A 115343-nucleotide genomic window follows, 5' to 3' on the forward strand; every position below is an offset into this window, starting at 1 on the left:
TGGCCGCCAGCGGGTTGGACCTGCCCGATTTCATCAACACCCCACTGACCGGTTTCCAAAACGCAGCGGCCCCAGCGGCGCTTTTTTCTTTGGGTTTGACCCTGTCCCGCCACAAGGCCAACCACTTAGAAGTGCCGCTTCAAATTTGCCTCGCAGGTAAGTTGACTTTACATCCCTTGCTCGTAGCCATCATCTTCGTTGTCTTACCCGGTTTCGATCCCATTTGGATTGCAACCGCGATCATCATGGCCGCACTCCCCCCTGCGGCGAATGTCTATGTCATGGCGCGCGCGGAGAATATCAATGTGCAGCTTGCCGCACGTGCGGTGCTGTTTGGCACTGCTTTTTCAGCTATAACCCTACCTGCCTTGATCGCTTTGATCATATAAATCTGCATAGTTGAAAGGCTTTGCTTTACCTTGGGTGGGTTAGATGTGCAGTCGAAAAAGTTGCGGCATCGTTTGCGCCTATTATCTTACCCGGCCATTCCGCTGACAGTGTTCTTTGACCCTCGTGGGCAGTGTCTCATTCACAAGACTTTCGCACATTTCCACCAGAAACTGTTTGGTGGTTTGAACATGTGGGTAGTCGGCAACATCCTGATGCGTGAGTATCCATAGCTCGACAGTGGACTTCAAAAAACCTGGCATGATCTCAACCAAGTCCGAGTGTGATCGCGTCATGTATTTCGGAAGTACCGCGAAACCAAAGCCACTTTTGACAGCCGACAATTGCGCGTTGATGTTGTCCGTTCGCGCAGCGATATTGCATCTACCGATGATCTTGCGGAATTCTTCCTCCTGTACCGTTCGGCTAAGCGCCCCGGTGGCGACGATGACATTGTGACCCGCCAGTTCGGCCGCAGAGTTGATCTCGTCCAACCCGAAAAGGTAATCGCGAGAGGCGTAAATTCCGAACGCAACTTCGCCCAGCTTTTCAGAAGATATTCTGTGGGACTCAGATCGACCGAGGCGCACGGCGATGTCGGCCTCACGATTGTGTAGATTTATCCTTTTGTTAGACAGCAACAGATCGATTTGGATCTCAGGGTTCAGCGAATGAAATTCGATGAGCCTGGGCGCGACAATCGCTTCTCCCAAACCTTCGGGGGTGGACACACAGACGCGCCCACCGCTCAGACCTCGATGCGCTCGGCATATTTCACCGATATGGGTCAACTCTGCTTCGATCCGTTCGGCGGATTTCAGTATTTCCTGACCGATGCTGGTCAGCGTTACACCCGCGGTGCCACGGTCAAATACCGGCACTGCCAGATCTTTTTCAATCTCTCGCAATTTCCGACCAACCGTGGCCGGGCTTTCCGACAGATGCTCCGACGCGCGCGAGATACTGCCCGCGCGTGCCACGCACAAAAGAAACCGTACTAAATCCCAATCACGAATTGGAAGTTTCTCATAGCATTCTGGCGTTTCGTTCTCATGTGTCATGACAGGTCTGTTTCATAATTTTTTATGAAAATACACGAATTACCGGTAAAAAAACGACCTTCAACTTTAGTTGTAGGATCGTGAGGGGTAATATTTGTTTCCTTTAAAATTAACATGTTAGGGGTGATTTAGCAGTTAATTTAAGGGTGATGACCCACCCATCATTTTTGAACAGTTGCGATGATTTCTTCCAAGCGCAGTTAACGGTCGGTGAGCACAACAGTGCTTGCCTAACAGCTTGGAGTTTACGATGAATCCCGAAGAAATAGTGGGCCAAATAATTGATGGCGACGACAACGCCAACAATCTAGTCGGAACCGCGGGTGACGATGAAATCAACGGCAACGCCGGTGATGACATCCTAACCGGCGGTTTGGGCAATGACATTCTGGATGGCGGTGACGACATCGACACCGCCGTCTTCAACGACATCGACGTACCCGTCGAAGTCGATCTTCTTGAAGGAACCGCGACACGCGAGACCGGCTTCTCGGTTACGGTCGAAAACGAGCCGTTCGTGAATTTCGGTGATTCCGGGGATAGCTTGATTGACGAAGCTCTGGCCGGCAATCTGTACTACAACATCCACACGGCCGATTTCCCAAGCGGCGAGATCCGCGGTCAGCTAGTAGTCGAAGAAAACACCCTGAGCGGAATGCCGGAAAACGGTATGTTGGTTCTGTCGGCGACACTGGACGCGGCTCAAGAACCCGGACCGCTGTCTGATTCACTGGCGACCGGAACTGCCACGGTGACCGTAACCGTCGTTGACGGCGTAGCAACCTATTCGTCCGAATTGTCAGTGACCGGCCTAGCCGTGTCCGACCTGTTGACGCCAGCGCCGGGTGACCTTTCAGCTATCCACCTGCACAACGCTCCTGAAGGTATCAATGGTCCGGTCGTGCGGGACACTCTGGTCGATGCCGGGGCCGAGTTGGCAACCGCAGACCAGGTTTCGGAGAACCCGTCAGGTGTTCTGGCCGTCGAAGATGTCACCCTTGCGGTGTTGGAAACCGACACTTTGATCAACATCGAAAACATCGTTGGTTCGGATGATGATGACATTCTGACCGGAGACGCGAACGACAACGTTCTGACCGGTGGTCTGGGCGATGACGTACTGGACGGCGGCGAAGGTAGCGACACCGCAGCCTTCAATGACATCGACGTTCCTGTCCAGGTTGATCTGGGTGCAGGCGAAGCAACGCGCGAAACCGGTTTCTCGATTTCGATCGAGGAAGCATCCTTCGCGAACTTTGGTGATCCGACGGATAGCCTGGTTGACGAAGCTCTGGCCGGCAACCTGTACTACAACATCCACACTGTCGATTTCCCGGCGGGCGAAATCCGGGGGCAGCTTGAGGTTACCCAAAACAATCTGGACGAAGACCTGCTCAACGGCACCCTGACTCTGACCGCCCGGTTGGATGCAGCGCAGGAACCTGACCCGATTTCCGACTCGGAAGCAACCGGGCTGGCAACTGTGACCGTCACTGTTGTTGACGGTGTGGCGACCTATTCGTCCGAACTGTCGGTGACCGGTCTGGCCGTATCCGACCTGCTGACGCCAATCCCAGGCGCAGTTTCGGCCATCCACCTGCATAACGCACCCGCCGGGATCAACGGTCCGGTTGTGCGCGACTCGTTGGTTGACGCCGGTGGCGAGCTGGCAAGTGCCGAAGCGGTCGCAGAAAACCCGTCGGGTGTTCTGAACGTCGAAGAAGTGACGGTTCCGGTTACAGAAACCGACACTCTGATCAGCATCGAAAACGTCATCGGCTCGAACGATGGTGACATTCTGATTGGCGACGGGATTAGCAACGTGCTGGACGGTCTGGACGGCGACGATGTTCTAAGCGGCCTGGGCGGTGATGATGTCCTGAACGGCGGTGCAGGGGATGACACCCTGATCGGCGGCGGCGGCACCGACATCATCGACGGTGGTGAAGGCATCGACACCAATGACTTTTCCAACATTAACCTTGGTGCAGAAGATCCTACCATTGCAGGCGTGGCTATCACCTTGGCGGCGAATGGCACAGGCACGGCCGAATATAACGGCGGTGGCGGCAACGGCCCGCTGATCCAGGAAGAGTTCACCGGTATCGAGAACATCACAGGCTCGTCAAACGACGACTCGATCATCGCGTCCGGAGAAGCACCGAATGTAATCGACGGTGGCGCAGGCGATGATATCATCGACGGCGGTGCTGGAGATGACATCCTAATCGGTGGATTGGGCAGCGATACTCTGACCGGCGGCGAAGGTGACGACGTCCTGCAAGGCGGCGCTGGCACCGACATCATCGACGGTGGTGAAGGCATCGACACCAACGACTTTTCCAACATCAACCTTGGTGCAGAAGATCCCACCATTGCAGGTGTCGCTGTCACGCTGGCGGCGAATAGCACAGGCACAGCCGTATATAACGGCGGTGGCGGTAACGGCCCGCTGATCGAGGAAGAGTTCACCGGTATCGAGAACATCATCGGCACGTCCAATGACGACTCGATCATCGCAACCGGCGCAGCTCCGAACGCGATCGACGGTGGTGCAGGTGACGACTTTATCGCTGGTGGCGGTGGTCTGGATGATCTGAGCGGTGGCGAAGGTATCGACACCAACAGCTTCCAGGGTATCGGTGCTGAGGTGATTGCGGACCTCGCAACAGGCAGCGCGTCTTATGCTCCCAACGAGAACGTCACGATCTTCGAGAATTTCGACGGGTTCGAAAACCTCGACGGTTCGGCCAATGACGATCAGTTGTTCGGCGACAACAACGCCAACACACTGACCGGCAACGACGGTAACGACCTGCTGGTCGGCCGTGGTGGCAACGACATTCTGGAAGGTGGCGAAGGCAACGACGTCCTGCGTGGCGGTGGCGGTAACGACATCACCGACGGTGGTGAAGGTATCGACACGGCTGACTTCAGCGACATCGGTTCGGGTGTGACCGCGGATCTGTCGGCAGGTACTGCAGACTACGCAGCGCCAAACGGAAACGCCGTTCAGGATCAGCTGATCAGCATCGAAAACCTGACCGGGTCCGTCAATGACGACGTCCTGATCGGCGACGAAGGCGACAACCTTCTGGCCGGGGCGGCAGGCGACGACATCATCAACGGTGGCGCAGGTAACGACGTTATCCGCGGTGACGCAGTTGGCGACGGCGAAGCCATCACCGTATCGGTGACCAACACGCTGGGTGAAGGCGGAACCTTCCTGACACCTGTCTGGTTCGGTTTCCATGATGGTGCCAACTTTGACCTGTTCACCGCAGGCGAAGAAGCCAGCCTGGGTCTGGAACGTCTGGCCGAAGACGGCAGCGTCGAAGGTATCGCAGCCGAGTTCAACCAGCAGGTTGGTGACAACGGTGTGGATGCGACCATTCTGGGCGGCATCGGTGCGCCGGGTGTCATCGATCCCGGTGAAACGGCCAGCTTTACGCTGAACGTCAACACCGATCAGGTCGGTCAGGGCTTCTTTACCTGGGCAACCATGATCATCCCATCGAACGACGCGTTCCTGGCCGTTCCAGATGATGCGTTGGCAGATCCGATCTTTGACGAAGAGGGCAACTTTATTGGCCCGCTTATCATCGAACGCTTTGGCAACGATGTTCTGGACGCTGGCACCGAGGTCAACAATGAAGAAGGCGCTGCCTTCCTCAACCAGACCGCACGTGACCAGGGTACCGTGGAAAACGGTGTTGTGGGTCTGCACCCGGGCTTCAACGGCTCGGAAGGCAACCCGGACGGCGAACCTGTCAACATTCTGGGTGGCGAAACCGCTGCCGGTACGATTGTTGACCCGATCGAAGGTGACTTTACCCGCAACGGTGGCAATGAGCAGCTTCTGCGCATTGTGATCGACATTGCCGAAGGTGGTAATGACGAACTGTTCGGCGGTGCAGGTGAAGACATCGTTGACGGTGGCCGTGGTGACGACTTCCTGGATGGTGGTGCCGACAACGACACCCTGATCGGTGGGTCGGGCCGCGACACGTTCGCCTTCCGTCGCGGTACCGGTTTCGACGTTGTGGCTGACTTCTCAGTAAGCGTCGAAGACGGCGACTTCCTGGATGTGTCCGATTTCGGAATCACTCAGCTTTCGGATCTGTTGATTGTGGCCGACGGCGAGAACACCGTAATCGACCTGGGTGATGGTGATCAGATCACTCTCGAAGGGGTTGCCCCGGATGAGCTTGTGGCTGAGAACTTTATCTTTGCCGAGGAAGAGGTTGTCGTAAACGTCGATCCGACCAATGGCGACGATGATCTGCAAGGTGGCGTCGGTGACGACAACATCGAAGCAGGTAACGGCGACGATATCGTTCTGGCCGGTGCCGGAAATGACATCGTGGACGGTGGCAACGGCGATGATGATCTGGACGGCGAAGCCGGAAACGATCAGCTTGCCGGAAGCAACGGCGACGATGACCTGACGGGCGGCCTCGGAGACGATGTGCTGGACGGCGGTAACGGCGAAGACGTTCTGGTTGGTGGTGAAGGTGAAGACATCTTGACCGGTGGCCGTGGCGACGACGTCCTCGAAGGTGGTGACGGCAACGATACGCTGGAAGGCGGTCGCGGCAACGACATCCTCTTCGGCGGTGCTGGCGATGACATTGTCTGCGGCGGTATTGGTGATGACATCATCAATGGTGGTACAGGCAACGACCGTCTTGAAGGCAATCGCGGTGCTGACACCTTCGTCTTTGAGGCAGGTCTTGGTGACGACGTCATCGCTGACTTCGAGGCGTTCGCCAATGGCGACACTCTGGACCTGAGCTCGACCGATTTCGACTTTGATACCTTCGAAGATCTGGCTGGTGCCATTTCGCAGGATGGTGACGACGTTGTTATCGATCTGGGCGCAGAAGGCAGCATCACGCTGCTGGGCATCCAGGTGGACGACCTGAACGAAGACAACGTTCTTGTCTAAGTGAAATGCGGCGGCGGCCCTTGGGTCGCCGCCGTTTCTTCTGAAATTTCAGTCACGAAAGAGGGTCACCATGTCCCATAGTCCCAACACACGAACCGAGCTTCAAAACGCTTACCGTACAGCGCGCCCGGGTCTTTTCGCAATTGGTGCCGTGAGTATGGTTATCAACCTGACGATGCTGACCGGCCCTCTGTTCATGATTTTGGTCTATGACCGCGCGCTGCCCAGTCAAAGCTATCAGACCCTTTTTGGTCTCAGCGTTCTGATGCTGGGCCTGTATCTGGTATTTGGCCTGTTGTCTCTGGTCCGGTCCCGCATCCTTGTGCGTATCGGAAACCGGATTAGCAACCTGCTGGAAAAACGCGTGTTCGACGCTCAGATCGAACGTTCGGTCAAGGAAGGCGGCACCAAAGGGCGTGACGCGATTGGTGATCTGGGCACCTTACGGGAATTTATCGGCGGCTCGACCCTTGCCGTTATTTTTGATGCTCCCTGGACGCCAATCTATCTTGGTTTTGCTTACCTTCTGCACCCGTGGTTGGGCTATGCGGGCTTAGCGGGCGTCGTATTCCTTGTCGCAATCGCGATATTGAACAACGCCCTGACGCAACGCGGTGTTGCGCGGGCCAACCAATATCAAACCCGAAGCGCCCGTGTCCTGAACGACGTTGCGCGCAATCACGAAGTCACCCACGCCATGCGGATGCGGGATGATCTGTACCAGTACTGGCACAAGCTGAATGGCAAAGCGCAGGTCAAACAGAGCGATATCAGCGATATGGCTGCGACGCTTTCATCCATCTCGCGCACTGTTCGGTTGATGCTGCAATCCGCAGTTCTTGGCTTGGGCGCGTATCTGGCCATCTCAGGCGACCTGAGCGCAGGCTCAATCATCGCCGCCTCTGTTCTGGTTGGACGCGCGCTTGCGCCGGCAGAGCAGGCCATCGGCAGTTGGCGACAGTATGTGGTCGCAAGCGCCGCACGCGAACGGTTGAATACATTGCTGTCGGAATACCCACCCAAGAAAAGCTCTGTTCAGTTGCCGCATCCACGTGGCGATCTGGAGCTGAAAAACGTGTTTGCCACCACACCGGATGGCGCGAAAATGGCACTGCGAAACGTCTCACTCTCTCTCACAGCTGGTGAGGTGCTTGCGGTGATCGGGCCCAGCGGATCGGGGAAATCTACTCTGGCCCGCGTTATCATCGGTGCGTTGGATCCTGCCCGTGGTAGCGTTCGCCTGGACAAAGCCGATATGGCCTACTGGAACGCCGCTCAACTTCGGGACTCGGTTGGCTACATGCCGCAAAGTGTCGAGCTGTTTGACGGCACCGTTCGCGAAAATATCGCACGGTTTCAGGCGGATGCAACTGACGAAGACGTTCTGTCCGCCGCGCAGGCTGCAAATGCTCATGACCTGATACTGCAGTTGCCAAACGCCTATGACACACCACTAGGCGAAGCCGGAAGCGCATTGTCCGGTGGTGAACGTCAACGGATCGGTCTGGCCCGTGTGTTGTACCGCAATCCTTCCCTGATCGTTCTGGACGAGCCCAACTCAAATCTGGATGCCGCTGGGACCGCTGCCTTGAGCATCACGATCGACCGCCTCAAAGAAGAAGGCAAAACGGTCGTCATCATCGCTCATCGCCTTGGAGCGCTCAATCAGGCGGATAAGGTTCTTGTGATGGACAAGGGAATGGTCTCGGCCTTTGGCCCACGGGATGAGATCCTGCGGACCTATTCCGAAAACCGCGCGAAGAAATCTGGTGAAAACACCGCTAATGCGGCAGAAAAACAAGAGGATGGCTCAAATGCGTGATGCTGTAACACAACCAACGGATCGCTTTGGAAGATGGGTTCTTTTCGCCGTCGCCGTTATGGGTCTGACAGTTGGGGGGTTGGCCTACTGGTCGATGACCACCCGAATTGACGGCGCGATCGTAGCGCCCGGCATGGTGGCATTGGAAACGGATCGCCAGACCATTCAACATTTGGAAGGCGGCATCATTCATGAAATCCATGTGTCAGAAGATGACGCCGTCCAACAAGGTCAGGTTCTGGTCAGCCTTGATACAACCCGTGATCAGGCAGAACTGAACGCATTGACCACGCAGATCGAGACGCTTTCCGTACGTGAGGCCCGGTTGCGTGCAGAGTTGGCCGATGATGATTTCACCCTCATGGACGTGAAATTTTCGAACACAGAGAGTGCCCGAACTATCTTTGCGGCCGAAGCTCAACTGTTCGAAAGCCGGGCACTGGCAAAAAGCGCCAATGCCGTGCAGTTGGAAACGCAGAAAGACGCATTTCTGGCGCAAGTGGCCGGACTGCGCAGCCAAATCAAATCCCAGGAGGCCAACAAAGAGCTTACCCAGGAAGAATTGGAAACCGTCGCAGGGCTGCACGAAAAGGGGTTGGCCAACGTAACGCGTCTGTTGCAGGTCCGGCGCACAGCCCTTGACCTTGAAGCTGGACTATCCAGCAACAAAGCGCAGATCGACAGCGTGATGGCGCAAATTGCCGAAGTCGAAAGCGCGCTTGTCAGTGGTGCCGCAACCTGGCGCGAGGATGTATCGACCGAACTTTCCGTCGTTTCGCAACAATTGCGCGAAGCGCTGGAACGTCAGACCACGATCAGCGACCGGGTTGCCCGCAGTCAGATCATCGCGCCGTTGGATGGCCGGGTCTTGAACCTCGCGTTCCATACCAAGGGTGGTGTCATCGCACCGGGTCAAGCTGTGATGGATATCGTACCGGTCGCAGAACAGCCCGTTCTGATGGCAAACATTCCGGTGACAGAGATTGATCGCGTTGCCCCGGGCCAGAACGCGCGGGTCAGGTTGACCGCATTCAACTATAACCAAACGCCTGAGTTGGATGGTTTGGTCAAATGGGTCTCGGCCGACACAATCTCGGATCCTGTTACCGGCGCTATTTACTACAGCGCCGAGGTAGAGGTCTCGTCGGCGGAATTCACGCGAATTGAAGACAAAGAACTGGTACCAGGAATGCCGGTCGAAATTCTTGTCTCAACGGGCGAACGCCTGGTGGCATCCTATCTGACCCGCCCAATTCGCGACGCGATGACAAAAACATTCCGAGATGAGTAAAGGCAAACGATCCTACCAAGTTGGCCAAGCCTGAGACCCTAAAGGCCAGCTTTCACTGTGTGCCGCGTCGGCAAGTTAAACTTGTGTTCCAAGGTTTTTCTAACCGGCGCGGCAATTTTTTAACTATTACCCGGGAAGAACTGAAATGCGTATTTCACTGGAGCTTTTGGAGTCTTTCCAAACACTGTGCGATACAAAGTCGTATTCGCAAACGGCCACGCTTTTGGGGCGGTCCCAACCCGCGATCAGCAACAGAATGCGAACACTCGAAAAGCTGTTGGGCTTCCAGCTTTTTGTTGGCGGCAATCCCAAACTGGGCAACACACCCGAAGCAGAAGAATTGCTGGAGCATTGCATCTGCATCTCGAAAAAACTCGATCAGATTCAAGCGATTTCTACACTTGACCACGAAAGACCGGTGCGTATTGCGCTGACTTCATTCATCGAAGCTTTTCTGCATGTCTATGAAATCTTTAACACCAGCACTGAAATCACATTCCCGGATTTCTCGATAACGACGCAAAGCTCGGATGTATTAGAAGACGCGCTGCTAAAGCATGCTTACGATACCGCTTATGTTGTCAGTAAGAACATGTCGTCGCAGTCTGCCAAACGCAGTTGGCCCTTCACGGTGCGCTGGCTTGCCAGCAAAGACTTCGTTCTGGATGAGCACCTGAAAAACGATGCCGTTCCAATTGTCGAATTCACCGGAGAGGAGTGCGCCCCCGGCCTGGACAGGCCCTACTTGGAAAGCTTGGAATTTGAAACCAAACCTGTGTTTCAAACCGAGTGCATCAGAACGTATGTCAGCGCAGTTTCCGCAGGCGTTGGAATTGGTTGCATCGGAGACATATTCGTTGCGCATGCACTAAAGGACCGCAACCTTGTCTTCTTGGACAAGCAGTTCGGTGACCTCGGCAGATTTTTCCTCAACAGAATCTGCGCCGACGATCAACCCAGCGATACGCACAGCATCGTGCGGGTTTTTGACATCGCCATCGACAACCAACACAAGATTATTCGCGGCACAGTTTAATCGTGCGGTTTTGGTTTGGTGCCGCGAATTGCAATGGGTTACCTAGCGCGCCTGCAAGACAGACCGTGCAGTCGTTTCGTCGACTACGAGGGTATTGATGTGATCGCCGTTTAGTGCCGCTAAAATCGGATCGACTTTTTCTTCTCCGGTCGCCACTCCTATCCGCGTTGGGATCTGTTTGGCTTCGGTAAGCGGCAGACTGACCAGTTTGGAATTCAGCGTGTTGTCACACAGTTCACCCGCGCAATCCACAAGATGCCCCAATACTTCTGCCCGGACGCCTTCGTCGCGCAATTGCGCCCTGGTTTCTTCAGACAACGGATGGGCCTTGTAATAGGTTGCGTCTTCTCCCGACACGGCCCCAAGACCCAGGATAGAGACATCAGCATTGCGCGCCTGTTCCAAGACATCGCGTACGGCGCGGATCGATAACAACATATCGCGCTCTTCTTTGCTGTCGGCGTGCAAGGGTGTGTGAATAAGCGTGGCAGAGCCACCAAGCCCGTCCGCGATGCGCGTCGCGATATGGTTAACGTCCGTATAATGCTGACCCTGAACCCCACCAGTCAGTGGAATGACGATGTTTTTAGCCGTGCCACTGGGGCGAAGGTGATTTGCCACCGCGCTCAGCGCCTTTCCACCGGATATTGCGAGAACATCGTTATCGTCCAGAATGTTCTGCAAGTGTCTGGCAGCAGCTTTGCCGACAAGATCAAGCACAGTTCCGGCGTTTTCGGTAACCGTATCCACAACCAGAAATTCTGCATTCGGCCATCGATCTTTCAGCTTGTTTTCTTGATCGAACAGTCGCTGAAATGGGCTGTGAATACGAAATTCGACCATACCCATTTCGCGGCCCTGTTTGATCAGGCGGTTCACTTTCGCGGTCGAAAGTTTCAGGCTTTTCGCAATCTCGGCCTGCAGCAAACCCTCCTGAAAATGCAAGGTCAGGACACGGGCAATCAGGCGCAGGGTATCAGGATCTGGTCCGCTTGCGTTCAACTCTCGCTGTCCTTTCTGCTTACCAAGTGGTTCGATGCTGCCGCCAGCAACAGTGCGGCGCCAACGACCAGAGTTTGGAAATAGGCGGGCACGAGTGTCAACATTCCAACGGTCAGAGACATGATGATCAGTGCCCCGATAAAGGATTTCAGAACACGCCCCTCGCCGCCGCTGAAGGCTGTACCACCCAACAGAACCACAAGTATAGCGGTTAATTCCATGCCGTCGCCTGAAAGAGGGTCCCCCAAGGACATAAAGCTCGACCGGGCAATCCCAGCCAGGGCCGCACATACACCCACCAGAACGTAAAGGATAATTACCGTGCGCGCCGTATTGATGCCCGATAGTTTCGCCGCTGTTGGGTTACCACCTGTCGCGGCCGCGTATTTGCCCAACTTCATTCGGTCCTGTGCGATAATCATGGCGATGGTGACCAGAATGGCGACCCAAAAAGCCCAAGGAAGACCGAACAGAACCCCATCACGCCCGTAGTCATTGAACCAACCGGGCATCTTTAACCCACCGCCGGATTTGATGGCGGATACGCCATCCTCAACCAGTAGCAGCGCGATGCCTTTGTACAAGCTCAGTGTAATCAAGGTGGCAATAACAGGTGTGATCTTTAACCGTATCACCAGAAAACCGTTGATCGCACCCAGCAATACACCCACCAGAACGGTCGCCAGAAAGGCGGGCAGGAAAGGCACGCCGTTGATCGCAAGCAAGGCGTAGACCACCGCGCTTAGGCTCATTGCACTGCCAACGGAAAGGTCAATGTACCCTGAGATCATCAATAGCGTGAAGGCACCCGCCAAGGTCAGGATCGGTGCAGAAATACGCAAGATATTGATGATGTTGCGTTCACTTAGAAAGTTGCCCCGTTCGAACAACGGGAACTTGTCCAAGTTCGCTGTACTGAGAACCACCACCACCAGGATCAGAACCAGATAGATATAATAGTCCTTCAAAAACCCCTTCAGGCGATCACCAAAGTCGCGTTGCTGAGTCAGATCGGCCATTATGCGTGCCTCCGGGAAAGGGCCCAGGTCTGGGCCATGATCGCGACAAAGACCGCGATCGCTTTTAGGGTGAATTGCCAGTCAGGCGACAACACCAGACCTGTTGCAGCCGAGGTCACAGTTGCCAGTACGATGGCACCAAAGAACATACCGATGACCGAGCCAAACCCGCCTGCGATAGCGACGCCCCCCAGCAGCGAAATGACAAGCGCATCGAACTCCATCAACGTGCCGCGGTTGGAGAAGCCCGATTTGAACTCTGACGCCAAGAGAACACCAACCGCACCTGCAACCAAAGCGCTGAACAGGTAGAGTTTCACCAGATGACGTGCATTATCGACCCCCGACAATCGCGAGGCCACGGGATTTGCGCCAATCAGATAGGTAAGTCGCCCGAATACAGTTTTTCGTTCCACAATGACGGCCACAAGGATCAAGAGCCCCATCAACACTACCGGCAACTTGATCGAGGTTCCGAACATGGACATGTTGCCCAAAACGCCGAAATCCGCAGGCAAATTCGTATTGCGTTGAGAGCCTTGAGTGATCACCTGCGCAATCCCACGCGCCAACATCATCGTACCCAAGGTCACGATGATTGAGGGCACGCGCAGAACCACAACAAAGACCGCGTTAATCGCACCGATCACCAGCGCGCCCAGCAGCGCGCACACCATCGCCAGCCACGTCGGCATACCCCAACCGGACGACAACGCATTGGCCCCGTCAGTAGATTGGGCAAACCACACTGCCAAAACACCCGAAAGCGCGACAATGCCACCGACCGACAGATCGAAATTCCCCGAAACAAGCAGGAAGGTCACGCCAACCCCCAGCGAGATCACGGCCCAGTTGTTGGTCACAAGGTTCACGACATTCTGGAACTGGAAAAAATTAGGGACGAAGATTGACGCCAGCATGAATAGGGCGACCGCTGCCCCTGCCACCAAAGAGGTGATGAACATCTCATCGCTTAGCCTGTTGTCGCGCTCGGCCAATCTGCGACCTGCGATAGCCTGGTCTGTCATGGTGTTTCACCGCCCCCGCCTGTTACGACATTCAGGATATGTGGAATGTCTACGTCGCCGCCGTTTTGAATCTCGGCCTCAATACGCCCGTCATACATCAGGAATACCCGGTCGCAGATGCCCAGCACTTCCTCCAATTCAGATGAGAAGACACAGATCGCTTTGCCGCTGTTGGCAAGATCACGGATCAGATCGTAAATCTCGGACTTTGCACCCACATCAACGCCTCGTGTGGGTTCGTCCAGCAGAAGCATATCGGCGTCTGCGAAAAGGCATTTCGACAGAACGACTTTCTGCTGGTTACCGCCAGATAGTTTTTCAGTGTATTTTTCGATCGAGTTTGTCGCAATACCCAGTTTCCCAACGTATTCCCGCGCAACAGCCTTTTCGCGCTCATCCTGAAAAATGCCAAAACGGGCAAGTTTTCCGATATTCATGATTGGAATGTTACGTCGGATCGTCAGCTCGGTGAAAAGCCCTTGGGTACGGCGCTCTTCGGGGACTAAGGCGATCCCTGCGGCGATGGCATCTTTGGGCGACACAGGGCGTTCTCGGTTCTTGAACTCAACTTGCCCTTCGGCCTTGTCGGCTCCGTAGATCGCGCGTGCGATTTCGGTTTTGCCTGCGCCAACCAGCCCGTAGAAGCCAACAATCTCACCTTCATGCACGTCAAAGGAGACATCTTTCAGCAGGTGATTGTTCAGCCCTTTGACTTTAAGAACTGTTTTGTCGGACCTTTCACCGCGCGGTTCATAATCATGCGTGATTGCACGCCCGACCATCATCTCGATCAGTTCAGGGCGTCCCTGAACCTCGGTCAGAGGTTTCGTTGCGATGTGTTTGCCATCCCGAAGAACGGTGACGTTGTCACCCAATTCGAAGATCTCATCCAGCTTGTGCGAGATATAGATGACCGTCACGTCCGCGTTTCTGAGCCGACGGATCACGCCGAACAAACGCTCGACCTCACGTTCTGAAAGGGCTGCGGTGGGTTCGTCCATTATGATGATACTGGCACCGGACGATGCGGCGCGGGCGATCTCGACGATTTGCTTCTGCGCGACACTCAGCGAAGAGACGCGCGCCTTTGGGTCGATAGTTGGCTCAATCGCCGCCAGGGTTTTGACGACACGATCTTCGAGATCGGATTTAACAAGAAAGCCAAACCGGCTGGCTTCCATTCCCAAAGTCAGGTTTTCCAGGACCGTCAGTTGGTCTACGACATGCAATTCTTGGAACAATGTGCCGACACCGCTTTTGCGCGCGTCCTGCGTCGTTGAGGGGTCGTATTTCTGGCCAAGAATAGCCATTGAACCGCTGGTAGGTTTTAGCGCTCCAGTCAACATCTTGACGATGGTCGACTTCCCTGCCCCGTTTTCACCCACGAGACAATGAACTGTATTCCGATCTATGTCGAAAGATACGGTATCCACAGCGCGCACACCGGGATAGTCCTTTGTCAATTCTCTGACGGACAGTGCTTTTTCGGAAAAAGCGGTCTGCACGATCATCCCCTTGTTTTAAACAAACCCCATCTAGCCGCGCGAATGCAGCAGCCTCAGACAGAGCTTACTCGAGTTTGATTGTAGTTCCACCAACACCGAAGCGCCCAGCGAACCAGAAGCTTCGGCATTGTAGTTTGTTGCGAATGTGGTCTGCGGGTCAGGGCAGGCACAGCCACCTAACCCGCATCTAGGACCTATTCAGCGCGGGCATCAGCCGCCGAACTGATCTTTCAGCCACTGCTCGGCTTCATCCTTGGGCATCGTCCAGTAGGACACGGTATAAGCCTTGTAAAAGAACTCCTCCGCTGTGTCCGACGTCCGTTCAACTTTGCCATCCAGCACGTCCATGATCAGATCAATCCGGCCTTGCGCAGTTTCCACCGGTGGCAATCCCATCGAAACCTTGAGGCTGGAATTCGGATCGTAAACCTGCTCGAACTCGACCGAGTCAAAGTCGACGCTGGCCACGATTTCAGTAAGCGGTTTACCGTTGTCGAATTTACCACGTCCCAGCTGCGCCAAGCCTGCCATAGTTCCGACAGTCAGGTTGGACGCTTCGGAATAGATCAGGTTCACCTCAGGCCGCTGCGTCAGCAAATCAACGATGATCTGCTTTGCCGCTTCCTGACCTTTGCTGGAATCCAGCGCGCCCAGGTTTTCTGCGTCTGGATCAACTGATAGAACACCTTCGGCAAACGGCGCAGTCCGGCCAGAGTTTACTTCGGTGTGGTTCGGCCATCCCAGCTGTACCATCACGATCGGCTTGTCAGGATGCGCGTCTTTCCACGCCTTCGCCATTTGCGCGCCCATCTCGAACGAAACGGCAGCCTCGTCGCTGCGTGCCGTTGGAATACCGGTGTCGGTAATTGGGCTGAAGAACGATGTCATTACGATGTCGTCTGCTAACGCATCTTCGACACCCGGCGTCGCAGCCTCGGCATCCCAGATGTGCAGCGTAGCGGCGTCGAAGCCACCTGCCGAGATTTGGTCGACATTCTGCGTCATGACAGCAGAATCCGCCTGACCATCAAACACCACCACTTCAGCACCGTATTTTTCCTTGGCGTAACGTTCAGCCTCAGCCGCCTGAGATTGGTGAAACACGTTCGACAAGTCGGACACAAAGAACGCGATCCGCTTGCCGTCTTCGGCAAAAGCCGCTGCACCGCCCACAACTGTCAGAGTGGTCGCCAACAGGCTTGCCTTTAGTAAATTCCTCCGCTGCATTTTTCTCTCTTTCCCTTTTCGTTTCCTCCAGAGTGCGGCTGATCCGGTCAGATTCTGTCCGGGCCGCAATCCCAGCATCTGACCCCCTCTAGGATCAAAACTGAAATTTATTGCAGTAGTTGTTATTATTATCAATCAGACCTTCGCCGTCAACTTTTTTGACCACTTTTTGCTTAAAAAAATTCGAGTGCGGCTGAGAAGCTAAAATCACATAATTATTTGTTTTTATTGATTTATATATGCCCTCAAAACTAACCAACATATATCCTGCGTTATCACGTTAATCCAAGGCAGCAAGACGGCTCTCTGGTAGTCCCTTGCGCACCGTATCCAGCGGAAATCGCGAATCTCAAATTGTTAGAGTTTTGCTAATTTCTCTACGGTGATTCTGGTGCTCTGCGTGACCTGTTCCTTAAAACGCGACATGTGCGGCATGTGTTTATGGGCCTCAATAGCAGCACTGTCCGACCAAACTTCATGGCACAGGAATTCGGGTTTTTCTGCAGCGGAAATAAACACATCATAGATGATGTTTCCGGCTTCTTGGCGGCTGGCTGCCGCCAGTTCTTCGATCGCCAACCGGACAGGTTCGGCATCTTCAGCATCTGCAACAATACGAGCTATTATGACGACTTCACTCATTGATTATTGCCCGTGGCGGATCATATCCGCCGCTTTTTCTGCGATCATCACGACCGGAGACGCCGTGTTCCCGGATACGATTTTCGGCATAACCGATGCGTCCACGATCCGAAGGCCCGACAAACCATGAACTTTTAAATCTGTGCCAACGACCGCAGCAGCATCGGAACCCATCTTGCACGTCCCGACGGGATGAAAAATCGTTGTCGCGATATCGCCGACGCCCTTCACCAGGTCTTCGTCTGAACTCATCACCGGGCCCGGCAGGATTTCTTCGGGTTCATAAGGTTTCAATGCATTCGCGGTCATGATCTGACGCGCCTGCCGAACTGACGAGACCGCAACCCGTTTGTCATTTTCGGTAGACAAATAATTCAACCGGATATCCGGTTGTTGCGCCTTGTCGGCAGTTTGTATGTGGCACGTCCCAATGCTTTCGGGACGCAAGTTACACACGGAAACCGTGATCGCCGGGAACGGGTGCAGCGGATCACCCAACTTATCCGTAGAAAGTGGCTGAACATGATATTCGAGATCAGGTGTTTCAAGATCAGGGTTGGACTTGGTAAACATGCCAAACTGACTGGGAGCCATGGACATCGGACCCGATTGCGTGAGCCCGTATTGCAACGCAATCTTGGCCTTGCCTACCATTGAGTTCGCCATCGTGTTCAGCGTTTTGGCATTCTTGACTTTGAACACAGTACGGATTTGTAGATGGTCTTGCAGATTCTCACCCACGCCTTTCATTTCGTGCCGAACGTCGATCCCATTTTCTGTCAAAACATCCCCACGGCCTACACCTGACAGTTCCAGAATCTTGGGCGAGTTTATTGCGCCAGCCGCCAGAATAACTTCGGCGCTCGCGTGCGCGTCGTATTGGGTGCCCTTTTGCGAAAAGCGCACGCCTGTGACCTGCTTGCCGTCGAACAAAAGAGTTTCAGTCTCAGCATGCGTCAGAACCCGAAGGTTTTTGCGCTTCATTGCAGGACGCAAAAAGCCTTTGGCCGTATTCCACCGGACACCGTTGCGCTGGTTCACTTCGAAAAAACCGGTGCCTTCATTGCTTCCGTCATTGAAATCGGATCGGGGCATTATCCCGAATTCTTTCGCGCCTTCTTGGACGGCTTTCAAAATGTCCCATTCTAGTCTTTGCTTGGAAACCTTCCATTCGCCGCCATGCCCGTGAAGATCGGACTTTCCTGCATGGTGGTCTTCGGATTTCAGGAAGTACGGCAATACATCATCCCAACCCCACCCGGTATTGCCCAGTTGCCGCCAATGGTCATAGTCGGCCGCCTGACCACGCATGTAGATCATGCCATTGACCGAAGTGCAGCCACCCAAGACCTTTCCCCGAGGATACACAAGAGAACGACCATTCAGCCCTGGCTCTGATGCAGTCTTCATCATCCAGTCGGTGCGAGGGTTACCGATACAGTAGAGATACCCAACCGGGATATGCACCCAGTGGTAATTGTCAGACCCTCCGGCCTCGAGCAACAGAACCCGGTTTTTCGGGTTCTCGCTCAGCCGATTGGCCAATACACACCCCGCAGTGCCCGCACCGACGATGATGTAATCGTAGTCTCCGTCAAATTTTTGCGCGTCTGTCATGGGGTCTTGTTCTTTCAATCTAGTATTCAACGACCAGCTTACCGATCATTTTACCCGTTTCGATGATTGCATGGGCTTGCTTTAAAGTGTCAGCGGAAAGTCCACGCAGTATTTTTTGCTCGGTCGTCCGAACAATTCCATCATCCACCAGTCGTGCCACACGGTCCAGTATCTGACCCTGTCGCGCCATGTCTCGGGTTTGAAACAAGGGGCGCGTAAACATCAGCTCCCACATAAGGGCCGCCGATTTCCCCTGAAGCGCGGAAATGTCCAGCCGCTCGGACGTTTCGACAATGGTACCGATGCGCCCTTGTGGTGCAATCAACTCAACCATTGCGTCCCAATGCAGCGCTGTGTCGGCGTATTGAGCGATGAACTCGACGTATTCGAAACCCTGCGCCCGCGTCTCTGCAACCAGTTCACGGTGATTGACCACCCGATGTGCGCCCATTTGTTGACACCACGCCACCGTTTCCGGGCGTGATGCAGTAGCGATCAGGTTCAATCCGGTGAGTTTACGCGCCAATTGCAGCGTTATCGATCCAACGCCTCCAGCGCCTCCGATAACCAAAAGGCTGGCTGGTGCATCCGCGTCAGCCACTTGCAGACGGTCAAACAGCATCTCCCACGCGGTCAAAGAAACCAGAGGCAACGAAGCTGCCGCCGCGGGGGGTACTGTTTTTGGCGCGCACGATACGATCCGGTGATCTACGGCCTGCAACTCGGCATAGGATCCGGGGCGGCTCGCATCACCTGCGTACCACACCCTGTCACCCGGTTTGAAACCCGCAACTTCAGCCCCCATGTCACGCACGAGTCCGACAGCATCATAGCCCAGTATGTATGGATCGGAGTGATCCTGATCAACGGCGGTTCGCATGCGTTGCTTGGCGTCGGCTGGGTTGACCGAGATGGCTTCAATCTCGACCAACAAGTCAGCCGCCCTCGGCGTCGGATCCGGTAGCTCGACATCAAGCAGGCTTTCCGCAGCAGTAATCGGAAGCGATTTCAGGAAACCGACAGCCTTCATACAGGTTACCCTTCGGACATCTTTGGCGCGCTGTCCCAGAACCCACGCATCGCCTCAATCAAAGCCAAATAGCGTTCGTAGCGCGCGTCATAGTGTGCTTTGAGTGCGGTGTCTGGCACAAACTCGGATTTATGCCGGGTCATTTGGTCAATCGCCTCTTCGTAGGACGCGTAGGCGCCCACTGCGACGGTCACGCCGATAGCCGCGCCCAACGCCCCGGTCTCCTGCGCTTCGGCGACGGACATCGGGACGCCAAGGCAATCCGCAAACATCTGAGGCCAAACCGGGCTTCGTGATCCGCCACCTGACAGCACGGCCCGATCAAATTCGACGCCGGCAGATTTGAGGACTTCGATGTGGCGACGGTGCTCGAACATAGCACCTTCGAACAAAGCGCGAAGCATATGCGGCTCACCATGCCAACCTGCCAACCCATAAAAACCGCCGCGGAACGACGCCCCCTGCCCCGATCCATAGAGGAATGGGTGGAAAAACGGGTCATCCAGCGCAGGTACCACTTGCGCCACCTTCGCGTTACAAAACCCGAACGGGTCATCATGGTGCGCGCCGCGCTCTACAAACTCGCGGACATACCACTCGAGATTGGCCGCAGATGTCGCGCTGGACTCAATATTGACGAAACGGTCTTTGCCGAAACCGGACACCATGAAAAGGTTGTCATTAACGGCGGGCGTTTGAGAAAAGACCTGATTGATGCTCCACGTTCCAACGATAATCGATGCTTCACCTGCGCGTACAACACCAGATCCCATCGCGCTTGAGATGACATCAAAATATCCGCCGATGACGGGTGTCCCTTCTTTTAGCCCCGTGGCAGCCGCAGCAGTTGCGTCGACGGTTCCTGCAATTTCCGCAGGGTCGATCAAACGCGGCAACAGATCGCCAGCATCGGCCAGACCATAGTGTTCCAGCAGCACATCGCTGTAGGTACAGTCCGGCATTTGCGTCAGACCACAGCCGGACATGTCCGAGACTTCGCTGACTTTTTCGCCCGTCAGTTGGTACGTGATGAAATCCTTGCACAGCAGGACTGTTCCGGTTCGGGCATAGACTTCCGGCCGGTTACGCTTGATCCACGCCAGCAGAACCGGAGTTTGCGAAGGCCACGGTTTTTGCAGACACAGCGCATGAAGCTCTGCGCCAGCAGCATTCGAAAGCTCCTCGGCAAGATCCGCTGCACGGGTATCGAGGGATTGTATCCCCACAATTGGTTCGCCCGCTTTGTCCAACAGGTACAAACCGTTGCCGTGGCCTGCACAACCCACCCCGATAATCTCGGCAGGGTCGATGCCAGCTTGTTTGATACATCCACCGATGACGTGTTTTGCGTTTGACCACAGCTCATTCAGGTCACGTTCGACATGACCGGGCTGCGGGGTCGAAGATTGGCCATCCAGCGCCTGCATTGCGACAGGCCGCCCTTGCAGATCGAAAAGCACGGCCTTTATGACCGTGTTCCCCGCATCCAGACCGAGGATATAACCTGTCTTAGCCACGGTTGTAGATATCCCACGCTTCTTCACCGCTGGCGCCATTGTGGATCATCGCCATCAATGCTGCCACAACGGCTTTGGGATTATCATGTTGGTAAATGTTGCGGCCATAAACCATCCCTTGTGCGCCCTGTGCCATCAAAGCAGCGGATTTCATCAGCACGTTTTTCAGGTTTTCTTTGCCACCACCACGTACCAGAACCGGCACGCGCGCGGCCTCAATCACGCGGTGAAAGTCCTCGGGGTTTTCGGTAGGGTCGGCTTTGATGATATCAGCTCCCATTTCCGAGGCCAGGCGCACCAACGTCACGATCTTTTCGGCGTTGCCATCCACCTGATAGCCACCGCGCACATCATTGGGCAACATAACCAAAGGTTCGATCATCAGCGGCATCCCGTATTTATGGCAGGCAGCGCGCACTTTGCTGATGTTTTCGACACATTGGCGGAACAGCTCGGGCTCATCAGGCAGCATGAACAGGTTCACCACAACGGCGGCTGCATCCATTTCAAGCGCACCGATGATCGGCTCATCCGCGTTTTGCAGCATCGACCACATGACGCGGTGCCGCTGATCATTATAGGGGTTGCCCATGTCGATCCGCATCACCAGCGCAGGCTTGTCCTTTTCAGGCCGCGATTGCAGAAGGTCGGCCTGACCATAAGCGCACTGAATCGCGTCTGGTTTGGCCCCGATCAGCGTGTCCATGACGCCAGCCATATCCTCAAGCCCGACCATGAAGCTGGGCTCATTGCAGACACCGTGGTCAATCGCCACGTCCAGACAGCCCCCATTGGTAAACATCCGGTTCATCCGGGCCTTGGTGCTTACACGCATTCTGTTCTCCGTTCCTTGTTTCGCGCGGTCAGAGCTTCGGCGGTGACGCCATAGAACTCGGACAATTCGTAAATAAGTGCTTGTTTCTGTTCATTGATCTCTTGCGGACCAAGATCACGTTCGCGGGCAAAAACATCGGCAAGGTTTGCCAGCAGCGCGTCCGAGATTTGCCCTGTGATGGCCAGCGCGGTCCGGCGCAGCACGATATCGGACAGGGTCTCGACATATTCGGTGCGCATCAGCCAGATGATTTCAGCCTGTGTATAAGCGGACTCCACTGACAAGGGCATGTCATCCCGAACCGACTGGCAAAACTGAGCCACATCATCCGCTTGAGTTCCATAGTGATCCATCAGGTGATGCGCGCGCTCGGGTGCGATGCGAAAATCCGCAATCAGACGGCTTTTCAAAGACTCAGGATCGTCAGGGAACTGAACCCCACCGCCGATGGGTAACCCAAGGGTCGAAGTCCGCCGCGTCTTGTCCAACTCGGCCAGTACCTGATCTGCGGTTTGCTCACCAAAGGCGCGAAACGTCGTCCATTTGCCGCCCACCATACAGAATTGCGGCACGTCCCCATCCAGCCGCCGCGTATCGTGACCGCGCGAGATGCGTCCGGTGAAATCCTGATCGCTGCGCGGCAGCGGGCGGATGCCGCTATAGCTGAACACCACCTGATCCGAGGCAATCTCGACCCCCGGAAACACCAGGCGCAGCGAGCCGAGGATATAGTCAAACTCTTCAGGCTCACACCGCACCCGCGCGGCTTTGTCGACGCGGATATCGGTTGATCCGGCCAGCACCTTGCCCTGATAGGGAAAGACAATGCAGACCCGCCCGTCAGTGTTTTCGAAATAGACCATGTGATCGCCAAGCGCTTGGAGCAGCGCCGGGTTGTCAATAATCAGGTGTGATCCCTTGGTGCCCGAAACCATCCGTTCATTAGCCCGGCCACCCAGCCCGTTGACCGTGTCGTCGAGCCATGCTCCGGTCGCGTTAACGATCACTTTGGGTGTCACTGCCACAGAGGCACCGCTGCGCCGGTCGGTGACGGCATAACTGTCCCCATCCCGCGTCATTTCCGCATAGTTCAGCGCGATGCAGTCTGGGGCTTCGGCCGCGACATCGCGGATCATCTCGATGCACAGCCGCTCCGGGTGGGTGATCTGAGCATCATAGTACACCGCAGACCGTGTGGCCTTTGGGGTCAAGGCGGGCCAGTCTTTGCGGGTGCGACCGGCGCTGTTGAAATGATGCTTGGGCAGGATGCGCCTCTTGCGCGTTACCCAATCGTAAAGCGAAAGGCCTAGTTTGATCGGCACCGCCCCCCGGCTGGAGGGCTTTCCCTGCCAACCCACAAAGCTTGCCGCCGCGTTCAACATGCCCGAAAACACCGAGGTAATGGGAATGACCGTTGGCAAGGGCCGCACCATATGGGGCGCGTTCAGCAGCAAGGCATCGCGTTCCTGAAGAGATTCCCGAACCAGATCGAACTCACCATTTTCTAGGTAGCGAAGACCACCATGGATCATCCGCGACGGCGCAGCACTACAGCCCGAGGCAAAGTCGTTCCGTTCGACCAGCAGCACCCGAAGCCCCTGCAAGGCAAGCTCGCGGTAGACACCAATGCCGTTGACACCCCCGCCGACAACCACCACGTCAAACGCGGCGTTCTTGCGCAGATTTGTCAGGTTTTGTTGTCGTTGTTCTGACATGGTGGTCCTGTTTCTAGCGGGGGTTCAGGGCTTAGCTGTCCAGATCGCTCAGATGCGCGCGGGCCTGGGTGTCGATTTCGGCAATCTCGGCCTCGGTCAGACGCAACTGACCGGCCTTTGCATTTTCGACCGCCTGCGCCGCATCGCGCGCGCCACAGAGCGAGAAGGTGATGCCCGGCTGTTGCACCGTCCACGCGATGACCGTCTGCGCCAACGTCGCGCCATGCGCCTCGGCAATGGGGGCGATGGTCTGCATCAGGTCAGCCACTTTCTGCCGGTTCGACATGGAGAAACGCGGATTGTCCTTGCGCTGATCGTCGCCCGTGAACTCTCGGTCCGGCCCGATCTTGCCGCTGAGCAAGCCCAAAGCCAGCGAAGAATAGCTGAGGACCGAAACGCCATTCTCACGACAAACCGGCAGCAGCGTATCTTCGATGTCACGCTTGACCATCGAATATTCTTCCTGAATCGCATCCAGCTGACCGGCGGCCACGTAGGCTTTGACCTCATCGACCGAGGTATTGCTGGCCCCGATGGACCGGATCTTACCCTGCTGTTTCAGGCTCTCCAGCGCCTCCATCGTCTCGGCGATGGGGGTGGTCGGGTCCTGCCAGTGGGTGATGTAGTGGTCGATATAGTCGGTGCCCAGACGGGTCAGACTTTGTTCGACCTCATAGATGATCGCGTCCTTGCCCAGATAGCGATGCACCGGCTTACCATCATAGTCGAAGAAATGGTTGCCCTTTTGCGTATGCCAGACCAGCCCGCATTTGGTGGCCAGCACGACCTGATCGCGCCGCCCTTTCAGCGCCTTGCCCACAATATCCTCGGCCACGCCCTGCCCATAGGCAGGCGCCGTGTCGATCAGCGTCACGCCCGCATCGACTGAGGCTTGGATCGCGGCGATGGATTTGGCCTCATCCGTGCCGCCCCACATCCAGCCACCGATGGCCCATGTGCCCAGCCCGATGACCGAGGCTTCGATCCCGGATGCTCCGATTTCGCGAGTCAGCATCTCATGCGACATCTCGTGTTCCTTCCATTTCCTGTATGACTGCGGTCGCTGTATCTTCGTCCAGGATCAGCGAATTGAGAAACTTTCCGTTCAGCACCGCCTTGATCGGCAATACCTTTTGCGCCCCCGCACTGACACCGATCACCCGCGTGCATTGGGTCAGATCGGTCGGCGCAACCGAGACCAGCCGCGAGTTCAGCGCATAGTTCGACACGGATCCGTCGATATGGATCAGATGGGCAAGGAACTCTCCGATCACGCCCATGCCCATCAGCATCTTGCGGTCTGCCTCGGGCACCGGATGCAGATCGTAATAGCTGGAGCCTTCGGGCTCGATCGAGCCGACCCCAACCAGCGCCACGTTGGCGCGACGGGCCAGATCCAGCACCTCTTTTATTGAGGATACCTGCTCCAACATATCGCGCTGATCGCGGCTTTCGGCGAACAGGGGCGCGTGCAGCAGCATGGTCTTACCACCCAAGCGATCCGCCATCTGCGTCGCCAGATGGTTCACATCCGTATAATATTTGCCCTGTATGCCCCCGGTCAGCGGCACCACGGTCACGTCGAACGGGCGTTCGACCTCCAAAGCTTCGACCGTTGCGCTGACGGCCTTACCACCGGTAATCGCGATCACGTCGCCGTCACGCAGGGTTTCGATCAGATGGCTGGCTGCGGCGCGCCCGACCTGTTGCAGGGTCGTCTCGGCACTGCCCGCGACCGAGGGGGTCACGATTGCCTCGCTCAGGGTAGTCGACCGGGTCAGGCCGCGTTCGATATCCATCAGGGGTTCGAACGGGCTTTCGATGTCGATCTTGACCATCCCCATCTTGCGGCCCTGCGTGATCAGGCGATTGACCTTCGAATTCGACAGGTTCAGATCCCGCGCAATGTCGGCCTGTTTCTTGCCTTCAAGGTAGTGCAGGACCAGAACGGTGTGGATCTGCCGGATCAGCTCAAAGTCTTTCTTCTTGTCGACCATCACCCGCGCCTTTTGTTCAGGTAATGGTCGATGGTCACCGCCGCCAACAGGATCGAGCCGCGGATGATGTCCTGCCAGTAGACCGACACGTCAAGCAGAGCCAATGAGCTGGAGACCAGTGACAACAGAATCACGCCCAAAATTGCCCCAAGGATCGAGCCCGAGCCGCCATTCAGGCTGGCCCCGCCGATCACGGCAGCGGCGATGATGGTCAGCTCCAAACCCAGTCCAAAGGTCGGTTGCGCCGAACCAAACCGGGCCATGTAGATGATGCCTGCGATGCCGCATAGCGTCGAACACAGAGTAGTGGTCAGGAAGATCACCTTCTTTGTGCGAATACCGGAATAGGCGGCGGCCTTTTCGTTGCTGCCGGTATAGAACACTTTGCGGAACATGGTCGTGCGCCGCAGCATGAAGTCAAAGGCGATCACAAAGACAAGAAAGATGACGATCACGATCGGGATCGGCCCGATGGTGCCCTGCCCGATGAATTTGAACTCGGGCGGCAGGGTGTAGAGGCCCAAAGGACGTCCCCCGGTGAACAGCAGGCACGCGCCACGCGCAATCACCATGATCGCGAGTGATACGATGAAATGGTGCAACCCCACCTTGGTCACGAAGAACCCCATGAAGGCCCCGATCCCCGTACACAGGGCAATCGCCATGGCCGAGGCCACCCATGGGTCAATCCCGCTGAGGAACAGCCACCCAGCGATCACCATCGCCAGCGCCGTGACCGACCCGACCGACAGGTCGATCCCACCCGAGATCAGCAGGATCGTCATCCCGATCACCAGCAGGCCATCCACCGCAAAGGCCATCGACATGGCGCGCATATTGGCCCAGGTCAGGAAATAGGGCGAAGCGAAGGACATGATCAGGAACAGCGCCAGAATGATAACAATCAGCCCGGTTTCCCGCATCCGCAAAAGGCGTCTCAGAAACGGTGTACTGTCGGTCGTACCTGCTTGGGCCAGGTTCACGGTATTGTCCATTTTCGTCTCTCCGCTCATGCGACCGAGGCCTGCGCGTCCATGACCGAGGCCAAGTGCATGATGTTTTCTTCTGTCATCTCATCGCCCGTGACCTGCCCGCTGATGCGCCCTTCGCGCACCACCAGCACCCGGTCGCAGACACCAATCAGTTCGGGCAGCTCGGACGAGATCACCACGATCCCCACGCCATCATTGGCCAGATCGCGCAGAATGCGGTGAATCTCGGATTTCGCGCCCACATCGACCCCTCGGGTCGGTTCATCCAGAAAGATCAGGCGCGGATTGACCGAGAGCATCTTGGCCAGTGCCACCTTTTGCTGATTGCCGCCCGACAGGGACGACACCGGATCACTCAGCGACCCGCATTTCAGGTTCAGCTTGCGCCCCAACGCCTCGGCCTGCGCTTCTTCCGTGCCCGACTGGATCAAACCGATCCCGTTGGCCACCTGTTCCAGTTTCAGAGCCGAGACGTTGGCGGCGATGGGCAGGTCCAGGAACACGCCATCCCCTTTGCGATCCTCGGACAGGTACACCATCCCCTTGGCGATACTGTGCTGATAATTGCGCAGCTTCAGTTCTTCTCCGTTCAGCCAGACCTGCCCGGTCACGTCGCCCTGAAGCTTGCAGATGCCTTTGACGATCTCGCTACGGCCCGCGCCGATCAGGCCCGCGATACCAAGAATTTCACCCTTCTTCAGAGTGAAAGACACGTCGCGGAACCGCGTCGCCTCTGTCAGGTTGCGCACGTCAAGGATAACCTGATCCGACGGCGCGTCCTGCTTTTCGGGGTACAGGTTGTCGATCACCCGCCCGACCATCGCATTGACAACATCGCTGGGCTGAATATCGGCCACATCGTTTGTCACAATGTGCTGACCATCGCGGAACACGGATACCCGGTCGCAATTGTCAAAAATCTCAACCATCCGGTGCGAGATATAGATGATCGAAATCCCCTGATCCGCCAGTTTGCGCATGATCCCAAAGAGGGTCTGCGCCTCGGTTTCCGTGAGTGCGGCTGTGGGTTCATCCAGGATCAGAATGCGGCAATCCAGCGTCAGGGCCTTGGCGATCTCAACCAGCTGCTGGTTCGAAATCGAAAGGTTTTTCACCAGCACCGAGGGATCAATGTCGCTGAGCTGGCGGAACACCTCGACCGCGTCGCGTTCCAGCTTGCGGTAATCCATCAACCACGACCGGCTGACATTGGTCTTGGCCATGAAAATGTTCTCGGCCACCGACACATCCGGGCACAGCGCGATTTCCTGATGCACAAAGCCGATGCCTAGCTGCTGCGCCATCGTGGGCGACGAGATTTTGACCGGTTTACCATCCAGAACGATCTGACCGCTGTCCGGTTGCAAAATCCCGTCGATCACGTTCATCAAGGTCGACTTGCCTGCGCCGTTTTCCCCTGCAATCGCGTGGATTTCTCCCTTGCGGAGTTCAAAATCGATCCCGCGCAGCGCTTTGACCGGGCCAAAGGATTTGCTGAGGTTCGATATCTGAAGGATCACGTCGTCTTGCATGGTTCCGCTTTCGCGCAGGTATCTTGGGTTTTGCTTCCAGAACCGCCCGCGCTCTGGATTGGCATTACGCGGGCGGTTCATCGGGGAGTGTACCGATCAGGCCGGATCGCGGCCTTCCATGTAGACGTTCAGATCAAAGCTGTCGGCGTTGTCCTTGGTGATGACCGCAAAGCCATTATCCATGAACGGGATCTGAACCGGGTTGAAACCGCTGGTTTTCCAGTCGTTGAACGGATCAAAGATGTCCGCCCGGTTGGCCAGATGAACCGCCATGAAACCCATGAAACCCTGCACGCCCTGATTGGGATTCAGCGACATGTGAATGTTGCCCGCGCGGATATGCTCCAGCGTGGTGGGCGTCACGTCCGCGTGCATGATCAGGATGTCTGATCCGGCCTCAAGCTTTGCAGCAACCGCACCCTCGGCCGAGCCCGCCTCGGGAATCCAGATCGCGGCCACATTCGGGTTGGCCTGAATGATCGAGGCCGTTGCACGGTAAGCGGCGTTGCTGTCCTGGTTCGTGGCCTGACGCCCGACCAGTTTCATGTTCGGATAGTTTGCTTCCATATATGCGATCAGCGAGGTTACGCGCAGGTCATGGTTCGACTGACCCGGATTCTCAAGAACCGCATACTCGGCGCTGTCACCGACTTGTTTGACGATTTCTTCCGCCGCGAATTTCGCCTCGGCATGGTTGTCCGAAGTGATATAGCCGGTGCGCTTGGAATTCGGGCTGTCAGCGGCGAAGGTCACGATCTCGGTGCCGTTGTCGATGGCACGGTTGATCGGCTCGATGAACGGGTCAGACTGCATCGGGTGCAGCAGAACACCGGCGGGCGATTTCACGAGATCTTGCTCGAACGAGGCGATCTGCTTGGTGATGTCATAGTCCGGCGTGCCCGAGAATACGGTCTCACAGCCAAACGCCTCAGCCGCCTGTTTAAAGCCCTGATAGACCGGCACCCAATAGGGGTGACCCGAGACCATGACGTTCATGATATAGGTCTCGCCCGGCTCGCACATGATGCCATCGGCCTGGGCTGGTGCTGTTATGGCAGCTACGGACAAAGCAGCAGACGCAACCAGCGTACTGGTTTTCTTGAATTTCATGGATTTCCTCCCAGCAGAATGCTCCTGCTCTTGCCGCATAATGTCCCTCCAACACAGCAAGTGCAAGAAATTTCACTTTATGCTTCTTATTGCACAAAGCCAGTTTTAAGGACGCGTTCAGTGGATCGTCAACACCTATTTGCAATTTTTTATTTTGCTTGAAATTTATTTCATTTCTGCGCGAAGCCAGCAAAAGGTTTTGCGTTGCAAGCAGGTTTCCAGAACTCCAAACTCGCTGAAGTGGAGAAGCAAAAACACATGTTCAAAAGACTCGAAGATATAAACACCAAACCTGAGGTCTTTAGCGTGTACACCGCTGACGCGCTCTGGGTCGACGAACACCGGTCAAAACAGATGCTGTCCTTTCATCTGAATGAAACCATCGACGTTTCTTCAAGAAATATGCAGTTCATCGAACAGTGTTCTGCGTGGATCACCAAAAAGTTTCAACTAGCACCAGGGAAATCCGTTTGCGATTTCGGTTGCGGGCCTGGCTTGTACACGTCCCGGTTTGCGAATTCAGGGGCACATGTCACGGGTCTCGATTTCTCGGGAAACTCCATCCAGTTCGCCCGGCATCAAGCCGATTAAGCGCAGAAAAATATCGCATACGTTCAGGTAGATTACCTTAACTACGAAACGACCGATCGCTTCGATCTCATCTCCATGATCATGTGCGATTTCTGCGCCCTTAGTCCTGGACAACGCGCACTCTTGTTGACCAAATTCCGTGACCTTCTGAAGGAAGGAGGCGCGGTTCTTTTAGACGTCTACTCGATGGCTGCATACGCTGAAAGAAATGAGGTCAGCTTATATGAAAAGAACCAACTGAACCATTTCTGGTGCGAGGAAGACTACTATTGCTTCGTCAACACCTTCAAATACGATGCCGACGCCGTCGTCTTGGACAAGTACACAGTCTTTCCGGAGAACTGTGAAGATGAGACAGTTTACAACTGGTTACAGTACTTTTCTCCGCAGAGCCTTGGCAAAGAGCTTTTAGACGCCGGATTCAAGATCGAGGATACTTACATGAACGTATCGGGGCGACCATTTTCGGAACAGCATTCCGAGTTTGCCGTCGTGGCGGTGAAACAAGCTGGGTAGTATCTTTCCTTGGCCTGTTAAACCTCAGAATCTTGGCAAAACTGCAGATTGGTTATCCGGCACTTGGGGACATTCATCGTTCCAAAAAACCGCGCGGACGTTTCAAACCGAACGTCACTGTTGCCGCGCGGAGAACAGGTCTTTCAGAGAAAACGGGGGTTGAGGCCCCTCAAAATTGGGCGTTGTGTAGGTGACTTGTTCGTCCAATGCCATGGCTTCAATTTCACCTGACTGGAATAACTCGCTAAGCCCCGCGTTAAGTGCCGCGAGCAGGTCTTCTTGGCGTTCCAATACCGAAATACCGATATCCATCCCTAATGGATGACGCCATTCGGCGAGCTTTAACTTACTGATCTTGTTGTGCTTCAAATGGTGATCATAAGCCGCAACATCGACAATCGCTACATCGACAGTCCCAGATTCCAAGTTCCATAGGAATTTCGGGCCGGGATTGAAGGTCTGCGCCCCAGATGCAATTTCGGGTACGTTGGTTAGCAAAATCGAACCGGATAATGTGCCCTGCTGATACGCCACTTTTCGGCCTGCCAAATCCTCAAGGTCTTTAGGCTCTGGCGAATGCTCTGCGTAGACCAATCCGATTTCGGCACGCATATACGGCTTTGTCACTGAGATCGGCTCAAGCGCGACATGTGGCAGATGCGCCGCGATTGGGCGTTGCGTTTCTGCATCAATGACTTCAGGCATACCCAACCAACGTGGCAGTGGTCCGGTTTCCGCCGGAGGTGCACCAATGGCTGGTTGGTAGAGCGGATGCGATGGCACCATGTCACATAGGCCATGCGCCAACATCGCGAAAACCTCTAGGACAGGGTCGTTTTCTTCACTGGGTTCGTTTTCAAACCACAATACCGAAAGAGGTAACCCCAGCTTTGCCGCAAGTGCTTCGCTCAACCGAAAGTCGATCCCCGTACCACCATCGGCGCGCAACCCCGAGATCGCCCCAGCATTACGCGCCAAACAAGCAGTCAGGTACCCCGGATTCACTAGATCATCGGGATCAACCGTCTGACTTAGTTTTTTTTTGTGTCCGCAGGAAACGGCTCGGTACCACCGCGCGTGGCGACATAAACCCAAAGCGCATCAAGCTCTTCGGGATAGATTACGTCGCCCCACGCAGGCATGTCGCCTTTGCCATCGTTGACCGAGCTATAGAACCGCTCTTTGTCGTCCTGAGGAAAGCGGCGCAGGTCAAAAGAGGCAACGCCCGGATTGACCATGTCCTTTCCATGACATTTGGAACAGAAAAACTCGTAGGCTTCCAACCCGGCCTCAAAGTCCGGATGCTGTTCTTCGGCGAAAGCTGGCCCCGCACACAGGGCCAGCGCCAAAAGAGGCTTCGAAAAGCGCATGATTTTCCTCATTTTGGAATTGCAAAGGTCCAGACCGACCCGCCTGCGGGCGTGTTGGCCAACCGCTCATCGCCCGAGAACAGCGGATAAACACCACCCGATCCATTCAGAACCGATACGTATTGCTGACCATCCATTTCCCATGTCACCGGTTGACCAATAACGCCAGAACCCGTGTTGAAGGACCAAAGAAGCTCGCCGGTTTCTGCGTCAAACGCTTCGAACTCACCGGTTTGCGCGCCGGTAAACACCACGCCGCCACCAGTTGAAAGCACGCCGGCATTTCTTGGAATATCGCTGGGTACTTTCCACTTGGCCTTGCCAGTCATCGGATCAATCGCACGCAGGTCTCCGCGCGGTCCTTCAGGCCACGCCCACGAAAACTCCGCCCCGAAATAGAACACGCCCGCACGGTATTTCGGCTCAACTGCCTTGTAGTTCATACCTACGTTGAACGTGTTGACGAACACAGTGTTCATGTCGGGGTGATAAGAAACAGGCGCCCAGTTTTTACCACCAAATGCCGATGGCCAATACTGGGTCTCTTCGCCTGTGACGGCCTTTTTGTAGACATCGGTGTATACGGGGCGACCTGTTTCCAAGTCGATCTTTTCGGCCCATGTCACCTTGTCAACAAACGGGTTGGCCGCGATCAAATCACCGTTGGTTCTGTCAATCACATAGTAGAAACCGTTGCGGCTGGCTTGCATCAGAACCTTGCGGCCGTCCTGTTCAGCCAATACCAGCTCGTTTGTTCCATCGTGGTCGAAAGGGTCGTTGGGCGATGTCTGGTAATGCCACTGGATTTCACCTGACTTCGGATCCATCGCAATGATAGATGACGTGTAAAGGTTATCACCCGGCCGTAACTGTGCGTTCCACGATGCAGCATTGCCGATGCCCCAATAGACGAGGTTGAGTTCGGGGTCGTATGAACCTGTGAGCCAGCCCGGGCCACCGCCTCGCTGCCAGGCGTCACCCTCTGGCCAGGTTTCACTGCCGGGCTGACCCGGTTCCGGGATGGTGTAGGTCCGCCAAAGCTGTTCGCCCGTCTTGGGGTCATATCCTTCTATGTAACCGCGGATCCCGTATTCCCCGCCGGAAATCCCGACGATCAGAACGCCATCCGCTAACAAAGGTGCCAGAGTGAACGAATAGCCTTGCTTGTAATCAATCGACTTGGTGCGCCAAATCTCTTCGCCTGTTGCCGCATCCATTGCGACTACATGCGCGTCAAGCGTTGTACGGAACAATACGCCATCCAACATGGCCACGCCCCGGTTCACGATACCACAGCAAGCAACCCGAGGGGCTTCGGCAGGGTATTCAACAGACGTTTTCCAGATTTGCTTACCTGTCGCGGCATCCAATGCAAATGTGGAAGAATGAGTTGTGGCGTACATTACGCCGTCCTTGATCAAAGGAAAGCTTTCCTGCCCCCGCGTGTCGCCAAGGCTATAGGCCCAAACAGGTGTTAACTTTGACACGTTGTCGGTGTTGATCTTATCGAGTGCGCTGAAACGCTTTTGGTCGTATCCCATCCCATAAACCAGGACGTCACCCGGTGTGGATGTGTCGGCAACCAGATCGGCGGCAGATTGCGCAAACGCGGGTGATGAAAACGCCAATGCGCCAACCGCTGACACGGCGACCTTCGTTAGAAATGAATTCATTGCTTCCTCCCATTTCGGCAATGCTAATTGATCGGCGGCATGCGCCAGAATTTTATGTCTCCCTCAGCTCTACACGTCTGATTTTGCCCGAGATCGTCTTGGGCAAGGTTTCTACGAACGAAATGTCACGCGGGTATTTGTAGGGCGCTGTTTGGTTTTTACAGAACTCCTGAATTTCTTTCTTAAGATCGTCCGACGCTTCAAATTCACTTGCAAGCACAATGAATGCCTTTACCCGTTGTCCACGGGTTTCATCTGGCACACCGACAACCGCGCTTTCCGCAACTGCGCTGTGTTCCAATAGCGCGCTTTCAACCTCGAAAGGGCTGATCCGATACCCGGCAGAGGATATCAGATCGTCAGAACGACCTACAAACCATAGATATCCGTCACGGTCGCGCGAGGCGGTATCGCCAGTATAGTACCACCCGTTGCGGAATGGTTCGGTAGCCAATTCCCCATCCCGCAAGTATCCATGAAACAGACCAGCGGGCCATCTATCGGTCGTTCGGATGGCAATGTGGCCAACTTCATCATCTGGCAAAACGTTACCGTCGTCATCGACAACATCCACATCATAGCCGGGCACCGGTTTACCCATGGACCCACTACGCGTTTCAATGTCGGGGAAATTTCCCACGATATTGACAGTCTCTGTCTGACCATACCCGTCAGCGATGACCGTCCCGGTGTGATCCCGCCAATACCGAATTACTTCTGGGTTCAAGGGCTCGCCCGCGCCCAAACAACGCCTTAAAGAGCTCAGGTCGTATTGTGTCAGGTCCTGTTGAGCAAACAGCCGATAGACAGTTGGCGGCGCGCAAAAGGTTGTGACACCCAGTTCGCCGATTACCTTCAGATGCGCCTCGACGTCCATTCCTGGTGCATCATAAAGGACCGTCGTACAGCCCAATAGCACCTGAGGAAACAGCATCCCCCAAGCCGCTTTGGCCCAGCCCGTATCCGTCAGCGTCCAATGCAGATCATCTTGCCTCAGGTCCATCCAAAACAGCCCAGTTGCTGCGTGCGCCAATGCATATCCGAAATCCCGAGGCACCATCTTTGGCAAGGCTGTCGTGCCCGACGTGAAGTAGATCATCATCGTTTCTGTCGCCGCAAAAGTCGGAAGGTCAGCGGCGTTCAGACCTCCGGGCTGTTCCGTGCATAGTTCCTCGAATGACAACCAACCTGCCGGGGCAGGACCTACAACAATCAGGTGCTGCAGCGTCGGGCATTGATGCCGGATCGCTACAACCTTTTCGACATGCATAGGCGAGACTATTACGGCTTTCGCCCCGGCCTGGTTTATGCGGTAGGCAATGTCCTTGGCGGTCAGCAAATTGGTGCCGGGCATCGAGATAACCCCTGCCTTCATGCAACCGAACAGAACTTTGTGCCACTCTGGTTGGCGACCAATGACCACGCAGGCGGCATCGCCGCGTTTCAACCCCAAGGCCATGAGCGCTTGTGCAAATCTGGCAGAACTGTCCGCCAGATCAGAATAGCGGATCGTTTGACGCGTTCCCGCCGCCACATCAATGAAAAGCAGAGCATCCTTGTCAGCTTCGCGCGCGCGCGCATCCAAAACGTCAAATGCGAAATTGAAGGTCTCGGGTATGTCGATCCTGAAGTCGCGCCGCGCCGCTTCGTAACTGCGGTCGATATGATCGAAACCCAACATGCTGCCGTTTCCCTCCGCAACTCAAAAGCATGCAATGACCAGAAAACGGGCTCGGTGCTTCTGCGTTTAGGCACTTATTGCCGGGGACTTTCGATCAGGAACCCAAGGTCCATTTTAGCCCAGCTTTCAGCGAGCGTAGTTCTTGCAATTTTGGCACTCAATGCCATTAAATGTCAAAATCATGAGACAAAAAGCCATATCACCAATCGCCCGAGTTTTTGTGGATGAAGTGATGGAAAGCGGCGCGCGCGCCGGTATCGACATGCGCGCGCTTCTGTCCGACTTGAACTTGTCCGAGGCCAATTTGAACATGCTGCAACCCAATGAATTTGCACATATTTGGCTGGGTTTATCTGAGCGAATGGGCGACGAGTTTTTTGGCCTCGCCGAGCGTCCGATGGCGCCGGGTTCGTTCACATTAATGGGTCATGCGGTCAGAGGGGCGCGTACCTTTGACGTGGCCCTGCGTCGCGCGTTGCGCTTTTTGAAAGTGGTACTGGGCGAGCCCTTTGGGACACTACGCATACAGGACGGACTTTGCCACGTCATCCTTCAAGAAGAAAACGGACCGCGTTCGGCATTCGCATACCGGGCTTTCTTCCTGATTTTGCATGGCTTGAACTGTTGGCTGGTGCGTGAACGCATTCCTCTTCGGTCCGTCGCGTTCCCCTGCCCCGCACCGCGCGCCCTCAACGACTATGGTGACTTTTTCGGCAGACCCGTTCGGTTTGGAGCGCCAAAAGCGTCGATTTCGTTTGATGCCGATTATCTTACCCGCCCGGTTCAACGCAGTGAGGCATCCCTAAAGGCGTTCTTGCGCACAACGCCCGAGGCTATTTTGTCGGGATACCGCCCTATCCTTGGCCTGAAGGCCCAAATTCAAGAAAACTGTCTGACCGGCCCCTACCACGAATGGCCGCCAACTGCCAAAATTGCACAGCAACTGCGTCTGTCGCGCTCGACCTTACACCGCCGTTTGCGCGAGGAAGGGCTTACCATCCGACGGATCAAAGAAGAGCGACGCCGCGACTACGCGACCCATCTTCTGAAATCCACAACGCTACCAATCCGAGAAGTCGCCCGCCTTGTCGGCTATTCCGAACCCAGCGCGTTCCATCGATCATTTCGCAAATGGTACGCAGTCACACCCGGCGAGGCCCGTCGGCAAAGTAACGTTAGTAATCTGAAAAAAATGGGCCACAATTTTTAAGCAGCGCAATACGCGCGATAGCATCCATAAGCCGCATAAATAAGAAATAATGATCAGTACATTAACAGCTAACCAGCCATCAAATAGTTTTAGTTGCAGAACCTTTCGGGAAACCGCAGTTCTCATTGCTAGACGAAGGCATTAGGTTCAAGTTCCTCCCAGAATTCAAATATTTTTTTTGCGTTCAAACCTGACCGCCAACCATGGGATCTAAAATGTTCTCGGTCTAAGTCGTTGTCCAACCCCGCCATGAACAGCCTTTTATCGGCGTCTCTCTGTGTTGGGTTTCGCCGCGAAACCAGTTCTTGTACGATCGTTAGTTTTCGCGACCGTTCCGCTCGCTCTGCCGAGCGTTCGGCATACGCCTGATCCTCGGCCAACTTTGCCAATTCACGCTGACGAGCAGCCTCGATTGCTTCGGGACTGGGGGTGGTTGGCTCCTGATCATCATTTGCTTGATAATCATCGCGCAATGCCGCTGACAAATAACCAACCGTGGACTTTATCCCACTCTTCCCGGCCACATAGTCCAATTTTTGCTGCACATAGTTTTCTCCGTGTTCAGAGATCCACTGCCGGGCCAAACGATCAGACACGCCCTGCTTGAGCAGCGTTTTATAAATTGAGAGGTTTCGGATCCCATCGCCGTCGTCTATTTCGAACATCGCTTTTTGCGGATTGCCTTTTATCCGAAATCGAATGTCTGTGACTGTGCGACCTTTTTTCTGGAACTCAGGTTCAATCAAGATATCCGAGCTTTTGTTAACTTCGGCCACTGCGGGCTTGATAATCTTTGCGTTGAGGTGCTTGAAACTCGCGTAGTAATCGCTTCCATCCACACCCATCAGTTTCCGAAACACATCAAGATCCCACCAACCAGTAGAACCTGTTCTTACAAATCTGTAGCAGTTTTCATAAAGGGCCAAGCCATGGCCGGAACTGAAGTTTCTTTGAATCTGAACGTTAATAAGAGCATAGATTTTGGGATCATAAAGCTTTTGCGCCAAAGCTGGAGAATAAGCGTATTCACAAACACCACCCTTCAGTTTGGCAAAACTAAGTAGAGACGACACCCCCCACTCTTGGCGACCTTGTTCATCGAGCATATCCCACTCAGCAACAGTTTCAGCCAAAGCCCTAAGGCTGGCACGCAATGTATCAAAATCGTTGGAGTTGTAACCAACCATCATTGCTAAGGTTCGGGCATCAATCGTGTGCGTCGCCGCCGACGTCAACGCATCATAGGCATTGAGCAATAATACATTAGAGAGCTTACGCTGCAGCAACGTAAGCTTTCCGCTTATATGAATAGCGGCTACATTTTTCTTAACAGTCTCGCGGCGCAATGCACCTGAGACAGCATCCATGTTCAATTTTGATTCCGGCATGATTCTGCCTGGCTGCTCTTTTTTCAATTAATTGCACGAAAGGTACCTACGGATCAAATAGTTTTGGGTACCCAAACACGGTCTGACGAGCATCCTGAATATGGGTACCAAAGATAACTTGCACAGAAGTTGTCCACAGGCAAAGGACGAGATGGTCGGAAAATCCCTTAACCCGGACATTTCAGAGCGGTCAGAAAGTGCGCCCAAACACCTTAACAGAGCCTTTTCTTGCGCTATTCCACTCCATCCTGCGAATCGGGGCCTTTTCTCCCGCAAACTGGCACCAACTCTCCCGTATGCAGGTACCTTTGAAACTGTAAACGGGTACCCTTGCTACCGTTTTCAGATGCCCTTCCTTATTTAAGCAGTTGTTTTTATTATTTTATTTACGGCCAAAGAGTCTAAAGATACTAAATAAAATAAATGACTTTAGTGCGCAATCTTTCGAATTTTATTTCAGTTTCGCGGCGAAACCTTGGTCACCCGGGAAATAATGTGGAAAACCGCAATTCCTAGGATAGCCCCTATCGCAAATGTTCGCTAGAATGATGAATATTCGACGAAAGAGCGAACATTCATCTGAGGCACCTACAGTGAGCAAAACGAACCAACCTTCTCTGCCCCCGTACTTCAACTTAAGCCCCGAGCAATCGGCACGAAAGTTACCTGATCCTATCGGAACAACACGATTCGCCAAAGCAGCGACATTTTGTGCGAAAGGACGTGAAGACCTTGCTCGGCGTGGTTATGCTCCGGACGGGGAAAAACGTTTACGTAGGTTCTCAATCTGGGAAATAACGAAGTACCTAATTCCAGTTGCTCCGGCGCACCTGAGACGCGTTTTAAAAGCAAACCCGGATTTACCACAAGGTGAGGGTGATGCAGGTTCAAAGTGGTTCACCTTGGAAGAGGTACTCACTCTACGAAGTCACTTTGCGACGGAAGGCGTTAGCACGAAGGAATACCTTCCATACAGACCTGAGGGTTTGCCCGCCAAAATTGTAGCGGTCGCTAATTTTAAGGGCGGTGTCGGAAAAACCTCTACAGCTGCGCATCTTGCGATGTCAGCGGCTCTAGACGGCTACAAGGTGCTCGTTATCGATTTGGACAGCCAAGGGTCCATGACATCTATTCTTGGCGGTTCTGTAGCCGATGAATGGCAAACTGTTTTCCCATTAATAGCGAAGGACTACGCGCGCGCCGTTCAGGAAGAAAACAGAGTTCGAAACGCTAGCGGTCAACCGGAAATCGGCCTGGACGAAACTCTTGAGGAGGCCTTAAAAACCTTACCGAAAGACGTTATTCAGAAAACGCATTGGCCAAATATCGACCTGATTGGCGCTCAACTCAACCTTTACTGGGCCGAGTTCCAAATTCCTGTTTGGCGTATGGGTCTAAGGAATTGGCCCTTGTGGGATGGGTTGACCAACTTCCTTCAAGACGAGGGCGTATTGAACGATTACGATATCGTTTTTTTAGATACTCCTCCTGCACTTGGGTACCTAACGATTAATGCCTTGGCTGCGGCTGACATCTTGTTGGTACCTTTAGGTGCATCGTTCCTTGAATTTGACTCAACGGGTCGTTTCTTTGACATGCTCTATACAACTTTCGCCAGTATCGAAGATGGTGAAAACGCAGCGCAGCGTGCGGCGGGGCTTCCAGAGCTTAAATTCGAGTGGGATGTCGTCAGGGCAATCATCACCCGATTTGATGCCAGCCAACAAACCGACATGGCCAATGTAATTCAGGCCTATTTCGGGGATTTCATGAACGCATACAGGCAGGATTACACTGCCTTGGTCGGTCAAGCGGGCGAGCAGGTCAATGGAATTTATGAGGCAGACTACAGGGACTTCAACAGGGAAACTTACGTACGCGGCCGTGAAACATTCGATCGAACCTATGCAGAGTTCAAAGAAGTTTTGATCGGTTGCTGGTGGCGCGACGCCCAAATGGAAGGAAACGCAGATGGCTAAACGCAGAAGACTGACAGCACCGGATACCGCTGAGCTGGAGCAGCTCGAGGCAGGTTTCGCCGCGAAACCTGCTCTGAACCCATTCGAAGGCGGAGCGGCAACGCCGCCCATTGCACAGGTCGCTGCCGAGGCCGCTGCGCTTAACGGAATGGCTGCGGTCACCGACAGGGTTGAGTTAGCCAAGGATCAAGGCGATGCAACCAAATGGCGTGACGCCAAGTCCGCTGGGCTAGTGGCCGAGAAAATCCCTTTGGATTTAATTGATGCCGACTACATACGTCGAGATCGAATGGTCGAAGACGAAGACGCCATGAGGGAATTGTTGGATTCGCTACAATCACACGGGTTGCGAACGCCGATCGAAGTGACGCGCACAGGTGATAGCTACGGGTTGATTTCTGGCTTTCGGAGGTTGGATGCCTTCCGCAGGTTGTCACTGGGCGATCCCCAGTTCGCTGAGATTCCAGCATTCATTCGTGACGCGGGAACAGGGCAGGGCGCCTACGTTTCGATGGTTGAGGAGAATGAACTACGGTCCAATCTTAGCCCATACGAACGAGGCCGTATTGCCGTTCTGGCTGCAGGTCAGGGTATCTTCGACTCAACTGAGGCTGCCGTTGACATGTTGTTCGCATCCGCTTCAAAAGCGAAGCGATCAAAAGTTCGGAGTTTCGCAATCGTACACGAAGCGCTCGGCGATTTACTCCGGTACCCAATTGAACTGAGTGAAAAGGCTGGCCTAAGCTTGGCGTCCGCGCTGAGGTCAGGCGCGCAGCCTGAACTTCGTCAAGCGCTTGCCATGGCAGATGCCGCTGATCCCAAATCGGAGTGGCTGGCACTCGAGTCGACCTTGAAGGGCTTATCACAACCATCCAGTAGCAAGGCAAAGGGCGGACGACCGCAACAGGTGCAGAAGCTGAAGTCAGTCCCGCTACCGGGCGGCGGTCAAGTTACCGGAGAGCTTACGTCGAATGAGGTACGCATCAAGGTGCAGTTGCAGGGAGTCGCGTTAGAGGATGCCGAAGAGGTGCTTGCCGAAATTGCGCGGTATTTGGCATAGCAGATGAGTTTTGTACCACCAGTTTTCGCCGTGGTGCGGAATGGATTGCCTAGGCGTGTTTGTGTTTCAGTGGCGGCTTGTGAAAGTAGTGCTCATAAGTGATTATTTATGAGCACTATGTTGTTTGAGGTATTTGAATATAGCCAAGAAGGATTTCATTACCAGGACGCAAAAGTCTAGTTTCATAACTGTGCGGCTGTCGGACACTTCGCGCGGAACAGAACCATTACAGGTTCTCATGGCTTTCCAGGACTTAGTCGCTGCTTTGCCCGGTGTAATATGCAGTAAGTTCAGAGGCTAGGTTCTTGTAAAGCTGGTGAACCTCTTCCAATGGCGGAACTTCCAACTGGTCGATGCGTTTCACATACGGGCAGTTTACAACACAAATCGCATTCCCATCTCGATTCAGCACGGGGTACGCGAGGTTTGTCACACCAATTGCGGTTGCTGACGGCATGCGCTCGTAACCAACTTCGCGGATGCGGGCGATGTGATCCAAAAATTCGCTTCGATCAATTTCCGGTTCGCCCTGTGCAAGCCGGTGGTTCTCCAAAAGGGCATCCAACTCGTCGTCGTCTCGAAACGCAGCTAACACCCGTCCGGTTCCGGTATTTCCTAAACCGACCACCGTTCCCACACGCAGCGAGAAAACCCAGTTGCCGGGCGCTGCAATGGACGCCACGATAACGATGTCACCGTTGCTTTCCATCCCGAGGTGGCATGATTGCCAAGCCTTTCGCGTAATGGCCCTCATTTTCGGTGTGGCGCGCTCCAATAGGCGTTCCACTGGAGGGTGCTGTTGGGACAAGGCGAACATTTTCAAACTGAGCGAATAAAGGTCGTCATCGTCCGAGCGAATAACATATCCGCGTCGCACCAACGTCGAGAGCATTCGGTAAATTTCGCTTTGCGAACGATCCAGCGCCCGGGCGACGTCACCTTGCGTCAGGCCATCCCCGTGAGACGATAAAAGCTCAATAATATCTAAGCCTTTTTCAAGGGCCGGGGCGCGGTATTTTTCTTTTCCTTCGGTCACAGCACCCTCCGTCAGTATCGCTAGAGCCGGCGTATTACAGCATCTGTCGGGTTAACACAAAAAGTCAATGTTGATTTATTAATGAATGTGTGATTTGCATATGAATTGAAACGGAGGGGTTGGAGTATCTGGGAGGACAAACAAAAAAGCGCCAGCGACCTGAAATCTGATGTGGGTCTGCCTGTTCAGGCCGACGGATGCTTGGCGCCGATACTCTCCAAATACGATGCACTTTGCCGAACCGAGCCCTGTGAGGGGCGTAACTGTTGAGACCGAGGATGAAATGACTAAACCGCAGGGCCGTCTGACCGGAAAGAAAGCGCTGATCACAGCAGCGGGGCAGGGGATAGGCCGCGCCAGTGTTGAGAAGTATGTGGCGGAAGGTGCCGAGGTTCTCGCTTGTGACATCAACGATGCAACGCTGTCGGAACTGTCCGAGATCGAAGGTGTCACCGCATTGAAGCTCGACGTTACCGACGCAGATGCCGTGGCCCGGACAATCGCGGACGCTGGAACACTGGATGTGCTTTTCAATTGCGCGGGGTTTGTCGGTGCGGGCTCGATCCTTGAGTGCGATGATGATCAGTGGGACTTCAGCTTTGAGCTGAACGTGAAAGCCATGTACCGCCTGGCCAAGCTGGTGTTACCCGGGATGCTGAGCAACGGTGGTGGCTCGATCATCAACATGTCGTCGGTCGCGTCCTCGATAAAAGGCGTTCCGAACCGTTTCTCATACTGCGCATCCAAGGCAGCCGTGATCGGTCTGACCAAATCCATCGCATCCGATTTCATTACGCAAGGCATTCGGTGCAACGCTATCTGCCCGGGAACGGTAGACAGCCCCAGCCTGCACGATCGGTTGCGCGCAACTGGCGATTACGATCAGGCATTACAGGATTTTATCGCGCGCCAACCCATGGGACGGATCGGGCGCGCAGACGAAATTGCTGCACTGGCCGTGTATCTGGCTAGTGATGAAACGGCTTTTACAACAGGGCAGACCTTCGCAATCGATGGCGGTTGGACGGTTTGATCAGGGGGAATTGACATGAAACTCTTACGCTTCGGTCCGGCGGGACAAGAAAAACCAGGTCTTTTGGATGATGACGGTACAATCAGAGACCTTTCCGATGTTGTCAGCGATATCGCCGGAGAAGTGTTGTCGGACTCTGGCCTGGACGCATTGCGTGCGCTTGATGTGACGACCTTGCCTTTGGTCGAAGGCTCGCCGCGGATTGGCGCATGCGTGGGTCAGGTGGGAAAGTTCATTTGCATTGGCCTGAACTATGCAGATCACGCGGCCGAAAGCGGTATGGAGCTTCCGGCTGAGCCCGTGATTTTTTTCAAAGCGACGTCCGCCATTACCGGCCCTAATGATACGGTTGAAATACCGCGCGGGTCGGTCAAGACCGACTGGGAAGTTGAACTGGGCGTGGTGATCGGAAAACACGCCAAATACGTGTCTCCAGACGAAGCGCTTGACCATGTTGCGGGCTATTGTGTTGTAAACGACCTGTCTGAGCGTGACTTTCAGCTTCACCGCTCGGGCCAGTGGGTCAAAGGCAAGTCAGCGGACACATTTGGACCGATTGGTCCTTGGTTGGTTACGCGCGACGAAATCGCGGACCCCCAGAACTTGCCGATGTATCTTGAGGTCAACGGGCACCGTTATCAGGACGGGTCGACCAAGACGATGCATTTTGACGTGGCGACCGTCATCTCGCATCTGTCGCAATTTATGTCGTTGCAACCCGGCGATGTGATTTCAACCGGTACACCTCCGGGCGTTGGGATGGGGCAAACTCCTCAGACCTACTTGAAACCCGGCGACAAGATGGAGTTGGGGATCGAAGGCCTTGGTGTACAGCGCCAGACAGTGGAGGCCAGCGCATGACCCGTATCACCGGAATACGAACCGAAGACTTGCGCTTTCCAACATCGGACAGTTTGGACGGGTCGGATGCAATGAACCCTGATCCTGATTACTCAGCCGCTTATGTCGTGCTTGAGACAGATGGCGCGCATGAGGGGCATGGACTGACCTTTACCATCGGTCGAGGAAACGAGATTTGCGTCGCTGCGATTAAGGCGCTGGGGGCCTTGGTCAAAGGGCTGGAGCTTGACTGGATCACCGAGGACATGGGGCGATTCTGGCGCCATATTACTGGCGATAGCCAGTTGCGTTGGATCGGGCCGGACAAGGGCGCGATTCATCTGGCAACCGGGGCAGTGGTGAACGCCGCATGGGATCTGTGGGCGAAAGAGGCGGGGAAACCCGTCTGGCAACTGGTTAGTGAAATGACCCCGGAAGAGATCGTGCGTCTTATCGATTTCCGTTATCTCACGGACGCAATCACACCGGATGAGGCGCTGGAAATGTTGCGTGCCGCAGCTCCGTGCAAAGCCGACAGGATCGCCACGCTGAAGGCCGAAGGGTATCCTTGCTACACAACTTCAGCCGGGTGGCTGGGCTATCCCGACGACAAGCTACGCCGCCTTTGCCAAGAAGCAAAAGATGCTGGTTTCACGCACACCAAGTTCAAAGTTGGCCGCGATCTGGATGACGACATCCGACGTCTGACCATCGCGCGCGAAGTGCTGGGTGAGGACATGAACATCATGATCGACGCCAACCAGGTGTGGGAGGTCGATCAGGCGATTGAGTGGGTCAACGCTCTGTCCTTTGCACGACCATTCTTTATCGAGGAACCCACCAGCCCCGACGACGTTTTCGGCCACAAGGCCATTCGTGAAGGTGTGGCACCGATCAAGGTCGCCACAGGCGAGATGTGCCAGAACCGGATCATGTTCAAGCAGTTCATCAAGGAAGGCGCGATCGACATTGTTCAGATCGACAGCTGCCGGATGGGCGGGCTGAACGAAGTGCTGGCTGTGATGCTGATGGCCGCGAAATACGACCTGCCGGTCTGGCCCCATGCCGGAGGTGTGGGTCTGTGCGAATACGTCCAGCATATGTCGATGATCGACTACATTGCGATCTCGGGCGAGAAGGACAGCAAGCGGATCGAATATGTCGATCATCTGCATGAGCATTTCGTCGATCCCTGTGTCGTCAAGAACGGTGCCTACATGGCACCAACGCAGCCCGGCTTTTCGATTGAAATAAAACCCGAAACACTCAGAGATTTCCGCTTTCCAAGGCAACTGGCAGCGGAATAACCCCGACTGTCCGACCGGGCTCAAGAAACCGGCGGACGAGCATCTACCAACCTGGAGGACAATAAGATGTTGAATTTTGGAAAAACGGCCTTTGGGGCCGCCTGTATTGTTGCGCTCAGCGCAACCGCCGGTCTGGCGCAAGAGACGCTGAGATTTGGCCACGTCTACGAGGCGTCGACACCGTATCACGCGGCCGCCCTAAGAGCAGCTGAGTTGCTGGAGGAAAAGACCGACGGGCGCTACAAGATGGAGGTTTTCCCAGCCTCGCAACTGGGTAAAGAAGCTGCGCTGAACGAAGCGCTGTCTCTGGGCACGGTTGACGCGATCTATACTGGCGTTGCGTTCCTGGGTCAGTCATATGGCCCGATCAGCATCTCTGATTATCCGTTCACCATGCGGTCTTATGATCACTGGAAAGCCTATGTGAATTCGGACCTGTTCTCTGAGATGGCCGATGAGTACAAGAATATCTCGGGCAACACGATTGCGACCATGACCTATTATGGCGCCCGCCACGTCACGTCGAACAAGCCGATTCTTTCACCGGGTGACATGGAAGGTCTGAAAATCCGTACGCCGAACGCACCGGCCTATCAGATGTTCCCAGAAGCCACTGGTGCGAACCCGACGCCAATGGCTTTCGCCGAAGTGTATCTGGCCCTTCAGCAAGGTGTTGTGGACGCACAGGAAAACCCGTTGCCGACCATCCAGTTCAAAAAGTTCTATGAGGTGCAGTCGAACATCAACCTGACCGGCCACATCACGAACTCGCTGGCTGTTGTGGTGTCACCTGTGACACTGGGCAAGATGGGCGACGATGGACAGGCGCTGATCGACGCGCTGGCCGAGGCCGCCTCGGCGACATCAGACGAAATCGTACAGTCTGAGGCCGAGCTGGCCGATTGGTTCCGCGAGCAGGGCGTAACCGTGAACGAAGTGGACCGCGCACCCTTTATGGCCGCTGTTGCACCTCTGCTAAGCAGCGATGCTGTTCCGTGGGATGCTGAGACGTTCGAGCGCCTGCAAGCGATTCAGGAATAAACCAACCAGCCGGACCCGGTACCAAACCGGGTCCGGCATCTGTCAAGAAGGTGTGCCCCAATGGCCCAGACCGACGCCCCGCCCGAGATCGATTTCGACGCATTGGCCGCAGAAGACGATGCGCATTTCCAAAACTATCGCATCACAGTGCCAGATTACGGATTGCTTGCGTTGTTCGCCCTGTTGTTCGGCGTTGTGTTCTTACAGTTTTTCACGCGCTACGTGCTGAACGATTCCATCGCATGGACCGAAGAGGCTGCACGCTACCTTTTGATCTTGCTAGGTTTTGCCGGAGCGATCCGTTGTCAGGCCGTAGGCAGCCATATCGTGTTGGAGTTCGTTGACAAATACTACGGCCGCAAACTGGGGTGGGTGCATCTCTTCGCGCTGGTCGCGACATTTGTTTTGTTTGCCGTGATCATCTGGTCGGCATTTGAATTGATCCAACGGACCTCTTTCCAACAAATGGTCTCGTTACCTTTCCCGAAATACTATCTGCATATAGCCGTTTTGATCCTGGCCATCGGCAATCTGGGCGTGGTCGCCTACCAGATCTTTTCTCGACTGAAACAATTGGCACAAGGTGGCGACACATGGGCCTGATCATTCTCTTTGTTTCGCTGTTCGGCCTGATGCTTCTGCGGGTTCCGATCGCGTTCTCGCTGGCTTTGTCGTCCTTCGCTTACATCCTTCATTCTGGACTGCCGCCAGTTTTGTTAATGCACAACATGGTCAACGGCATGGACAGCTTTCCGCTGCTGGCTATTCCGTTCTTCATTCTGGCCGGAGCGCTGATGAATTCCGCGGGGATAACGGCGCGGATCTTTGGGTTTGCGCGCGCCATTGTCGGCTGGATGCATGGCGGGCTGGGTCATGTGAATGTGGGCGCCAGTATTATTTTTGCCGGGATGTCCGGCGCGGCTGTTGCCGATGCGGGTGGTCTTGGCGCGATTGAGATCAAGGCCATGCGCGAGGCAGGCTATGACGATGATTTCAGCGTCGGTGTGACGGCGGCCTCGTCAACGATCGGACCGATCATTCCGCCGTCTTTGCCTTTGGTTATCTTTGGGGTCATGGCCTCGGTCTCCATCGGGAAACTTTTCGTGGCCGGGATCGTTCCGGGCCTTTTGATGGCTGTGGCTTTGTCTGCCATGATCTGGTGGATGTCGCGGACACGCAACTATCCGCGCGATGTCAGCTTTAGCCCCTCGGTCATCGCGACCCGGTTCAAGGCGGCTTTCCTACCTTTGATGACTCCGGTCATCATCGTGGGAGGCATCGTATCGGGTGCCTTCACTCCGACAGAAGCTGCGATTGGGGCCGCAGCCTATGCCCTGATCCTTGGTACGTTGGTCTACCGGACCCTCACCGTTCGGAAACTGGCCGTGATCTCACTCGAAACAATAGAAACGACTGCGGCGATCATGATGATCGTGGGGGCCGCTTCGGTCTTTGCCTGGATTCTGACCGCCAATCAGGTTGCAGCGCATTTTGCCGAATTCGTGTTGTCCTTCACCGACAGCAAAGCCGTTGTATTGTTGCTGATCATGGCGGTTGTCTTGGTCGTTGGCCTGTTCATGGAAACCATTGCCGCGATCTCGATCCTTGTTCCCGTGCTTATGCCGGTTGCCGCACAATTCGGCATCGACCCCGTGCATCTGGGCATCATCGTTATCCTCAATTTGATGCTTGGGCTTTTGACCCCACCTGTGGGGATGGTGCTGTTCGTCCTGTCCCGTGTGTCCAAAGTACCGTTCGAACAATGCGTACGTGCGACGCTACCGTTTTTGGTTCCCTTGCTGGGTGTTCTTTTGTTGCTGACCTTTGTGCCTTCGCTGGTCCTTTGGTTGCCCAATTTGCTGTACGGATCATAAAACCGGTTAAACCGGGTCATGCTGAGTGCAAGCTATGACCCGGTTGAAATGCAGTTCGGGGCAAACGAATCCGGTACGATTCGACTGCAATTTCCGCAGACCTCATTTTCCTCACAGGCAACACTGTGTGCCGATCTACTGTTTCATCAGCAGACACTGCCTGTTTCGCGGGCGTGCCTTGATAAGTTCGGTTTAGATTCCGAAAAATCCCCATCAATTCGTTGACAATGAATTTCCAAAAATGCAACCAATTGCACATTGGTTGTCAATAAAGGTTGCAATCTGTGCTCAAGCAAAGCTCCAGCACTGATAACGGCGCGGAGGCCGCGATCCTGAAGTTATCGGCGTTCAGTCTGTCGTTTCACGGCCAGCCCGCACTGGCGGTGGACGGTTTGGACCTCGCTGTGGCAGCGGGCGAGACGCTGTGCATTGTGGGCGAATCCGGGTGCGGTAAATCAGTGACGGCGATGGCGTTGATGGGATTGCTGCCGCGCGACATCATCGACATCCCTTCGGGGCAGTTGCAGTTCGAGGGCCGCACCTATGATCTGCGCACCGAACAGCTTGACGCAGAAACGCGCGGCGACCGGATGGCGATGATCTTTCAGGAGCCTATGACCTCGCTCAACCCGGCGTTCAAGGTCGGCGATCAGATCACCGAGGCCGTCCTGCATCACCGCAACTGCAGCCGCGCCGAGGCGGACGCAAGCGCGCTTGCCATGCTGCGCCGCGTTGGTATCCCGGCCCCGGAACAGCGTTTGAACGAATACCCGCATCAACTTTCGGGTGGCATGCGGCAACGCGTAATGATTGCGATGGCGCTGATCAACAACCCGTCGCTGCTGATCGCGGATGAGCCGACAACGGCGCTGGACGTAACTATTCAAGCGCAAATTCTGGACCTGATCCGGGAACTTCAGGCCGAAACCGGAATGGGCGCGGTGTTCATCACCCATGATCTTGGTGTGGTTGCCGAGATCGCAACCAATGTGGCCGTCATGTATGGCGGCCAGATCGTTGAAAGCGGCCCGGTGGATGCGGTGTTCGACGATCCTCAACACCCCTATACGATTGGGCTCATGAGCTCGGTCCCGCGGATGACCGGCGCGCGGGATCGGCTGATCACCGTGCCGGGGACGGTGCCGTCTCTGGCCAATATGCCGAAAGGGTGCAGGTTCAGAACGCGCTGTCCCTTTGCCACAGATGACTGCGCCGAACGCCCAAGCCTTTCAGAGATAGGGCAGGGAGAGCATGCCGTCGCTTGTCACTATGCCCCGCTGGAACAGCTCAAGGGGGTCCGATGCGCGATATAATCCTTGAGGCACGGAACCTCACCCGCCATTTCACGCTGGGCGCAGGGCTGTTCGAACGCAAGACGGTTGTGCGCGCGGTTGATGGGGTGTCCTTGTCGGTGCGCAAGGGCGAGACCTTTGCCATCGTCGGGGAATCCGGCTGCGGCAAATCCACACTTGCACGTCTGCTGATGCGTCTGGATCGCCCGACATCCGGCCAAGTTCTGTTTGACGGGCAAGAGGTTCAAGATCTCGCCCGCCGTGACATGGCCCCGCTGCGCCAGAAAATGCAGTTCGTGTTCCAGGACCCGTTTTCCTCGCTCAACCCGCGCATGACCGTGGGCAAGCTGGTTGGTGAACCGCTGGAGGTCCACGCGCCCGAACTGGACGAGGGCGCGCGCCGTCAGAAGGTGGCCGCGCTGTTGGCGCAGGTCGGGCTGTTGCCGGACCACGCAAACCGTTACCCGCACGAATTCTCGGGCGGTCAAAGACAGCGGATCGGGATCGCCCGCGCGCTGGCCTCGGGGCCACTGTTGTTGATCGGGGATGAACCCGTCTCGGCGCTGGATGTGTCAGTGCAGGCGCAAGTGGTCAATCTGCTGAACGACCTGAAACAGGATCTGGACCTGACACTGGTGATCATCGCCCATGATCTGGCCGTGATCCGGCATATGAGCGACCGCATCGCGGTGATGTATCTGGGGCAGGTGGTCGAAACCGGCCCCGCAGATCAGGTGTTCGAACAGCCACGCCATCCCTATACGCATGCACTGTTGTCAGCGATCCCGGAACCCGAACCGGGGCGCGCGCGGGATCACATGACGCTGAAAGGGGAAACGCCCAGCCCGTCCTCTCCGCCGTCAGGGTGCCGGTTCCACACGCGTTGCCCCTTTGCGCAGGATGATTGCCGGGCGCAGGCCCCGGTTCTGGACGATGCGGGCGGGGATCATCACGTCGCCTGCCATCACTGGAAAACCATACCAGAGGCCGGAAAACCGGTCCCGCCACGGCGTCGCAGCGCCGGAGCAGAAGAGCGGTTCGCGCTGTATCGCGCGGCTGTCCAATCTTCGCAGAATTCTGCCAAAAACGGAGAGGAAACATTATGAACGTCTTGAAAACCGGACTGATAGCCGGATTACTCGGTGCCACGGCATTATCCGCCCAGGCCGCCGATCTGCGCATTGCCCTGCAATCGGATGCCGATGTGCTGGACCCCGATCAGTCGCGTACTTTCGTGGGGCGCATTGTCTATGCCTCGATGTGCGACAAGCTGGTCGACATCACCCCTGATCTGGAACTGATCCCGCAGCTGGCGACCGGATGGGAGTGGAGCGAGGACGGCACATCCCTGACCATGACCCTGCGCGAGGGCGTGGTGTTTCATGACGGCACGCCCTTCAACGCGCAGGCCGTGGCGGATAATATCGACCGTTCGCAAAACCTTGAGGAATCGCGCCGCAAGTCCGAGTTGAAATCGGTCACCGGTGTGGATGTGGTCGATGACTATACCGTCCGCTTCAACATGGCTGCGCCCGACGCGACGCTGCTGGCGCAATTCGCCGACCGGTCGGGCATGATGGTTTCCCCTACTGCAGCCAAGGCGGCGGGGGCTGATTTCGGCCTGAACCCGGTCTGCTCCGGCCCGTTTAAGTTCAAGGAACGCGTGGCGCAGGACCGGATCGCGCTGGAACGGTTCCCGGATTATTGGAACGCGGATGAAATCCACTTTGACAGCGTCACCTTCCTGCCGATCCCGGACACAACCGTGCGCCTAGCCAACCTGCAATCGGGTGACATTGATATGCTGGAGCGTCTGGCCGCGACCGATCTGACGCAGGCCGAAGGCGATGGCGGCATCAATGTCGAACGCGCCGTTTCGCTTGGATATCAGGGCATTACCATCAATGTGAACAATGGCGACAAGGGCGACAACCCTTGGGGCAATGACAAACGTTTGCGTCAGGCCCTCAGCTATGCGTTGGACCGCGATGCAATCAACCAGGTCGTGTTCGAAGGGGCCTTTGCGCCGGGCAACCAACCTTTCCCGCCGACCTCACCCTGGTATGACGCCGATCACCCGGTGCCTGCGCGTGATGTGGAAAAGGCCAAGGCCTTGTTGGCCGAAGCGGGCTTCCCCGATGGGATCGACCTTGAAGTTCAGGTGCCAAACACCACCGTTCCGCTGCAGCTGATGCAGGTGGTGCAGGCCATGGCCGCCGAGGCCGGGATCAGAATTGAGATCACGTCCAAGGAATTCGCCACCCTGCTGGCGGACCAAAGCGCCGGTGACTATCAGGCTAGCCAGATCGGATGGTCAGGTCGCGTCGATCCCGATGGCAATATCCACCAGTTCATGACCACTGGTGGCGGCATCAATGACAGCCACTATTCCGACCCCAAAGTGGATGAGATGCTGAACAACGCCCGCGCCTCGACCGATTTCGAGGTACGCAAGGCGGACTATGATGCGGCGCGGGACATTCTCGCCCAGGATATGCCGATTGTTTACCTCTATCACCAGACATGGATCTGGGCACTTGATGATGGCCTCAAAGGCTTCACCCCTTACCCTGACGGGATGATCCGTCTGGAAGGCGTGACGCTGGAGAAATAAGCCACTCACGGCCCGCCCGGACCTCCAGCCGGGCGGGTTCCTTAATCCGAAAGCCCTGATCCCATGCTGTCTTTCATCCTGCGTCGCATTCTGATTGCGATCCCGACGATCCTGCTGATCTCGATCTTCGTGTTCAGCCTGCAAAAACTGCTGCCCGGCGATCCGGTCCTTGCAATGGCAGGTGAGGAGCGTGATCCCGAAGTGCTGGAGTTCCTGCGCGAGAAATATCGCCTGAACGATCCGATCCCGGTGCAATACCTGACATGGGTCGGCAATGCGCTGCAGGGCGATCTGGGGATTTCGCTGCGGACCAATCAGCCGGTGACCGAGCTGATCGCCGAAAAGCTGCCGGTGACGATACAACTGGCTGTCATGGCGATCCTGTTTGCGCTGGTGATCGGGATACCGGCGGGCATCTTGTCGGCGGTCAAGAAAGGCACGGTCACAGATTACGTGGCCAATATCGTGGCGCTGTCCGGGCTGTCGATTCCGAATTTCTGGCTGGGGATCATGCTGATCCTGCTGGTGTCGGTGAAACTCGATCTGCTGCCGGCCTCGGGCTATGTCCCGCTGTCAGAGGATCCGGTGAAATCGATCACCACCATGCTGATGCCCGCCTTTGTGCTGGGCACCGCGCTGGCCGCGACACTGATGCGGCATACGCGGTCGGCGATGCTGGGCGTGCTGAAATCCGATTATGTGCGCACGGCCCGTGCCAAAGGTCTATATGAACGCCGCGTGGTGCTGAAACACGCTTTTCGAAATGCGTTGACCCCGATTGTCACGCTGACCGCGCTGCTGTTCGGAGAACTGATCGCAGGCGCCGTCCTGACCGAGCAGATTTTCACCATCCCCGGCTTTGGCAAGATGGTCGTGGATGCGGTGTTCAACCGTGACTATGCCGTGGTGCAGGGCATCGTTCTGGTCACGGCCGTGGGGTTCATCGTAATGAACCTGCTGGCGGATGTGGCCTATGTGCTGCTGAACCCCCGTCTGAGGACTGCCTGATATGGCTTTGGCTGATCCCATCCTCGCGCGGCGTCCCGAAAACCGGGTCTGGAAGAAATTCCGCACCCACAAAAGCGCCATGCTGGGCGGTTTTCTGGTCACGTTCTTCGTGCTGATCGCCCTTCTGGCCCCGATCCTACCAGTGCCCGATCCGGCAGCCACCGACTGGGGCGCGGTGCGCAAACCACCGACCGCCGCGCATCCGTTTGGCACGGATGAGATCGGGCGGGATGTGCTGTCGCGCATGATCTGGGGGGCGCAGGCATCCTTGCTGGCGGGCGTGGTGTCGGTTGGAATTGCCGTCCTGCTGGGTGTTCCGCTGGGCATCATTGCAGGCTATTTCGGCGGCTGGATCGACGCCATCATCTCACGCTGTACCGAGGCGCTGCTGGCCGCGCCGTTCCTGATCCTCGCCATCGCTCTGGCGGCGTTTCTGGGCCCGTCGCTGACCAATGCGATGATCGCGATTGGCCTTTCGGCGACACCGATCTTCATCCGCCTCACACGAGGGCAAGTTTTATCGGTGCGGGCCGAAGACTATGTGACATCGGCACGTGCCATCGGCTTGCCAACCTCGAAAATCCTCAGCCGATATATCTTCCCTAATGTGCTGCCGCCCGTTTTGGTGCAGGCGACTCTGACCATCGCCACCGCCATCATTGCCGAGGCGTCGCTGTCCTTTCTCGGCCTTGGCCAACAACCACCTGCGCCAAGTTGGGGATCGATGCTGAACACCGCCAAGAACTTCCTCAACCAGGCCCCGTGGATGGCCATGTGGCCGGGCATCGCGATCTTCCTCGTGGTGCTGGGGTTCAACCTTTTGGGCGACGGGCTGCGCGATGCGCTGGACCCGCGCGAACATTGATTTCGGAGATCTACTATGACTGAATTCACCACCCGACCCGAGATCCGAGGCACCTTTGGCGTCGTCACCTCGACCCACTGGATCGCCTCGGCTGTGGGGTTCGGTATTCTGGAAAAGGGCGGCAACGCGTTTGACGCCGCCGTGGCCACCGCGATGACCCTGCAAGTGGTCGAGCCGCATCTGAACGGCCCCGCAGGCGACATGCCGGCCATTTTCCACTCGGCCAAGACCGGCAAAACGCAGGTGCTATGCGCCCAAGGCCCCGCACCCGCAGCGGCAACGATTGAGCATTACAACGGTTTGGGCCTGAACCTGATCCCCGGTTCGGGCTTGTTGGCAACGGTGATCCCCGGAGCCTTCGACGGCTGGATGCTGATGCTGCGCGATCACGGGCAACTGCCGCTGCGCGAAGTGATGGAGCCTGGCATCGCCTATGCCCGCGACGGGCACCCGGTTCTGCCGCGCGTGGCACACACGATCGACGGTCTGTCTGACTTCTTTGAGGACGAATGGCCCTCATCAGCCGAAACATGGATGCCGGATGGCAAAGCGCCAGAGCCGAATAGCAACTTTGCCAACCCCGCACTGGCTGCGACCTATGAGCGGCTTGTGACAGATGCCGAAGCCGCCCATGAGGATCGCGCAGATCAGATCGACGCCGCCCGCCGGGCGTGGCGCGAAGGGTTCGTGGCTGACCGCATCTTTGACTATCTGTCCGACGCCAAGGTCATGGATGTCTCAGGCCAGCGGAACGCCGGTGTCATGACGCGCGCGGATATGGCCGATTGGCAGGCGACCTATGAGGACACGCTGACCTATGACTATCACGGCTGGACCGTCCACAAGACCCACGCCTGGAGCCAGGGTCCGGTTCTGTTGCAGGCGCTGGCGATCCTGAAAGGGGTCGATCTGGGCGCGATGGACCCCAATGGGGCCGAGTTCGTACATACTGTGATCGAGGCGATGAAGCTCGCGTATGCGGATCGTGAGGCCTATTACGGCGATCCCGATCACAGCGACATTCCGATGGACTACCTGCTGAGCGACGCCTATGCCGCCGAACGGCGCGCACTGATCACTGCGGATGCCTCGCAGGATCAACGCCCGGGCCGGGTGCCGGGATATGAACATCTGGCCGACGCCTATATCGCCCGTGCGGCGCGCGATTTCTCGGCCAGAACCGGAGCCAGCGCGGGTGAGCCAACCATGTCGCACCTGTCCGAGAAACGCGGCGACACCGTGCATCTGGACGTGATCGACCGTTGGGGCAACATGGTTGCCGCGACACCCTCGGGCGGGTGGCTGCAAAGCTCGCCGGTCATTCCGGGGCTGGGCTTTCCGCTGAATAGCCGAGCGCAGATGTTCTGGTTGGAGCCGGGCTTGCCAACTTCGTTAGCACCGGGGCGCAGGCCGCGCACGACGCTGACGCCCAGTTTGGCGGAAAAGGACGGGGTACAGTTGGTCTTTGGTACACCCGGCGGCGATCAGCAGGATCAGTGGCAGCTGATCTGGTTCCTGCGCTTTGTGCATTTCGGACTAGGTTTGCAGGAATGCATGGACGCGCCGCTGTTTCATTCGATGCATTTTCAGGGCTCGTTCTATCCCCGCGCAGCTGCCCCCGGTGAGATGATGATCGAAGCGAGCTTTGGCGAAACCGTGATCGAAGATTTGCGCGCGCGTGGCCACAAAGTCACCGTGGCCGAGCCTTGGACGGTTGGCCGCCTGACCGCCGCCTTGCGCGAAACGGACGGAACCCTGCGCGCGGCGGCGACGCCGCGATTGATGCAGGCTTATGCGGTGGGGCGGTGACATGACCTATTCCCTGATTGCAAAAGACCCCGAAACCGGTGCTATCGGCCTGATCGTGGCCAGCCGTTTCTTTGCTTGCGGGGCGCGGGTGCCCTGTGTCGGCGCGCGCAGTGCGATTGCGTCTCAGGCGTTTTCAAACCCGGTTTGGGGGACCGAAGGGTTGAAGCGTCTGGAGGCAGGCGAAGCAGCCCAGGATGTTCTCGATGACCTTGTGCAGCGTGATGAGGGGCGCGCCGCACGCCAGGCGCATCTGATGGACAGCCAAGGGCGCTTCGCCGCCTTTACCGGCGAGGATTGCATCGACTGGGCCGGGCATCGGGTCGGCGATGAACACTCGGTTGCGGGCAATATGCTAGCGGGGCCGGACGTGGTGGATGCCACCTTTGAAACCTATGCCGCCGAGACCGCGCTGCCCTTTCCCGAACGCCTGATGACCGCGATGGAGGCGGGCGAGCGTGCAGGTGGAGACAAACGCGGCAAACAGGCCGCTGGTCTGGTCATCCATCAGGGCCAGTCGCATGCGTGGCTGGACATGCGCAGCGACGATCACGCCGATCCGTTGGCCGAGCTTCGGCGGCTCTATGACGTGGCGGGGGAACGGTATCTGCATTTCGTCGAGGCGATGCCCAGCGAGCAGAATTTTTCAGGCAACCCCGACCGGAGCGCACTGGATGCCGCGATTGCGGCGGCTGAGGCCAAACGAAAGGCCGAGGGGCGGGTCAGCCGCTCGCTGGCCAGTGATCCCGCGTGATGCATGGGCGGGATTGAGCTTTCAACCCTAGCGACCCTGATCGCCATTGCTGGTGCCGCCGGTGTATTCGGCGGCATTCTGGCCGGTCTGCTGGGGGTTGGCGGCGGCATCGTCATCGTCCCGGCGCTGTACTTCGCCCTGTCTCTGACCGGCAGCGATCCGGCGCTGACCATGCAGGTCGCAGTTGGGACCTCTCTGGCCACGATCGTGTTCACCTCGCTGTCCTCCAGCTGGGGGCACTACAAGCGTGGGGCGCTGGATATGGCACTGCTCAAACGCTGGGCTCCGGCCATACTGGTTGGCGTCGTTATCGGCGGCATATTAGGTGGTGTGGTCAGCGGCTATATTCTGGTTGCGGTCTTCGCCACGGTTGCTGCGCTGGTGGCGCTGGACATGATCTTTCGCAAACCCGGCAATGCCGACAAGCCGCGCAACTTTTCGCCCCGCGTCTGGGCTGCAACCGGCGTGTTTGCCGGGGCGATATCGGCGATGATGGGCATCGGCGGTGGCACGGTTTGTGTGCCGGTTCTGAACTTTCTGGGCTATGACATACGCCGCGCGGTGGGAACCTCGGCCGCTATCGGGTTTGTCATCGGCCTGCCGGGCGCGCTGATCTATGCAGCGACGGGGCTAGGGCAAACTGGCCTGCCGCCTTTCTCGGTAGGTTACGTGAATCTGATCGCGGCGGCACTGATCATTCCGCTGACCACCAGCTTTGCCCATGTGGGGGTTCGCATTGCTCATACGATCTCGCAACGTGCATTGCGCCTTGCGTTTGGTGGGTTCCTGATGCTTACGTCGCTGCGCATGTTTTACGATCTGATCGGAGCGTTCTGACCTTGGAGACCTGCCCTACAGATACCGAGCTGACAGCGGCCCTGCGTCAGGGGATCGACACTGGTGATTTCGTGAAGAACGGCAAACTGCTGCCTGAACGTGCGCTGGCCGAAGCGCTGGCCGTGACCCGCGCCCGCATGCGCCGGATTTTGGACCAGCTCGAGGAAGACGGAACCGTGTTTCGCAGACACGGGCAGGGCACCTTTGTGTCGCCACCGCCTGCTGTGGGTGCCAGCCCGTTCCGTGCCGTTGCGGCCAAGGTGATGCCGCGCGATGTCATGGAGGTGCGGTTAGAGATTGAACCCGCTTTGGCGGCTTTGGCCGCGCAGCGTGCGACGACCAGAGAATTGCGCACGCTTGAACAGCTAATGCGCGCCACACTTGATGCGGCAGACACGCAGGCCTATGGCGTTGCGGACGATGTGTTCCACTACAAGATCGCCGAATTGGCCCATAACCCGCTGTTCCTGACGGTGTATGATTCAATCCGAGCCGTGCGCAAGCAATCGGCCTGGACCCAACAGCGTGAAACACACTATTCGCCGGCGACTCTGGTGCGTCTGGGCGAGCAGCATGAACAGTTGTTCAGCACAATCTCTGCACGCGATAGTCAGGCGGCTGCTGAGGTCATGCAAACACATTTGTTATCGGTTTCGAATGCGATGCTGCGGGATCGGACCTATGGTCACGCCGCCAGCCTGACCGAAGGGTAAGTCGCCCCGTTAAAACGTTTTGAAGCAGGTTTGAGAGACGAAAATGCCCCCTCTTTTCAGCAGTTTCCACCTTCGGGATGTGACGTTCAAAAACCGCATCGCCGTCTCACCCATGAGCCAGTACCGCGCAAAGGAAGGCCAAGCTAATGACTGGCACCTTGCGCATTTGGGGCGGTTCGCAATGGGTGGGGCCGCACTGGTCTATGCCGAGGCCACTGCCGTCACCCGCGACGGTCGCCGTACCCCTGGCGATCTAGGTCTGTGGGATGACCGCCAGATCGACCCGCTGGCGCGCATCAGCGCTTTTATCGAACAGGAAGGCGCAGTTCCCGGTATTCAACTCAGCCATGCGGGCCGTAAAGCTTCTGAGCGGCGCCCATGGCACGGGGAAACCCCACTGGATGAGGTCGATGCCCGCGAACGCAACGAAGAAGCGTGGCACGCCATCGCTCCCTCGGCGTTGCCCTACGCCGATGGTTGGCCCACCCCGCGCGAGATGACCGAAGAGGATATCGAATCCGTCATTGATGCCTTCGGTGCCGCCGCGGCACGCGCGCACCGCGCGGGGTTCAAAGTGATCGAAATCTATGCCGCTCATGGTTTTCTGGTGCACCAGTTTCTATCGCCCATCACCAATCAAAGGCAGGACAGATGGGGTGGCAGTGCAGCAAATCGGACGCGTTTCGCCGTCGAGGTCGCGCGTGCGATCCGCCGGAATTGGCCCGAAGACTTGCCGCTCGCCTTTAGACTATCCGCAACCGATTGGCTTGACGCAGGTCTGACCGTCGACGACACGGGCGAAATCGCCAAGGCGCTAAAAGGGGCGGGTGTGGATATGGTCGATTGCAGTTCGGGCGGGATCGGGGGCAAGGAACGCCCACAGAAAATGACCATCTCGCAGGGATTCCAAGTCCCCTTTGCTGCGCAGGTACGGGCCCAGTCGGACATGCCAACTATGGCAGTTGGGTTCCTTTGGGACGCAAGTCTGTGCAATGCGGTGATCGAAAATGGGGATGCAGATATGGTCGCTCTTGCGCGGGAATTGCTGGATGATCCCAACTGGCCTTTGCACGCTGCAGCGTATCTGGGTGAAGGTGCCGATCACGCGCTTTGGCCGATCGAAGCAGGTTGGTGGTTAATGAAACGTGACCGGTTACTGTCCAAACTCGGGTTGCGTTCGGATTGATACTCGGCGCGGCACCCGGCCGTCACTCAAAAGGAAGCTAATATGGCGACCCTCTATCACGCTCCACTCACATGTTCGCTCGCCGCCCGTTTCGCAGCGGCTGAGGGAGAGGTCGATCTGGATCTTGTGCTGGTAAATCTGGCGACCCGCAAAACAGAGTCAGGAGGATCGCTCTACGATATCAACCCTCTGGGTCAGGTCGCGGTTATGGATGCTGATGACGGAGCGAGGCTGGCCGAGACCTCAACCGTTCTGACCTGGATTCAAACGCACTCGCTTGTAGATGGCTTTCGGATTACACCCACTGATCCAAAATACTTTCAGATGCTGCGCTGGTTGGCTTTCTGCGCCACCGAACTGCACAAAGGTCTGTTTCGCGTCGTTTTTTATCAGGAGGCGACAGATGAGGTGAAACAACGTGTTCGAGGTTTGATGCCCTCACGTTTCCAATTGCTCGATACACACCTAAAGGATCGGGAATACCTGCTCGGGGATAGTTTTTCAGCCGCTGACGCCTATCTGGCGTGGTTCTTCGTCCTGTCAGGATATGCAAAGGTCGATCATGCAGATTTCCCGCAACTTGAGGCCTACCGCCAACGTGTCTTGAGCCGCAAGTCGATTGCTACGTTGATTGAGGATGACATGAGGCTGGATCGAGAGCTGCGGCAGAATTTATTTGGGTAAGACGGAAACAACCCGCGCCCTCCTTGTCTTCGATAGACAAGGAAGGCGCGGGCAAGCAGCTCAAGTTATTACGTTTTTTGCTTAGCCCTGCGACTCTGCTTGCAGGTAGGCGATGACATTGGTGATATCTTCGTCTTTTTTCAGGCCCGGGAACTGCATTTTGTTACCAGGAACTGTGCCTTTGGGGTCGGCCAAAAAGCTTGTCAGCGTTTCCGCATCCCAAACAACTTCGGAGCCTTTCAGTGCGTCAGAATATTTGAAACCATCGACCTGACCGGCGGAAGCGCCGACAATACCGAACAGCGACGGGCCTACTCCGTTGCGCCCTTCTTTCGTTTGATGGCAGGCTTTGCATTTACGATAGACTTTTTTACCGGCTTTGATGTCGCCATCTACGGCCGCAAGGGTAACGGTGGCGGCGGCAGGCGCAGCCTCGGCTTTTTTGTCGTCCAGGTTAAAGAACAGACGCGCGGTGATCGGAACAGTGCGCGTGATTCCAGGAAGGCTGGCCAGTTCCATCAGTTTATCGACGCCTGCGTTCACGCCCGCGTCTTCTGTGCTCAGAAAGACCATGTCGTTTGTCGATACCATTACAGAGGTTTCGGACACACGTACGACGAACATTTCGACGTCGAACTCAACATCTGTTCCCGCCAATGAAAGGACAGATTCGGCATCGACGACTGTGGTCTGCCCAACAGCAAGCCCCGAGACCTCTTCCATGTCAAATTCCGCAGTCAGTGCGGCGGTGCCGACGTTGCGGAATACATGCTCAATCATCCGTTCGTTGCGGATATCGATATTCGTCTCGACCGAAGAAAGGTCGATTTCGATTTCTGCCTTACCGTCTGGGCCCACATGTCCAGACAGGTTTGTGAAGGAGTTCACCTCACCCACGGTGTCTTTTTTGATCGTGCCGTACGCGAGATGTGAGTTCTCGGCTGACAGGGTCCAGCTTTCCGCCAAAACCGGGGTTGCAACAATTGCCGACGCAAACGTGACTGCTTTCAACAGAAGTTTCATTTCTTTCCTCCACAGGTTATGTCAGTCCTGACCCTGCGGGCCCGGTCCGTGCATTACAAACACACACAGGTCGCGATTTATTCGATGGGTGTCGAAATTAGTTCCGAATTTGCCGTACGCGGCGCGATCCAGACGCACTCTAAACGCGTCTGGCGGTTTGGGTTGGCTTTGTCTGGCGCCTCGGACGTGGCCGACGATTTGCTGCAATCAACCTGCCTGCGCGCCTTAGAGCGTCACCATCAGGTGACATCTCATGATCGATTGGACAGTTGGCTGATGACGATCTGCCGTTCGATCTGGTTGAATGAAGTGCGCGCGCGCTCTGTTCGTAAGGCACAAGCGCTGTCTGTAACACCCGAAGCGGAATTAATTTCGTCTGAACCTGACTCAGAAACGAATATTTTCGCCACTGAGGTGTTTAAACAAGTAATGCAGCTGCCAGAAGCGCAGCGGGAGACGGTGATGCTTGTGTTCGTTGAGGGCTATAGCTACCGAGAAGCCGCTGCGTTGCTGGAGGTGCCAATAGGAACTATCATGAGCCGGTTGTCCAACGCCCGGCAGAAATTGAAAACCGTGATGCAGCACGATGCGGCAGACGCCGTTTGACGGAGTGGCAAATGAAGTTTTCCGATGACACGCTAAAGGCGTATCTGGAAGGCAACGTGGATGAAGATCAGGCAATCGCGATTGAGTCCGCGATTGAGACCGACCCCACGCTTGAAACGCGCCTTATGGCGCTGGACCCGATTGCACCGGTGGTGCAGGCGGTCTTTGAAACTGTACCCGCCGAAGCCCCCATTGTGGAGCTTCCGGAACCTCAGGCGTCCGAGCCTGTGCGACCTGCCAATGTTAATGGGCCGTGGCGTCTGATGGCTGTTGCTGCTTCTGTTGCTGTCATTGCGGTGTCGGCAACGGTTTGGGCAACCCGGCCGGAGCCATTGGGTTGGGCAGAGCAGGCCGCGATTTACCAGTCACTCTATGTGCCTGATACGATCGCCTCTCTGGACAATTCGGAACAAGCCTTGGATGCGCAGTTTGCACAAGCCGAAGCACAGCTTGGCCGATCGTTGAACCGCGAAACGCTCGAGGCGTTGCCGGGGATGGAGCTTAAACGCGCCCAAGTGCTGTCGTTCAATGGCAAGCCCCTGATTCAGGTTGTATTTGCTGATGAAGAAGGCCAGCCATTTGCGTTTTGTATCATCCGCCAAGGTGCAGGTGCGCCGGGTAAGGACGTTAACCTGGCAACGCTGAGTGGTTTGGCGACGGCGACTTGGTCGCAGGGTGGGTATGGCTACATGCTGATCGGCAGTGATGAAGGTACTGAACTGGATGGCCAACTGGACATCCTGACCTCAACCTTTGCAAGCTGATTGGTCTTCGTTCGCGAAACGCCTTGTGAACTGACCGAAATACCAGAAGTATAGCGGGCATGACGTCGAAACCTGTCATGCCCAAACCTGATGAGGACGAGGACCCCCTCGGGCCTCCCAGCATTTATGACTCAGGTGGTCCCGAGGATGAGGACCTTTGGTTCCTGCCTCCTGACGAAGAGGTCGAGGAAGATTACCTGCTGCCGGGACCTAAATCGGACCGGCGCTTATTGTTCGACCCGCGTGACTGGCGTGCTGCTCAGGCTGAACTGTCACTGGAATTGGCGGATCTTGCGGCGACTTTCGGCGCGTTAGATGAACGCCTGCGTGCCGGACCAAAGGGTTGGACGCATCGTCTTGCCTTGATGGAAGTCTCCGATTTGGGTTGGTGGACTGGCGATCGTATTGGTGTGGATCGCCTGGCTTTGTGGACGGGGCTACGCATTGGAGCGACTGGGGATGATGTACAAGCTCTGTTCCGGGCTGGTTGGGCAGTGCGCCGGTTGATTTCCGGCGCCGGTCCGTCCGAAGGTGGTTGGGGTGCTGGTCTGACGGCATTTCTGGATCGCTTGGCACAGGGGATTGACGAAGTTCCTGAGGCCGTGGCGGATCTGGCCGAAGTAATGGAGAACGGGCAAGGGCTGCACCCTGTGACGCAGGCCGCGGTTGGGTTTCATGCATGGCGCGCACTGTCTGAGGGAATCGCTCAGGACACAGAAGCCGCGATCATTGCGGCCCGGCACGCTGCGGCCATGGGGCGGGGTGGGGCGCGATTCATGCCAATCGCCCTTTCAGGCCCCGGAGCGCTGCGTGGCGTGGGATCGACCGAGGAAAAACTTAGCGCATGGATTACGGGGGCAGGGCAGGCGGCCCTCGCTGCCTTGCTACATCTGGATCGGGTCAGTGCTTGGGAGCGTCGTGCCAGAGAGATAACTGCTGACCTGAGCGGCCGCACACCACCTCAGCTTATTGATGTTATGACGGCTTGGCCGATGGTTTCCGCGCCGTTGGCCGAAGAATTGACCCGGGCTTCGCGGGCAGCGGTGCAACGCAATATCGATCTGTTCACCAAGCGGGCGCTGGTTCGAGAGGTGACGGGTCAAGGGCGTTATCGCGTTTGGACCGCAGCGCTGTGATCTAAGATCCAATCACGAAAAGCTCGGGCCGGAGGTCGAAGAGCGGATCGCGCCGGATAAATCAGATGATATGCTTCTTGCCCGGCTACAGAAATCTTGGGAAGGCAGGGAACGAGGCCGGAAAGTGTCATGATACGGTCCGTGGCTGGTGCGCGCGCTAATGCAACACCGCCACCGCTGGCTGCGATTTCGGCGGCCATGATGGAATTGTCAGCAAAGAAAAACCGCGCCTGTCCTGCGGGAAGGCGAAGTTTTTCAAAAAGCTGTAGCCAACTGGCCCGATGGGTTGAAACCTCGATCAAAGTGAATTGAAACAGGTCCTGCGGGTTGTTTATCTGAACAGCGATTTGCGGAGGTGCGACTGGATACAATCGCTCGCGCAGCAACTCGTCGCCTTCTGATCCGAAAAGCGATGGGTTTCCGAATACAATTTGCAGGTCAGTGAACCTGTTTGTGAAGTCCGAAGCGATATTGCCTGTGCTCAGGGACAAATTGATCGCTGGATGGGACCGCTGAAACTCCGGTAATCCCGACGCCAGTATGCCATGGGCAAATAACAGAACCGATTGAACATAGAGGCGCTGTTCGCGGGTCTCTCCAAAAAGTCCGGTCGTTGCGGTTTCCAGCATCAACAATGATTGCTGCACAGAGGGCAAATATGCCCGGCCTGCTTCGGTCAGTGTGACAGAGTGTGCATGCCGGTGAAACAAGGGCGTACCCAGGCGATCCTCCAGCGCTTTGACCTGCTGACTTACGGCCGCTGGGGACATGTTCAATTGAGCAGAGGCCCGGGCAAAACTTTCGGTGCGGGCCGCTGCCTCAAAAACGCGTAACCAATTGAGGGACGGGATACGGGACGACATGTGAGACAGGCTAAGCTGAACTTATGCTGACGGGCAAGACTCAACGCTCTGGGATTCTGGCCGGTGGGTTTAGCCTGTCGGAACATGCTTGAGGAGGAGCGCGCATGTCCAGACAATTGGCACACCAACTAACGTCAGATCAGGCCGAACAGTATTGGGAGGACGGTTATCTGTTCCCACTGTCGGTTTTTTCCGCACAGGAAGCCGCAGACATTCGTGCGGAGTTCGAGCAAATAGAACGGGACTGGCAAGCGGCTGATTTGCCGTTGCCGCTAAACACTTACAAACGCGTAAACGCTCACCTTGTAATGCCATTGGCGGTCCGAGTTGCCACGGACCCTCGTGTTCTGGACGTCGTCGAGGGTGTTTTGGGTCCTGATATCATGGTTTGGTCGGCCGAGTTTTTTGTGAAAGAGCCACATACCCGGCATAAAGTAGGAATGCACCAGGACCTGACCTATTGGGGGATGGGCGAGACGCCGGATCAGGTAACGGCATGGATCGCGCTGTCGCCGGCAACCTGCGCGAGCGGGTGTATGGATTTTGTACGTGGAAGCCACAAAAATCCTATCCTTCCGCATAATGACACCTACTCGGAAACCAATCTGCTGTCGCGGGGTCAAGAGATCGCCGTGGAGGTTTCGGAAGACGAAAAAACACATATCGAACTGGCCCCGGGCCAGATGTCTTTGCACCATGGTCTGACCATCCATGGATCGGGTCCAAACCAGTCAGATGATCGTAGAATCGGGCTGGCTATTCGATACCTGAACCCAAACGCTAAGCAACTTGTCGCTGAGCGCGACTATGCTTTATTGGCGCGCGGACAGGACCAACAAAGCAACTTCATTTCGGTGCCAGCACCCAGTTCGTTGTTTTCCAGCGAAGCCTTGGCTTTGTACGAACAGGTCCGCCGCGACCAGAGCAAAGCCTTGGCCAAAGGTGCCGACGATACTGTCCCGCTATATGCGAATTCCTGATCAGGGCTCAGCGACCAACACCGATATATGTTTCGAATCCGGATTTGAGCGCGACCGAATTCGAGTAGATGTTGCGCAGGTCGACCATCCGAGCGGATTTCATCGACTGCGCCATCTGCGTCAGGTTAAGCGCACGGAATTCGTTCCATTCCGTTAGCAGGACGACTGCATCCGCGCCTTTGGTCGCGGTATATGGGTCATCACACCAAACTACTCCGGGCAATAGGGCTTCGCCCTCTGCTTTACCCTGTGGATCAACAACTTTGACGGTTGCTCCGCCGCCGATCAGGGCTGGAACGATTGTAAGAGAAGGCGCATCCCGCATGTCATCAGTGTTCGGTTTGAACGTGACCCCAAGAATTGCCACCGTCTTGCCGTTGAAACTGTCGTCGCAAACCTCGCGTATCTTCTCGATCATGCGAGACTTTACGCCATCATTGACGCGGATGACGGTTTCGGTGATCTGCATGGGGTAGGCATGTTCTTGCCCGATGCGTGCCAAAGCGGCGGTGTCTTTGGGAAAGCAGGACCCCCCGTACCCCGGGCCGGCATGCAGAAATTTATTGCCGATACGACCATCGAGGCCAATCCCCCGAGCGACCTCTTTGACATCGCCGCCAGCTCTTTCGCACAAACCGGCGATCTCGTTTATGAACGTGATTTTTGTCGCAAGGAATGCGTTCGCCGCGTACTTGATCATCTCGGCACTTTCCAAATCGGTCGTCAGGATTGGAAAGTCCCTCAGGTAAAGCGGCCTGTAAATCTCGGCCATCACATCGGCAGCACGGTCGCTTTCAACTCCGACCACGACCCTGTCGGGGCGCATAAAGTCATCAATGGCGGCCCCTTCGCGCAGGAATTCCGGGTTCGAGGCGACATCGAAGTCAGCTTTGGGATTAGCCGCGGTAACGGCTTCATGCACCTTTCGGTTTGTGCCGACAGGTACCGTCGATTTGGTAACGATCACGGTGTAGCCGGTTACCGCCTGAGCGATCTCTTTCGCCGCATCCATGACGTATGTCAGATCGGCATGCCCGTCGCCACGGCGGGTTGGGGTTCCGACGGCGATGAAAACAGCATCCGCCCCGTCTACGGCAGCTGCCAGATCTGTCGTAAAGCTCAGCCGACCCGCTGCAACGTTTTTGGCCATTAGGGCTTCGAGACCCGGTTCATAGATCGGGACGCGTCCGGCTTGCAGCGTGTCGATTTTCTGTGCGGCTTTGTCGACGCAGATCACGTCGTGACCAAAGTCCGAGAAACATACACCCGACACGAGGCCAACATATCCTGTGCCGATCATCGCTATCCGCATATCCCAAAACCTCTCAAAGAACTGGTAACATCTATAGTTCTTACATTCCGCAAACTTCGGCAGGTTTCAATGCCTGTTCCGGGCGCCGGGTTGCAATCCGGGTGTTCTTGCTGTTTCTGAGTGTTCTACCTGCCAGATTTGAGTTTTGTGGAACGCGACAATGACAAAAACTGCACTGATAACCGGCATAACGGGACAAGACGGATCATATCTGGCCGAGTTTCTTTTGGAAAAAGGTTATGAGGTGCATGGGATTAAGCGCCGGGCCTCATCGTTCAATACGCAGCGCATCGACCATATTTATCAGGACCCGCATGAGCCGAACCCCCGTTTGCATCTGCATTACGGCGATCTAAGCGACACATCGAACCTGACAAGAATCATACAAGAGGTTCAACCAGACGAAGTCTATAATCTGGGCGCCCAATCCCATGTTGCGGTCAGTTTTGAATCGCCCGAATACACGGCGGATGTTGATGCAATTGGGACTTTGCGGTTGCTGGAAGCGATCCGATTCCTTGGACTGGAAAAGAAAACGCGGTTCTATCAAGCCTCGACATCCGAACTTTATGGATTGGTTCAAGAGATTCCTCAAAAAGAAACGACTCCGTTTCATCCACGCTCACCATATGCGGTAGCAAAGCTTTATTCTTACTGGATCACTGTGAACTATCGCGAAGCTTACGGAATGTATGCTTGCAACGGGATCCTGTTCAATCACGAAAGCCCCCGGCGGGGTGAGACTTTCGTCACGCGCAAGATCACGCGGGGATTGGCGAATATTGCTCAAGGGCTCGAAGACTGCCTGTACATGGGCAATATCGACAGTTTGCGCGATTGGGGACATGCAAAAGACTATGTAAGGATGCAGTGGTTGATGCTGCAGCAGGATACGCCCGAGGATTTTGTCATTGCGACGGGCGTGCAGTATTCCGTCCGCCAGTTTATCGAATGGTCGGCCGCTGAATTGGGCGTCATGCTTGAATTCTCGGGGCAGGGCGTGGACGAAATCGCGACAGTCAAGTCTGTTGAAGGCAGCAACGCCCCGGCGCTAAAGCCCGGGGATATCGTTATGCGGATTGACCCCCAATATTTTCGACCAGCCGAAGTCGAGACGTTGCTGGGCGATCCGACCAAGGCCAAAACCAAACTGGGTTGGGAGCCTGAGCTGACAGTACAGCAGATGTGCGCCGAAATGGTAATCGAGGATCTGAAAACGGCCAAACGTCATGCGTTGCTGAAAGAGCATGGTTACGATTTGCCAGTGAGTTTGGAAAATGGCTAAACAGCAAGGCGTTCGCAAAATCTACGTGGCCGGACACCGCGGCATGGTCGGCGGGGCGATACTGCGACGCCTGCAGCAACGTCAAAATGCAGGTGAAGCGCTGAAAGTGCTGACGCAGACCCACGCGCAGCTTGATCTGACCGACCAGACCGCCGTTCGCGACTTTATGCAAGCTGAACGCCCCGATGTCGTGATTTTGGCCGCAGCGAAGGTGGGCGGTATTCACGCAAACAACACTTACCCGGCTGATTTCATTTACGAGAACCTGATGATCGAATGCAACGTGATCCATCAGGCCTTTGCTTCTGGCGTTCGGCGGCTGCTGCAATTGGGCAGCTCATGTATTTACCCTCGTGCGGCTGATCAGCCTATGCGCGAGGATGCTCTGCTAACGGGTGTTCTGGAGCCGACAAACGAACCTTACGCGGTGGCAAAGATTGCCGGTATCAAGTTGTGCGAAAGCTACAATCGTCAGCACGGGGTCGATTTTCGCTCGGTAATGCCAACGAACTTGTACGGTCCGGGGGATAATTTTCACCCCGAAAATAGTCACGTCCTACCGGCCCTTATTCGACGGTGTCACGAGGCCAAGCGTGATGGTTTGGACGAGGTGGTCATCTGGGGGACGGGAAAGCCCAGAAGAGAATTTCTCCATGTTGACGACATGGCCGAGGCCTCTCTGTTCGTTCTTGACCTGCCACGGGACGTTTATGAGGCGAATACGCAGCCTATGCTAAGCCACATCAATGTGGGCTGCGGTGAGGATGTCTCGATCGCGGAATTGGCGGAAATGGTCGCACACACGGTCGGGTTTACAGGGCGTGTGACACAGGATGTTAGCAAACCCGATGGTACACTGCGCAAATTGATGGATGTATCGCGCCTTGCAGATATGGGGTGGCGCGCGCGTATCACGTTAGAAGACGGCATCCGCGAAACCTATGCGTGGTTCCTTGCGCAGGCGGATGCCGATATTAGAGCCAAATAACAAATTGGTCTTTAAAGACCTTCCTATGACCGCTTAGAACCAGCGACCGGTCGCAATGGCTGCCGGTGAATGTTGCGCACTGTCAGCAACATTCGACAAGACCTGATAGGAAACTGTGGTTTCTGTCGGGACGCTGAATCCGACCGAACGAGTCAACTCTCCGCCGCTGCCGCAGACGACGGGTATTGTTCCGTTGGCAAAGGCCACAGGGAAATCCCATTGGCCGACCGCGCTTGTGAACATTGCGCCCGACGCGGTCGTGCAACTTACGGCGTCCAGAGTAACCGTGCAAATCTGAGTTCCATCTGCGAAGCGGACATATTCACCGTTGGCCGTGGACCCCCTTTCGATAACAGCGCCGGTTGGCGTCCCGGCATTTTGTGACACAGGACCCAAAATGTTGCCCGGCCCAAAGCCGAAATCTGCGCGCATCAAACGCCCCGGTGTCGTGTCGTCTGCGCCGTTCTGAATGGCCGCGCCGGTCGCAAGTGCGGTTGTCGGGTCAAATTGGATAGCATCTGTCCAGTTCGTCCCGTCGGGCGAAACCTTGATCGAAAACCCGGTCGACCCTGACAACCCCATCTCTGCATGACCGGTCCAATCGGATTGGAACAGCAAAGACGCTGTATCATTGGCGCTGGCTTTGTTGATCTTTAGCTGGTGGCCATTTCCGTCGTGGCTAAACAAGGTCGCAGGGGACTTGACGGACAGCCTGTTGATTGCGTCGAAAGCCGTTGCAACGCCGACGCCATCAAGGTTCTGGGTCGCCGCTGTGGGTTCGCTCCAAGAAGAGCCGTCCCAGATTTTCAAACAGGTTGCGCTGGTGTCCCAGGCTCTCCAACCAATACTGGGTTCAAAGAAATGCCATGCGTTGTCCAGCCACGCGGTCAGTTTCCCACCCTGACCAGCCCAATCCCCAGTTGGAACAGAGCCCAACGCATACACCGCGCCTTGTTCCGGGGCTGCAGGCGGTGAAGTTGCATCAGTCGTAACAACTGTGAGCTGAACAATAAGATCCAGTTGGCGTAGAGCTTCGTTATGAGTGACGTGCTTTTGCGCTTGCGACGGTTGAATAAACGGTAGGTCTAAGTTGGGTGAGTTTTGTGACAATTGGCGCCCTCCTGCAATTCTATCCCACTGATTGAGATGCGCGCCAAACTGCTCCTAATTTAGTTAACCCTTGGCCAGTTGGTCGGGCGCTGGCTCAAGGTTTTCGAAAGAAACTACTTGGCCCTGGGAACCACACCACAAGTCGCAAGATGAATGTTCTGGGAGGGTCCGAAAAGAAAAAGGCACCCCGAATAGGATGCCTCTTAACCAAAAACGAGGGTCGGCTTTTATTGCGCGGCCTGATCCGTGGCGATTGTGTCGTGAAGGTATTCACGCAGATCGTCGCGCAGGTCCTCGCGTGCAAGGGCAAATGCGACCGTGGCTTGCAGGAAGCCAGACTTGGATCCACAGTCAAAGCGCTGGCCTTCGAATTTGTGGCCAAAAACAGGGACACCGTTTCCGATATCCTCGGCAATCGCGTCGGTAAGCTGGATTTCTCCGCCGCTTCCCTTTTTCTTCTGATTGAGGTTGTACAGAACGGAAGGGCCGAGGATGTACCGACCGATTACGGCCAAATTCGATGGTGCATCTTCTGGTTTGGGCTTTTCTACCATTCCGCGGGCGCGAACGACCGAGCCGATGTTTTCACCGACATCGAGAACCCCGTAAGCGCTGGTTTTTTCCTGAGGGACCTCCATCGCCGCGACCATGTTTCCGCCGGTCTCTTCGTAGGCTTCAACCATCTGTTGCAAGCACGGTTTGTCGGCGGCGATCACATCATCCGGTAGCATAACTGCAAAGGGCTCGTCACCGATCAGGCGGCGCGCGCACCAAACGGCGTGCCCCAGTCCCAAAGCCTTGTGCTGCCGGATATAGGCAATTGCACCGCTTTCCATATTCGTTGCATTCAGCGCCTCCAGCAAATCGTCTTTGCTTTTGGCTTTCAGTTCCTGCTCAAGGATGTGGTTGTGGTCAAAATAGTCCTCAAGCGCTGACTTGCCGCGCGAAGTTACAAAAATAAATTCCTTGATCCCGGCGGCACGCGCTTCGTCGATGGCATATTGTACCAACGGCCGGTCGACCAATGTCATGATCTCTTTCGGGACAGACTTTGTCGCAGGTAGAAAGCGGGTACCCAGTCCCGCAACCGGGAAAATCGCTTTGGTGACCTTGCGTGCCATATTACCTCTCAATTTTAATTTTTTAACCGAAAACCGATCGGTTCCGGGGACTTTGCATAGGCTGTAAGGCCGTAATGTTCAACGCCCCCATGAGCCAAGCCTTTAAACAAGATAGATCGTGCCATTCGAGAGACAGGAAGTCAAAACGATCCATTGTCACATGCCTATGTACATACTGGGTCGCCCGTAAAATCTGAACAATCATACTAATTATTTATGTATTGTTTTTGTTAGCCGGTTAGCTGGGTCGGAATTGAGCGATTGCAAAACCCTTGATCTTTTAAAACCACGGTCATTTTCAGCCATTGGCCATGATAGCCTCCAGTGGGTCATGCTCGGCCACGAAATGATCGGGTTTCACCTCGTTGAGGCAGGGAACATAATCTGTTTGCCCCTGAAACAATCTGCTTGGCAGAAAACGCAGGGCAGCCTTTGGATCCATGGGTGAGGGCAACTCTCCAGGTAGTTTCAGACGGTGGCGACTACGCTCGATATCCGGGTCCGGGATGGGAACGGCAGAAATCAACGATTTAGTATAGGGGTGGATTGGATCCGAACAAATGATCTCACCATCGCCGAGTTCGACGATCCGCCCCAGATACAGGACCATGATCCTGTTAGACACGGCCCGAACGACTGACAGATCGTGGCTGATAAAGATCATCGACAAGCCAAATTCCTGTTGCAACTCGCGCAGTAATTCGACGATTTGCGCCTGAATGGAAACGTCCAAGGCCGAAACCGCCTCATCGCAGATGATGAGTTTAGGCTTGTTGATCATCGCCCGCGCAATGCCGACACGTTGGTTTTGGCCGCCTGACAACTCGTGCGGATAGCGATTGATCATGTTTGCATTCAGACCGACACGCTCCATCATCTCTGCTACCATTTCCTTACGTTCCCGATCCGTCAGGTCAGGGCGATAAGTCTTGAGCGGTTCTGCAATCGACGCCGAAATGGTCATGCGCGGATCTAGGCTGGCCAGTGGATCCTGGAACACAATCTGCAGGTCCTTGCGGTACTTGTTCAATTCGGCCCGTTTCAGACCCACGATGGGGTGGCCCAACCAGCTGACATTTCCGCCACTTGGTTCGATCAGTTGCAGAACGGCGCGCGCAAGTGTCGATTTTCCGCAGCCGGACTCACCAACGACGCCCAGTGTTTCGCCCTTCCGAATATCAAAGCTCACACCATCCACAGCTTTGAGAGGAATCTTTTTGCCAAAAAGCCCACCAGAAACCTGAATGGGGAAATGAACTTTGACATCATCGACTTTCAGCAATGGATCATCAGTCTTGGCCAGTGCCTTGGGGGCATCCCCGGCGTCGATCCGAGGCATCGCCGCCAGAAGCGTTCGGGTATAGTCGTGCTGGGGCGCGTGGAAAATTGCACGTGTCTCGCCCGCTTCGACAAACTGCCCCAAACGCATAACCTGAATGCGATCACACATCCGTGCCACAACGCCCATGTCATGGGTGATTAGCGCAATTGCTGTGCCCTCATCCTTTTGAAGCCTGACCATCAAATCCAGAATGTCGGCCTGAACCGTTACATCCAAAGCCGTCGTCGGTTCGTCCGCAATAAGGAGTTTGGGGTTACACAGCATCGACATTGCGATCATTACACGTTGTCGCATACCGCCAGACAATTCATGCGGATACTGATCCAGACGCCGCTTGGCCTCGGGGATGCGAACGCGGTCTAACCATTCCAAACAGCGCGCCCGCGCGGCTGATCCTTGCAACCCTTCATGAACTTGCAAAACCTCACGCATCTGCTGTCCGATCCTCAGATGCGGGGTAAGCGCCGTCAATGGATCCTGAAAGATCATTCCGACATCCGATCCGCGAATTTTGTTCAACCGGTTAACAGGCATATTCAGGATTTCACTGCCGTTCAGCGTGGCGGACCCAGACGCCCGCCCGGCCGGTGGCAAAAGCCCCATTGCAGCCATGAATGTCTGGCTTTTGCCGGACCCGCTTTCGCCCACAATACCGAGGCATTCGCCGGGGTTGATGTCAAAGCTGATACCTTTGACAGCTTCGACCACGCCATCCGGAGTGTCGAACTGGACGCTCAGATCTTTTACGGAAAACAAGCTCATCTCAGCGATCCTTTGGGTCCAGAGCATCACGCAAACCATCCCCGATGAAGAACATGGTGATGATGATGGCGACGTAGAAAGTCAGGGGAAAAAGCAATTGCCACAGCGTTCCATAGGCCATCGTTCCGGCACCTTCGGCGATCAGACGGCCCAGCGACGTGTAAGGCTCGGATATACCCAGCCCGAGAAACGAGATGAAGCTTTCTGTCAGGATCATCTCGGGTACAAGCAATGACGCGTATACGATCACCACTCCCAGCAGGTTCGGTAAGATGTGCCGATACATGATGGTGAATTCGCTTACCCCCGCTGCACGGGCTGCCTCTATGAACTCGCGGTTTTTCAGGGTTAATGTCTGCCCTCGAACGATGCGAGCCATTGTGAGCCAGCCAACGGCACCCAAAGCTATGAAAAGCATGACGAATGATCGCCCGGCGACAACCAAAAGCAGGATGATAACCAAGGTTGCCGGAATGGCCAAAAGGACATCGACAAACCGCATCATCACACTGTCTGTGCGGCCGCCGATGTAACCTGCGGCGATGCCATAGCAGGTGCCGACAATCAGGGCTGTTGCTGCCCCGATCAATCCAACCAAAAGGGAGGTTGTCGTCGCCTGAATGACCCGGCTGTAAAGATCGCGTCCCAAATCATCGACGCCAAAGAAGTGACCAGTTTCAACCGAAGGCATTCCCATCCCGCGAACGTCGCCCATGACATTCCAGTCGATCTCTTCGTTGTCCCAAACGGCGAAAAAGGGGCCTATTATGGTGAACAGAACGATCAGGGTCAGGATGAACAGGCTGGCCATAGCCGCCTTATTGCGGACAAAGCGCATGCGCGCGTCCTGCCAGAGTGAACGACCCTGAATAACCGTGTAATCAGTAATGTCCTCGGCCAGATGGGCGGCTTTTTGTGATTTTCCAAGCATTGCCGGCCCCTTAGTAACGAATTTTCGGATCGAACCAGGCATAGGCCAGATCCGTCAGTAGGTTCACCAGTACAGTCAGGACGCCATACAAGATTGTTACGCCCAAAAGCACGGCGTAGTCTCGGGATAAGGCAGAGCCCACATAAGCCTGACCCAGCCCGCCTGTCGAAAAGTAGATGTCCACGAAAACTGACCCGGTCAGTACGTAAACAAATACCGGCCCCAAGTAAGAGACGACCGGCAGCAGAGTTGGCTTCAAAGCGTGGCGCCAGATCACGGTTCTTGTTGGCAGGCCCTTGGCCCGCGCGGTGCGGATAAAGTTTGAGTTCAACACTTCCAGCATGGATGACCGTGTGATCCGCGCAATGGATCCCATGTAAGACGTGGCCAATGCGATGACAGGCATGATCAGGTACGGCCATTGCCCGCCGTTCCAACCACCGCCCGGCAACCAACCCAGCCACAGCGTGAATGTCAGGATCAGGATGGGGCCCATGATGAAATTCGGCAGGGCTTGTGCCGCGATGCCCAGGCCCACGGCAAAATAGTCAATCCAGCTGTTGTGTTTGATCGCAGCGGCAATTCCCAAGCCGACCCCAATCGTGGTGGCCACAAGAAACGACAGCGAACCATAGGTCAGCGAAATCGGAAAGCCCTGTGCGATGATGTCGTTCACATCGCGGTCTTTAAACTTGAACGACGGGCCAAAGTCGAAATGCACGACGATGTTGTACAGATAGTCCCAAAGCTGTTTCCACAAAGGTTGGTCCAATCCGTAACGCGCCTCGATATTTGCCAGCACGGCTGGTGGTAATGGCCGCTCGGATGTGAAAGGCCCACCGGGTGCGAAGTGCATCAGAAAAAAGCTGGCGACGATGAGCAATAGGATCGTCGGAACGGCAGCCAGTAGCCGCCGGATGACATAGGCAAGCATTTCATGCCCCCAATTATTGGCTTTGCCCCAAAGACTTCTTCGGGGCAAAGCGTGATCTAAAGATGATTATTCGGCGATTTTGTAGAGGTTCTTGGAATACCAGTTCTGCTCTACGTTATTGACCGGCCAGTTCCCCACGTCACTGTCCATCATGTAAACGCCAGCATAGTGGTAAATCGGGATAACCGGGGTTTCTTGCGCGATAATGCGTTCGACCTCGGTATATAAAGGTGCGGCATCATCTGCGGTTTTGGCCTTAGCTAGAAGCTCGTCAACTTTGGCGTTGTTGTACTTGCCATCGTTGTAACCGGAATCCGACTGCAGCAGGTCAAGGAAGGTTGATGCTTCGTTGTAGTCGCCACACCAAGCACCACGGGCCAGATCGAAGTTCTGATTGCCACGTTCTTCAAGAAAGACCTTCCATTCCATATTGGCCAATTGGACCTGAACACCTAGTTTTTGTTTCCACATTTGGCTAAGTGCCACGGCGACTTTCTTGTGTGCCTCATCAGTGTTGTAGACCATCTCGAAGCTCAGCGGATTGTCTGGGCCAAAACCCGCCTCGGCCATTAGTTCCTTGGCCAGTTCGTCGCGTTCTTGCTGAGACATAGACGCCATCTCGACCGCTGGGACAGTAAAGCCAGCGGTGGCTTCAGGAACGAATGTGTATGCGGGCGGTTCGCCACCAGCTTTCACATTGCGGGTGATGATGTCACGGTCCACTGCCAAGGACAGAGCTTGGCGTACTTTCGGATCTTTGAATTCTTCCGGACCGCCATCCGATAAGTTGAACGTATAGTAGTAATTGCAGAGGCGGGGGAAGCTAATGGCTTCTTCTGGGTTCTCTTTCTGCAGCCTTGGGAACTGACCGGCGGGCACTTCGGTACGATCCAACTCGCCTGCCAAATAGCGGGTCAGTGCAACGTTTTCATCGTTGATGACCAGCGCCACAACCTTTTCGATGATGGTGTTGTCATTGTCCCAGTACATCTCGTTACGCTCACGAACGGAACGTTCTTGCGGCAGATGTTCGGTCAGGACATAGGCCCCGTTTGACACGATGTTTTCGGGTTTGGTCCATGCGTCGCCAAACTCTTCGATCACTTTCTGTGGCGCAGGGAAGGTGGTCGAGTGTGTCGTCATCTGCGGGAAATAGGGTAGGGGCGCGCTCAGCTTTACTTCCAGCGTGTGATCGTCGATCGCTTTGACGCCAAGTTCTTCAACGGGTTTGTTGCCCGCAATGATTTCCGATGCGTTCTCGATCGACATCAGTTCCATGAACCACGCGTAAGGCGAGGACAGAGCGGGATCGACGGCGCGTTTCCACGCATAGACAAAATCACCGGCGGTTACCGGATCGCCGTTTGACCATTTGGCATTGTCGCGCAGTGTGAAGGTATAGACATCTTTGGTGTCATTGGTGGTAAAGCCAGTAGCTACACCGGGAACCAGATTGCCGTCCTCATCCTGATTCATCAGCCCTTCGAAAAGGTCGCGCACAATTTCAGCGCCTGTCACGTCTTCAACCACCTGAGGGTCAACTGAGCTGTGTTCGTCCAAAATCCTGTAGGTAAAAGTCTGGTCTTCGGCGAGTGCTTCGCCGGTTTCGGGATGAGTTCCAGCCGCCATGGCAGCACTTGTTATCATGGTCGAGGTCAGCAGCCCCGCCAGCGATGTACGAATGTATTTGTTCATATTTTTCTACTCCCGTTATCTAGGGTAAGGCACGCGCACCCGTTCAGGGTGGCGCTTGGCCACCATGTTTGTCCGACCGGGAAAGCACCCGGAACAGGTTCAAATTTTGCTTTGTCAGATCGCAATGAACACCGCGTCGCAGTCTTTCGGTTTGCAGTCGGAAACGTAGTTGCGAAAGTCGCCTCTCACTGACGCCGAAGGTGGCATTATTTCAAAAAAGGTTAAAGGCTTTGCAGGAAAATTGGGCTCGGAAGAGCGGATTGTGAAGATAACGGCTTGGTCTTGGAAATTTTATGCCGCTGTTTGGAGGGTTCTTGACATTTTAGTGAAGGTCCTGCGCCACGGGTTGACGGTTAACCCAACGTAAGACGTTGGGCATATTAGGTCGCCGCGGACGAATCGCTATTTGGTCAATGCGGCCTTCATGTGTTTCTCTGGAAAGCAGGTTGGGTCCTGACGTGTAGCTTCTTGCCAACGCCCTATTGAGCGGCGGGTTTTGAAGCCGGGCAAGCCATCGACGCCACCCACATCATGCCCCTTGTTTTCCAACGCCTGCTGCATGATGGCGATTTCGGAACGATACAGTTTTCCAACATCATCCCAACGGCCGGAAAAGTCATTCATGTTGAATTGGATACGATCGCCGACATGGCCGACAAACAAAGCGTACAGGTCACTTTTGTTGTACTCTTTAAGAGCGTAAAAGTTTGGGGTGACCAGAAACGCAGGCCCTTTTCGGCCCGCTGGCAACATCAAAAAACCTTCGCCCGATAGTTCATGATCGGGGAAGGGTTTACCGGACACCCGCGTCACGCCGAGCTTTTGCCATTCGCTGATGAGTTTTCCTTGGTCGGGCCCCTCAAGAGCACATGATAGGTTTTGGGGAAGGTCGATTTCGAAACCCCAGTCCCGACCGGCAACCCATCCATGCTGCGAGAGGTAATGCCCGATCGAAGCAATAGTGTCGTCTGGCGAAGTCCAGATGTCGGCACGGCCGTCTCCGCTCCCGTCTTTTGCGTAGGCTAAAAAGTTCGATGGCATGAACTGCGGCTGCCCCAAAGCCCCGGCCCAACTGCTTTTCAGTCGACCGGGTGGTGCGACTCCTGTTTCAGAAATCTGCAGTGCTGCAATCAGTTCCTGTATAAAGAGCGTGCGTCGCGTGCTCATAAAGCCTTTGGTCGCCAGAACTTCGATCGCGTCATGCGGGACAGCGACCTGACCGTAACCGCTTTCTCGTCCCCATATCGCAAGGATGATGCGGGCAGGCACGCCGGTTTCAGCTTCAACGCGGTTCAGAACCGTTGCATGGCGACGTGCCATCTGTTTACCAACCGATGTGGCGTTCCTAACTGAATTTGCATTGAAGTAACGGGCTGGCGACCTGAATTCTGCCTGACTTTGCCGTTTGGGGGTTTTGGTTGCTTCACCGGGTGGAACAAGGTCTGGCAATGTCCAATTCAACGTTACGCCATCAAAAGCCTTTTTCAGGGTCTTTTGTGAAACGCCCTTTGATCTGGCCATTGGCCAGATAGTGTTTTCGATCCATCGCTGGAACTGTTGTTCTATTGCAGCCCGATTTTGCGCGTGGGCACCAGAGCACAGGATGAAGAAGATGGCGAAAACCAAATAACGCATAGTCGAAAAATTCGCCTTGGCGCGCGTTAAGTCAACTGCGGCCTGCTGATTAAAGGTCAAAAAAAGCCCAACAGTGTTTTGATGAAAACCGCAACATGCATGCGTGCTGGAAAAGGCTTGAGAAATGAGGCGACTCTGCCGATAGTTGTTGGAAACCAGCGACGCAGGAGGATGATCTCGCTTGGCCCAGTTCAAAGTGTCATCCGCGGTTTTGCTGGTGTTTGCCACGTTGCTTGCAACCGGGTTTTTATCCCAGGCAGGCTTAGCCAGCGACAGTTTCCTTGATCCGCAGGGCCCCATCGCGGCAATACAGAAAACGCATCTGGTTCGGGCAACGCTTTTGATCTTGCTTGCCGTTGTCCCCGTGCTGCTTTTGGTGCCGTTGATTGCCATCAGGTACCGCCGCCGCAGCAACAGTGCCGCGGCCTACCGACCCAAATGGGACTTCTCGGGACCGCTTGAGTTTGTCATGTGGGGCATTCCTGTGCTGATCGTGGCCGTACTTTCTTTTTACTTATGGAAGTCCACGCACCGGCTGGATCCCTACACAGCCGATTTCGGGCAGACCCCCGCCCTCAACGTTCAGGTTGTTGGCCTGGATTGGAAATGGCTGTTCATCTACCCCGATCTTGGCATTGCAAGCGTTGGCGAAATGGGAATTCCGGTTGGGCAACAAGTGTCCATGACGCTTACGACAGATACGGTGATGCAGTCGTTCATGATCCCTGCTCTTGCAGGTCAGATCTATGCGATGCCGGGCATGACCACCAAGCTGCACGTTTCCGCCGATGCTCCCAGAATGATGCAGGGAGAGAACACGCAGTATAACGGTCGTGGGTTCACAAAGCAGAAATTCCAAGCACGAGCGATGGAAACAGAGGACTTTAACTTATGGGTTCAGGGTGTGCGCGACAATGGTGTTTTGTTGGATGCGGACACCTACGGGGTATTGGCCATGCGCACGGATCGTGATGAAGTTCAGGCAGCTTTGGGAACGCAGAATATGCCCGAAGATGCGCTGTATTTCGTGTTGGATCAGGGTGATTTGTTTCAATCCATTCTGCACAGGTATCACGGTGGCCAGGCTTTGCAGCCGCATCAGCAACCTGGAACCGCCGCATATTCTCAGGAGGCTTCCCAATGAGTTCTGAGGGTGTGGGGTTCTTTGGCCGCCTAAGCTGGGACTCGTTCCCGTTGGCGGGCTTGATACAGACGCCCGATGCCAACGAGATCGTAGCCAATGCTGCTGCGGGTGTCGTGATCGTTGGCGCCATAGCCGTTATCGCCATTCTGACATACTACCGCCTTTGGGGTCCGCTTTGGCGCGATTGGCTGACCAGTGCCGACCACAAAAAGATTGGCATCATGTATATCGTCTTTGCGATTGTGATGCTGGCTCGGGGCGTGTTGGAAGGCGTTGTCATGCGCGCGCAGCAGGCGGCTGGTCCGGGCGATGGGTTCCTGGAGGCTGAACATTTTGCCGAGCTTTTCAGCACGCACGGAACCATCATGGTGTTCTTCGTTGCCGTCCCCTTTGTGTTCGGGCTGGCGAATTACTTAGTGCCGCTGATGATCGGTGCGCGGGATGTTGCCTTTCCGGTTATGAACCAGATCAGTCTTGGTTTAACGGTTTCTGCCGGAATGATGTTGATGGTTTCGCTGGTCGTGGGCGAATTTTCGACCGGAGGTTGGACAGCATACCCACCCTATACCGGCGCTGCGTTTAACCCCGGGGTAGGGCCGGATTACTGGATTTGGGCCATTGTTGTTTCGGGTATTGGTACGACCCTGACCGGTATCAACTTTGCAGTAACGATCTATAAATTGCGGGCACCGGGGATGAAGTTCATGCGGCTGCCCATGTATTGCTGGACGATTATTTGCAGCTCAATCCTTATTATATTCGCCATGCCTCCGCTTGGTGTTGCGGCGTTGATGCTGGCGGCCGACAGGTACCTGGACTTCCATTTTTTCACCAACGACTTGGGTGGAAACATGATGAACTATGCCAACTTGTTCTGGCTGTTTGGTCATCCGGAAGTCTACCTTTTGGTGTTGCCTGCGTATGGCATTTATTCCGAGATTTTCGCGACTTTCTCTGCCAAACGGCTGTACGGATACAACTCGTTGGTAATCGCGACGATGTCGATCGCAGTACTTTCATTCACCGTCTGGCTGCATCATTTTTTCACCATGGGTCAAAGCGGGTTGATCAACGCAGTATTTGGCATCGCAACCATGCTGATCGCAATTCCAACGGGGGTGAAAGTCTATGACTGGATGGCGACCCTGTTTCGGGGACGCATCCGGTTTTCCGTACCCATGCTGTATGGTCTGGCGTTCCTAATGTTGTTCGTAATCGGTGGTCTGAGCGGTGTTATCCTCGCAAATCCTACTTTGGATTACCAAGTGCATAACACATTGTTTCTGGTGGCCCATTTCCACAATGTCCTGCTTCCAGGCGTGCTATTTGGCTTGTTGGCCGGGTATAATTACTGGTTTCCAAAAGCGTTTGGATTTCGTCTGAATGAAAGCTGGGGCCGCATCAGCGTTTTTCTTTGGACGGTTGGCTTTATGCTGACATTTTTACCTCTTTATTTCGTGGGTCTGATGGGAATGCCGCGTCGATCCTACAGTTGGGAAGATCCCAGTTTTCATCCCTATATGATTGTCGCGGCTGTTGGCTCGCTGGTCATCCTCGCGGCGTTGCTGTCGGTTGTGGTGCAGCTTTGGGTCAGTATTCGTGACAGGGAAAAGACCCGTGCCCCAGTCGGCGACCCATGGGATGCGCGCACGTTGGAGTGGTCGATTCCAGCGCCCCCACCGGCATATAACTTTGCCATCATCCCGAACGTTACGGATCGCGATAATTTCGCAGCAGAAAAAGAGGCTGGTCGTGCCTATCCGACGCCAGACGCATATGAAGACATTGTGATGCCGCGAAACACGGCCATTGGTTTTGTGCTCTGCGTGCTTAGCGGTGTTTGGATGTTTGCGCTGGTCTGGTGGATTTGGTGGCTGGCTGCATTGATGACGGCTTTGATCATCCTTTCGTTTATCGCATGGACCTTCAGAACCGACACTGAACAAGTCATTCCAGCCGATGAAGTCCGCCGGCAACACGAAGCGTGGCTGGATGAGGTTCGAAACGCAGCTCCGGTCGATCGAGATTTTGAAACCGCTGCTGAAAACCGTGGTTTGGCCTGTCCCGACATGGAGGCTGCGATATGAAGCCCGCGCCGACGCACAGCTATCCGGGCTTGAATCTTGGTCGTCGACATCCGGGTGCCGACAAGGCCAGTCAGGTTGTGACTTTTGGCTTTTGGGTCTTTCTGATGAGCGACCTGGTTTATTTCGGCCTGATGTTTGCGATCTATATCACCATGATCGATGCGCAGGCCGGTGGGCCGGGGCCGCATGAGTTATTTAACCTCCACAGCATTTTCGCCCAAACACTCATACTTCTGACCAGCAGTTTGACAGTGGGTCTCGCGATGCTGGCGCTGAAATACAATCTGCCTCGTTCTCGTATAGTGATGTGGTTCGGCGTAACGCTCGTTCTGGGCCTCAGCTTTCTGGTTCTCGAGATCAGAGACTTTATGGCGATGGCCGAGAACGGAGGCGTTCCACAGCGTAGTGGCTTTTTGTCTGCTTTCTATGGGCTAGTACCTCTGCATGGTTTGCACGTAGCCGCGGGCTGCATTTGGTTGGTTGTTTTGGGTGTTCAACTCAGGATTTCTGGACTGACGGATTTGTTGATGTCGCGTGTCGTGCGTTTGGCTCTGTTCTGGCATTTTCTGGATCTGATCTGGATCGGCATCATCACGATCGTATATTTCGGGGGGCTTGCTTATGGATAACCGGAGCGAAATGCACCGCCGTGAGAGGCGGCGTTATATCATAGGATATGGCGGTTCCCTGATTATGACAGTGCTGGTGTTTGTCACTGCTTATGTCTTTGGTATCGAAACGAAAGGTGTGTTTCTTGTGATCGGTTTGCTGGGTTTGGCCCAGTTGATCATTCAGCTTGTGTATTTCCTGCACATCGACCGCCGACGCAGCAGCCGCGAAGATTTGGATCTTGTGCTGTTTTCAACATTGGTGCTGTTGATCATTATCGTGGGCACAATTTGGATCATGGGCAATCTCGCAGTGCGCATGCACACTTATCCGATGTGACCTCATCGCATTATCGCCAGACCAATCCAAAAGGCGCCCAAACATAATGCAACGCTAAGAAGAATATTGCCTGCAGCAAAAACGATGGTGCGTTCTTTTCGCAGCTCGAGCGACTGATAGGCAAAGCTAGAGAAAGTGGTGAAGCCACCGCAAAAACCGAAGACCAGACGCTTTTGTTCTTCGGCCATTTCGACTGTCCCTCCGAGGTAGCCGACCCAAATTCCAAGCAAAAGGCTGCCCAATACATTCACGATCAAAGTCGAGAGTGGAAGCTCGTGTTTGATCACCAAGGCGATCCAATGGCGCAAAACGGCACCAAGCCCACCGCCAAGTCCGAACATCAAATGCAGGAACAGGTCGGTCAATCCGATGACCTCCCTTCCAGAACCCGCCTTCCAAGCATTTCCCCCAACACTGCGGTACATAAACCGACGAAAATCTCAAGAGCCGCCGCTGTGACGGCGTGCCAGATGTTCTGAGACGCCATAACATCCAGGTCAGCCACAAAGGACGAAAACGTCGAAAGCCCACCACAGAACCCGACCGCGCCGAAATGCAGCACATGCGCGTGCACTCGGTTGCGAATGGAATAAAGCCAACCAAGAACAAAACAGGCAACAACATTAATGCCAAACGTAGTGGTCAGAAACGGAGCACCCATGATCGGCGAAGAAAAACTCTCACGCAGCAAGGATCCAACGGCACCGCCCACGAACACTGCGGCAAACATTAAGGTCGCATTTGGTGCCGCCAATTTTGTCGTGTTGTCGTCCAATACAAGCGCCCAAGTTTATACTTTGACCGGCATACAATTAGGTGCGTTTTGTATCAACCAGCGGCCGGGGTATTCCATGTATTTCACAAAACCACCCTTTCCCGTGATACATGGTACAAACGCTTGCAAATAGGGGCCAATTGGTTTCACGGTCCATAATTGTCTTTGCCAGATTAGGAGAGCCCGATGATTGTTCGCAAACTCTATTATTTCCTGAGTTGCGTGTGTCTGCCGCTGACCTTGGTGTTGGGGTTTTTCTGGTCACCTGTGCACTGGCTGCTTTTGTTTTTGGTCCCCTACGCGGTGATTGGCCTCTATGATATTCTGACCACAAAACACAACGTGCTGAACAACTACCCGGTCTTGGGGCATTTTCGGTACATGCTTGAGTTTGTTAGCCCCGAGATACGCCAGTATTTTGTGGAAACAAACGAAAGCGGGCGCCCCTATAACCGGATCATTCGCGCCTTGGTTTATTCGCGCGCGAAAGGTCAGGTGGATACACAGGCGTTTGGCACACAGTATGATATTCTTTCGGTGGGATACCACAGGGCCAATCATTCTCTTGCCCCAAAACACGTGAGCGAAAGCGAAGAACGCGTAACCCTTGGCGGGCCGCAGTGCACGCAGCCTTACAACGCCTCGCGACTGAATGTTTCCGCCATGAGTTTCGGCGCCCTTAGTGCGAATGCCATCAGGGCGCTGAATGGTGGTGCCAAAGACGGTGGTTTCGCGCATAACACGGGCGAGGGGGGGCTGTCGCCTCACCATTTGGCAGAAGGCGGCGATATCATCTGGCAGATCGGCACGGGTTATTTTGGCTGCCGAACCATCGACGGTGAATTCGACAAGGACAAATTCGCCGAGAAAGCTAAGAAGGACGTGGTCAAAGCCATTGAAATCAAGCTTTCACAAGGGGCGAAACCTTCGCATGGTGGTGTCTTGCCGGCGGCGAAAGTCGATGAAGAGATTGCTGAAATTCGCGGCGTGCCGGTAAATCAGGATGTCATCTCTCCTCCGGTCCACTCAGCGTTCGAAGGGCCAACAGGGCTGCTGCATTTTGTGCAACATCTTCGCGAAATGTCTGATGGCAAACCGATTGGTTTCAAGCTTTGCATAGGTCGGCCTTGCGAATTCATGGCCATTTGCAAGGCAATGTTGGAAACAGGTATTCTACCCGATTTCATCACAATCGATGGCTCAGAGGGTGGAACAGGTGCGGCACCTGTTGAGTTTACGAACCGTTTGGGAATGCCGTTGAACGAGGCGTTGATATTCGTGAACAACTGCCTTCGGGGCGTCGGGCTGCGCGACCAGATTACGATCATCTGCGCAGGCAAGGTTGCAACGGGATACGATCTTGTTGAGAAATTCGCGCTCGGCGCTGATATGTGCAATGCGGCACGCGCCATGATGTTCGCGGTTGGATGCATTCAGGCGTTGCACTGCAACACGAACCGTTGCCCATCAGGTGTTGCGACGCAGGATCCAATACGGGGCAGGGCGGTTAATGTCCCGCAAAAACGCCAGCGTGTTCATCGATACCATGATGCAACGTTGGAAAGCTTTCGCGAAATCCTTGGGGCGATGGGCAAAGAGAAGGTCTCCGACCTGCACCCCTCGGACATACGCCGCCGCACGGCCGATGAGCGAGAGCATAGCTATGCGGACCTATATACTCTGCTCGAAGACGGCGCGTTGCTGAAGGACACTGTCCCGGATGAGTTCGCAGCAGACTGGAAGATGGCATCTGCGGAACAGTTCTGACTTTTTTATCTAGTTTCGCCAAGGATTGACCTTTGTGGTCCGTCTTACTCATCGTGATGCGCATGAAAACGTCGGATGAGGACTTGGCACAAGCTGCAATAGAAGGGGACGCGGATGCGTTTGAAACCCTTTTGCAGCGGCATTACGATCGCGTTTTCCGTTTGGCTTTCCGGCTGACCGGAGTGCCAGATCTTGCAGAAGACCTAACGCAGGAAATCTGTGTAAGTTTACCAAGAAAGCTTTTGAGTTTTCGGGGCCGGTCCAAGTTTACGACGTGGTTATACCGTGTGGTTGTCAATGCTGCCGAAGATGCGCGAAGACGACGGGCAAGCCATACGCGCGCTTCGGTCGGGTGGGGTGATGTGGAACATATGCGCCGTGCCGAGGCCGCTGAAACAGCAGAAGCAGTCGAGTGGTTGCAAAAAGCCATGCGCACCTTGCCTCAGGACTTGCAAGATACACTGGCGTTGATCCTGGAAGACGAGATGACTCATGCTCAGGCGGCCGAGGTCCTTGGTGTGTCTGAAGGAACGGTGTCGTGGCGGTTGTCGGAAATCCGAAAACGTCTTCGTGCGCTGAGACAGGAGGAACTGGCCCCGTGACAGATGATCTTGAACAGCTAAAGCAGGCTATGGATGCGGTGACCCCAACTGCGGATGCAGCGCGCCGGGCGAGCAATACAACCTTGGCCCGCGAAAAATTCATTAAAGCCCAAGGATTGCGGCCTGAGAGCCGTCCCACTGTCAGGCGAGGCCCACTGGCCCGCATGACAGAAGGAGCGCAATCCATGTTAAATACGCTTTCAAGCCGCAGCGCATTGACCGCAACGACAGCAATTGCAGCAGTCGCGTTGTTTGTTTTTTTACCCCAAACCCAAGGATTTTGGCAGCAGCCAGACCAATGGTCTGAAGACCATGCCGTGCAATCGATAGCTCAATCGCCACAGGTGGAAAAGGCATTGGCAGAAGCGCTCACTGCAGACCTGGAGATCGAGCCGCAAACACCTGTGCCCGCAGAACCACGTGCCTTAAGCCGCTCTCAGGTCGCGGAAGAGTTGTCTGTTTCGAACGGCTTTGCTAGCGAAACGCTGATTGAAAGAACGCAATCTGAACCGATTGCCGCCGAAACAAACAATGAAACCTTTGCGAATGCGGAAAGCAACGCATTGAAGGTGACAGCCGACGAACCTGTTTCGACATTCTCGATCGATGTCGACACGGCTTCATACGCAATTGTCCGATCGTCTTTGATGGGTGGTCATCTTCCACCCCGGGATGCCGTTCGTGTCGAAGAAATGGTGAACTATTTTCCCTATGACTATCCGGTGCCAGATGGTCAGGTTCCATTTCGCCCTTCAATTACGGTAAGTCCTACGCCCTGGAACGAAGGCACTCAGCTCGTGCATGTTGCGATTCAAGGTGCAGTTCCAGAGGTTCAGAACCGTCCGCCCCTGAACCTTGTTTTTCTGATTGATACGTCTGGATCCATGCAGGATGCCAACAAACTGCCCCTTCTGAAACAGTCCTTCCGATTGCTGCTGTCCGAGCTGCGACCGGAAGATCAGGTAGCGATAGTAACCTATGCAGGCAGCGCAGGTCAGGTTCTGGAACCGACTGCCGCATCAGAGCAAAGCAAGGTATTAGCGGCGCTCGACAGGCTCGAAGCTGGTGGGTCGACGGCCGGTCAGGCGGGTTTGCAACAGGCGTACCAGGTGGCAGAAGCTATGTCGTCTGACGGTGAAGTAACCCGCGTCGTGTTAGCAACGGATGGAGATTTTAATGTCGGTTTGGCTGATCCAGAAGAACTTAAGGAATTCATTTCGCGTAAACGCGCCAGCGGTACTTTTCTAAGTGTTCTAGGATTTGGTCGCGGTAACTTGGATGACGCTACCATGCAGGCTTTGGCCCAGAATGGAAACGGGCAGGCCGCCTATATCGATACGTTGGGAGAAGCGCGCAAAGTTCTGGTTGACCAATTGGAAGGCGCGTTGTTTCCGATTGCCAATGATGTGAAAATCCAGATCGAATTCAACCCTGCGCAAATCGCCGAATATCGTTTGATCGGATATGAAACGCGTGCACTAAAGCGAGAAGATTTTTCCAACGACAAAGTAGATGCAGGTGACATCGGCGCAGGTCACTCAGTCACTGCGATCTATGAAGTGACACCCATTGGATCTGATGCTGTTCGCAACAGCCCTTTGCGTTACGGCACCCAAACCTCTGCGGACAAGACGGATGAGATTGGGTACTTCAAATTGCGGTACAAAACGCCGGGTGCATCCCAAAGCCAATTGCTGGAACAGCCGATTTATTTCGGGCAGGGGGACGAATCCGAAGACGTTCGGTTCGCATATGCAATTGCAGGTTTCGGCCAGTTGTTGCGCGATAGTCCGTATTTGGGCGAGTGGACTTATGAAGACGCGATCGCTTTGGCAAATACATCCCGTGGCGATGATCCGTACGGTTACCGCTCTGAGGCGGTCACTCTGATGCGCCTTGCGCAGTCTCTAACCAAATAGCCTTGTTTACTTTCTCAGCCCACGCGGTGACCAGTCTTACCTTGGATTGTTCGTTGCGTGGGTGTGGATTCTGCGAATGCTCCATTCGACTGCATCCCGCATCGTTTTTCCAAGAGCAACATCAAAGGCTGTCACCAGATCAGGGGTTTGATCGCTTTCCGCTATCACGAATTCGCTGAAAGAGTCGGACGCGATGATTTTGTCTTCAAATTCGTCGATGATCTTGATGTTCATTCGAACTTCGACACGAACCAAGCTCGCGTCCTCTGACTCGCTTACGACGATGCCCTGAAATTCACGCAGGTCGGGAACGATTACGTAATCGGCACGTAGACCCACGGTCGAGCGACCGACTGCAGCCACTTTTCCACTGTTTTCATAACTCTCCACCATGAGCGCCTGAACAATAAGCGGTGCTCGATCAACCCAGCGGGCTCTGGAAAGGTATTGCACCTGAAGGGGCGAGGGTTGCACGGCGATCTGGTCGGTATTGACTGCGGCAGTGGCTGTCGGTTCTTCGACAACGATCTGTTTTTGTATCTTCGGCAACGACGTGGAAAAGGTGCTTTTGGGCGTCAGCAGGTACAAGTCATTTGGCTTTGACGCCTGTTGGAGCGTGCCCAACCCGGTACAGCCGGTTACCGCCGAAACGGCAAATGCCGCCAGGATCGTCCTAATCATTGACGAAACTCCGATGCTTGGGTTCCCAGCAAAAAGCGGGCCGGGTCCCGTTCAACCTTATCCACCAAGCGATCCAGACTAATGACCAGCCGCTGGGATTCTTCGATGAAGCGCGTGAATTGGGGCAGACCCACGCGTAGGAAGTCGGACAATTGCCGCCGGTTTTCCTGCACAACGCCATCGATTGTGGCCAATAGGTCGGATGCCGATCTAGAGGCGCTCAGGATGTCTGCGGATATTTCGTCGATCCGATCTGTGACCCTTGTAACAGTTGTGGCAACCTGATTGGCGGCATTGCGTATGTCGTCGACCACGGCCCCGACGTCCTCGTTAATCACCCGGTTGGCCGAGTCGAATGCCTTTTGAGCCGACACAAGGGTTCCTTCGGCGGTTTCCATCGCACCTGTGATCGAGCCCAGTGTTTCATTCGCATTCAGGAAGGTTTCAGAAACCGTCGCGATGGCCACGCTGCCTTCACCTGATAACCGAGAAAGGTTGTCTGCCAGTGAAGATGCGCGGTCGATGAACGGTTTCAAGTCCTGTTGGATGACACGGTCCGCCGTCTCAAAAGTAATCTGGGCGCTATCCAGTGCATTTGCGGCCGACTCGGACGCTGTTTTCACGCTTTTAAGGGTGTCTGTACCGGTTTCCAGCGTGGTTTCCGCCGTATCGGCCAATTGGTCCAGCCGTCTGGAAAAGGCCGAAATCTCTCTGGCCGCGCCGCCCAAATCAGCCGAAAGGGATTCAAAGTCTGATAGGGTTTTGTCCAGACGGCCTGTTGCTGAGGCCACGTTTTCGAGGATTTGCGATACCGCCTGTCGGTTCTCGTCGTCAACGACCTGGTTGATGTCTTCCAACAATGTGATGGCTTTTTCCATCAGCAGCGGGGCGCCTTCGAACAAAGATTGAATCGCGCTGCGTTTGCTTTGGATCAAACTGTTCTGAGGCAGCCGCTCAGCGTTGGCTGACCCTCCGGTCAGTTCGACAAAGCTTACTCCAGTAACCCCCAGTGACTGGAGTTGGGCTACGGTTTCTGAGGTCACGGGAATATCTGCATCAACTTCAAGCCGCACGCGCACCTTTGAGGGGTCATTCTCATCCAATTCTAACGATATGACCTGACCAACAGGCAATCCGTTATAACTGACACCACCCGCCGCAGACAGGCCAGAGACGTTTTCGAACAGCACGTCATAATAGGCGTATTGGCGTGATACTTCGAACTTTGCCAGCCACAGGAAAAACCCGAATGCGCCTAGAATAGCCGCAAGGGTGAACGCGCCGATCAGGATATAATTTGCTCGGGTTTCCATGGCTTGTTACCTGTCTTGCCCTTTCTCTTGCGCCGCACGCGCCCGAGGGCCGGTGAAGTATTCTTGTACCCAAGGATGATCGACTTTGGTCATTTCTTCAATCGGTCCCTCGACCAACACGCGTTTTTCGGCAAGCACTGCGACCCGATCGCAAATGGCATAGAGGCTGTCGAGATCGTGCGTGACCATGAAAACAGTCAATCCAAGTGCATCCTGCAACTCACCTATCAAATCGTCATAGGCTGCGGCCCCAATCGGATCCAGACCAGCGGTAGGTTCGTCAAGAAACACAATTTCGGGGTCCAAAGCCAGTGCGCGAGCCAGCGCAGCGCGTTTGCGCATCCCGCCAGACAATTCCGAAGGGAATTTGTCACAGCTGAGTTGCGGTAAACCAACAAGACTGATCTTCAAGCTTCCAAGCGCAGACATAAGGCTTTCGCTTAGGCCGGTATGTTCTCGTAGTGGTGCCATAACGTTTTGCAGCACTGTCAAAGATGAAAACAAAGCGCCGTCCTGAAAGGCGACGCCCCAGCGTTGTTCAATGCGACGGCGTTCTTGTTCTGGGCCGTTTAAAACGTCGACGCCCAAAACCTCAATATTGCCGGCGGCGGGTTTGTTGAGCCCGACGATTGTCCGAAGCAAAACGGATTTGCCCGTGCCTGATCCGCCAACAATGCCTAAAACTTCTCCGCGCCAAACATCCAGATCAAGGTTCTGATGTACGACTTGCGGGCCAAATTGATTTGTCAGGTTGCGAACGCGGATGACAGCCTCGCGTTGAGTATCCTCTTTGTTGGTTTGTTGCAGAACGGTTCCGTCCATGTCACACCCCAATCACCGAGAAGAAGATCGAAAACAGCGCGTCCAAGGCAATGACCATGAAAATGGACTGAACAACAGATGCTGTGGTGCGCTGCCCGACGCTTTGGGCAGATCCTTTGACTTGCAGGGCTTGCCAGCAGGCAATCACGCCGATGACCAAAGCAAAGAATGGGGCTTTGATCATCCCGATGGCGAACTGCCAAATGCCGGTATTCTCTTTCAACCGTGTCGCGAACATGCCCGGGCTGACGTTCAGATCAATCCAGCTCATCAATCCGCCGCCAATCAGGGCCGAGATATCAGCGATAAACCCAAGGATCGGCAACATTATCAACAGTGCAACAACACGCGGGATAACCAGAACTTCGATTGGGTCCAGGCCCAGTGTCCGCATGGCGTCTATTTCTTCCTGAACCTTCATGGACCCGATCGAGGCGGTGAATGCCGACCCGGACCGACCGGCAACGATGATGGCGGTCAGCAAAACACCCAGTTCCCGAAGGACCGAGATAGAGATCAACTCAACCACAAAAATCTCTGCGCCGAACTGTTTCAGCTGAGTTGCACCCTGAAACGCCAGGACAACGCCAATCAGAAAACCCATCAAAGCAACGATCGGGATGGCCTTGAAACCTGTCTCTTCCATTTGGGAAACAAGCGCTGCACCTCTCAGCCGGCTTGGCTGCAACAAAGTCCGCACAAGGCGATGCAGGGTCAAGCCCAGAAACCCGAGTATTGAAAGGGTATCTTGCCACGCGCCCATTGTGCCTTTGCCGACGCCTTCCACCCAATCCGTAAAGCTGCGTTTTTGGATGTCTGGGGTCGCCTCATCTGGGATATTCTTGGAAACCGTGTCGATGAGATCGGAATAAGCGGGCAAAGCGCCCTGAAACTGCAAATTGATGCCTGCTTTTCTGACGCGATGTGCAAGGTCAGCCACAAGCCAGGCTCCGCCCGTGTCCATCGCCTGAACGTCAGACAAGTCCAAAACCACGCGATCACCTTCGGGGCGAAAAACAGCAAAGGCGTTTTCCACGCTGCTGAGGGACTGAGTCAACAATTCACCCGACACCCGAATACGAACGCCATCGGCGTCCCGGTCCAGTTGAAGTGCAGGTTCAGTCATAGGCGTATGTGAGTTGAAACGGCCATGGGCTGCAATGAATATTTGTCACATACTTGCTATTTGCCTGCCGGCAGGTAGGCCGGTGTGGCAATGAAAGAACAGCCTTTGAGCGTTGGGCACAGCATACTTGTCTCATGTCTGAACAAATATGATTTTCTGAGTAACTTGCCCTGTTGCCGCTATGTTGGAACCAAGCCAAAGTCCGCACGGAAACCAATTCTGTGGAATCAGGGAAGTCGGAATGCGGCAAGCCGGAAACGCTCTGTTTATTATCATTGATCAACTCCGGGCCGACTGTCTCGCCGGTGCATTGGCGGACCATGTCGATCTGCCCAATCTGCGCGCTTTCATGTCAGATGCGGTGACCTTTGAGCGACATTTTTCAGTAACTAATCCCTGCGGACCATCTCGTGCCTCGATTCTGACCGGTCAATACGCGATGAACCATCGTTCGGTTCGCAACGGAACCCCGCTGCGTCACGACACGCCAAACATCGCAACTGAAATGAGAAAAGCTGGGTATTTACCCATGCTTTTTGGCTACACCGATACGTCGGCTGACCCAAGGGTCCATGATGCCAATGACCCAATTTTGCGGTCGTATGAACAGCCAATGACGGGTTTTGAAGAAGTTGTTGAGATGCGGCTGGAAGAGTCCTTTCCCTGGCGGTCGCACCTCATGAAACAAGGGTATAAGTTCGACGACTATTGGGATGTACACACCCCGGCCCCCGAAAAAAATAGCGGTCGACAATTGAACGACCCTGCCATGTATACGTCTCAAGACAGCGATACTGCGTTTCTGACCGATCGTTTCCTCGACAGTCTGGCACCGCTGACCGACCAAAATTGGTTCGCGCACCTGACATATATCAGACCGCATCCGCCGTTGGTGGCGCCGGCACCCTACAACAATATGTATGATCCATCTGCACTGCCGCATCCCGCTGGGCATTCGGAATTGGAAGACGAGGCTGGTATGCATCCGTTCTTCCGCCCGACGATGCAAAAACAAAAAGCTGCAGACTTTGTGTTGGGTTTTGACGATATCGAACCGACGATTGAGAACGTCCAGACCTTGCGATCCGTCTACCTGGGTCTAGCAACCGAAGTGGACCATCACATTGGGCGGGTTGTTCAGTTCCTGAAGGACACTGGGCAATATGACGATACGTTGCTGATCATCACCGCAGACCACGGTGAAATGCTGGGTGACCGGCACAGTTGGGGCAAGATGACGGTTTATGACGCAGCCTACCACACCCCTCTTTTGATCCGTCTCCCGGGTAACCAAGATAGGGCGGGTTCGACCGTATCTGCTCCAACGGAATCCATTGATATCACGCCAACAATTCTCGAATGGGTCGGCCAGCCGATCCCCAACTCAATGGATGGGCGTTCGCTGATACCTGTGCTGCAAGGAGAGACCCCGAAAGACTGGCGACAGTATTCTTTCAGCGAGTTGGAATTTGGCGATCCACAAAAACAGACGCTTTGGCAGCAACATCTTGGAACAGGTGACAGCGACTCTTGCTTGGCCATTTTGCGCGACGACCGGTTTACACTTGTCGAGTTCGCGGCAGATTTGCCGCCGCTTCTTTTCGACCAACAAGGTCGCGGTGAACTTGAAAATATAGCGCAAAATCCTGACTATGCGGCGGACTTGGCGCGACTGAGCCGTCAGATGTTGCGGCACAGGATGCGCAATATGGATCATACACTTTCGCTGCACTCTATCACGCCAGAGGGGCCCAAACTGAAACCCCGCCACTGAGGCGCCTAGCCTAATCTGTCGCGCCCGACCCCCCTACACCTGTGATTATTCCAATGCTACCCATGTAACCTTAGGGAGGTTGGAATTGGACATTACCGAAGACCAGATCAAGGCGATGACGACTGCCGGTTTGAACCTGATCGGTCAAGGTCTGTCGATATACGATAGCAAGTTACGGCTGGTTGTCAGTAACCGACCCTTTCAGGACATGTTCAATTTGCCGGACGAATTGGTCCAACCGGGCGCGCTGTTTCGGGACACTATTCGATACCTCGCGGAAAACGGAGAGTATGGGAACAAGTCCGAAGTGGATGAGATTGTCGAGCGGCGCGTGAAGCAGGCTTTGACGTTTGAACCTCACTATCTGGAACGTATTCGCTCCAACGGTCAGGTTATTTCGGTCGAAGGAGCACCCCTGCCCAAAGGCGGGTGGGTTGCCGTCTATACTGACATCACCAATACCAAACAAGCCGAGTCTCTCTTGCGAGCACGGTCCGTTGAGTTGTCAGGTCAGCTTTTGAACCGGGCAGAGGAACTTTCTGCGACGAACCGGAAACTGGCCGCGACCAACTCGGCTTTGGAAGAAGCTAAGCGCCAGTTGACAGAGATCGAGGCGCGCACGCGCATGACGACTGAAATGATGCCGGCGCATATCGCTCATCTGAACGCCGATGGGTGTTATGACTATTCCAACCGCCGCCTCAACTCTGTCATGCCAGGTCGACCGTCTGATATCGTGGGGATGCATATCTCTCAGGCTCTTGGATCAGTGGCCTATGTCCGGGTCGAACCTCATTTGCAGAAAGCATATGCGGGTGAAACTTCCGTGTTCGAGTTTACCGAGGATCAAGGCTCAAGACGCATTCGTGTTTCTTTTTCTCCGGATGGCGATGGCGGCATTTACATTATGTCGGTGGATATTACTGAAGAAACGCAGGCCCGGGTTGCATTGCAGCAGACGCGCCGGCGTGCGATGGCGGCGCAGATGACGAACGGCTTGGCGCATGACTTCTCTAACCTGCTGACGATAATCCTGGGCATGCAATCGCGTTTGGAAAAAATGGATTTGCCAGAATACGCGCGCGAATTGGTCGAGGCGACCCAGCAAACCGCCCGCCGAGGTGGGCAATTGTTGAACCGGATTGCGGATATGACGGGAAGCCGAACGCTCCAGCCAAAACCGACGGACATGAGAAGCCTGCTCGAAGATCTTCGCATCTTGGCGTCGCCTTCGCTGCCGCGGGGCGTGGGATTGTCGGTGGTCAACACGTTGCCGGATGAGGTCCTGATGCTGGATCCCGGTATGGTTCAGGATGCTTTGTTAAACCTTGTTCTAAATGCCCGTGACGCTTGTGGGGGATCGGGTCAGATCACTGTCAGTTCGCATTCAATCGACAATATTTGGATCGAAATTGCGGTTTCCGACACCGGCCCCGGGTTTTCTTCCGAGGCATTGGATAAGGCCCTGAACCCATTTTTCACGACAAAAGGCAGCAAAGGTTCAGGGTTGGGGCTGCCCATGGTCTACGACACGGTGAAACTTGCGGGGGGTGATCTAAACCTGCGCAATACCCCGTCGGGGGCATCTGTTGTCTTGCGATTGCCGTATCGTCTTGCTCCGCCTGTGCAAGATGGGCTGGTGCTGCTGGTGGAAGACAATGACGACCTTCGCAGCCAGTTCCGTGAGATGCTGGTTGATCTTGGATTCTCGGTGATCGAAGCGACAACAAAAGATGAGGCCTTGGGACTGGCGGCTAATATCGATGATATTGCCCTTGTCCTTTCCGACATTCGGTTGGAAGGGGCGGAGACCGGCTTGGACTTGCTAGATGAACTGCCGCCATCTTTACCTAGTATTTTGATGACATCACTCCCGTACACGGATCCATTGCACCGACAGGCGCTGACACTCGCCCCGGTCTTGCGAAAGCCCTTTACGCGTGCTCAATTGTCTACCTTGATCAGAAGCAAGGCCGCCTGATGACTCAGCCTTTGGTTACCATTGTTGACGATGAACCCGAGATCAGGCGGATTTTGACGGATGCGCTTCAGGATGCCGGGTTTCGTACCCAAAGCTTCTCTCGTGCGCGCGAGTTCGAAGCGTCGCTGAAGCGCGTAACCCCCGATGTTTGCCTTGTGGACTTATCTTTGCCCGACACGGATGGGTTGGCGCTGGTACATCGTCTTGCGCTCGAGCAAGGTGCAGCGGTGATAATCATCTCGGGGCGTGCGCAAGTCCAGGACCGGGTAACCGGGTTGGAGTTGGGTGCCGACGACTATATCACAAAGCCTTTCGACCCGGCCGAGGTTGTAGCCAGAATTCGCGCTCGGTTGCGATCGCCAAGAACCCAGATGACCCATTCAGATCTGGCCCGCTTTAACGGATGGACGGCGCATTTTGATCGTTATGTGCTGGAAGACGGCTCCGGCGCTGAAACACCGTTTAGTCATGCCGAAGGCGAGGTGCTGCGTTTGTTTCTCGAAAGCCCGAAGCGTTTGATCAGTAGGGCTCAGATGCAAGAAGCTTTAGGTGGTGCAGCCGGTGACAGTTTTGATCGGGCAATGGATGTGCGCATATCGCGTTTGCGTACCAAATTGGGTGAGGATCCCAAGAATCCAAGGTTGATCAAAACCATTTACGGTGCGGGTTACATTTTCTTAGGCGACGTCGAGTGGCGCTGAACAAAGAATCCTAGAAACCCAATTAATTTTTAAATTAAAAAGGTTTGAGCGGAAACTAGAGCGGGCAAATCATTCTCGTAGTGCCCGCTCCTTAACTTTGACGACCGGTTGCATCAGGTATTCCAGTACGGTTTTTCGACCAGAAAGAATGTCTACCTCGGCAATCATTCCGGGAATGATCTCGACAGCTACACCATTGGCATCCAAGATGGACTGATGGGTTTCAATTTCCACGACATAGACTTGCTCATCATTGCGTTCAGATCGGGTAATTGTGTTGGCTCCTATTCGTGTTATTTCACCATCAAGTGCGCCGTAGCGCGCAAAGTCATACGCTGTCAGTTTCACTTTTACAGGTTGCCCGGCGTGCAAAAATGCAATGTCTTCGGGTCTGACGTAAGCTTCGACCATTAGCCTGTCATCCAAAGGGACTAATTCTACAAGCTCTTCACCACTGCGCGCTAACCCCCCGATCGTGGTTCGGTGAATCCGATTGACGATGCCGCGCACCGGGGCTTTGACCAAAGCGCGGTTTGCCCGATCCTGCAGAGCTGGCAATACGGGTTTCAGGGCGGCAAGCTCCGCGGTTGTTATTGCTAGGTCTGTTAGCGCGGCACTTCTGAACCGGCTGTGTGCTGCGTTGATGCGATCGTCAATTTCGTCGAGCCCGGTTTGCAACCTGTTAGTTACCGCTGTGGCTCTGGTCTTTCTACCCATCCATTCCGCCTCACTGCGTCGTAACGAAAGCAATGTGGTGGCAGGTTCCATCCTTTGTTCCACCAACGGCGTCATGATTGCGCGTTCCTCAGCGAGTATCCTGAGTGTTTCATCAGCTGTAACCTTATCAACCAGCCCTTCTTCATATTCTCGCTGTCGTTGTTGTCTTTGCCGCTCGAGGATTGCGATTTCAGCGCGTAGTTCAGCCTGGCGTCCTTGGTAAAGTGCCGTTTCAGATCGGATTACGTCTGGTGCTCCGTCTATGAGCTCTGGGGAAAAAAGCAGAGCGTTTCTTTCGATTTCTGCCTGTAGCCTCTCAGCGCGTGCCATCAATCCAAATGCGCGTTGTTGTTCCTGACTGAATTGGCTATCGATCTGGGTGGCATCAAATTCCATCAACAACGCACCCTTTTCCACAATCTCACCTTCCCTGACATACAGAGATTGAAGAACCCCGGCTTCTGTTGCCTCGATAACCTGAACATCGGCAGAGGGTACGACCCTGCCGTCAACGCGCGTTACATCGTCTAGCTCTGTCAAACAGGCCCACGCCCCAGCACTTACAAGGCAGCCCAAAATGGCAAGCAGCAGTAACGAACCTCGCAATGGTGATCGTCCGCGCATCTCGCGAGCCAGATTGGCCAAGTCATTATGTCGCGACATTTAGGTGCCCTCTGCTTTTCTCAGCGTATTTCACTATCGAACTCTTGGGTCCATCCACCTTTATCCGACCGGCTTCGACAACAATCACACGGTCAACAAGGGCCAATAGGCTTGGCTTGTGTGTGATAATTATTGTCGTTGTCTCAGCAGTTGATTGTTTGAGGCGTTGGATGACTTCCGTTTCTGTCTTTATGTCCATGGCACTTGTCGGCTCATCTATCAGCAAGACCGGAGGTTGACCGACCAAAGCCCTTGCAAGGGCGATGGATTGTCGTTGCCCTCCAGACAGCCCTTCTCCTCTCTCAGATAGGATCATCTCGTATCCGTTTGAGGTGCGTGCGGCGAACGCATCAACGCCTGCAATCCGCCCTGCTTGAAGGATATCCTCGTCACGTGCGCGAAAACTGCCGCTGGCGATGTTGTCGCGGACAGAGCCTGAAAACAGCCAGACATCCTGCAAAACAGAACCGATACTTTGCCTCAGATCACCCGGATCCAACTGGCGAATATCAATGCCATCCATTGCGATTGAGCCTGAATGCGGTTCGTAGAGACCGAGAAGCAGGCGCGCGATCGTACTTTTCCCGGATCCGATTGGGCCCAATATCGCAACTTTTTCGCCTGGTTTGATCTCAAACGATACGTCTGAAAGGGTGTTGTCGGTTTGATCGGGATAGCTAAAGCTGACGTTCTTAAAAGAAATTTGGCCTGTGAAAGTTGGGCGACTGATCCATTTGCGTCCTTGGGGCCTTTCATTCTCGGCGCTCATAAGAGCGTTCAGATTTCGATAAGCGCTTTTGGCCTGATTTACGCGCGTCAGAGTTTGAGCAAGCTGCCCTAGCGGTGCAAGGGCACGACCGGTCAACATGACAGATGCCACCAAAGCGCCCATGCTTCCCTGGCCGTCCGAAATTAGAAATACACCAAAAAACACGATCAGCACTTGCGCGGCTTGTTGAGTGAAACCCGTCAAGTTCAGGGCGAATTGAGTTATTGCTCGACTGCGCGTGCCGTGTGACGACTGCCGCTCAATCGCGGCTTCCCAGCGTGACCGCATTTGCAGCGCCGCTGTCGTTGTCTTGATTGTCTCAAGTCCCGACACCGTTTCAACCAAGACGGACTGTTTCGACTGACCGTCTTTGAAGCTATCATCTGCCAATCTTGAGAGAAACGGTTGTATTAGTAGGCCCGTCACCAAGACGATTGGGACTGCTAAGGCGGGAACCAAGGCGAGCGGACCCCCGATCATGTGTATTACCAAGATGAACAGCGCGATGAAGGGCAGATCGACTAATGCCACTAGTGTTGCCGAAGTAAAGAACTCACGCAGAGTTTCGAATTCTCGGATTGTGCTGGTCATTGCGCCGGTAGATCCTGTTCGGGAGCGCATTTTGATGTTCAACAACTGCGCAAATATCCGACGGCCCATCAACATATCTGCCTTTTGCCCTGCGCGGTCGATGAATCCGGCACGCAATAGTTTAAGGAGGAAGTCGAATACCAGTGCCAAACCAACGCCAACTGTAAGTGCGATCAGGGATTCTGTTGCTTCGTTAGGCAATACACGGTCATAGACCACCATAATGAAAACCGATGTCGACAAACCAAGCAGGTTAGCCAACGCAGCAGCCAAAATGACCTGAGTATACGACCAACGGTTAGCCAGCATTGCTGCCCAGAACCAGTGCCCTTGAGCGTTTGCTCCGTTTAGGCCCGGGTCTCGCTCATGGGCCCTTCGAAATAAAATGGCATACCCGGTATACGAATTGTCTAGTTTGCTTTCTGCAATCTGGCCAATTTCATCACCAAGACTCGGATCGAAAATTAGAATTTTGCCTGATTTTGAACGCCCGTGAAATACTACAGCGCGTTGGTTCTCCAACAGAAGGATTGCAGGCGTCAAACTGTCATCGAAGTCGTTTAGTTTCCTGTTGCCGTACCCGGTCTGAAGCCCCGCAGTTTGCGCTGCGTCAACTACATCTCGAATGTTGGCTTCCTCGGTTCTTCCAGATTGATTGGCAAAAAGAGCTGTTTGTGTAAGTGCGCACTCCAAGTGATCGGCGACATGCAACAGGCAAGCTTCAATCTCTGTCAATCTGGGGCTGTTCGGGAAAGGTTGAACGATACTCATCGGGATTGGCCCTGTTGTTCAGAAGATACCCCGAGCAAGTCCAGTATGTCCCCAGTCAAACTGAGGATTGAATACTCTGTCAGAAAAAAGCTTTGTTCTGCCAAAATCTGCCTTTCCTGAGCGTTCACAAAGTCACGTTGTGCGTCCAAGATTTCGATCAGACTGCGGCGCCCGATTGTAAATTGGGCACGAGTGGCCGTTACGTTATCGGCGTTAGTCTGTGCCGCAATACGGGCAGCCCGCAGTCTTTCCGCTCCGGCTTGCTGGTCTGAACGAATGAACTCTAACTCGCGTCTAATGGACCGAACAACATTCTCGCGTGCAAACTCTGCTTCGCGCACGTTCGCCTCCGCGTTTGAGATTGCGGCGCGCCGTCGACCTGTGCTGTCCAACTCATAGTTGAAAGACATATCGATCCCGAAATTTGCGTCGTTGTTATCATCTCGATCTGCAAAGGCGGCGACCTCAACACTTGGCTTGCGTCTTGCGATCGCGGCCGTTTGTTCAGCACGCGCGGCGATCAGTGCAGCATCTGCGCGACGGACCAGAGGGCTGTTCTCTATGATCTGAACATCGGAAAGCGCAAGGCGTGGTGCAGAAACTGGTGGATCCAAGGGACCTGGCGTTTGGCCGAAGACTTCGCGAAAGTTGGCTTCGGCACGGTCAGTTCGCGCATTTGCATCAGCCAAGCGTGTCTGGGAATCAGCCAACCTGGACTCTGCTGCCAAAACGTCTGCGTATGACCCAGCCCCTTGATCAAACCGTTCTTTTGTTTGCCGAACAAATTCCTGATGAGTCTCCACGTTTCGAACCAGGATTTTCTGAATCTCACGATGATCGCGAACGGCCACATACGCCTCGATCGCTTTCAGTGCGATGGCAGACGCGGTCTGGAGTTGCTCGCCACGGGTTTCGACAACTCTGGCTTTTGCAGCAGCCAAATCCCCAGACGCGGCTCCGCCGTCATAGAGAAGTTGCGATACGCGTAAAAAGGGAGTGACATCTGCGATACCAGTGTCGATACGCTCCGTTCTGGCGTTCATCCCCAATGATACGCGGGGAAGAAATGCACCTCTTGCGGCAACCTGATTTGCGGTCGCTGATTGGTATCTCGCATCGCTTTGCGCTTTTGCTGGGTTGTTTTCGACGGCAAACTTGACGCGTTGTCTAAATGCACTTTCTAACAGTTCAGGAAATTTCGTTTGAGAATCTGCATCGACTGAACCAGTTTGCAAAGGAACACGCACTCCGGAAATATCGGGGGTTGGAACACAGGCCGACATCCAACTGGCCAGCGTTAAGACAAGCGCTTTTGTTGCGTTGTTTCGATTGAGCATTGGTGTTTCACACCTCACTGAATTCCAATAGGTCTCCGCTATGGGCATTCGCGAAGGCCTTCATGAAATCGGAAACACCTGAATTATCAGTAAATTTTTCTGAGGTAGCGTTGTTGGCAAATCAATTTGTGCGTTGGCCAACCACGCGCAGTGAGACAGCGAAACAAGATGTGCGTAAAACAACTGCATCTCAACACTGTTAACGAGAGGCTTTAGCGCATGACATTCATCTCATCAGCAAAATCTCTAAGGGTTGGGAGAAAAGTCTGAACCTTTTGCAACTCACTGGACAGATTGTCGCTATCACTGAAGAATACTTCTTCTGTCGGGCAATCCCCGACCAGCCCCGAAGCTTAGTCCACAGACAAATGGAGTTTTCTGCCTTCTGCGCGTGGAGCGTAATATCCAAGTTGAAACTGGGTACAGCTAAGAGCCAATAGCACGTAACCCGAAAGCCAACGCCCACCTGGCGAGACGAAGGCGGGTTTGCCTTCTTGCGTTAAGGAGAACAACGCTCTCGGTACAATGCGGTAACCATCTTTTGGAATTTAATCGGAAACGCCGCTGCTACATGCACGGCTTCGATATGAACGATCTCTGATTCAAACTGTTCGTTCGCGAATAATTAGTTGGTAAAAAACTCGACCAACTTCGGTTTCTGCGAGGGACATAAGTTACTGGGACGAAATTTATTTCCCCTGACAGCCCGTTTTGATTAAACAACCCTGCCGGCATTTGACGCCAGCAGGGCAAATAGGATCAGGCCGTCGCGCCAGTTGGGTCGGTGTGCAGAATATTGTCAGAAGTCAGACCGCTTAGATCATCCAACCCGTCGAAGTGGGCCATAGTGTCAACTGAGGCAGTGGTTGGATTGGAATAGTCAACCTTGACCAATACACTGTCATTGCCGTCAGTTGCTAAAACGAAGATCTCATCTCCTGCCTGGGTACCGATGAAGCTTTCAACCGCGTCTTCGACTGTTGCGGACGAAAGGTCATCAAGTACTGTTGTCAGCCCGACAACGCCCGTGTTCGTTCCCAAGGCGCCACCCGTTGCCAGGGTTTCCACTTCTGTTCCGTTGCCTCTGAGAGAACTGATATCCAACCCGCTGAACATCAAGGCGTCCGTGACATCTGTAGCAGGGCCGAGTGTGAACCCTGTAATGGTATCCACACCGTTTGTGGAAGGGTCTGCTTCAAAGACGACCACATCTCGCCCTGCATCGGAGACATCAATCGAGTCGTTGCCCTCCTGACCGCGGATCACTGCGTCCACATCCGAAGCGACTAGCGTATCGTTTTCGCTGGTGCCTAAGACATACATAGTTGGGCCACCATCTGGAGTTGTAATGGACAGCTCAACTGGTTGAGTGGCGTCTTGAACCGTCATCGTAAAGGTGACCAGCGGTTGGGAAAGGTCATTAAAGACAGTAGCCGCCCCTCCAAAACTGACTGTAGAACCGTTCAAAGGGTTGGTCAGGAATAGATCGAATGCGCTGTTTTCTACATCTGATCCGCTGTCGAAGGTAACGACCGTGGGATCGAAACCTAACTCAGCGGTAACGGCTAGCCCGCTGGAAATATCACGGTCGGGGTCCGCATAGATCTCGAACGTGATGGTTGTGCCGTTGTTTCCAGCCTCCACGATCGTATAAGCCGCTGGTTCGTAGGCCGTGTTCTGCTCGGATGCAGGTAGAGGATCCGGTCCCGCGGCAACTGTGGCTTGTACTTGAAAATCCATGCTGTCGCCGACGTTGATCCCGGAAAACGCGGCAGACCCTACCGCCAATGACCAACTGCCGTCGGGCGCAACAGTGGTGCTGCCGACAGATCCGTTGTTCAGAGTTACGTTGACAATTTGTCCGGACGCGAGGCCGACCGACGTGCCTGAAATGGTCAGACCATCATTTCGTGCATCGCTCAAAGAGATAGCGCCATTGGTGCCCACTGGGTCGATATTGAGAATAGGTCGCAGATCGGTTGCCAGACTTGCCGTGGCCGGTGTTGATACGTTGCCAGCACCATCATTTACAACAGCGGAAACTTCAAAATTGCTACCATCGGGCAGCGCCGCCAAGTCAGCTGCAGGCAATGTTGCCGACCAAGTCCCTCCTGAGATAATCCCAGTATAAGTCTGACCGTTGAGAGTAACTGTGACGGTTTGTCCGTCCCCGGCATTTGTTGTTCCCGAGACAGTCAGATCATTGCTCGTTTCGGTGATTTCCAGTGTTGCGCCGACGGGCAATGCATTCATAGTAATCGACGGGGCGGTAAAATCAGTGGAAAAACTCTCAGTGTCGCTGGCGGTATTTCCGGCGGCATCCTCGACGTTGGCACTAACCTGGTAAGTTATACCGTCTTGTAAACCGCCGAGTTCTGCGACCGTGGCTGTATAGCTCCAGTTGCCGCTAGCGACCGTGGCTGTTCCAGAAATGTCCACCGTGCCATCGGGCTGAACGATTTCTACCGCGACAACCGTTCCGTCCACAGCGTCAGACGTTCCGGTTATTGTTAGGTCTGTGCCTTGTTCTACAGCATTCATAATGCCGTCATCAAAAACACTGGCGATTGAAATCATCGGAGCGGTAAAATCGGTCGCGAAGCTATCAGTTGCTTGAATTGCGGGGTTTCCGGCAGCGTCGGATACATCAGCAGATATAGCCATTGTTGCACCGTCGGGCATTGCGGCTAAGTCGGCGGATGGGACTGTAGCGCTCCAATTCCCTCCCGAGACCGTGGCCGAATAACTACTGCCATTCAGGGCAACAGTGACGATTTGGCCATCTTCGGCGTCTGTCGAACCGGAAATTACGAGGTCTACAGCGGCCTCCGCAGAATTCAATACCGAACCAGCGGAGAGGGTATCAATGCTCAGGCTTGGGCCGGATACGTCTTTCTCGACGGGGACGCTTGCCTGAGGTGCCGGAAGGCCGTCAGTGTCAGAGACATCAGCAGTAATCGCAAACGATCCGCCGTCCGCCAAGTTGACGAGATCCATGGATGGTATGGTCACGCTCCAGCTGCCACCGGACACTGTTCCAGTATAAGACTGTCCATCCAGCATAACGGTGACCTGCTGCCCGTCAGGCACGTTGCCTGTAGAACCGGAAATCAACAGGTCAGATCCAATTTCCGCAGCATTTAGTACGCCGTCGCTCGACACTGGAGAAATGCTGATTGATGGTCCAGTAAGATCAACTGGTACGAAAGCCGTCGCTGGAAGTGACACATTACCTGCCGCATCATTTACAACGGCGCTGTAGGACGCGGGTATCCCTGTCGATAGTTCAGATAGGTCAGCTACTGGTATGTCAACGCTCCAGCTCCCACCTGAAACGGTCGCGGTATAAGTTTGGTCGTTGAATGTCAGGGCAACGTTCTGTCCGTCACTTGCGGAAGTTGAACCAGACACGGTCAGGTCGCCGATTACGTCAACCAGATCAATCGAACCGCCAGCAACCTGATCTATCGAGACGGTCGGCGCAGTGAAATCCGTCAGGAAACTGGAACTTGCCTGAGTTGCAGGATTGCCAGCTTCATCCAAGACGTCGGCTGTCACCACGATTGTCGACGAATCTGCTAATTGGGCGACATCGGCAGCAGGTACCTCGATTTTCCACTTTCCGCCTTCCGCGCTGCCCTTGTAGGTTTGACCGTCGACGGTGACAGTCACAGTTTGTCCGTTTTCTGCATTTGTCGCACCCGTGATAGCGAGGTTCGAGGCCTGTTCGGCCGCGTTCAGTATTGCGCCACTGGAAAACCCAGTGATGGATATTGTTGGTGGCACCGTATCGATATCTATTTTTACACTGTCGACTGACACCTCATTGCCTTCCGAGTCCAGGCTTCGCACCGTGATGTCTGTGACGCCTTGAGGTAGGTTCTCAGCTTGATCTTGTGTGAGTGACAAGCTCCAACTTCCGTCATCATTCAGGATTGCCGGAGCCGTAAATGAGCCAATGACAACCTCGACAGCGGCGGTGTCTGCAGGAGCCGCTATTTTCAGAGCAGCGCTACTGAGTGCGTCGGCCTGTGCGCCAGCGAGATTCAAGTGCGGATACGTCGGAGTAGGTGGGGGCGCAGGTGTCGTATCTTCGTCACCACCTCCACCGCCACCGCCGCCTCCCGCGGCGGCAGCTCCAGCCAGCCCCAAACCGCCAAGTGCAAGCCCTGCGCCACTAATGCCGCCTGTCGCTGCCGCTGCGCCGCCCGCTTCAGCAGCAAGACTGAATTGGGTAATTTCAGCAACTGCGCTTTCTGAAATCATGACTGCACCGCTGTCCAGAACCTGAACGTTTTCTGCATCCACAACTATTTTTCGACCATCCGTCATTTTCAAAAGAACGTCACCGTTCTCCAGAAGTTTCACGGAGCGAACCCCAGTTATGGTGTCAGCAAACTGAAACGCATAGAGTTCTTCAATGGTGGCTTGCGCAAACGCTGGCAGCGCCAGCAAAGTCGACGCGAGACCACTGGCCAACCCGCGACCCGCCCAACGACGCATTTTAGCATCCATCCATTTTTGCAACCGTGACTGAGAGGCCGAGTTGCTTTCAGAGTCATTTACTTGGGATCTTGTTTCTTTGGTCATCATACCCTCACATGTGGTGTTCGTGTCCGCCCGAGGGGGTCGGTTGCCGTTCATTTGTCTTACCCGTCCGAAACTCATGCGAGCGGATGGGAAAAATTAATTTAAACTCAAACTGAACTTCTCGTTTTCACCACAATCCCGCTTTGGTTTCGGCCTGGGCATCAGATCATCCTGTTGATGGGGCCAGGTAACGGCGTGGGATGATTGGTTATGATGCTTCAGTTCAAAAGTGTGGTTGCAACAAGCAGCGCAGCGCTTGATTCAGGTATCGGCGATACGGCTTTAAAAACGTTTAACGGCGATACGTATCTCTACAGCGTGACAGGAGCGGGTGGCGGGATCGTGGTCTGGAAGCTGGACGAGGGTTCGGTGCCGCAGGTCCAGGATACCGAATATTTTAGCGGTACTATTGCGTTTCAGGTCGGTCGAACAGCGACTCCAGTTTCTCTGGCTGACGAGGATCAGCTGATTCTGGACGTTGATATTGCAACGGGTCTGATAGGCTATGAGTTGAACCCGGATGGTACAATCGGTGTGCTGATTGAAACCGGGTCGCTTACTGGTGGTGGTGACGTTTCATCCGTGGTTCAATGGTCGACCGGTGCCGGAGATTTCTTAGCGATCGCAAACGGATCTTCAGATCAAATCACAACATACACCTTCAACAACGACGGGACGCTGGGTCTTGTAGGGGTGAACGCTGGGCACGCAGACTCGATGCAGGTTTTGCAAACAGCATCCGGCCCGGTCGTCATCGCTGCCAGCGCTGCGTTGAACTCAATCAAAACCTTTTCTGTCGACAGTAATACCGGCGTCATGAACCCGGTTGATAACCAAGAGACCCTTGGGACCTTGGGTATCGCGGTGCCAACTGCTGTTGAAGTTGTACAGGCCTACGGTCAGTCTTGGGTCATCGTAGCCGGTGCTCAAAGCAGCTCTTTGAGCGTGATGAAGCTCGGAAATGACGGGAGTTTAAGCCCGACGGACCACGTGTTGGATTCACTTCACACGCGTTTCGGTGGTGTCCAGGATCTGGAAATCATTGAGGTGGATGGCCATGTTTTTGTCGTCGCAGGTGGTGGGGATGATGGCGTTTCATTGTTCACCATGACGCCGGGCGGGCAGTTGGTGCACCAGCACAGTTTTGAAGATACATTGCAAACTGGTCTGCAGAATGTGGAGACGCTGAGTGTCGCGCATGTTGGTGACGAGTTGCAAATCTTTGCGTCATCTCAGCAGGATGCAGGCTTGACGCAACTGACGGTGGATGTGTCCCAACTCGGTACTGTGCAGACCGGTTTTGGTTCCGTTTCCGGGACTGCGCAGAATGACATCCTGAGTGGTAGCATTCTAGAGACCACGCTCGTTGGCGGGGCAGGCGATGATATCCTGATCTCGGGTATTGGCTCTACGACGATGACAGGTGGAACAGGGGCCGACATTTTTGTCGCTCAATTTGGAAGCGATCTCATGACCATCACCGATTTTCAGGCCGGGATAGATCGTTTGGATTTGTTTGACTATCCGCTGCTGAGGACACCTTCGCAGCTGGATTTCACCCCGACATCTATGGGGGCTCTGATCCAATACTTAAATGAAGAGATTGAGGTATTCTCGTCCTCAGGCGGGCCACTTTCGATCGAGCAGATCTTTGGAGCGGGATTTGAAGGGCCTGACCACATCCCCGTTGATTTTGGAAACTTCGGAGGTTTGCAGCCAGACAGCTCGGACGGGGTTCAAGGCGACGTAAACATAGATTCGGAAACGGAGAACGCTGCGCTTAGCGATGCTGAAATCCGTTTTACACCGGATGGTGGTGGCACGATCAGCGTCCAAGCTGATGATGACGGCCGGTTCGATCTTGAGCTACCTTCCGGGACGTTCGACGGAACACTGGAAATCGTCAAATCCTATTCGACCGCCAGTTCCGAAATCACCGCACTTGATGCCTTGCAGGTATTGCGAATTTCGGTCGGTCTTGATCCGACATGGGGCGCAGCATCTGCAGAGAATCTGATCGCGGCTGACATAACGCGGGACGGAACTGTTAACGCGTCGGATGCCCTTGCCGTGTTACGTGCTGCAGTTGGGCAGCCGTCGTCCCACGAGCCTGAATGGGTGTTTCTGGATTCAGATGCTGATCTGTCTGGCATCACGAAATCAAACGTCAATTACGAGGTCGGCGCAGAACTTACTGTGATCGACAATGTTTTCGCAACGGACATGACGTCCATACTTTTGGGCAACCTCGAACAGGTTTGACCAAAAGCGTTTTTCACTCTCGAAACGCCCGGTTGAAATAGTCAGACAATGGTTTGAGCAGAAAAGACAAAGGCGTACGTTCATCTGTCTTGATCATCGTCTCGACCGGCATGCCGGGCAAAAGCTCCTGACCGTTGAGCCGTTCAACTTCGCCTTCGTCCGGAGCCACTTCCGCGCGGTAAAATGTCTGACCTGTCGTTTCATCGGTGAATGTGTCCGCTGAAACGTTGGTTACTTTGCCCGATATCTCAGGCGTTTCACGCTGGTTAAATGCCGTGAAACGCAACAGCACAGGTTGTCCAACATGCAACTGGTCGATGTGGATTGCGTCGACGCGTGCAGCCACCAGCAATGGCGTGTCTTGTGGCACAACATACATCATCGGTTCTGCCGGCTGCACCACGGATTGCAGCGCAAATACCTGGCTTCCATATACAGTCCCTGCGACCGGAGCCCGGATGTCCAACCGCGATAGCCGTACTGTTAACGAAAGCCGTCTTTCCGCCAGCTCCAGAATTTGGGACTGCACGTCGCGCAACGTCGCGATCGCTTCTTCCCGTCGTGTAGCTGTCAGTTCGACAATCGCTATTTCGGTAGAAGATATCTGTCCGCGCAACCGGGCCACGGACGCTTCGAGCCTACCGATTTCGCCAGTCAGATTTGCTTCTTCCCTCTGCAATGCCAAAACCCGACTTGCAGGTGTTAGCCCGCGTTGGAAAAGTGACTGCTGGTCATCCAGTTCCTGCTGTATAAGCTCCATTTGCCGCCGCAGAGCTGCCAACTGCGCGTCGTTTCCACCGATTTCGCTTTCGATCTGAACCAATTGCTTGCGCAACTGCTCTGTTTGTTGATCGAGCGTGTCCAAACGTGCTTCGAACAGGCGTTGCTGGCCGTCAATCAAATCAGAAGGGATACCTTCACCTAGCAGAAGTTCGTTCAATCTGCTGCGGAGAGCTTCGGCATTTACTCCATCACGTTCGGCTTCCAGTCGCGTTCGTCTTGCCAACAGTTCAAACAGCTGTGCCTCGACAATGGTTTTCTCGGACGTCAGAAAGGTGTCGTCCAAGCGAACCATAAGATCGCCGCTGTCGACGGCATCACCGTCGCGGACATAAAGTTCCCCAACCACTCCACCATCCGGATGCTCGACCACCTGACGGTTGCTTTCAACTTCGATGATACCCTGCGAAACGATTGCACCGGCCAGTCGCGTCTGAACAGCCCAGATGCCCAATCCGCCGACTAAAATCGCCAATGCAACAAAGCCTACTGTTGCTGGAACTGTGATGCGCCAGACCGGGCCTTTTTGGGTAGCAAATGCCTGCTGCATTACTTAGTTGCCTTTTCGAGATCGGAGTGCACGCCAACTGGGCGTAGGCCCTGTTTGATGGCTCCGGCGTTTTGAACCATGGCGCCCAAGACCTCGTCTCGCCTCCCCGACCTCACAACTTGACCGCGCTCGACCACAATTAAATCGTCGCATTCGGAAATCGCTTGTGGCCGGTGGGTCATAATAATTGCAGATTTCCCATCTGCTTTTAATTCGCGGATGGCGGCGTTTAACGCATCGGTGCCATCGGCATCCAAAGCAGAGTTAGGTTCATCTAGTACGAGCAGAACTGGGTTTCCGTAAAGCGCGCGCGCAAGTGCGATCCGTTGTTTCTGTCCGCCTGATAGTTGACTGTCATTTCCACCCAAAACAGTGTCATATCCATCGGACAAAGACAGGATGAGTTCATGCGCTTTTGCTTTTTTGGCTGCTTTGACGACCGCTTCTGAGTCTGGGCTTTCGGACATTCGCGCAATATTTTCAGCGACCGTCCCGTTAAACAGTGTGACTTCCTGTGGAAGGTAACCAATATGAGAACCTAGGTCCTGGGGGTCGTATTGGTCCAAAGACGCTCCGCCCAGCCGAATTTCACCATGTACAGGATGCCACAAGCCCAATAAAGCCTTTGCTAGGGTGGATTTTCCTGAGCCGCTCTTGCCAATTACACCTAGGGCCTTTCCAGGCGTCAACGCTATTGAGACGTTGCGCAGTGTCGGCTTATCACCGCCAGGAGGAACCAGTGTTAACGCCTTTGCCACCAGGTCAGCATTGGGCACAGGTAATTTCGTACGTAGTTTTTCGGGCGGGAAGGCCTCCAGAAAGCGGTTAAGGGAAACCCACGCGTCGCGAGCTCGCTGGACCATTGCCCACTGTCCAATTGACTGTTCGATTGGAGCCAATGCACGCCCCAGAAGAATTGAAGCAGCAATCATAGCCCCGGGCGTCAATTCATTTCTCAAAACTAAGAGTGCACCGAGTGCCAACATAGCAGACTGAAGAAACAATCGGAGCGATTTTGTTAGGGATGAAAAGCTACCAGTCCAGTCGCTTGCGGAAATTGTTTGCTGCAAGGCGTCTGTTCTTTGACGTTGCCATCTAGCGGTAACATCTCCCTTCATGCCTTGTGATCTGACCACTTCTGCGGCTTGGCGAGCTTGCTCGGAAAACGCATTCGCCAGGGCCGATGCAGATTGGGCCTGTGCCACCTTGCGATGCGTCAGTTTTTGGTTTGCCAATGCGATTATGATGAGAATCGCACCACCTGCAAAGGCGAGCCATCCCAATAGAGGGTGGAACAAAAAGATGGCAGCCAGAAATACTGGTGTCCACGGCATATCCATAACAGCAAGTAAAACTGGTGAAGAACACAAATTTTGAATGGATTCTAAATCCCGCAACGCAGTTGCAGGGGCTGAGCGAGCACGCGGGTGCAACGACTGCAACATTGTAGCGCTAAAAACGCGCTCATCTAGTTGAGATTGAAAACGAGCACCGAAGCGCGCAACGATTCGTCCTCGCGCGTAGTCCAACATCGCCATGAGGCCGTACAGAAGGGCCACCAACAAAAAAAGCGCTGTCAGCGTTTCTACGGCCCGGGATCCTAAAACCCGGTCGTAAACTTGCAACATAAACAGAGGTCCTGTCAGCATTAACAGGTTGACGAAAATACTGAAAAGAAACGCCAGTGCCAAAAAGTTCAGGCCTTGGTTGCGTGCAGCACGCATTTCGTCAATTGGCTGAATTTTCTGCTTGTTGTTAGCTTTCACGAACGAAACCTTGGGTGGACAATACCGAACGGCATATAATCACTTTTGATAGTAAGACAAAATGCGAGTCTTTACGCTTTCAAAATTCCGGCTGATTCCCGCAGTCTAATGCAACGCAAGTAGGCGGGTTGCTATCGTTTGCTTGTCTCTAGTGCAGTTTTACAGAATGATCGCACCAATCGTGACTCCGTGCGATCATTCAGGTGTGCCAAGTAATAACGTGTTTCAATTTTCGAATCGCGTATAGGAATTGCGCGCAGGTTGGGATGCGACACAAACTCAAAATCCGCAACGAAACCGATACCGATCCCTTGCTCAACAGCCTTCCAAATCGCCTCGCGACTGCCAAGCTCTAGTATCGTGTCCATTTCGATCCCGCGTTTTTTCGTCTCGGATTCGATGGCTGATCGTGTTGTGGAGCCAGCTTCACGGCGAACAACTTTTTGTCTGTGCAGATCAGAGATCGAGATCCCGTCTTTGTGGAAAAAAGGATGCTCCGAGTTTACGAAGGCCACGACCTCGTGCGTGCTGTAAAGCTGCGTCGTTACTCGGGGGTCAGATTGCACTTCGGCCAGGATCGCAACATCGGCGTCATAGGACAGGACGCGGTCAAAGCATCTTTGAGAATTGCCGAACCAAACTTGCAGATCAATCGCGGGGTATTTGGACTTGAAAGCGACGATCATGTCCGTTGCATGAAAAGGTCCGACGGCTGCGATACTGAGGCGCCCGGCATGAAAACCGCGAAAGGATTCCAGCAATGTCTCGGCATCCAACTCAGCTTGTTGCAGGCGAGACGTTATCGCAAGCAGCTCATGGCCGGCATGGGTCAAGTGAACTTCGCGGCCCACCCGATTGAACAGCTCAATCCCATATCGGTTCTCCAGGTCTTTTACCTGTGTGGAAAGGGTTGGTTGCGTGATGTTCAGTTCTTTCGCAGCAGCGGAAAACCCGCGAAACGTGGCGACGGCATGAAACGACCTAAGTTCGGATTTAAGCATTGATCCAGAGTATTTATTTTTTAATTAGCATCGAAAAAACAAATACCAAACTCACTTCGCAACGGGAAGTGTGCGACGCTTGAAAGTGTTTTTGTTGACAAAAAGATAGGCTCAGAGAGTTACGCTATCTGTTGTTCTACCTCGTAAAATCAATAACTTATGATATTGCGCCAGCGGAGTTCACGAAAATCGAATAAACCGACGTTGAAGCCGTAATAAAAAGGATATTCCCACGTGGCCCGCCGAATGTCAGGTTCGCGACGGTCTCTGGGACCAGGATCTTGCCAAGCAAATCTCCGTCTGAAGAGAACACGTGCACACCATCGGCGGCTGAACACCATATATTGTCATGGCGATCAACTCGCAGCCCGTCGGGCAATCCATTATCGATCTGGCAGAAATCCTGACCACCGCTGAGGTCTCCGGTCGGAAGCACATCAAACACGCGCAAAACCGAAGGAACCGATGGGTCGTGGCTGCTGCCAGACTCTGCGATGTACAGCTTTGCTTCGTCGCAAGTGAAGGCCAATCCATTTGGTTGCACAAAATTTTTCGCGACGGCCTTTATCTCAAACGATGTTGGGTCGACGCGGTAGACGAAACTGCCGTCTTGTTCCGGCTCTGCTTTGTATCCTTCGAGATCGGACAAAATGCCGTATGTCGGGTCAGTAAACCAAATTGAACCATCCGAGCGAACGACAACGTCATTCGGCGAATTCAGGGTTTTTTCAGCGTGGCTTTCGGCGATGGTGGTCGCGCGACCGTCATGTTCCGTCCGCACCACAGACCGTGTTCCATGCTGGCATGTTACAAGACGGCCTTCGGGGTCGCGTGTATTGCCGTTCGCATAATGTGATCGCTGACGATAAACACTGACCCCGCCATTTTCGGTCCATTGATACAGACGCTCGTTTGGGATGTCGGAAAAAAGAAGAAGGTTATGCGCTGGAAACCAAACCGGGCCCTCAGTCCAAATGTGACCGGAAGACAGCCGTGACAAGCTGACATTCTTGTGGATCAGATCGCAAAACTCTGGCCGTACGATGTCATATGGATGTGTATGCGTCATACGTCATATCCTTTGCGGCTGGCCAATGCGACGACGCCTACGATGACAATACCGGTTGCAATCAAGCGGATTCCGGCCCCAAGCCCGTAAGAGTTCAGCATTGAAACGATTAAGAACATGAACAGGGCCGCGCCCCAGATCCCGGGCACGTTCGAATTCCCGCCACCGATCGACGACCCTCCGATAACGACCACGGCAATGGACATCAGCATGTATTCAGTGCCCATGTTCAGGTTTGCGCCGCCCGAAAAGCTTGCCAGCAAAAAGCCGGCCAAAGCTGCACAGACGGCAGAGTTTACGTAGACGCCAAAGCGGACCGCGTTTACGGGTACGCCGCTTAGGCGTGCGGCGCGCAAGTTTTGGCCAATGGCAGATATCCACCGCCCTGCAATGGCGCGTTCCAGAACGACCCATGCAAGTACAGCCAGTGCGATTCCAACCACGGCTACGTTGGGAATGCCCAGGGCGCCTCCGGTGGCAAAATCAGCTAGGGGTTCGGGTGGCTTTATGCGTAGCCCCCTGTTCGACCAGATTGCGAGGGATTGGTACAGGAAAGATGCAGATAGCGTGGCAATAATGGGTGGAATTCGCAGCAGCAGAATGAGCGCAAAGTTCAAAATGCCACATCCGATGCCCACGCCAATCGCAACAAGCAATCCTGGCACAATCAAAGATGTTTCGGTGTTCATGAATTTTAGGGCCAGCGTGGCCGACAAGGTCATCGAAGCCGGGATGGACAGATCCACATTGCCCGGCCCAAGCGTAATGACCAGCATTTGACCGATCCCGACGATTGCCGAGAAGGAAGCAAAGGTCAGGGCCGCATAGACCAGCGAACCAGCCCCTGAACCGGCGATCAAACTCGTTGCGGCCAGCGTTATCCCCGCCGCAAGATACGCCCAAATCCAGGGTTTTCCCAGTATCGCACGCGCAATGTTGTTTTGTTCGACAGGGTTGGACGCATTGTCAGTCATGCCGGAGCCCCCTTGCGAACGAATACCAAGCGTACGGCAAGAACCAGTATCAAAATCGCGCCCTGCGCCCCAATTTGCCAGTCTGGCGACAGTCTGAGAAAGGACAGGAAACTTGCTGCGAGTGTCAAAGTAAGCGCACCAACCACCGCACCGAACGGAGAGATCCGGCCGCCCACGAACTCACCGCCACCCAAGATAACACCGGCGATAGATAGCAATGTGTATCGCAAGGCGATGTTAGCGTCGGCTGCAGTAGTGAGCCCGACTAGTGACATCCCGGCGAGGACGCCAAACAGCCCAGCCAGCCCATAAGCCGAGGCCCTTAGCCGGACCAGCGACCAGCCGGCGCGTTCCAGCGCGCGGTCGTTCCCACCTACGCCCTGTAGGATAACCCCGACCCATGATCTCTTGATCAGCAAGTGTACCACCAAAGCGATGACGAGGGGGGCGACGACGGCAATCGGCACCAAAGGAGTTTTCAGACTCATCAGAGATTTCAGCCATTCAGGCGACGCCCCGCCCGGTGAGGGCAGGATCAACACGGCTAGGCCGCCCCAGACAAAGGACATTCCCAAGGTGACAACGATTGCGGGCAGTCCGCGTAGCTGGATCAACGCCCCCAGCATTGCATAGCCCATGATGGCGGCGGCCAGAATGGCGTACCCTAATAGCGGCGTGTCATGCACGAAGGTCGCGGTAACGCAGGCGCAGAAGCTGACAAAGGTTCCGATGGACAAGTCAATATCGTTGACCATGATGATCATCATCTGCGCTATGGTTGCCAGCGCAACGGGAATAGCCAGGTTAAACAGCAGATTAAGGCCAAAATAGCTCATGGCGCGTGGCTGCAGGTAGAATACTGCCCCAAGCAAAACGACAAGAGACAAAACGGGCAGGGCTAGGCGCAGGCGATCACTGGTCATTGCACGGCGTCCTGCATTTCGAAAGATGCGTGAAGGATGTTCTCTTCACTAATGTCGTCGCCGGTCAGTTCGGCCGAAATCTCCCCGGCCCGGAACACGAAGACCCGATCGCATTCGAGGATTTCGTCAGTTTCGGTCGAATACCACAAGAAGCTGCGGCCTTTGGCGGCCTCATTCTGGATCATCTGATAGACTTCTTTTTTTGTTCCGATGTCCACGCCGCGCATCGGATCGTCCATCACGACCAGCGGTGCGCTCGAAGCAAGCGCGCGTGCAAAAAGAACTTTTTGCTGGTTGCCCCCGGACAGGGAAAGGATGGGGTTCAACAGGTTGTCGGTGCGAATCCCGATACGTTCTTTCCAGCCTTGGACCAACTGGGATTCATTTGCGCGTTCCACAAGGAACCGGCGACTGAATTCGGGCAACGTCGTCAAGGACAGGTTTTTCAGGATCGACCACAAGGGCATGACACCATCGCGTGCACGATCGCCTGCAACAAAGACGACCTCGGGCTTTTTGCCGGATTTCCAAACCGAGGAATGATCGAAAAATATTTGCGCCAGGGCTTCTGCCTGACCATGTCCCGCAAGGCCGGCAAGGCCCACAATCTCGCCCTGTTTGGCGTTCAAGCCATTGGGGGCGCTTACGATTTCCGGGCCCAGAGTTTTTTCAGAGCGTGCGGAACCTTGGGCGTCGTCATCTGGTGCCACGTGCCCCATGGCGTCCACGATGCTTTGGCGTGTGAAGGCTTGCGCCGGTTGATCATCCACGATCTGGCCATC

The 115343-nt window shown here is 54.9% G+C and carries 95 protein-coding genes (2 of these 95 cut by a window edge); 44 read left to right on the top strand and 51 right to left on the bottom strand.

What is annotated here, in order from left to right:
* A protein-coding gene (locus ACR0DG_RS11970) for an AEC family transporter (protein WP_480697060.1) crosses the window boundary here: on the top strand, nucleotides 1–389 show its 3' end. 526 nt of this gene lie to the left of the window's left edge; 389 of the gene's 915 nt are visible here — the last part of the coding sequence; its start codon lies off the left edge, out of view; the stop codon is at nucleotides 387–389.
* 81 nt (nucleotides 390–470) lie between these two features.
* Here ACR0DG_RS11970 and ACR0DG_RS11975 read toward each other — a convergent pair whose 3' ends face one another.
* Complete coding sequence (locus ACR0DG_RS11975; protein WP_480697058.1) at nucleotides 471–1448, bottom strand: LysR family transcriptional regulator; 978 nt, start codon at nucleotides 1446–1448, stop codon at nucleotides 471–473.
* Nucleotides 1449–1698: 250 nt separating this feature from the next.
* Between ACR0DG_RS11975 and ACR0DG_RS11980 the strand changes: the two genes are divergently transcribed.
* From ACR0DG_RS11980 to ACR0DG_RS11995, 4 genes are all read left to right on the top strand, one after another.
* Nucleotides 1699–6396, top strand: a complete 4698-nt coding sequence (locus ACR0DG_RS11980) for a CHRD domain-containing protein (RefSeq protein ID WP_480697056.1) — start codon at nucleotides 1699–1701, stop codon at nucleotides 6394–6396.
* A 70-nt stretch (nucleotides 6397–6466) separates the two neighbouring features.
* The gene (locus tag ACR0DG_RS11985; RefSeq protein WP_480697054.1) at nucleotides 6467–8218 is read left to right on the top strand and encodes a type I secretion system permease/ATPase; all 1752 of its coding nucleotides are present in this window, start codon (nucleotides 6467–6469) and stop codon (nucleotides 8216–8218) included.
* Nucleotides 8211–9509: an HlyD family type I secretion periplasmic adaptor subunit gene (locus tag ACR0DG_RS11990; protein WP_480697052.1), complete on the top strand. Its 1299-nt coding sequence runs from the start codon at nucleotides 8211–8213 to the stop codon at nucleotides 9507–9509. Before ACR0DG_RS11985 ends, ACR0DG_RS11990 begins: the two co-directional genes overlap by 8 nt.
* A gap of 145 nt (nucleotides 9510–9654) precedes the next feature.
* Nucleotides 9655–10545 (top strand): LysR family transcriptional regulator, encoded by an 891-nt coding sequence (locus ACR0DG_RS11995; RefSeq protein ID WP_480697050.1) that lies wholly within the window; start codon nucleotides 9655–9657, stop codon nucleotides 10543–10545.
* A 42-nt stretch (nucleotides 10546–10587) separates the two neighbouring features.
* Here the strand turns inward: ACR0DG_RS11995 and ACR0DG_RS12000 are convergent, their stop codons facing one another.
* The 16 genes from ACR0DG_RS12000 to ACR0DG_RS12075 form a co-directional block, all read right to left on the bottom strand.
* On the bottom strand, nucleotides 10588–11547 hold the full coding sequence (locus tag ACR0DG_RS12000) for a sugar-binding transcriptional regulator (protein ID WP_480697048.1): 960 nt from the start codon (nucleotides 11545–11547) through the stop codon (nucleotides 10588–10590).
* A complete protein-coding gene (locus ACR0DG_RS12005) occupies nucleotides 11544–12566 on the bottom strand; it encodes an ABC transporter permease (protein ID WP_480697046.1) in 1023 nt (340 codons plus the stop codon). The genes ACR0DG_RS12000 and ACR0DG_RS12005 overlap by 4 nt, the downstream gene beginning before the upstream one ends.
* Complete coding sequence (locus ACR0DG_RS12010) at nucleotides 12566–13594, bottom strand: ABC transporter permease (protein ID WP_480697044.1); 1029 nt, start codon at nucleotides 13592–13594, stop codon at nucleotides 12566–12568. The genes ACR0DG_RS12005 and ACR0DG_RS12010 overlap by 1 nt, the downstream gene beginning before the upstream one ends.
* Nucleotides 13591–15099: a sugar ABC transporter ATP-binding protein gene (locus ACR0DG_RS12015; protein ID WP_480697042.1), complete on the bottom strand. Its 1509-nt coding sequence runs from the start codon at nucleotides 15097–15099 to the stop codon at nucleotides 13591–13593. The genes ACR0DG_RS12010 and ACR0DG_RS12015 overlap by 4 nt, the downstream gene beginning before the upstream one ends.
* A gap of 210 nt (nucleotides 15100–15309) precedes the next feature.
* Entirely contained in the window at nucleotides 15310–16326 is a 1017-nt protein-coding gene (locus tag ACR0DG_RS12020) for a sugar ABC transporter substrate-binding protein (RefSeq protein WP_480697040.1), read from the bottom strand.
* Between the two features lie 357 nt (nucleotides 16327–16683).
* Complete coding sequence (locus ACR0DG_RS12025; protein WP_480697038.1) at nucleotides 16684–16968, bottom strand: putative quinol monooxygenase; 285 nt, start codon at nucleotides 16966–16968, stop codon at nucleotides 16684–16686.
* Between the two features lie 3 nt (nucleotides 16969–16971).
* A complete protein-coding gene (locus ACR0DG_RS12030) occupies nucleotides 16972–18585 on the bottom strand; it encodes a GMC family oxidoreductase (protein WP_480697036.1) in 1614 nt (537 codons plus the stop codon).
* A 19-nt stretch (nucleotides 18586–18604) separates the two neighbouring features.
* A complete protein-coding gene (locus tag ACR0DG_RS12035) occupies nucleotides 18605–19615 on the bottom strand; it encodes a zinc-binding alcohol dehydrogenase family protein (protein WP_480697034.1) in 1011 nt (336 codons plus the stop codon).
* 5 nt (nucleotides 19616–19620) lie between these two features.
* Nucleotides 19621–21132, bottom strand: a complete 1512-nt coding sequence (locus tag ACR0DG_RS12040; protein ID WP_480697032.1) for an FGGY-family carbohydrate kinase — start codon at nucleotides 21130–21132, stop codon at nucleotides 19621–19623.
* Nucleotides 21125–21967, bottom strand: coding sequence for a class I fructose-bisphosphate aldolase (locus tag ACR0DG_RS12045; RefSeq protein ID WP_480697030.1), 843 nt, complete (start codon nucleotides 21965–21967; stop codon nucleotides 21125–21127). Before ACR0DG_RS12045 ends, ACR0DG_RS12040 begins: the two co-directional genes overlap by 8 nt.
* Nucleotides 21958–23682 carry a glycerol-3-phosphate dehydrogenase/oxidase gene (locus ACR0DG_RS12050; RefSeq protein WP_480697028.1) on the bottom strand — a complete coding sequence of 575 codons (1725 nt, stop codon included), beginning with the start codon at nucleotides 23680–23682 and terminating at the stop codon, nucleotides 21958–21960. Before ACR0DG_RS12050 ends, ACR0DG_RS12045 begins: the two co-directional genes overlap by 10 nt.
* 31 nt (nucleotides 23683–23713) lie before the next feature.
* Nucleotides 23714–24709, bottom strand: a complete 996-nt coding sequence (locus ACR0DG_RS12055) for an aldo/keto reductase (RefSeq protein ID WP_480697026.1) — start codon at nucleotides 24707–24709, stop codon at nucleotides 23714–23716.
* Nucleotides 24699–25679, bottom strand: a complete 981-nt coding sequence (locus tag ACR0DG_RS12060) for a sugar-binding transcriptional regulator (RefSeq protein WP_170461844.1) — start codon at nucleotides 25677–25679, stop codon at nucleotides 24699–24701. Before ACR0DG_RS12060 ends, ACR0DG_RS12055 begins: the two co-directional genes overlap by 11 nt.
* The gene (locus ACR0DG_RS12065; RefSeq protein ID WP_480697024.1) at nucleotides 25679–26674 is read right to left on the bottom strand and encodes an ABC transporter permease; all 996 of its coding nucleotides are present in this window, start codon (nucleotides 26672–26674) and stop codon (nucleotides 25679–25681) included. Before ACR0DG_RS12065 ends, ACR0DG_RS12060 begins: the two co-directional genes overlap by 1 nt.
* A gap of 14 nt (nucleotides 26675–26688) precedes the next feature.
* Nucleotides 26689–28284, bottom strand: coding sequence for a sugar ABC transporter ATP-binding protein (locus ACR0DG_RS12070; RefSeq protein ID WP_480697022.1), 1596 nt, complete (start codon nucleotides 28282–28284; stop codon nucleotides 26689–26691).
* A 15-nt stretch (nucleotides 28285–28299) separates the two neighbouring features.
* Nucleotides 28300–29313, bottom strand: a complete 1014-nt coding sequence (locus ACR0DG_RS12075; RefSeq protein ID WP_480697020.1) for a substrate-binding domain-containing protein — start codon at nucleotides 29311–29313, stop codon at nucleotides 28300–28302.
* Nucleotides 29314–29715: 402 nt separating this feature from the next.
* Here ACR0DG_RS12075 and ACR0DG_RS12080 point away from each other — a divergent pair, with 402 nt between their 5' ends.
* Nucleotides 29716–29904, top strand: coding sequence for a class I SAM-dependent methyltransferase (locus ACR0DG_RS12080; RefSeq protein WP_480707178.1), 189 nt, complete (start codon nucleotides 29716–29718; stop codon nucleotides 29902–29904).
* Here ACR0DG_RS12080 and ACR0DG_RS12085 read toward each other — a convergent pair.
* On the bottom strand, nucleotides 29833–30018 hold the full coding sequence (locus ACR0DG_RS12085) for a hypothetical protein (RefSeq protein ID WP_480697286.1): 186 nt from the start codon (nucleotides 30016–30018) through the stop codon (nucleotides 29833–29835). The genes ACR0DG_RS12080 and ACR0DG_RS12085 overlap by 72 nt on opposite strands.
* 72 nt (nucleotides 30019–30090) lie before the next feature.
* Here ACR0DG_RS12085 and ACR0DG_RS12090 point away from each other — a divergent pair, with 72 nt between their 5' ends.
* Nucleotides 30091–30420: a hypothetical protein gene (locus tag ACR0DG_RS12090; RefSeq protein ID WP_480697018.1), complete on the top strand. Its 330-nt coding sequence runs from the start codon at nucleotides 30091–30093 to the stop codon at nucleotides 30418–30420.
* A 114-nt stretch (nucleotides 30421–30534) separates the two neighbouring features.
* Here ACR0DG_RS12090 and ACR0DG_RS12095 read toward each other — a convergent pair whose 3' ends face one another.
* From ACR0DG_RS12095 to ACR0DG_RS12110, 4 genes are read right to left on the bottom strand one after another with little or no spacing between them, the layout of a single operon-like run.
* A complete protein-coding gene (locus tag ACR0DG_RS12095; protein WP_480697016.1) occupies nucleotides 30535–31398 on the bottom strand; it encodes a substrate-binding periplasmic protein in 864 nt (287 codons plus the stop codon).
* Between the two features lie 53 nt (nucleotides 31399–31451).
* The gene (locus tag ACR0DG_RS12100) at nucleotides 31452–31790 is read right to left on the bottom strand and encodes a c-type cytochrome (protein WP_480697014.1); all 339 of its coding nucleotides are present in this window, start codon (nucleotides 31788–31790) and stop codon (nucleotides 31452–31454) included.
* An 8-nt stretch (nucleotides 31791–31798) separates the two neighbouring features.
* Nucleotides 31799–33463: a PQQ-dependent dehydrogenase, methanol/ethanol family gene (locus ACR0DG_RS12105; RefSeq protein WP_480697012.1), complete on the bottom strand. Its 1665-nt coding sequence runs from the start codon at nucleotides 33461–33463 to the stop codon at nucleotides 31799–31801.
* A 52-nt stretch (nucleotides 33464–33515) separates the two neighbouring features.
* On the bottom strand, nucleotides 33516–35144 hold the full coding sequence (locus ACR0DG_RS12110) for an AMP-binding protein (RefSeq protein WP_480697010.1): 1629 nt from the start codon (nucleotides 35142–35144) through the stop codon (nucleotides 33516–33518).
* Between the two features lie 181 nt (nucleotides 35145–35325).
* On the opposite strand from ACR0DG_RS12110, the gene ACR0DG_RS12115 reads away from it, so the two are divergent.
* The gene (locus tag ACR0DG_RS12115; protein ID WP_480697008.1) at nucleotides 35326–36354 is read left to right on the top strand and encodes an AraC family transcriptional regulator; all 1029 of its coding nucleotides are present in this window, start codon (nucleotides 35326–35328) and stop codon (nucleotides 36352–36354) included.
* Between the two features lie 128 nt (nucleotides 36355–36482).
* On the opposite strand, the gene ACR0DG_RS12120 is transcribed toward ACR0DG_RS12115, so the two are convergent.
* Nucleotides 36483–37742 (bottom strand): replication initiation protein, encoded by a 1260-nt coding sequence (locus tag ACR0DG_RS12120; RefSeq protein WP_480697006.1) that lies wholly within the window; start codon nucleotides 37740–37742, stop codon nucleotides 36483–36485.
* A gap of 593 nt (nucleotides 37743–38335) precedes the next feature.
* Between ACR0DG_RS12120 and ACR0DG_RS12125 the strand changes: the two genes are divergently transcribed.
* Both ACR0DG_RS12125 and ACR0DG_RS12130 read left to right on the top strand, forming a co-directional pair.
* Nucleotides 38336–39721: an AAA family ATPase gene (locus ACR0DG_RS12125; protein ID WP_480697004.1), complete on the top strand. Its 1386-nt coding sequence runs from the start codon at nucleotides 38336–38338 to the stop codon at nucleotides 39719–39721.
* A complete protein-coding gene (locus ACR0DG_RS12130) occupies nucleotides 39714–40781 on the top strand; it encodes a ParB/RepB/Spo0J family partition protein (RefSeq protein WP_480697002.1) in 1068 nt (355 codons plus the stop codon). Before ACR0DG_RS12125 ends, ACR0DG_RS12130 begins: the two co-directional genes overlap by 8 nt.
* A 253-nt stretch (nucleotides 40782–41034) precedes the next feature.
* Here ACR0DG_RS12130 and ACR0DG_RS12135 read toward each other — a convergent pair whose 3' ends face one another.
* A complete protein-coding gene (locus ACR0DG_RS12135) occupies nucleotides 41035–41817 on the bottom strand; it encodes an IclR family transcriptional regulator (protein WP_480697000.1) in 783 nt (260 codons plus the stop codon).
* Nucleotides 41818–42100: 283 nt separating this feature from the next.
* Here ACR0DG_RS12135 and ACR0DG_RS12140 point away from each other — a divergent pair, with 283 nt between their 5' ends.
* The 17 genes from ACR0DG_RS12140 to ACR0DG_RS12220 all read left to right on the top strand — a co-directional run bounded on the left by ACR0DG_RS12140 (nucleotide 42101) and on the right by ACR0DG_RS12220 (nucleotide 59671).
* A complete protein-coding gene (locus ACR0DG_RS12140; RefSeq protein WP_480696998.1) occupies nucleotides 42101–42850 on the top strand; it encodes an SDR family oxidoreductase in 750 nt (249 codons plus the stop codon).
* Between the two features lie 15 nt (nucleotides 42851–42865).
* On the top strand, nucleotides 42866–43711 hold the full coding sequence (locus ACR0DG_RS12145; RefSeq protein ID WP_480696996.1) for a fumarylacetoacetate hydrolase family protein: 846 nt from the start codon (nucleotides 42866–42868) through the stop codon (nucleotides 43709–43711).
* Nucleotides 43708–44997 (top strand): L-fuconate dehydratase, encoded by a 1290-nt coding sequence (locus ACR0DG_RS12150; protein WP_480696994.1) that lies wholly within the window; start codon nucleotides 43708–43710, stop codon nucleotides 44995–44997. The genes ACR0DG_RS12145 and ACR0DG_RS12150 overlap by 4 nt, the downstream gene beginning before the upstream one ends.
* 66 nt (nucleotides 44998–45063) lie before the next feature.
* Nucleotides 45064–46038 (top strand): sialic acid TRAP transporter substrate-binding protein SiaP, encoded by a 975-nt coding sequence (locus ACR0DG_RS12155; RefSeq protein WP_480696992.1) that lies wholly within the window; start codon nucleotides 45064–45066, stop codon nucleotides 46036–46038.
* A gap of 60 nt (nucleotides 46039–46098) precedes the next feature.
* Nucleotides 46099–46641, top strand: coding sequence for a TRAP transporter small permease (locus ACR0DG_RS12160; protein ID WP_480696990.1), 543 nt, complete (start codon nucleotides 46099–46101; stop codon nucleotides 46639–46641).
* On the top strand, nucleotides 46632–47912 hold the full coding sequence (locus ACR0DG_RS12165; protein WP_480696988.1) for a TRAP transporter large permease: 1281 nt from the start codon (nucleotides 46632–46634) through the stop codon (nucleotides 47910–47912). Before ACR0DG_RS12160 ends, ACR0DG_RS12165 begins: the two co-directional genes overlap by 10 nt.
* Nucleotides 47913–48196: 284 nt before the next feature.
* Complete coding sequence (locus ACR0DG_RS12170; protein ID WP_480696986.1) at nucleotides 48197–49225, top strand: ABC transporter ATP-binding protein; 1029 nt, start codon at nucleotides 48197–48199, stop codon at nucleotides 49223–49225.
* Nucleotides 49213–50310: an ABC transporter ATP-binding protein gene (locus ACR0DG_RS12175; RefSeq protein WP_480696984.1), complete on the top strand. Its 1098-nt coding sequence runs from the start codon at nucleotides 49213–49215 to the stop codon at nucleotides 50308–50310. Before ACR0DG_RS12170 ends, ACR0DG_RS12175 begins: the two co-directional genes overlap by 13 nt.
* Nucleotides 50307–51818, top strand: a complete 1512-nt coding sequence (locus ACR0DG_RS12180) for an ABC transporter substrate-binding protein (RefSeq protein ID WP_480696982.1) — start codon at nucleotides 50307–50309, stop codon at nucleotides 51816–51818. The genes ACR0DG_RS12175 and ACR0DG_RS12180 overlap by 4 nt, the downstream gene beginning before the upstream one ends.
* Nucleotides 51819–51881: 63 nt before the next feature.
* On the top strand, nucleotides 51882–52826 hold the full coding sequence (locus ACR0DG_RS12185) for an ABC transporter permease (protein WP_480696980.1): 945 nt from the start codon (nucleotides 51882–51884) through the stop codon (nucleotides 52824–52826).
* A gap of 1 nt (nucleotide 52827) precedes the next feature.
* Nucleotides 52828–53691, top strand: a complete 864-nt coding sequence (locus tag ACR0DG_RS12190) for an ABC transporter permease (RefSeq protein WP_480696978.1) — start codon at nucleotides 52828–52830, stop codon at nucleotides 53689–53691.
* 15 nt (nucleotides 53692–53706) lie between these two features.
* On the top strand, nucleotides 53707–55500 hold the full coding sequence (locus ACR0DG_RS12195) for a gamma-glutamyltransferase family protein (protein WP_480696976.1): 1794 nt from the start codon (nucleotides 53707–53709) through the stop codon (nucleotides 55498–55500).
* A 1-nt stretch (nucleotide 55501) separates the two neighbouring features.
* Nucleotides 55502–56251, top strand: coding sequence for a DUF1028 domain-containing protein (locus tag ACR0DG_RS12200; protein WP_480696974.1), 750 nt, complete (start codon nucleotides 55502–55504; stop codon nucleotides 56249–56251).
* A gap of 3 nt (nucleotides 56252–56254) precedes the next feature.
* A complete protein-coding gene (locus tag ACR0DG_RS12205) occupies nucleotides 56255–57088 on the top strand; it encodes a sulfite exporter TauE/SafE family protein (RefSeq protein ID WP_480696972.1) in 834 nt (277 codons plus the stop codon).
* 2 nt (nucleotides 57089–57090) lie between these two features.
* On the top strand, nucleotides 57091–57801 hold the full coding sequence (locus ACR0DG_RS12210; protein WP_480696970.1) for a FadR/GntR family transcriptional regulator: 711 nt from the start codon (nucleotides 57091–57093) through the stop codon (nucleotides 57799–57801).
* Nucleotides 57802–57844: 43 nt separating this feature from the next.
* Nucleotides 57845–58987 (top strand): NADH:flavin oxidoreductase/NADH oxidase, encoded by a 1143-nt coding sequence (locus ACR0DG_RS12215; RefSeq protein ID WP_480696968.1) that lies wholly within the window; start codon nucleotides 57845–57847, stop codon nucleotides 58985–58987.
* A gap of 42 nt (nucleotides 58988–59029) precedes the next feature.
* Nucleotides 59030–59671, top strand: a complete 642-nt coding sequence (locus ACR0DG_RS12220; RefSeq protein ID WP_480696966.1) for a glutathione binding-like protein — start codon at nucleotides 59030–59032, stop codon at nucleotides 59669–59671.
* Nucleotides 59672–59752: 81 nt separating this feature from the next.
* Here the strand turns inward: ACR0DG_RS12220 and ACR0DG_RS12225 are convergent, their stop codons facing one another.
* A complete protein-coding gene (locus tag ACR0DG_RS12225) occupies nucleotides 59753–60694 on the bottom strand; it encodes a c-type cytochrome (protein WP_480696964.1) in 942 nt (313 codons plus the stop codon).
* An 18-nt stretch (nucleotides 60695–60712) separates the two neighbouring features.
* Here ACR0DG_RS12225 and ACR0DG_RS12230 point away from each other — a divergent pair, with 18 nt between their 5' ends.
* From ACR0DG_RS12230 to ACR0DG_RS12240, 3 genes are read left to right on the top strand one after another with little or no spacing between them, the layout of a single operon-like run.
* On the top strand, nucleotides 60713–61300 hold the full coding sequence (locus ACR0DG_RS12230) for an RNA polymerase sigma factor (protein ID WP_480707165.1): 588 nt from the start codon (nucleotides 60713–60715) through the stop codon (nucleotides 61298–61300).
* Nucleotides 61301–61311: 11 nt separating this feature from the next.
* A complete protein-coding gene (locus ACR0DG_RS12235; RefSeq protein WP_480696960.1) occupies nucleotides 61312–62064 on the top strand; it encodes a hypothetical protein in 753 nt (250 codons plus the stop codon).
* A 59-nt stretch (nucleotides 62065–62123) separates the two neighbouring features.
* The gene (locus ACR0DG_RS12240) at nucleotides 62124–63200 is read left to right on the top strand and encodes a helix-turn-helix domain-containing protein (protein WP_480696958.1); all 1077 of its coding nucleotides are present in this window, start codon (nucleotides 62124–62126) and stop codon (nucleotides 63198–63200) included.
* On the opposite strand, the gene ACR0DG_RS12245 is transcribed toward ACR0DG_RS12240, so the two are convergent.
* Nucleotides 63173–64063, bottom strand: coding sequence for a LysR family transcriptional regulator (locus tag ACR0DG_RS12245; RefSeq protein WP_480696957.1), 891 nt, complete (start codon nucleotides 64061–64063; stop codon nucleotides 63173–63175). The two genes, ACR0DG_RS12240 and ACR0DG_RS12245, sit on opposite strands and share 28 nt — an antisense overlap.
* 104 nt (nucleotides 64064–64167) lie before the next feature.
* Between ACR0DG_RS12245 and ACR0DG_RS12250 the strand changes: the two genes are divergently transcribed.
* Nucleotides 64168–65043, top strand: coding sequence for a phytanoyl-CoA dioxygenase family protein (locus ACR0DG_RS12250; RefSeq protein ID WP_480696955.1), 876 nt, complete (start codon nucleotides 64168–64170; stop codon nucleotides 65041–65043).
* A 7-nt stretch (nucleotides 65044–65050) separates the two neighbouring features.
* Here ACR0DG_RS12250 and ACR0DG_RS12255 read toward each other — a convergent pair whose 3' ends face one another.
* Nucleotides 65051–66355 (bottom strand): UDP-glucose dehydrogenase family protein, encoded by a 1305-nt coding sequence (locus ACR0DG_RS12255; RefSeq protein WP_480696953.1) that lies wholly within the window; start codon nucleotides 66353–66355, stop codon nucleotides 65051–65053.
* Nucleotides 66356–66515: 160 nt separating this feature from the next.
* Between ACR0DG_RS12255 and gmd the strand changes: the two genes are divergently transcribed.
* Both gmd and fcl read left to right on the top strand, forming a co-directional pair.
* A complete protein-coding gene (gmd, locus tag ACR0DG_RS12260; protein WP_480696951.1) occupies nucleotides 66516–67640 on the top strand; it encodes a GDP-mannose 4,6-dehydratase in 1125 nt (374 codons plus the stop codon).
* Complete coding sequence (fcl, locus tag ACR0DG_RS12265) at nucleotides 67633–68628, top strand: GDP-L-fucose synthase (RefSeq protein ID WP_480696949.1); 996 nt, start codon at nucleotides 67633–67635, stop codon at nucleotides 68626–68628. Before gmd ends, fcl begins: the two co-directional genes overlap by 8 nt.
* Before the next feature lie 33 nt (nucleotides 68629–68661).
* Here the strand turns inward: fcl and ACR0DG_RS12270 are convergent, their stop codons facing one another.
* The 7 genes from ACR0DG_RS12270 to ACR0DG_RS12300 form a co-directional block, all read right to left on the bottom strand.
* A complete protein-coding gene (locus ACR0DG_RS12270; protein ID WP_480696947.1) occupies nucleotides 68662–69738 on the bottom strand; it encodes a DUF2793 domain-containing protein in 1077 nt (358 codons plus the stop codon).
* Nucleotides 69739–69965: 227 nt separating this feature from the next.
* Entirely contained in the window at nucleotides 69966–70859 is an 894-nt protein-coding gene (galU, locus tag ACR0DG_RS12275) for a UTP--glucose-1-phosphate uridylyltransferase GalU (RefSeq protein WP_480696945.1), read from the bottom strand.
* 298 nt (nucleotides 70860–71157) lie between these two features.
* Complete coding sequence (locus ACR0DG_RS12280) at nucleotides 71158–72963, bottom strand: ABC transporter ATP-binding protein (RefSeq protein WP_480696943.1); 1806 nt, start codon at nucleotides 72961–72963, stop codon at nucleotides 71158–71160.
* 1 nt (nucleotide 72964) lies between these two features.
* The gene (locus ACR0DG_RS12285; protein WP_480696941.1) at nucleotides 72965–73894 is read right to left on the bottom strand and encodes an ABC transporter permease subunit; all 930 of its coding nucleotides are present in this window, start codon (nucleotides 73892–73894) and stop codon (nucleotides 72965–72967) included.
* Nucleotides 73895–73904: 10 nt separating this feature from the next.
* Nucleotides 73905–74828 (bottom strand): oligopeptide ABC transporter permease OppB, encoded by a 924-nt coding sequence (gene oppB / locus ACR0DG_RS12290; protein WP_480696939.1) that lies wholly within the window; start codon nucleotides 74826–74828, stop codon nucleotides 73905–73907.
* Nucleotides 74829–74894: 66 nt separating this feature from the next.
* Entirely contained in the window at nucleotides 74895–76523 is a 1629-nt protein-coding gene (locus ACR0DG_RS12295) for a peptide ABC transporter substrate-binding protein (RefSeq protein WP_480696937.1), read from the bottom strand.
* A 402-nt stretch (nucleotides 76524–76925) separates the two neighbouring features.
* Nucleotides 76926–78158: a lytic murein transglycosylase gene (locus ACR0DG_RS12300; RefSeq protein ID WP_480696935.1), complete on the bottom strand. Its 1233-nt coding sequence runs from the start codon at nucleotides 78156–78158 to the stop codon at nucleotides 76926–76928.
* A 181-nt stretch (nucleotides 78159–78339) separates the two neighbouring features.
* Here ACR0DG_RS12300 and ACR0DG_RS12305 point away from each other — a divergent pair, with 181 nt between their 5' ends.
* The 4 genes from ACR0DG_RS12305 to ACR0DG_RS12320 are packed head-to-tail and all read left to right on the top strand — an operon-like array spanning nucleotide 78340 to nucleotide 82337.
* Nucleotides 78340–79302: a cytochrome ubiquinol oxidase subunit II family protein gene (locus ACR0DG_RS12305; RefSeq protein WP_480696933.1), complete on the top strand. Its 963-nt coding sequence runs from the start codon at nucleotides 78340–78342 to the stop codon at nucleotides 79300–79302.
* Complete coding sequence (locus tag ACR0DG_RS12310) at nucleotides 79299–81389, top strand: cbb3-type cytochrome c oxidase subunit I (RefSeq protein WP_480696931.1); 2091 nt, start codon at nucleotides 79299–79301, stop codon at nucleotides 81387–81389. Before ACR0DG_RS12305 ends, ACR0DG_RS12310 begins: the two co-directional genes overlap by 4 nt.
* A complete protein-coding gene (locus ACR0DG_RS12315; protein ID WP_480696929.1) occupies nucleotides 81386–82018 on the top strand; it encodes a cytochrome c oxidase subunit 3 in 633 nt (210 codons plus the stop codon). Before ACR0DG_RS12310 ends, ACR0DG_RS12315 begins: the two co-directional genes overlap by 4 nt.
* Nucleotides 82011–82337, top strand: coding sequence for a cytochrome o ubiquinol oxidase subunit IV (locus ACR0DG_RS12320; RefSeq protein ID WP_480696927.1), 327 nt, complete (start codon nucleotides 82011–82013; stop codon nucleotides 82335–82337). Before ACR0DG_RS12315 ends, ACR0DG_RS12320 begins: the two co-directional genes overlap by 8 nt.
* Before the next feature lie 2 nt (nucleotides 82338–82339).
* Here ACR0DG_RS12320 and ACR0DG_RS12325 read toward each other — a convergent pair whose 3' ends face one another.
* Both ACR0DG_RS12325 and ACR0DG_RS12330 read right to left on the bottom strand, forming a co-directional pair.
* Nucleotides 82340–82702, bottom strand: coding sequence for a fluoride efflux transporter FluC (locus ACR0DG_RS12325; protein ID WP_480696925.1), 363 nt, complete (start codon nucleotides 82700–82702; stop codon nucleotides 82340–82342).
* Entirely contained in the window at nucleotides 82699–83067 is a 369-nt protein-coding gene (locus ACR0DG_RS12330; protein WP_480696923.1) for a fluoride efflux transporter FluC, read from the bottom strand. The genes ACR0DG_RS12325 and ACR0DG_RS12330 overlap by 4 nt, the downstream gene beginning before the upstream one ends.
* Nucleotides 83068–83298: 231 nt before the next feature.
* Between ACR0DG_RS12330 and ACR0DG_RS12335 the strand changes: the two genes are divergently transcribed.
* The 3 genes from ACR0DG_RS12335 to ACR0DG_RS12345 all read left to right on the top strand — a co-directional run bounded on the left by ACR0DG_RS12335 (nucleotide 83299) and on the right by ACR0DG_RS12345 (nucleotide 87400).
* Complete coding sequence (locus tag ACR0DG_RS12335) at nucleotides 83299–84879, top strand: FMN-binding glutamate synthase family protein (RefSeq protein WP_480696921.1); 1581 nt, start codon at nucleotides 83299–83301, stop codon at nucleotides 84877–84879.
* Between the two features lie 62 nt (nucleotides 84880–84941).
* A complete protein-coding gene (locus ACR0DG_RS12340; RefSeq protein ID WP_480697280.1) occupies nucleotides 84942–85481 on the top strand; it encodes an RNA polymerase sigma factor in 540 nt (179 codons plus the stop codon).
* A gap of 29 nt (nucleotides 85482–85510) precedes the next feature.
* Nucleotides 85511–87400 (top strand): vWA domain-containing protein, encoded by a 1890-nt coding sequence (locus ACR0DG_RS12345; protein WP_480697278.1) that lies wholly within the window; start codon nucleotides 85511–85513, stop codon nucleotides 87398–87400.
* Between the two features lie 36 nt (nucleotides 87401–87436).
* Here ACR0DG_RS12345 and ACR0DG_RS12350 read toward each other — a convergent pair whose 3' ends face one another.
* Genes ACR0DG_RS12350 through ACR0DG_RS12365 form a run of 4 tightly spaced genes read right to left on the bottom strand, consistent with a single transcriptional unit; the run spans nucleotide 87437 to nucleotide 91342 of the window.
* Nucleotides 87437–88081: an ABC-type transport auxiliary lipoprotein family protein gene (locus tag ACR0DG_RS12350; RefSeq protein WP_480696919.1), complete on the bottom strand. Its 645-nt coding sequence runs from the start codon at nucleotides 88079–88081 to the stop codon at nucleotides 87437–87439.
* Complete coding sequence (locus ACR0DG_RS12355) at nucleotides 88078–89394, bottom strand: MlaD family protein (protein ID WP_480696917.1); 1317 nt, start codon at nucleotides 89392–89394, stop codon at nucleotides 88078–88080. The genes ACR0DG_RS12350 and ACR0DG_RS12355 overlap by 4 nt, the downstream gene beginning before the upstream one ends.
* Nucleotides 89395–89400: 6 nt before the next feature.
* A complete protein-coding gene (locus tag ACR0DG_RS12360; RefSeq protein WP_480696915.1) occupies nucleotides 89401–90216 on the bottom strand; it encodes an ABC transporter ATP-binding protein in 816 nt (271 codons plus the stop codon).
* 1 nt (nucleotide 90217) lies between these two features.
* Nucleotides 90218–91342: an MlaE family lipid ABC transporter permease subunit gene (locus tag ACR0DG_RS12365; protein ID WP_480696913.1), complete on the bottom strand. Its 1125-nt coding sequence runs from the start codon at nucleotides 91340–91342 to the stop codon at nucleotides 90218–90220.
* Between the two features lie 241 nt (nucleotides 91343–91583).
* On the opposite strand from ACR0DG_RS12365, the gene ACR0DG_RS12370 reads away from it, so the two are divergent.
* The 3 genes from ACR0DG_RS12370 (at nucleotide 91584) to ACR0DG_RS12380 (ending at nucleotide 95798) form a co-directional block, all read left to right on the top strand.
* The gene (locus ACR0DG_RS12370; protein ID WP_480696911.1) at nucleotides 91584–93116 is read left to right on the top strand and encodes an alkaline phosphatase family protein; all 1533 of its coding nucleotides are present in this window, start codon (nucleotides 91584–91586) and stop codon (nucleotides 93114–93116) included.
* 85 nt (nucleotides 93117–93201) lie between these two features.
* Entirely contained in the window at nucleotides 93202–95097 is a 1896-nt protein-coding gene (locus ACR0DG_RS12375) for a hybrid sensor histidine kinase/response regulator (RefSeq protein ID WP_480696909.1), read from the top strand.
* Complete coding sequence (locus tag ACR0DG_RS12380) at nucleotides 95097–95798, top strand: response regulator transcription factor (protein ID WP_480696907.1); 702 nt, start codon at nucleotides 95097–95099, stop codon at nucleotides 95796–95798. The genes ACR0DG_RS12375 and ACR0DG_RS12380 overlap by 1 nt, the downstream gene beginning before the upstream one ends.
* A 69-nt stretch (nucleotides 95799–95867) precedes the next feature.
* Here the strand turns inward: ACR0DG_RS12380 and ACR0DG_RS12385 are convergent, their stop codons facing one another.
* The 4 genes from ACR0DG_RS12385 to ACR0DG_RS12400 all read right to left on the bottom strand — a co-directional run bounded on the left by ACR0DG_RS12385 (nucleotide 95868) and on the right by ACR0DG_RS12400 (nucleotide 105161).
* Nucleotides 95868–97178: an HlyD family type I secretion periplasmic adaptor subunit gene (locus tag ACR0DG_RS12385; protein ID WP_480696905.1), complete on the bottom strand. Its 1311-nt coding sequence runs from the start codon at nucleotides 97176–97178 to the stop codon at nucleotides 95868–95870.
* A complete protein-coding gene (locus ACR0DG_RS12390; protein ID WP_480696903.1) occupies nucleotides 97165–99309 on the bottom strand; it encodes a type I secretion system permease/ATPase in 2145 nt (714 codons plus the stop codon). The genes ACR0DG_RS12385 and ACR0DG_RS12390 overlap by 14 nt, the downstream gene beginning before the upstream one ends.
* Nucleotides 99306–100694 (bottom strand): TolC family protein, encoded by a 1389-nt coding sequence (locus ACR0DG_RS12395; RefSeq protein ID WP_480707168.1) that lies wholly within the window; start codon nucleotides 100692–100694, stop codon nucleotides 99306–99308. The genes ACR0DG_RS12390 and ACR0DG_RS12395 overlap by 4 nt, the downstream gene beginning before the upstream one ends.
* A 711-nt stretch (nucleotides 100695–101405) precedes the next feature.
* On the bottom strand, nucleotides 101406–105161 hold the full coding sequence (locus ACR0DG_RS12400; protein ID WP_480707169.1) for an Ig-like domain-containing protein: 3756 nt from the start codon (nucleotides 105159–105161) through the stop codon (nucleotides 101406–101408).
* Nucleotides 105162–105446: 285 nt separating this feature from the next.
* Here ACR0DG_RS12400 and ACR0DG_RS12405 point away from each other — a divergent pair, with 285 nt between their 5' ends.
* Nucleotides 105447–107498 (top strand): M10 family metallopeptidase C-terminal domain-containing protein, encoded by a 2052-nt coding sequence (locus ACR0DG_RS12405; RefSeq protein ID WP_480696899.1) that lies wholly within the window; start codon nucleotides 105447–105449, stop codon nucleotides 107496–107498.
* A gap of 13 nt (nucleotides 107499–107511) precedes the next feature.
* Here the strand turns inward: ACR0DG_RS12405 and ACR0DG_RS12410 are convergent, their stop codons facing one another.
* The 7 genes from ACR0DG_RS12410 to ACR0DG_RS12440 all read right to left on the bottom strand — a co-directional run.
* Entirely contained in the window at nucleotides 107512–108828 is a 1317-nt protein-coding gene (locus ACR0DG_RS12410; RefSeq protein ID WP_480696897.1) for an HlyD family type I secretion periplasmic adaptor subunit, read from the bottom strand.
* The gene (locus ACR0DG_RS12415) at nucleotides 108828–110552 is read right to left on the bottom strand and encodes a type I secretion system permease/ATPase (protein ID WP_480697274.1); all 1725 of its coding nucleotides are present in this window, start codon (nucleotides 110550–110552) and stop codon (nucleotides 108828–108830) included. Before ACR0DG_RS12415 ends, ACR0DG_RS12410 begins: the two co-directional genes overlap by 1 nt.
* Nucleotides 110553–110725: 173 nt before the next feature.
* Entirely contained in the window at nucleotides 110726–111595 is an 870-nt protein-coding gene (locus ACR0DG_RS12420) for a LysR substrate-binding domain-containing protein (RefSeq protein ID WP_480696895.1), read from the bottom strand.
* 157 nt (nucleotides 111596–111752) lie between these two features.
* Nucleotides 111753–112664: an SMP-30/gluconolactonase/LRE family protein gene (locus ACR0DG_RS12425; RefSeq protein WP_480696893.1), complete on the bottom strand. Its 912-nt coding sequence runs from the start codon at nucleotides 112662–112664 to the stop codon at nucleotides 111753–111755.
* The gene (locus ACR0DG_RS12430) at nucleotides 112661–113638 is read right to left on the bottom strand and encodes an ABC transporter permease (protein ID WP_480696891.1); all 978 of its coding nucleotides are present in this window, start codon (nucleotides 113636–113638) and stop codon (nucleotides 112661–112663) included. The genes ACR0DG_RS12425 and ACR0DG_RS12430 overlap by 4 nt, the downstream gene beginning before the upstream one ends.
* Entirely contained in the window at nucleotides 113635–114561 is a 927-nt protein-coding gene (locus ACR0DG_RS12435; protein ID WP_480696889.1) for an ABC transporter permease, read from the bottom strand. The genes ACR0DG_RS12430 and ACR0DG_RS12435 overlap by 4 nt, the downstream gene beginning before the upstream one ends.
* Nucleotides 114558–115343: the 3' portion of a sugar ABC transporter ATP-binding protein gene (locus ACR0DG_RS12440; protein WP_480696887.1), read on the bottom strand. 687 nt of this gene lie beyond the right edge of the window; only the last 786 of its 1473 coding nucleotides appear in the window; the start codon falls outside the window, past its right edge; its stop codon occupies nucleotides 114558–114560. Before ACR0DG_RS12440 ends, ACR0DG_RS12435 begins: the two co-directional genes overlap by 4 nt.

The organism is Ruegeria sp. BG8 (assembly GCF_056538325.1).

What these genes read in the sequence shown, in the direction of transcription:
- ACR0DG_RS12005 (WP_480697046.1), bottom strand. Translation starts at nt 12,566, where the DNA reads ATGGCCGATCTGACTCAGCAACGCGACTTTGGTGATCGCCTGAAGGGG.
- ACR0DG_RS12190 (WP_480696978.1), top strand. Translation starts at nt 52,828, where the DNA reads ATGGCTTTGGCTGATCCCATCCTCGCGCGGCGTCCCGAAAACCGGGTC.
- ACR0DG_RS12390 (WP_480696903.1), bottom strand. Translation starts at nt 99,309, where the DNA reads ATGAGTATCGTTCAACCTTTCCCGAACAGCCCCAGATTGACAGAGATT.
- ACR0DG_RS11980 (WP_480697056.1), top strand. Translation starts at nt 1,699, where the DNA reads ATGAATCCCGAAGAAATAGTGGGCCAAATAATTGATGGCGACGACAAC.
- ACR0DG_RS12395 (WP_480707168.1), bottom strand. Translation starts at nt 100,694, where the DNA reads ATGCCCATAGCGGAGACCTATTGGAATTCAGTGAGGTGTGAAACACCA.
- ACR0DG_RS12140 (WP_480696998.1), top strand. Translation starts at nt 42,101, where the DNA reads ATGACTAAACCGCAGGGCCGTCTGACCGGAAAGAAAGCGCTGATCACA.
- ACR0DG_RS12370 (WP_480696911.1), top strand. Translation starts at nt 91,584, where the DNA reads ATGCGGCAAGCCGGAAACGCTCTGTTTATTATCATTGATCAACTCCGG.
- ACR0DG_RS12255 (WP_480696953.1), bottom strand. Translation starts at nt 66,355, where the DNA reads ATGCGGATAGCGATGATCGGCACAGGATATGTTGGCCTCGTGTCGGGT.
- ACR0DG_RS11985 (WP_480697054.1), top strand. Translation starts at nt 6,467, where the DNA reads ATGTCCCATAGTCCCAACACACGAACCGAGCTTCAAAACGCTTACCGT.
- ACR0DG_RS12165 (WP_480696988.1), top strand. Translation starts at nt 46,632, where the DNA reads ATGGGCCTGATCATTCTCTTTGTTTCGCTGTTCGGCCTGATGCTTCTG.
- ACR0DG_RS12070 (WP_480697022.1), bottom strand. Translation starts at nt 28,284, where the DNA reads ATGAACCGCCCGCGTAATGCCAATCCAGAGCGCGGGCGGTTCTGGAAG.
- ACR0DG_RS12100 (WP_480697014.1), bottom strand. Translation starts at nt 31,790, where the DNA reads ATGCGCTTTTCGAAGCCTCTTTTGGCGCTGGCCCTGTGTGCGGGGCCA.
- ACR0DG_RS12160 (WP_480696990.1), top strand. Translation starts at nt 46,099, where the DNA reads ATGGCCCAGACCGACGCCCCGCCCGAGATCGATTTCGACGCATTGGCC.
- ACR0DG_RS12400 (WP_480707169.1), bottom strand. Translation starts at nt 105,161, where the DNA reads ATGGATGCTAAAATGCGTCGTTGGGCGGGTCGCGGGTTGGCCAGTGGT.
- oppB (WP_480696939.1), bottom strand. Translation starts at nt 74,828, where the DNA reads ATGCTTGCCTATGTCATCCGGCGGCTACTGGCTGCCGTTCCGACGATC.
- ACR0DG_RS12215 (WP_480696968.1), top strand. Translation starts at nt 57,845, where the DNA reads ATGCCCCCTCTTTTCAGCAGTTTCCACCTTCGGGATGTGACGTTCAAA.
- ACR0DG_RS12235 (WP_480696960.1), top strand. Translation starts at nt 61,312, where the DNA reads ATGAAGTTTTCCGATGACACGCTAAAGGCGTATCTGGAAGGCAACGTG.
- ACR0DG_RS12010 (WP_480697044.1), bottom strand. Translation starts at nt 13,594, where the DNA reads ATGACAGACCAGGCTATCGCAGGTCGCAGATTGGCCGAGCGCGACAAC.
- ACR0DG_RS12310 (WP_480696931.1), top strand. Translation starts at nt 79,299, where the DNA reads ATGAGTTCTGAGGGTGTGGGGTTCTTTGGCCGCCTAAGCTGGGACTCG.
- ACR0DG_RS12295 (WP_480696937.1), bottom strand. Translation starts at nt 76,523, where the DNA reads ATGAACAAATACATTCGTACATCGCTGGCGGGGCTGCTGACCTCGACC.
- gmd (WP_480696951.1), top strand. Translation starts at nt 66,516, where the DNA reads ATGACAAAAACTGCACTGATAACCGGCATAACGGGACAAGACGGATCA.
- ACR0DG_RS12055 (WP_480697026.1), bottom strand. Translation starts at nt 24,709, where the DNA reads ATGTCGCATGAGATGCTGACTCGCGAAATCGGAGCATCCGGGATCGAA.
- ACR0DG_RS12315 (WP_480696929.1), top strand. Translation starts at nt 81,386, where the DNA reads ATGAAGCCCGCGCCGACGCACAGCTATCCGGGCTTGAATCTTGGTCGT.
- ACR0DG_RS12240 (WP_480696958.1), top strand. Translation starts at nt 62,124, where the DNA reads ATGACGTCGAAACCTGTCATGCCCAAACCTGATGAGGACGAGGACCCC.
- ACR0DG_RS12155 (WP_480696992.1), top strand. Translation starts at nt 45,064, where the DNA reads ATGTTGAATTTTGGAAAAACGGCCTTTGGGGCCGCCTGTATTGTTGCG.
- ACR0DG_RS12145 (WP_480696996.1), top strand. Translation starts at nt 42,866, where the DNA reads ATGAAACTCTTACGCTTCGGTCCGGCGGGACAAGAAAAACCAGGTCTT.
- ACR0DG_RS12020 (WP_480697040.1), bottom strand. Translation starts at nt 16,326, where the DNA reads ATGCAGCGGAGGAATTTACTAAAGGCAAGCCTGTTGGCGACCACTCTG.
- ACR0DG_RS12115 (WP_480697008.1), top strand. Translation starts at nt 35,326, where the DNA reads ATGAGACAAAAAGCCATATCACCAATCGCCCGAGTTTTTGTGGATGAA.
- ACR0DG_RS12225 (WP_480696964.1), bottom strand. Translation starts at nt 60,694, where the DNA reads ATGAAACTTCTGTTGAAAGCAGTCACGTTTGCGTCGGCAATTGTTGCA.
- ACR0DG_RS12060 (WP_170461844.1), bottom strand. Translation starts at nt 25,679, where the DNA reads ATGGTCGACAAGAAGAAAGACTTTGAGCTGATCCGGCAGATCCACACC.
- ACR0DG_RS12050 (WP_480697028.1), bottom strand. Translation starts at nt 23,682, where the DNA reads ATGTCAGAACAACGACAACAAAACCTGACAAATCTGCGCAAGAACGCC.
- ACR0DG_RS12220 (WP_480696966.1), top strand. Translation starts at nt 59,030, where the DNA reads ATGGCGACCCTCTATCACGCTCCACTCACATGTTCGCTCGCCGCCCGT.
- ACR0DG_RS12075 (WP_480697020.1), bottom strand. Translation starts at nt 29,313, where the DNA reads ATGAAATTCAAGAAAACCAGTACGCTGGTTGCGTCTGCTGCTTTGTCC.
- ACR0DG_RS12120 (WP_480697006.1), bottom strand. Translation starts at nt 37,742, where the DNA reads ATGCCGGAATCAAAATTGAACATGGATGCTGTCTCAGGTGCATTGCGC.
- ACR0DG_RS12425 (WP_480696893.1), bottom strand. Translation starts at nt 112,664, where the DNA reads ATGACGCATACACATCCATATGACATCGTACGGCCAGAGTTTTGCGAT.
- fcl (WP_480696949.1), top strand. Translation starts at nt 67,633, where the DNA reads ATGGCTAAACAGCAAGGCGTTCGCAAAATCTACGTGGCCGGACACCGC.
- ACR0DG_RS12330 (WP_480696923.1), bottom strand. Translation starts at nt 83,067, where the DNA reads ATGTTTGCCGCAGTGTTCGTGGGCGGTGCCGTTGGATCCTTGCTGCGT.
- ACR0DG_RS12130 (WP_480697002.1), top strand. Translation starts at nt 39,714, where the DNA reads ATGGCTAAACGCAGAAGACTGACAGCACCGGATACCGCTGAGCTGGAG.
- ACR0DG_RS12420 (WP_480696895.1), bottom strand. Translation starts at nt 111,595, where the DNA reads ATGCTTAAATCCGAACTTAGGTCGTTTCATGCCGTCGCCACGTTTCGC.
- ACR0DG_RS12185 (WP_480696980.1), top strand. Translation starts at nt 51,882, where the DNA reads ATGCTGTCTTTCATCCTGCGTCGCATTCTGATTGCGATCCCGACGATC.
- ACR0DG_RS12030 (WP_480697036.1), bottom strand. Translation starts at nt 18,585, where the DNA reads ATGACAGACGCGCAAAAATTTGACGGAGACTACGATTACATCATCGTC.
- ACR0DG_RS12435 (WP_480696889.1), bottom strand. Translation starts at nt 114,561, where the DNA reads ATGACCAGTGATCGCCTGCGCCTAGCCCTGCCCGTTTTGTCTCTTGTC.
- ACR0DG_RS12245 (WP_480696957.1), bottom strand. Translation starts at nt 64,063, where the DNA reads ATGTCGTCCCGTATCCCGTCCCTCAATTGGTTACGCGTTTTTGAGGCA.
- ACR0DG_RS12045 (WP_480697030.1), bottom strand. Translation starts at nt 21,967, where the DNA reads ATGCGTGTAAGCACCAAGGCCCGGATGAACCGGATGTTTACCAATGGG.
- ACR0DG_RS12280 (WP_480696943.1), bottom strand. Translation starts at nt 72,963, where the DNA reads ATGAGCTTGTTTTCCGTAAAAGATCTGAGCGTCCAGTTCGACACTCCG.
- ACR0DG_RS12175 (WP_480696984.1), top strand. Translation starts at nt 49,213, where the DNA reads ATGCGCGATATAATCCTTGAGGCACGGAACCTCACCCGCCATTTCACG.
- ACR0DG_RS12365 (WP_480696913.1), bottom strand. Translation starts at nt 91,342, where the DNA reads ATGACTGAACCTGCACTTCAACTGGACCGGGACGCCGATGGCGTTCGT.
- ACR0DG_RS11990 (WP_480697052.1), top strand. Translation starts at nt 8,211, where the DNA reads ATGCGTGATGCTGTAACACAACCAACGGATCGCTTTGGAAGATGGGTT.
- ACR0DG_RS12335 (WP_480696921.1), top strand. Translation starts at nt 83,299, where the DNA reads ATGATTGTTCGCAAACTCTATTATTTCCTGAGTTGCGTGTGTCTGCCG.
- galU (WP_480696945.1), bottom strand. Translation starts at nt 70,859, where the DNA reads ATGGCACGCAAGGTCACCAAAGCGATTTTCCCGGTTGCGGGACTGGGT.
- ACR0DG_RS11995 (WP_480697050.1), top strand. Translation starts at nt 9,655, where the DNA reads ATGCGTATTTCACTGGAGCTTTTGGAGTCTTTCCAAACACTGTGCGAT.
- ACR0DG_RS12205 (WP_480696972.1), top strand. Translation starts at nt 56,255, where the DNA reads ATGGGCGGGATTGAGCTTTCAACCCTAGCGACCCTGATCGCCATTGCT.
- ACR0DG_RS12360 (WP_480696915.1), bottom strand. Translation starts at nt 90,216, where the DNA reads ATGGACGGAACCGTTCTGCAACAAACCAACAAAGAGGATACTCAACGC.
- ACR0DG_RS12065 (WP_480697024.1), bottom strand. Translation starts at nt 26,674, where the DNA reads ATGGACAATACCGTGAACCTGGCCCAAGCAGGTACGACCGACAGTACA.
- ACR0DG_RS12385 (WP_480696905.1), bottom strand. Translation starts at nt 97,178, where the DNA reads ATGTCGCGACATAATGACTTGGCCAATCTGGCTCGCGAGATGCGCGGA.
- ACR0DG_RS12105 (WP_480697012.1), bottom strand. Translation starts at nt 33,463, where the DNA reads ATGAATTCATTTCTAACGAAGGTCGCCGTGTCAGCGGTTGGCGCATTG.
- ACR0DG_RS12080 (WP_480707178.1), top strand. Translation starts at nt 29,716, where the DNA reads ATGCAGTTCATCGAACAGTGTTCTGCGTGGATCACCAAAAAGTTTCAA.
- ACR0DG_RS12230 (WP_480707165.1), top strand. Translation starts at nt 60,713, where the DNA reads ATGTCAGTCCTGACCCTGCGGGCCCGGTCCGTGCATTACAAACACACA.
- ACR0DG_RS12380 (WP_480696907.1), top strand. Translation starts at nt 95,097, where the DNA reads ATGACTCAGCCTTTGGTTACCATTGTTGACGATGAACCCGAGATCAGG.
- ACR0DG_RS12285 (WP_480696941.1), bottom strand. Translation starts at nt 73,894, where the DNA reads ATGCTTGGAAAATCACAAAAAGCCGCCCATCTGGCCGAGGACATTACT.
- ACR0DG_RS12180 (WP_480696982.1), top strand. Translation starts at nt 50,307, where the DNA reads ATGAACGTCTTGAAAACCGGACTGATAGCCGGATTACTCGGTGCCACG.
- ACR0DG_RS12345 (WP_480697278.1), top strand. Translation starts at nt 85,511, where the DNA reads ATGGATGCGGTGACCCCAACTGCGGATGCAGCGCGCCGGGCGAGCAAT.
- ACR0DG_RS12320 (WP_480696927.1), top strand. Translation starts at nt 82,011, where the DNA reads ATGGATAACCGGAGCGAAATGCACCGCCGTGAGAGGCGGCGTTATATC.
- ACR0DG_RS12300 (WP_480696935.1), bottom strand. Translation starts at nt 78,158, where the DNA reads ATGCGTTATTTGGTTTTCGCCATCTTCTTCATCCTGTGCTCTGGTGCC.
- ACR0DG_RS12410 (WP_480696897.1), bottom strand. Translation starts at nt 108,828, where the DNA reads ATGCAGCAGGCATTTGCTACCCAAAAAGGCCCGGTCTGGCGCATCACA.
- ACR0DG_RS12035 (WP_480697034.1), bottom strand. Translation starts at nt 19,615, where the DNA reads ATGAAGGCTGTCGGTTTCCTGAAATCGCTTCCGATTACTGCTGCGGAA.
- ACR0DG_RS12340 (WP_480697280.1), top strand. Translation starts at nt 84,942, where the DNA reads ATGAAAACGTCGGATGAGGACTTGGCACAAGCTGCAATAGAAGGGGAC.
- ACR0DG_RS12350 (WP_480696919.1), bottom strand. Translation starts at nt 88,081, where the DNA reads ATGATTAGGACGATCCTGGCGGCATTTGCCGTTTCGGCGGTAACCGGC.
- ACR0DG_RS12025 (WP_480697038.1), bottom strand. Translation starts at nt 16,968, where the DNA reads ATGAGTGAAGTCGTCATAATAGCTCGTATTGTTGCAGATGCTGAAGAT.
- ACR0DG_RS12195 (WP_480696976.1), top strand. Translation starts at nt 53,707, where the DNA reads ATGACTGAATTCACCACCCGACCCGAGATCCGAGGCACCTTTGGCGTC.
- ACR0DG_RS12250 (WP_480696955.1), top strand. Translation starts at nt 64,168, where the DNA reads ATGTCCAGACAATTGGCACACCAACTAACGTCAGATCAGGCCGAACAG.
- ACR0DG_RS12110 (WP_480697010.1), bottom strand. Translation starts at nt 35,144, where the DNA reads ATGTTGGGTTTCGATCATATCGACCGCAGTTACGAAGCGGCGCGGCGC.
- ACR0DG_RS12405 (WP_480696899.1), top strand. Translation starts at nt 105,447, where the DNA reads ATGATGCTTCAGTTCAAAAGTGTGGTTGCAACAAGCAGCGCAGCGCTT.
- ACR0DG_RS12430 (WP_480696891.1), bottom strand. Translation starts at nt 113,638, where the DNA reads ATGACTGACAATGCGTCCAACCCTGTCGAACAAAACAACATTGCGCGT.
- ACR0DG_RS12150 (WP_480696994.1), top strand. Translation starts at nt 43,708, where the DNA reads ATGACCCGTATCACCGGAATACGAACCGAAGACTTGCGCTTTCCAACA.
- ACR0DG_RS12355 (WP_480696917.1), bottom strand. Translation starts at nt 89,394, where the DNA reads ATGGAAACCCGAGCAAATTATATCCTGATCGGCGCGTTCACCCTTGCG.
- ACR0DG_RS12200 (WP_480696974.1), top strand. Translation starts at nt 55,502, where the DNA reads ATGACCTATTCCCTGATTGCAAAAGACCCCGAAACCGGTGCTATCGGC.
- ACR0DG_RS12090 (WP_480697018.1), top strand. Translation starts at nt 30,091, where the DNA reads ATGGCTGCATACGCTGAAAGAAATGAGGTCAGCTTATATGAAAAGAAC.
- ACR0DG_RS12415 (WP_480697274.1), bottom strand. Translation starts at nt 110,552, where the DNA reads ATGCGTGCTGCACGCAACCAAGGCCTGAACTTTTTGGCACTGGCGTTT.
- ACR0DG_RS11975 (WP_480697058.1), bottom strand. Translation starts at nt 1,448, where the DNA reads ATGACACATGAGAACGAAACGCCAGAATGCTATGAGAAACTTCCAATT.